Source organism: Niastella populi (genome assembly GCF_002078015.1).
GTDB lineage: Bacteria > Bacteroidota > Bacteroidia > Chitinophagales > Chitinophagaceae > Niastella > Niastella populi.
On sequence record NZ_LWBP01000204.1, the window covers coordinates 1 to 84054 of the forward strand.

The following is an 84054-nucleotide window of genomic DNA, read 5'->3' on the forward strand; positions in this document are numbered from 1 at the left end:
GAATTATTGTTAAAAAGACTGTTCTATTTAATTATTATAATTCTTGCTTTACAAGTGGTTAAGGCGGTTTTTAATAAATTGAGTTTATCTTATTCGTATTTTTTTGAATTATGCCTTTCTGCCTTACAGTTTCTGACATTGCTGGGTTTTTTGTTTATACCATCTTTTAAGGCATTATTAAAGAGATTTACGCAGGTTAAAAGAACATGGTTGATTGCATGGATTCTTTTTATAGGGTATGTGGTACTGGCGGAAGGGCTATGTACTTATTGGTTATATTATCCGGCACAAATGCCCGTTTTTTTAAATGATACTTATACATATTTTTACAGAACGTATCTGCAAAACAATATTCAATTCGACGATGTCGCGTCTGAATATAATGCCAGCTTGTTTTATACATTGAAACCAAATGTGTCCTGTGATTTTTCCAATCCTGAATTTAATACCCGTATTCAGGCGAACAATGCTGGCTTACGAGATGATGATATGTCGTTACACGGTCCTTCGGTCATATGTATTGGCGATTCTTTTACTTTTGGGTGGGGAGTAGAACAGGAGAATGCCTTTCCTCAATTGCTTGAAAAATTTAGCGGTAAAAAAGTATTGAATGCGGGCATCCCCTCGTATGGAACGCCCAGGGAGATCATCAGTTTGAGGCATTTTGACCGTAGCAATTTAACCCATCTGATAATTCAATACTGCTCTAATGATGAAACCGAAAATAATTCATATGTTCAGAATAATTTTGTGTTAAACATCTCCGGTAGGCAAGAGTATGAAGACGTTGTCAGAGCGCATAAAATTAACCGGCAATATTTCCCGGCGAAAAATTTCACTTTTTTAAGCCTGATATTTTTCAAAAAGGTTTTAAATAAAGCACATCATTTTTTTCCTGTAGATGAACAAGTGGATAAAATAGATATTACGTCTGCAAAACAGTTTTTGAATATTATTGCAAAAGCGCCGGTTGATTTCTCAAAAACAAAAGTCGTAGTGTTTCAACTGGATAGCCGGAACAGTATCAATTCAAATTTCGCGCGCATTGTTGATTCACTTATTTATACGCCCTATTATCAATCGGTATTCAACAATAACTTAAAGGTGATTGATTTTGCCGGGAGGTTTACTAAAAACGATTACTTTATTTTAGATACTCACCATATCAATGCCAGGGGACACAAAAAAGTTGCCGAAATAATTGCAAACGAATTACGCAATTTTTAAGACAGGCTTTTTAGAGAGGCAATTCGATGGATATACTTGCCCACTATGTCAAACTCAAGATTTACGGTACTTTGAGGTTCCACCTGTTTAATATTCGTATGTTCGAAGGTATACGGTATGATAGCTACCGAAAACTCATTTTGCGTAACGTTGAAAATAGTGAGGCTGATGCCGTTCAAACTGATTGAGCCTTTCTCGATCACCAATGCGCCAAATTGTTCGGGAAACCGGAACCGGAACTCCCAGCTGCCTTCCAGCCCTTTTTTATCAACGCAAATGGCCGTGGTGTCAACATGCCCCTGAACAATGTGCCCGTCGAGCCGGCCGTTCATAAGCATACAGCGTTCAATATTGACCAGGTCGCCGGTTTTCCAATGGTCGAGATCGCTTTTTTGCAAAGTTTCGGCAATGGCGGTAACCCGGTGGCGGTTGTCCTGAACCTCTTCAACGGTTAAACAAACGCCATTATGGGAAACGCTTTGGTCAACCTTAAATTGCCGGGAAAGGGAGGAGGCTATCCAGTAAGTTTTATTTGTGCCGGCCGTAATAACCTGTTCTATAGTTCCGATGGTTTCAATAATTCCTGTAAACATGGGACAAAAATCGGAATTTTGGAGGTATTTTGAATTTTTTAGGAAATTAGGCTATATTTGCAGCCCTAAAACGCCTTAAAGGAGGTATATAATTATGCTGATTATCGATTCAAAAGATTGCGAAAATATCGACAAGGCCCTCAAAAAGTACAAAAAGAAATTTGAGAAAGCTAAGATATTGGTGCAGTTAAGAGAGCGTCAATCTTACACCAAGCCGTCGGTAAAACGTCGCAACGAGGTGTTGAAAGCTGTTTACAAGCAGAAGGTTGCCAGCGGTCAGATTGAAGGATAAACAATAATATCATTCAAGCTAACATATTTACGGCCACTCTAAAGGTGGCCTTTTTGGTTTATGTTAGCTCAGCCTCAAAATTATATCTCTCCCGCCAGCCATTTCTGATGGCCGTTTTTATACCTTCGGCCTTATTACCCTCTTAGAATTCATGCATACTGCGGGTATATGGGAATAATTTCCGTGCTCCTTATGTATATTTGAGCCAGATGACAATTTTAGGAATTTCAGCATTTTATCACGATTCGGCGGCTGCAATCATCCAGGATGGAACAGTTCTGGCAGCAGCTCAGGAAGAGCGATTCACCCGTAAGAAGCACGATGCGGCCTTTCCAATAAATGCTATTAAATATTGTTTACTGTATGCCGGCCGGTCGCTGAATGAAGTGGATGCCGTGGTTTTTTATGAAAAACCATTTTTAAAATTCGAGCGGTTGCTGGAAACCTATTACTCGAACGCTCCCAGAGGGTTACGCTCTTTTCTTACATCCATGCCGGTTTGGATCAAGGAAAAAATGTTTCTGAAGAAAATAATTCGTGATCAGCTAAGCGATATTGATAAGAAAGCTGGCCGGAAGGTCAAATTATTGTTTCCGGAGCATCATCTTTCTCATGCTGCCAGCGCTTTCTATGTGTCACCTTTTGAAAAAGCGGCTATTGTAACCATCGATGGAGTGGGGGAGTGGGCTACCACTTCAATTTGTGTTGGAGAAGGAAATAAAATAACCGTGTTAAAGGAATTGAATTTCCCTCATTCGTTAGGCCTTTTATATTCTGCTTTTACTTACTTCTGCGGGTTCAGGGTTAATTCAGGTGAGTATAAGTTAATGGGGCTTGCCCCTTATGGCAATCCTCATTCGGAACAGGTGAGCAATTATATAAAGCTCATCAAAGAGCATTTGGTTGAGTTGAAGGAAGATGGGTCTATACACCTTGATCAGCGTTATTTTAATTATGCCACCGGGTTACGAATGGTGCATGATCAACAATGGGAAAAGCTGTTTGGTTTTCCAAAGCGAACGCCCGAATCATTTCCTGAACAACAATATTGCGACCTGGCGCTGGCTATTCAGCAGGTAACGGAAGAAATAGTTATAAAGCTGGCTACCGAAGCCAAACGTATTACGGGCGCCGATTACCTTTGTATGGCAGGCGGAGTGGCGTTAAACTGTGTGGCAAACGGAAAATTAGATAATACCGGAATTTTTAAACAAATTTTCGTTCAGCCTGCAGCAGGCGATGCTGGCGGTGCATTAGGTGCTGCCTGTGCCGGATACTATATTTATTTTGATGGTGAAAGAAAGATGTCGCCTGCCAAAATGGATGGCATGGAGGGCGCATTATTGGGACCGGCATATACTGATACAGATATTGCCATTATCATCAGAAAATACAAAGCAGCCTTCGAGTATTTCCATAATGAAGATGAATTGTTGAACCGCGTGGCGTTGTTGGTTGCAGAAGGTCATGTGGTAGGCTGGCACCAGGGCCGAATGGAGTTTGGCCCCAGGGCATTGGGCGCCAGAAGTATAATTGCCGATGCCCGTAACCCCTACATGCAAAAGAAATTGAACGAGAAAATTAAACTTCGGGAAGGCTTTCGACCGTTTGCCCCGGTGGTACTTGCTGAAGATGTGGCGGATTATTTTACCTATGATGGTACTTCGCCCTATATGGCATTGGTTAAGAAGGTGAAACCTGAATTGCAGATCTCTTTACCGGCAGATTTTGAAAAAAAAGACCTTTTGGGTAAGCTGTATTTTCAAAGAAGCAGTATACCGGCGGTTACACATATTGACTATACTGCGCGGATACAAACGTTGCACCGTGAAACAAATACAAGGTTTTGGAAATTATTAAAGACATTTAAAGATAAAACCGGTTGTGCTGTAATGATAAACACCAGTTTTAATGTAAGGGGCGAACCTATTGTAAATACACCGGAAGAAGCGTATAATTGTTTCATGCGTACAGATATGGATTTTCTGGTGGCAGGAAATTACCTGTTCGATAAAAAAGAGCAGCCGGTTATGCCAAAGGATAACTGGCAACTGGCGGGTGGACTTGATTAATAAATTGTTTATAAAGCGGGTTAACGTATGGATTTTTTGCGCGATCTGTGGCTTTATTTAAAAGAGCGAAAAAAATGGTGGCTTGCTCCACTGATAATTATTTTTATATTGATAGGGGTGCTATTGATACTGGGAGGCACCTCCCTGGCTCCGTTTATTTATACCCTATTTTAATTATATGGAAAGAAGTAAGGTGCTGGAAACTATGCTGGCATTTGTGATAATGCTGGGTATAATTTACTGGTATACTAAAAATCCCTGGTTATTATTGGCCGCCCTAGTATTAGCAATGGCAGGGCTATTGTTTAAGTCGCTTGCAGAAAAGATCGCACTGCTATGGTTAAAACTCAGCCATGCTATTGGATCAGTAATTAATAATGTGATTTTGACCGTTGTATTTATATTTATTTTGATTCCGCTGTCTTTTCTATCGAAAGCTTTTAAGAAAAGAACAAACACCAGGGGAGGCAGTTATTTTAATACCAGGAACACTACCTACACGAAAAAGGATCTTGAAAATATCTGGTAAAAAATCACGGTTACGGTCATGGTGGTGAAATAATGCTGACGGTAACTTCACTGATGATACATTTCCAATAACGATTTCAGTTATTTATTATGAGGTTTTAAGTAAATTTAAGGGTCATCTCCATTATATGAGCCGGTCGAATCAATCAGTTGCGGGTTTTTTAAGTTATCTCCAATTCGAAAAGAGATATTCCAGCCATACCATTACGGCGTATGAGGAAGATCTGCAACAGTTTTTCACCTACCTGCAGAAGCAATTCGATATGCAGGAACCGGCCTTAAAAGAAATAGGTTCCTCCTTTGTGCGCAGTTGGCTGGCCTCGCTAAAGGAAGCAAAGAACAGCGCCAAAACCATCAACCGGAAAATATCTTCTTTAAAATCTTTCTTTAAATATCATTTGCGAACAGGCGAATTGGAGCAATCGCCGATGACCACCATCGTATCGCCTAAAATCCCCAAACGGCTGCCGGTTTATGTTGAGCAAAAGGATACAGATACCTTATTTCAACATGTGGAATTCCCCGATACGTGGAGCGGCAGAACCGACCGGTTGATACTGGCCATATTTTATAATACCGGCATGCGGCGGAGCGAACTGGTTAACCTGAAAGAAAGCCAGGTGAATGCGGCGGCTAATACCATAAAGGTCCTGGGTAAAGGGAATAAGGAACGGGTGATTCCTGTAAGCCCTGTGTTGATCACTGAGATCAACGAATACATAAGGTTGAAACAAGCCATCGAGGCGGCCGACCGGGTGTATTTACTGGTAAATGAAAAGGGCAAACAGGTTCATGTTCAATATGTGTACACGGCAGTTAAATCATATTTAAGCCTGGTTACAACGGTTGATAAAAAAAGCCCCCACATACTACGGCATACCTTTGCCACCCATTTAACCAATAATGGCGCCGACCTCATTGCGGTTAAGGAGTTGCTGGGTCATTCGAGCCTGGCAGCCACGCAGATATACACTCATAACTCTATTGAGAAGCTAAAAGATGTTTATAAGAAAGCGCATCCCAAGGCGTAACAGCAATCATTCGCCAGAATGATCAATGTCAACATAGGCTTCCTGCCTTAGCGGTAAGTTTACATTACAGGACGTTATTATTACAGCGCATCATGGTGCATGCATTAGTATCGTTTAAACGAAAATTGAGTACGCGTACAATATACCTGCCTGAATAAGCGATTGATAGAAGGAGCAGGTTGCTGCTTACAGGGCGATGGCTGACTGCCAGCCTTTGTTCTTTGTTTATTTAAAAAGTGAGAGTGTTACAGGGGAAAGATGGATTCGGCATAAGCGAATTGTTGTTTGGTTTATGCTAAAGAAGTGCTAATTGTTCGGTAATAGTTTATTTGTACTAAACCTCAATTTCTTTACTGTTGATTCTACAATTTAATTTGGAAAAGAATTCTTGTTGTATTATCTTCATAGAGCTTAAATGATGTGCTTATGTAATAGACGAATCTCCTTCAAATGAGCCACCACATTGAATTCTCTCACTCCTGACATTGGTGGTAAAAAACAAGATCTTTCATTTATTGTTAAATATTGTTTCACTGTTAAAATGCGATTGTTATGAACGTAAACATTCAGTCTGTGCGGTTTACTGCTGATTCAAAACTGATCGAATATGTTAATCGTAAACTTCAAAAAATTAATACTTTTCACGACCGCATTATCAAGGTAGACGTATACCTGAAGTTGGATAATGTCGTACACACGATAAAGGATAAAGTCGCAGAAATCAGGGTCCAGGTCCCACGTCATCAATTCTTTGTGAAATGTAGTTCAAAATCGTTCGAAGAGTCATTTGACAATGCTTTGGATTCGCTGGTGAACCAGGTGAAAAGAAAAAAGGAAAAACAAGCTGCCTGAATTTTGAGTTAACTTCTTTCCAGATAATTCATTCACTTTTATAAAACCTCCCCTCGGGGAGGTTTTTTTTTGCCCTGAGTGCTCGAATAAGCTTTATTGTAATTAGCTTTGCGGCCCCTTGTGGAAGGTTGGTTGGGAAAGATTTTGCAAATCGTTGAAAACAAGCAAAAAAAATACTGATCAAAATTTTAGAATTACACAAATTCATTTACCTTTGCCTTCCTCAAAAAATAGCAGGGTGCGAAAATGAGGTGAAAAAAGTTCTTTACAGGCCTGAGTTTCAGTTATTTTGAAGGTTTATTTTGGCAATAAAAAATGATTATTGAATACTGGTTACAGTGAGTTAATATTGCACAAAAATTGGGGTTTGTAAGAGTGTTGGGCGGTAAAAGAGAATTTTAAGTTTTTTGATAGACAAGTTGAAAAAAAAGCCACTTTAGCTCAGCTGGTAGAGCATCCCGAAGTAACCGGGAAGGCCGATGAGTTGATGCGACAAGGTTGTAAGTTTTTTGATAGATGTGCTTTTAAACAAGCCACTTTAGCTCAGCTGGTAGAGCAACTGATTTGTAATCAGTAGGTCGTTGGTTCGATTCCGACAAGTGGCTCTGCATTTCACGTTGCGTGTTTGCTTTTACTTTTTGTTTTATAACACGGGCAGGTTCCAGAGCGGCCAAATGGGGCGGACTGTAAATCCGCTGTCTTTCGACTTCAGAGGTTCGAATCCTCTCCTGCCCACTTCGCCCGCCGATTCGCCAGTTGGCGGAAAAGGCGGGCACATTCGTGTTAAGTTCTTTTATTTAAAAGTATGCGGAAGTAGCTCAGTTGGTAGAGCGACAGCCTTCCAAGCTGTAGGTCGCGGGTTCGAACCTCGTCTTCCGCTCGAATGGGTTTTGAGTTTTTTTATGCCTCACAACTCTATCAGCCGTTGTAGCTCAGTGGTAGAGCACTTCCTTGGTAGGGAAGAGGTCGTGAGTTCGATTCTCACTAACGGCTCATAAGTTATTTGAGCAGGGTTGCTAAAAGTTATTTGAAGATTTGAAGGGTGTTGAGACCCTAAATCGTAAAAGTTTATATCGGCTACAGACCGGATGGTTTACCGGAAAGAGAAAATGCCTGGTATAGATACTAAAGATGAAGTGTGCGACGCAACGGAAGCTTCATAGGCTATCTGGTGCCGGATACATAAATCCTTTCTTCCTGCAAGGGAAAAAAGGACGAGTTTTGTAATTATTTAATAAAACCACAACTAAAAACAGATAACGATGTCAAAAGAGACTTTCAAGAGGGATAAACCTCACGTTAACGTTGGTACCATCGGTCACATTGACCACGGTAAAACTACTTTAACTGCCGCTATCACCACCATTTTGTCTAAATCTGGTCTGGCGCAGGCAAAAAAATATGACGAGATCGATGCAGCTCCTGAGGAAAAAGAGCGTGGTATCACTATCAACACCGCGCACGTTGAGTATCAAACTGCAAATCGTCACTATGCACACGTGGATTGCCCCGGTCACGCTGACTATGTGAAGAACATGATCACCGGTGCTGCCCAGATGGATGGTGCTATTCTGGTTGTGGCTGCTACAGATGGTCCTATGCCCCAAACAAAAGAACACATCCTGCTTGCTCGTCAGGTAGGCGTTCCCCGTATGGTGGTATTTATGAATAAAGTTGACCTGGTTGATGACCCGGAGTTACTTGAGCTGGTTGAAATGGAAATCCGCGAGCTGTTAAGCTTCTACGGTTTCGACGGCGACAACACTCCTATCATCAAGGGTTCTGCAACCGGCGCTTTGGCTGGTGAAGAAAAATGGGTTAAAGCTGTTGAAGAGCTGATGGCAGCTGTTGATACTTACATTCCTCTGCCTCCTCGTCCGGTTGACCAACCGTTCCTGATGTCTGTTGAAGACGTATTCTCTATCACTGGTCGTGGTACTGTTGCTACTGGTCGTATAGAAAGAGGCCGTATCAAAGTTGGTGAAGGTGTAGAGATCGTAGGTCTGGTTGAAAAACCAATCGTTTCTACTGTAACAGGTGTGGAAATGTTCCGCAAACTGTTAGACGAAGGTGAAGCTGGTGATAACGCAGGTCTGCTGTTACGTGGTATCGATAAAAAAGATATCCGTCGCGGTATGGTAATCGTAAAACCAGGTTCTATCACTCCTCACACTGAGTTCAAAGGTGAAGTTTACGTACTGAGCAAAGAAGAAGGTGGACGTCACACGCCATTCTTTAACAAATATCGTCCTCAGTTCTACTTCCGTACTACTGACGTTACCGGTGAAGTAGAATTACCAGCTGGTACTGAGATGGTAATGCCTGGTGATAACACCAACCTGCACGTTAAGCTGATTCAGCCTATTGCGATGGAAAAAGGTCTGAAATTCGCCATCCGTGAAGGTGGCCGTACAGTAGGTGCTGGTCAGGTAACTGAAATCCTGAAATAACATTCCGGCTTTACTTAACAGTGGAGAACTAGGAGTTTTATTCTTAGTATATTTGCAAAGTACTTGAGCTTTTACCGTTCAGGTACTTTGTTTTCTAATAAAAGATCTTTTACGCCGAACGCATATGTTTAATGCGTTACGTGTTGATCATTAAGTGTTTGGCGTACTTACGGGCATAGTTCAACGGTAGAATAGAGGTCTCCAAAACCTTCGATCTGGGTTCGAATCCTAGTGCCCGTGCTACACTAATGTGCTAATTAGCCAATGGGGTGGAATTTTGAATTTGTGTTTAAAATTGTATTCCCATTTGCTAATTTTCATATTTGCTAATCTTCTGAACATGAATAAGATATCAACATACCTGAAGGAATCTTACCGGGAGCTGATTGAAAAGGTGACCTGGCCTACATGGTTGCAGTTGCAGCAATCTACGGTGATAGTGCTGGTAGCTACCTTGTTGGTCACCGGGGTGGTATGGGTTATGGACCTGGTTGCCCAACAAGCCCTTAAATTTATATATTCACTTATTTGATAATGGAACAAGCTACTCAACAACAAGAAACTAAATGGTATGTGCTGCGGGTGGTGAGCGGCAAAGAGCGCAAGGTAAAAGAATACCTTGACAAGGAGATATCCCGTGGTGGCTGGGGCGAAGTGGTTAAGCAAGTGTTTCTGCCTGTGGAAAAGGTTTATAAAGTGCAGAATGGTAAAAAGGTGATGCGTGAAAGGAACTATTACCCGGGCTATGTAATGATTGAAGTGCTGGAGAATAAGTTGTCTGACGATTTACGTGAAGCTATTAAAAATACAACCAATGTGATCCATTTCCTGGGTAAGGAAAATCCTATTGCGCTTAGGAAAGCCGAAGTAAATAAAATGCTCGGTAAAATGGATGAAATGGCCGAAACCGGTGGTGTAAGCATGAGTGAGCCATTTATTGTTGGGGAAACCATCAAGATCATCGAAGGACCGTTTAACGACTTCAATGGTATTATTGAGGAAGTGAACGACGAGAAGAAGAAGTTGAAAGTTACGGTGAAGATCTTCGGCCGTTCTACGCCGGTAGAATTGAACTACATGCAGGTTGAAAAGTTAGCGTAATTAACAATTCGCCTTAAAATACTAATAGGACATCTGCTTTCGGGCAGATGTTTTTTTTTGAGTAAATCGATAAAAAAACCTTTCCGCATCGGGAAAGGTTAATTTTTTTTGATGTAGCAAAACACGGGGAGTTGCTTACACATTCTCTTCATCATCGTCATCTTCGTCAGTGTCGTCTTCTTCAACAGTTTCCTCGATGGCGTTATCATCATCGTCAGAATCGGTATCAACATCTTCATCATCTCCATCAACATCTTCAACGGCATCTGTATCATCAGTGTCATCCATATCGATATCAGTATCCACATCTACATCTGTATCGGTTTCAGCCTCGGTAGCATCAACATCCTCATCAAATACAGGAGGAATAACTATTGGTTCTTTTTCCTGTATTGGTTCTGGCTTAGATACGGCTCTTTTTTTAGAAGGCGATTTTTTCGCTGCTTTCTTCGCTGCTTTTTTTACCGGTGCTTTAGTTGCAACTTTTTTAGCGGCTTTCTTGGCGGCTTTTTTTGCTGCTTTTTTGGGAGCGGCTTTCTTAGCAGCTTTCTTAACGGCTTTTTTTGCTCCTTTTTTGGCGGCTTTTTTTGCTCCTTTCTTGGGAGCTGCTTTCTTGGGAGCGGCTTTCTTGGCAGCTTTTTTAGCGGCTTTCTTTGCGGCTTTTTTCACGGCCTTTTTGGCCACTTTTTTGGCCGGTGATTTTTTCTTCGCTGCTTTCTTAGGAGCTGCTTTTTTAGCTGCTTTTTTCTTTGCTTTGGCCATAGTGTTGATGTGTTTTTTGTTGTTGGTTAATTTCTATAAGAAGAAGCGTTGTTATAATTAAACGCAAAAGCTACGTATAAATATTCAAAAAATAAAAAACTACGTGCATTTTGCTAACAGTAGTTCTGCTTTCTAATGCCTGATCCTGTTATAATTGGCTATACTGCTTGCAAAATTCCGGCCATCATTGATGGGTTTTTATGAGGTATTCATGCCCTTTATCCATACGCGCCTGTTAATTCGGTTGGATTATTGCACCGCTGGCTGTATCCCTTATCAGGTAAGCGTTTCAGCCAATGGCCACATCTCGCCTGGTGTGCTGCAGGTGGTTGAAATGCCCGGTTGTGATCATAGGAAATCTTAGATCGTCACATGGCAAACTTAGTACATCGATTGCATAATTGTCGAATGCAAAACCATAAAGCGCTTAACCGGCATGTGTTCATTTGCGACCGCTTGAAAATGCAACTTATTTGATTACAAAAGAGGGTGGTGATGGTGCAGATGAATGCATGTAAGTGATGTTTGTATGTAAGCAATCAGATAGATGATTAGGTGTGCCAAGGAATAGGAATATGGTTTCAAGGCTACAATTAGCATGCAGGAGGGTAGGGCTTACACCCGGTAGGTGCGGGGCTGGTAATGGAATGCAAGCAACGAACCTGAGCTCCTGAATTGCCATATAAACCGGCACAGGTGTTTACCACCAGCAAGCCAACAGAGGAGCAAGGGCTATTATTGGCCGGGTGCATTGGTGACGCTTTAAATTCCTGAACGGCTACCAGGTAACCTGATGCGGGAGCCGTATCTGGCGTAAATTGCAGCCGTTTTCCACCTTTTGAAGAAGTATTGTTTTTTTCAAAACTTTCGTTACCTTTGCGACCCCAAAAGAAAGTTCTTTTTAGTTCCCCTAAAACAAGGGATCAGAGGAATTTGGGAGATCAAGTAGTTCCGGTGAAACGGAGCGAACCATCGTTTGAACCAATAAATCAGTAAATCATGGCAAAAGAAATTACCGGCTTCGTAAAGCTACAGGTAAAAGGCGGCCAGGCTAATCCGGCTCCTCCTGTAGGTCCTGCACTGGGTTCCAAGGGTATCAATATCATGGAATTCTGCAAACAATTCAACGCCCGCACGCAGGATAAAATGGGCAAAGTACTTCCTGTATTAATCACCGTTTATTCCGACAAATCGTTCGAGTTTGTAATTAAAACTCCTCCTGCAGCCGTTCAGTTGCTGGAAGCTGCTAAACTGCAAAGCGGTTCTAAAGAACCTAACCGTAATAAGGTTGGTAAAGTGAACTGGACACAGGTAGAGGCAATTGCGAAAGACAAAATGCCCGACCTGAATTGTTTCACCCTGGAAAGTGCTATGCGCATGGTGGCTGGTACAGCCCGCAGCATGGGTCTTACCGTTGATGGTAATGCTCCCTGGGAAAATTAATTGTTCACTTCCCGGGTAGCCGGGATTCTTAAAACTGAATGACAATGGGAAGAATTCCTAAAAAAAGAAAAGCAGTTGACGCTAAAGTCGATAAAAATAAAGTGTACTCACTGAAAGAGGCTTCCTCTATCGTGAAAACCGTTAATACAACAAAGTTTGACGCATCTGTAGACATTCACATCCGCCTGGGTGTTGACCCGAAGAAAGCCGACCAGGCTATTCGTGGTACTGTTACCCTGCCACATGGTACCGGTAAAACCAAAAAAGTACTGGTATTATGTACCCCCGATAAAGAAGCTGATGCAAAATCAGCCGGCGCCGATTTTGTTGGCCTGGATGAGTTTGTTCAAAAAATTGAAGGTGGCTGGACAGACGTAGACGTTATCATCGCTACGCCTTCAGTGATGCCTAAAATTGGTAAACTGGGTAAGATCTTAGGTCCCCGTAACCTGATGCCCAATCCAAAAACAGGTACTGTTACCAATGATGTGGCTGCTGCCGTAAATGAGGTGAAAGGTGGTAAGATCGCTTTCAAGGTTGATAAAGCTGGTATCGTTCACGCTTCTATCGGCCGCGTAAGCTTCAGCCCTGAGAAGATAGCCGAGAACAGTCACGAGCTGATCAACGCCATCGTAAAGGCAAAGCCTTCTTCTGCAAAAGGCACTTACCTGAAAAGCGTGTTCATGGCAAGTTCTATGAGCCCTGCTATTGCAGTTGACACAAAATCTTTAATGAACTAAACTTTAATAACGCGACGAAGTAATTCTGCCCAAAGCGGAATAACGAGCGAAACCAACAAAATTTTAGCGTTATGACAAAACAGGAAAAAAACGACGTAATTGAAGTATTGAAGGAGAAATTTTCTCAATACAACAATTTCTATGTTACAAATACAGAATCATTATCTGTTGAGCAGGTAGGCAACCTGCGCCGGGTATGTTTCAATAAGAAAGTTGAAATGAAAGTTGCCAAAAATACCCTGATCCGCAAGGCGCTCGAAGCACTTGATGAGAAAAGGTATGCAGGCATGTTCGATTCACTGCATGGTGTTACAGCCTTGATGTTCAGCGAGAACCCCAAGGAACCAGCGCTGATCATCAGCGACTTCCGTAAGGCTGGTAAAAAAGATGCTACCAAACCCGAGCTGAAAGCCGCCTTCATCGATGGCGATGTTTTTATGGGCGACAACCAATTGCAGACACTGACCACCCTGAAAAGCAAAAACGACCTTATCGGGGAGATCATTGGCTTGCTTCAGTCACCTGCCAAGAATGTTATCAGCGGCCTGAACGCCGGCAACAAACTAGCTGGTTTGATCAAAGCGCTCGAAGATCGCGCTCAGTAATTTTGATTTTATGATTTAGCGGTGCCAGGATCTGCATCCTGTATCGTTGAATTGAAAGATCTCAAAATAACAACCCTTGCCTGAGGGTTAAATACAATCAAAATTTTTTTAAACATCCGCCGGAGCACAGGCAATGAAGGCGGGAAAAATTTACAACAATGGCAGATTTAAAAGCATTCGCAGAGCAGTTAGTAAGCCTGACTGTTAAAGAAGTTAACGAGTTAGCTAAAATCCTGAAAGAAGAGTATGGCATTGAGCCTGCAGCTGCTGCTGTAGCTGTAGCTGCTGGTCCTGCTGGTCCTGCTGCTGCTGCTGAAGAAAAAACTGCGTTCGACGTTATCCTGAAAAATGGTGGCGCTAACAAACTGAACGTTGTTAAAGTAGTTAAAGAATTAACTGGTCTTGGTCTGAAAGAAGCTAAAGACTTAGTTGATGGCGCTCCAAAACCAGTTAAAGAAGGTATCAGCAAAGCTGATGCTGACGCTCTGGTTGCCAAGCTGAAAGAAGCTGGTGCCGAAGTGGAAGTTAAGTAATTGAACTTTCAATCAAGCTATAATTGCCCCGGTGTAAACACCGGGGTTTTTTTATATATGGGCGAAATCCAGTTTTGTAAGTTTTATTTTCATAGTTTAGTAGTCTCCTTTATATAACATATAATCAAATATGAAAAGGGTCTCCCTCAAAGATATTGCCCGCATTGCCGGTGTTTCGCCCTCAACTGTATCGTTTGTATTGAATGGCAAGGCAAAACAAATGCGAATTAGTGAAGCGCTTGCCAGTAAGATCATGGAAGTGGCCAAAAAAGAAGGATACCACCCTAATCCTGTTGCGGTAAGTCTGCGAACCGGTAAATCACAAATACTCGGCCTGATCGTTGAAACTATTTCAGGTAACTTTTTTGCCTCTCTTTCACGCATCATTGAAGACGAAGCTGCCCGCTTTGGCTATAAAGTCGTTTATACAAGCACTGAAAATAATCGCCAGAAGGGTAAGGAACTGATTGGGATGCTTTCCCAACGTCAGGTTGATGGCTATATAATAACGCCTACACCGGGCATGGAGCAGGACATCAAAGAGCTGATTGCAGATAATAAACCGGTGGTCCTTATGGATAGTTATTTCCCGGGAATCGATGTGCCGCATGTGCTGGTGAATAATTACGAAGGCGTACTGAAGGGCATGGCCCATCTGATAGAAAAAGGGTACCGGCGTGTAGGATTTGTGACCGTTGATCTGAACCTTGTTCAGATGGAAGAACGTTTAAAAGCTTTTCAGGACAGTATGCATAAAGCGGGGTTACCTACCGATGATCTTGTGCTTAGTATAAAATATGAAGAAGATAAGGAACAGGGCATTCACCAGGTTACTTCATTTATTCAGAATACACCTGACCTGGAGGCTGTTTTCTTTGCCACAAACTACCTGGGTTTGCTGGGTTTGGAAAGTATTCACAGGCTTGGCCTGAAGTTGCCAGATGATTTAGCCATGATCGTGTTCGATGATCATGATGTTTTCCGCCTATACCCCCCTGGTATTACCTGTATTCGGCAGCCGGCCGAAGAGATTGCAAAAACAGCCTTGGAATTGCTGATGGAACAATTGGGCAAAGGGAATAATGGAGGGGAAAGTAAGATTGAAATTTCGCCTGGTTTAGTTGTAAGAGGAACGACCGAGTATGGTCAGAAAGTAAATAAATAGAACTTCAAAAATAAACGGTGGCAAATAAATGGCTGCAAAATTTTGCGTTCTCCTGATGCCATAACCGAACACTATCTTCAATAATACTCACGCCTGTAACTGTATAACCAGTTAGGTTAGCCATAACTGGTTTACATAAAACAATGCAAACCTCTCTGCATAGCCTGCGGTTTTATGCGCGTAAAAAATAACTGTTATTTCATGATAAATATTTTGCAAAAACGTTTTAGAATCGCTAATTTTAATTTGTAAAAAACGATTTCCTCAAAACATTGCCATATGCATATTGCTAATTCTTTTTGCAGTTGTAAACAGGCGTATTGCCATTCTTGTTTCAGGCCTGGATAATAGTAAAGGAGTGAGTTCGTCCCATGAAAAATAACAGGTGCCTTACATGATCGAAGGAGTTTGACCAGATTTTTTTGTTAAGGTAGCCATCCACTTAAAACCCCACTTAACCCTTGGTATGATAAGCCGGAGTTGACAATCAAACTCCCGCAATTGTGTGCCATTTCAAAATGGCAAGCATAGTATATGCCTGGAAAACATTTAAAAAACCTACTCGAATTTTAGGAATGTAATTGTCTGTGATTCGGGTATACTTTTGCTCTTGTTGCTATAACGATATAGTATTTATTAACAAACCAAAACTTGCGTATGAAAAAGCAGTTTTATTTCGTCGGACGGCTATGTCTGCTAAGTTTACTCGCACTTTTTATTTCTGGTTTAGCATTTTCACAGGACCGTACAATCAGCGGTAAGGTAACCGATTCAAAAGATGGTGCGCCATTGCCAGGAGTTTCGGTTCTAATTAAAGGTCAAACAAAAGGGGCAAGCACCGACATGGATGGCAATTTCACTATAAGTGTTACACCCGGTACAACACTTATTTTCACACACACAGGTTATGAAAGCCACCAGGTAACAGTTGGGCAGGAAGAAACGCTGAATGTTCAATTGGAATTAAGCAAAGGCTCTATGAGCGAGGTGGTGGTTATCGGTTATGGAACTGTAAAGAAGAGAGACCTCACCGGATCGGTAGGTTCGGTAAAAGCTTCCCAGTTGCAGGAGCGGCCTGCAGCCTCAGTGAACGAAGCATTATCTGGTCGTATAGCGGGGGTGCAGGTTACAACCAACTCTGGCCGTCCGGGTGGACAAACCCGTATCCGTGTTCGTGGTTTTAGTTCAATCAACTCATCGAACAATCCTTTGTATGTGGTAGACGGGGTGTATATACCTATCGGCAACCAAACGCTTAACAGTAATTCTATCGACTATATCAACCCGAATGATATCGCATCTGTAGAAGTACTGAAAGACGCATCTGGTACCGCCATTTATGGAGCCCGGGGTGCTAATGGCGTAGTGCTTATTACTACCAAACGCGGTACAAATGGCCCGGCAAAGGTTACCTATGATGGAAACTTCAGTGTACCTACACTTGGTCCCAAAAGAGTGCACATGCTGAATGCGCAGCAATATCTTGACCTCGAAGAGCTGGCATACGATAATATTAAAGTGTATGACCCTGCAGGCTGGGCTGCCGGAAACTATTCATCGGTAGTAGATCCCCGCGTAAAACGTCAAAGTTTACCTAACCTGTTCGATGCTAATGGTAAGCCCTTTTACAATACCGACTGGCTGAAAGAGTCGTTGCAACATAAACTGTCGCAAAATCATCAGTTGGGAGTAACCGGTGGAAGTAATGGTAATTTATATGGGTTGTTCCTCGGCTATCGCGATGATAATGGCTTATTGCTTAATTCTTATCTTAAACGTTACTCGGCACGTTTCGTGCTCGATCTGAAACCGAAAGAATGGCTGCGGATCGGCGGTAGCGTAAGCTATAATAACCAGGAAGAAAATCTGGTTGATCAGGGTACGGGTGGTTTGAACTCTGTGCGTATGATCACAGAAGCATTCCCTTTTATGCCTGTTAAGTTTGCTGATGGTTCCTGGGGCGACAACTTTCTTTATCCCGGCGCAGAAGGTGGTTCCAACCCGGTGCATATTATGACCGATAGAAAGTATCTGGTGAACGTTCAGAATATGCTTGGTCATTCGTACGTAAACATCCTGCTTGGTAAGGGGTTTGATATTAAAAGCCAGGTAGGTGTGAGTATCGTACAAAGGCAGGAAAACCAGTTCAGCAGCCGCACACTGCACAACATTTCGATGGATCAAAACGGTACTGCTAGTATTTTCGATAATAGGGAAATTTACTGGTCATCAGAAACCTTCCTGAATTATACCAAAGACATTAATGAAGATCATACCGTAACCGGCTTGGTGGGTCTTTCATGGCAGGGAACGAATTACGCGTCAGTAAATGCCAGCGCCCAGAATTTTTCAACCGACTTCTTTCAATATTATAACCTTGGCCAGGGAAGCGTGCAGAACGCATCCAGTTCAAGCAAAAGCAATTTCGCTTTCAATTCTTACTTTGGCCGCGTAAATTACGGATACCAGCAAAAGTACCTGGTTACTTTCACTGGTCGTATTGATGGAAGCTCAAAATTCGGCGACAACCATAAATTTGCTTTTTTCCCTTCAGCTGCAGTTGCATGGAATGCATCCAATGAGGAATTTCTTAAAAGCAGCAGCGTGGTATCACATCTTAAATTGCGCGTTAGCCATGGTTTAACGGGTAATTCTGAGATCGCTCCTTATTCTTCAGATCCTTTACTGGGTTCTTACACTGCCATCTTTAACAACGCCAGATTTTCAGGTGTTGGATCCAGCAGGTTGGGCAATCCTGATCTGAAATGGGAAAAAACAGCTCAAACAGATGCCGGTCTTGAATTGGGCCTGTTGGAAAACAGGATCAGTTTTGAAGCCGATTATTATTATCGTAAAACTACCGACATGCTGCTGGAAACGCCGTTGCCAAGATCAACCGGCTATCCTTCCATTACCAAGAATGTCGGCAGCATGGAGAACAAAGGAATTGAGCTTACACTACATACTGTAAATATTAAAACCCAGGACTTTTCATGGAGCACCACCTTTAATATCTCCCTGAACAGAAATAAAGTGCTTGCTCTGGCAACACCCGCGCCGATTTTTTCGGGTAATCCGAACTTTTTGTCAAATACAGGGATCATAAAGGTTGGTGAACCTGTTGGTTCGTTCTGGGGCCTGGTACGGCTGGGCGTTTGGACCGATGCCGAAAGGGCAGAGGCGGCAAAGTACACCAGCTATCGCGGTGGAAAGCCCATTCTTCCGGGCGACCTGAAATACCTTGATGTAAATGGTGATTATGCTATCAATGATCTTGACAGGGTGATTATCGGTAATGGTAATCCTGATGGCTGGGGTTCATTCAACAATAGTTTCAAATATAAGAACTTCGACCTGCTTATTGAGATCGGTTATATGTATGGAAACGATGTGTTGAATCAAACAAAACACTCAGGTGAAGACAGAACAGGTATTGCCAACAGCTTCAGTTCAGTGCTCGATTATTACCAACCGGGTAAGAATAACGACAATACCATGATCGCCACCATCCGCGATACCAGAGCTGGTTATGTAACCAATGTGGACACCCGCTGGGTAGAAGATGGTTCCTTCATTCGCGGTAAGAATTTATTATTGGGCTATAATGTGCCTGCCAGCATGTTGAATACGTTAAGGTTAAGCCGTTTGCGCGTAACCGCTTCCGTTCAGAACTTCTTCCTCAGAACCAAGTTCTCGGGTAACGATCCGGAAGTAACAACTTACAGCAACGCATTTGCACAGGGACAAACTTTTTTTGATTATCCCAAGCCTACTACGTACATGCTGGGAATAAGTGTTGGATTATAAAAAGTAATAAAAACAAGCTTATTATGAAAATTCGTAAAATCAACCCGATATATATACTGCTGTTAGGAGCCCTGGCATTAACAACTACCGGTTGTAAAAAATGGTTGCAGGATGAAGATAAAGATCCATCGAACCTGTCTCCCGACATTTATTATACATTACCCGGTCACGCCGATGCAGCCATAGCCGCCGCATACGACAGAACCCGTTTCATTGGCAATGGCGCAGGCATATTCGCCAATAATTTCTCCATGCTTGAAATGCCCACTGGTACGGCTAAAACCGAAACAGGGCAAAATACCGATCTGAACAACCTGCTTGGGCTTAGTTATAACGGCGACAACGTATTTGTGCTTAACTGGTGGACCGGCCTGTACAGTGTTATTGCCCAAACCAACCTGGTGCTGGATAAAGTGCCTGGGATAAAAATGGATGAAACAAAAAAGAAACAGGTATTGGGGGAAGCCCAGTTTTTAAGGGCATGGTCATATTTTTACCTCGTTCGGTTATTTGGTGATGTGCCGTTGCATACTACTTCAATTCTAACTTCGCTCGATCCCAAAGTATATTCCGGCCGCACCTCTAAGGATTCGATCTACACACAGATTATAACCGACCTGAAAGCGGCAGAAGCTTCGGGTTTGAGCTGGACCGATGCCGGCGGGCGCGCTTCGCTGGGCGCTGTAAAATCGTTACTCGCTGAAGTTTATTTAACCATGGCGGGTAGCCCTATGAACAAGGCTGATCATTATCAAATGGCGGCTGATAAGGCGAACGAAGTGATCACCAGTGGCAAATTCAGCCTGTTTGACACCTACAACCAGCTGCACAACGAATCGTTGGAAAACCAGCGGGAGCATATTTTTCAGATCCAATACCTGGGCGGCGTGGCCAACAATGGCAACCAGGCTATTCTGTTACCTAATTTCAAGGATGTTTCAGCATATGGTACCGAAATCGGGTCAACAACGCCCACGGTGCAGTTTTATAATTCATTTGAACCTGGTGATAAAAGAACTGTTGACCGGGAGGGATTCTTTTATACAAGTTACTACTCCGGAGGTAACGGTGCTTTGAAGTCCTTGGGAGCGCCTTACATTTTTAAGCATTTTGATAGTGTCGCTCACGGCACGTCGGGTAAAGCGGGTACCGCAACCAGCGGTTTGAACTGGATGAACATCCGGTATGCACAGGTGCTTTTAACCTTTGCGGAAGCTCAGAACGAGGTGAGCAGTGGTCCTACCCAGGCAGCACTCGATGCATTAAAAGCGATTCGCGACCGGGCTGGATTGACCACCGGTACGCTCGGCAGCTATAACCAGGCATCTTTTAAAGAAGCCGTATGGCGTGAACGCTGGCATGAGCTGTGTTATGAAGGTGTAACCTGGTTCGATATGGTGCGGCTGGAAAAAGCCTATAACCCGCTAACCAACAATTTTGACGAGTTTGAAGGATATAAACTGACCGAAAGCGGGGCTACACTGACCAAAAAACATCTGCTGTTCCCGCTGCCTACATTGGAAATGCAAAACAATCCGAACCTGAGACCTCAAAATCCCGATTACCCGGGGTTATAGTGAATAAATAAGTATGCATTTTAAGCCGCAAAGTAACCATCCTTTGCGGCTTTGTTTTTATCTTTGGGGCATACCATTTTAACTTATCCTGTCACTTACCGCTGCCAGCCTCAAATTTTCCGGTCTGATTTTTGGCCCTGAATTTCTTGTTTTTTTAAGTATAATCCTTACCTTTGCCCTCCATTTTTCACAAAAGCTAATTAGCAGAGGTACGTTGCTACAAGGCCAAATTAACATAACTGCCTCTTTTTTAATTCTTTGGGAATTTAACCTTTACAGTTCAACATGAACCAAAAGGCTTGAAATTCTCAAGGAAAATTTTTTTTGTCTATAGATGTTTTGTCGTACGAATAATTAAAAAAACCGGTTTTAAGCAATATGTCTTCAACAAAACTGTCAACCAGGGTAAACTTCGGTAAAATCAAAAATCTTGCTGAAGCACCTGACTTACTAGAGGTACAAATTCAATCGTTCAAAGAATTTTTCCAATTAGAAACCACACCCGACAAGCGTAACATTGAAGGGTTGTTCAAGGTGTTCAAGGAAAACTTCCCCATTACCGATACACGAAACATATTCGTGCTGGAGTTTTTGGACTATTTCATTGACCCGCCCCGGTACACCATTGAAGAGTGTATGGAGCGCGGTTTAACATATGCCGTTCCCCTTAAAGCGAAACTCAGGTTGAGCTGTAATGACGAAGAGCACGTTGACTTCCAGACAATCGTTCAGGACGTGTTTCTGGGGAACATCCCTTACATGACCCCCCGCGGTACCTTCGTGATCAACGGAGCCGAGCGTGTGGTGGTTTCACAGCTGCACCGTTCACCTGGTGTATTCTTCGGTCAGTCAATTCACCCCAACGGTACCAAGATCTATTCTGCCCGCGTAATACCTTTCAAAGGTGCGTGGATGGAGTTCGCTACCGATATCAACAACGTAATGTACGCGTACATCGACCGTAAGAAGAAATTCCCGGTTACCACGCTGTTGCGTTCTATCGGTTATGAAACCGATAAAGACATCCTGGAACTGTTCGGCATGGCCGATGAAGTGAAAGGCGATAAAAAATCACTGCAGAAATATCTTGGCAAACGCCTCGCTGCCCGCGTTTTGAGAACATGGGTAGAAGACTTCGTAGATGAGGATACCGGTGAAGTAGTATCTATCGAAAGAAACGAGGTAGTGCTCGAGCGCGATACCGTGCTTGATGAAGAAGCAGTGGATATGATCGCCGACATGGATGTGAAGAGCGTATTCGTGCAGAAAGAAGATGTAGGCGGCGACTATGCCATCATTTACAATACCCTCAATAAAGATACTTCGAACAGCGAGCTGGAAGCAGTTCAGCACATCTACCGCCAGTTGCGCGGAGCCGATGCGCCGGATGATGAAACAGCCCGCGGTATCATTGATAAATTGTTCTTCAGCGACAAGCGTTACGATCTGGGCGAAGTAGGTCGCTACAAGATCAACCGCAAGCTGATGCTGAATCAGCCGCTGGATCAAAAAACATTGACCAAGGAAGATATTATCGAGATCATCAAGTACCTGGTTCGACTGACCAATGGTAAAGCTGAGATCGACGATATCGATCACCTGAGCAACCGTCGTGTGCGTACCGTGGGTGAGCAGTTATATGCTCAGTTCGGTGTTGGTTTGGCCCGTATGGCCCGTACCATCCGCGAGAGAATGAACGTACGCGATAATGAGGTGTTCACACCGGTTGACCTGATCAACGCCAGAACGTTATCATCAGTGATCAACTCGTTCTTCGGTACCTCTCAGTTATCACAGTTCCTCGATCAGACCAACCCGCTGAGTGAGATCACGCACAAACGTCGTATCTCCGCACTCGGACCCGGAGGTTTGAGCCGTGAAAGAGCCGGATTCGAGGTTCGTGACGTACACTACAGCCACTACGGCCGCCTGTGTACCATTGAAACGCCTGAAGGTCCGAACATTGGTTTGATCTCAACCCTGTGCGTACACGCCAAGATCAACGAAATGGGCTTTATTGAAACGCCTTATCATAAAGTTGACAACGGAAAGGTTGACCTGAAAAAGCTCACCTTCCTGAGTGCAGAAGAAGAAGATAACGCGAAGATCGCCCAGGCAAGTTCGCCGCTCGATGAAAAAGGCCACTTCGTGGAAGAGAAGATCACTTCACGCCAAACCGGCGACTTCCCGATCCTCGATCAGAACGAAGTGGAGTTCATGGACGTAGCGCCGAACCAGATCGTGGGATTGAGCGCTTCACTGATTCCGTTCCTGGAGCATGATGATGCCAACCGTGCGCTGATGGGATCGAACATGCAACGTCAGGCTGTACCGCTGATCCGCCCTGAAAACCCGATCGTGGGTACAGGCCTGGAAGGAAAAGCTGCCCGCGACGCCCGTGTACAGATCCTGTCTGAAGGCGAAGGTGTGGTAGAGTACGTAGATGGTAGTGAAATTCACGTTCGCTACGACCGTACCGAAGCTGACCGTCTGGTGAGCTTTGAAGATGACCTGAAAGTTTACAGACTTACCAAATTCATAAAAACAAACCAGGAAACCTGTATCAACCACAAACCTGCTGTTAGAAAAGGTCAGCGTTTGAAAAAAGGCGACTTCCTTACTGAAGGGTATGCGGTACAGGGTGGTGAACTGGCGCTGGGCCGTAACCTGAAAGTGGCGTTCATGCCATGGAAAGGGTACAACTTCGAGGATGCCATCGTAATCAGCGAAAGAGTAGCCAAAGAAGACCTGTTCACTTCTATTCACATTTCTGAATATGAACTGGAAGTACGCGATACCAAACTGGGTGAAGAAGAGCTGACACCAGATATTCCAAACGTATCGGAAGAAGCTACAAAAGACCTGGATGAAAACGGTATCATCCGTTTGGGGGCCGCCATTAAAGAAGGTGATATCCTTATCGGTAAGATCACGCCAAAAGGCGAAAGCGATCCTACACCGGAAGAAAAACTGTTACGCGCCATTTTCGGTGATAAAGCCGGTGATGCCAAAGATGCTTCTTTGAAAGCGCCAAACGGGGTAGAAGGGGTAGTGATCGGTAAAAAGCTGTTCCAACGCGCGAAAAAAGACAAGAACGCGAAGATCCGTGAGAAAGCTGCATTGGAAAAGCTGGAAAAAGTGCACGAGAAGAACACCGAAGACCTGAAAGAAGAATTGTTGAACAAACTGCAAACGCTGTTGAAAGACAAAGCTTCTGCCGGAGTTAACAACAACTTCGGTGAAGTGCAGATCGGTAAAGGCGCCAAGTTCAATCCGAAGAACCTCGGTTCTATCGATTACCAGAACGTTAATCCGCTGGGTTGGACAGGTGATGCTTCTATCGATGATGCCATCAATACCTTGTTGCACAACTACAACATCAAGTATAACGAAGAACTGGGTAGATATAAGAGAGAGAAGTTCAACATTTCGATCGGGGATGAATTACCTGCCGGTGTGTTGAAACTAGCCAAAGTATACCTGGCTGTTAAGCGTAAGCTGAAAGTGGGTGATAAAATGGCCGGCCGCCACGGTAATAAAGGTATCGTTGCCAAGATCGTGCGTGCTGAAGACATGCCGTTCCTGGAAGACGGAACTCCGGTTGATATCGTACTGAACCCGCTTGGGGTACCTTCCCGTATGAACCTGGGCCAGATCTACGAAACTGTATTAGGCTGGGCCGGTTTGAAAATGGGTGTGAAGTTCGCTACGCCGATCTTCGACGGAGCTACCACCGATGAAATTGCCAAACACATCAATGATGCAGGCTTACCAAGCTTTGGTCATACGCACCTGTATGACGGTGAAACCGGTGATCGTTTCCACCAGAAAGCTACCGTGGGTGTGATCTACATGATCAAACTGCACCACATGGTTGACGATAAGATGCACGCCCGTAGCATTGGACCCTACAGTCTTATTACACAGCAGCCGCTGGGTGGTAAAGCACAGTTCGGTGGTCAGCGTTTCGGTGAAATGGAGGTGTGGGCACTGGAAGCTTATGGTGCTTCGAACATCCTGCAGGAATTGCTTACAATTAAATCGGATGATATTATCGGCCGTGCAAAAACCTACGAGGCTATTGTTAAAGGTGATAATATTCCAAGAGCAGGTATTCCTGAGTCGTTCAACGTATTGGTGCATGAATTAAGAGGTTTGGGCCTGGATCTGAAGTTTGAATAGTTGATAAGCGAACCGAACGTTGAAGAGTGCGACGCAACGGATGATGAAAAGGGTTACTGTCGCCGGTAACAAAGAATTAAAAACTACTAGAAACAAGAAATACGAAATATGGCTATTAAAAAAGATAATCGTCCCAGAGCCACATTTTCTAAGATCACGATCGGGCTGGCTTCACCTGACTCCATTTTGGAACGCAGCTACGGTGAGGTATTGAAACCTGAAACCATTAACTACCGTACATACAAACCGGAGCGTGATGGTTTATTCTGCGAACGTATTTTCGGACCGGTAAAAGATTATGAGTGCGCCTGCGGTAAGTACAAACGTATCCGTTATAAAGGGATCGTGTGCGACCGTTGCGGGGTTGAAGTAACTGAAAAGAAAGTACGTCGTGAGCGTATGGGCCACATTAAACTGGTGGTTCCTGTTGTACACATCTGGTATTTCAAAAGTTTACCCAATAAAATCGGTTACCTGCTTGGCGTTAGCTCCAAAAAACTGGAGAGCATCGTTTACTACGAGCGTTTCGTGGTAATTCAGGCCGGTATCAGAGAAGATCGCGGATTGAAATCAGGCGATCTGTTAACTGAAGAGGAATATCTGGAAATACTGGAGAACCTTCCTAAGGAGAACCAGTACCTGCCAGATGACGATCCGCAGAAATTCATTGCGAAGATGGGTGCTGAAGCAGTACACGATCTGTTGCAAAGAATTGAACTCGACAGCTTATCATTCGACCTGCGTAATGCCGCCGCTACCGAAACTTCACAGCAACGTAAAGCCGATGCCTTGAAGCGGTTGAGCGTGGTAGAAGCGTTCCGCGAGGCCAATAGCCGCATCACCAACCGCCCCGAGTGGATGGTAATGCAATATATTCCGGTTATTCCGCCCGAACTGCGTCCGTTGGTTCCCCTGGATGGCGGCCGTTTTGCGTCGTCTGACCTGAACGACCTGTATCGCCGGGTGATCATCCGTAATAACCGTTTGAAAAGATTGTTAGAGATCAAAGCCCCTGAGGTGATCTTACGTAACGAAAAACGTATGCTTCAGGAAGCGGTTGACTCTCTGTTCGATAACTCGCGTAAATCAAACGCGGTAAAAGCCGAAGGCGGCCGTGCATTGAAATCACTTTCTGATGTACTGAAAGGTAAACAGGGCCGTTTCCGTCAGAACCTGTTAGGTAAACGTGTCGACTACTCTGGTCGTTCCGTTATTGTGGTTGGTCCTGAACTGAAACTGCACGAATGCGGTTTGCCTAAAGATATGGCGGCTGAATTATTCAAACCGTTCATCATTCGCAAACTGATCGAAAGAGGTATTGTAAAAACTGTAAAATCGGCTCGTAAGCTGGTTGACAGAAAAGAAGCGGTGGTTTGGGATATCCTCGAAAATATCCTGAAAGGGCACCCGGTAATGTTAAACCGCGCCCCTACACTCCACCGTTTGTCAATCCAGGCCTTCCAGCCAAAACTGATAGAAGGTAAAGCCATCCAGTTGCACCCGCTGGTGTGTTCGGCGTTCAACGCCGACTTTGATGGTGACCAGATGGCGGTTCACGTTCCTTTAAGTAACGCGGCCGTTCTGGAAGCCCAACTGCTGATGCTTTCTTCACATAACATTTTGAACCCGCAGAATGGTGCGCCAATGACCCTGCCTTCACAGGACATGGTACTTGGTCTGTATTATATCACCAAGGGTAAAAAATCAACTGAAACAGAAAAGATCCGTGGTGAAGGAAAAGCTTTCTACAGTACCGAAGAGGTTATCATTGCTTACAATGAGAACCGGGTTGACCTGCACGCTCACATCAAAGTGAAAGTGGATGTTCGTAACAATGACGGCGCTATCGTTAAAAAGCTTACCGAAACAACCGTTGGCCGCGTAATCTTCAACGAATTTGTTCCCAAGGAAGTTGGTTACATCAACGCCCTGTTAACAAAGAAGAGCCTTCGTGAGATCATTGGTGACATCATTACTATCACCAACGTACCAAAAACAGCCAAGTTCCTCGATGACATCAAACAGCTTGGTTTCCGTACGGCCTTCAGAGGTGGTCTGTCGTTTAGCATCAATGACCTGATCATCCCGTCTATCAAAGGCGATGTGCTCGAGCAGGCAAAAGGTGAAGTAGACGAGGTATGGGATAACTATAACATGGGTCTTATCACCAACAACGAGCGGTACAACCAGATCGTTGACATCTGGTCAAGGGTAGATACCCGTATTACCGAAACGTTGATCCGTGAGCTGAGCAGCGATAAACAGGGCTTCAACTCTGTATACATGATGCTTGACTCGGGTGCCCGTGGTTCCAAACAGCAGATCAAACAGCTGTGCGGTATCAGAGGTCTGATGGCGAAACCAAGAAAATCAGGTTCAACCGGAAGTGAGATCATCGAAAACCCGATCCTCTCTAACTTTAAAGGTGGACTGAACGTATTGGATTACTTCATCTCTACGCACGGTGCCCGTAAAGGTTTGGCCGATACCGCCCTTAAAACAGCGGATGCCGGTTACCTCACCCGTCGTTTGGTTGACGTAGCACAGGACGTTGTAATTACAGAAGAAGATTGCGGTACGCTGCGTGGAATTGCTACCAGCGCACTGAAAGATAATGAAGAGATAGTAGAGCCGCTGTACGATCGTATCATTGGCCGTACTTCACTTCATAACGTATACAACCCGCAAAACGATGAACTGATCGTTGAAGCCGGAAAAGAGATCAACGAAGAGATCGGCAAACAAATTGAAGAAGCCGGTATTGAAACCGTTGAGATCCGTTCGGTACTTACCTGCGAAAGCAAACGCGGTGTGTGCGTAAAATGTTACGGTAAGAACCTGGCCACAGGTAACAGGGCACAGAAAGGTGATGCGGTAGGTATCATCGCTGCCCAGTCGATCGGTGAGCCTGGTACACAGCTTACCCTGCGTACCTTCCACGTGGGTGGTGTTGCCGGATCTGCATCCGTTGAATCTTCACTCACAGCCAAATTTGATGGTACCATCCAGTTCGACGGTTTGCGTACCGTAGGTTCGGTTAACAACGAAGGTGATCCAATTCAGGTGGTTATCGGCCGTACCGGTGAGATCCGGAACGTTGACCTGAAGAACGATCGTTTATTGAATGTGGTGAACGTGCCTTACGGTTCAACCCTGTTCGTAAAAGACGGTCAAACCGTGAAGAAAGGCGATACCCTTTGTACATGGGATCCGTTCAACAACGTAATCGTGGCCGAGATCGTTGGTCAGGTGAAATTTGAGAACGTTATTGAAGGTATTACCTATCGTGAAGAGGCCGACGAACAAACAGGTCACCGCGAGAAAGTGGTAATTGAAACAAAAGATAAAACCAAGATACCTACCCTGATCGTAGAGGGTAAGGACGTAAAACAATACAACCTGCCTGTAGGCTCACACATTGTGGTTGATGAATCAGAAGATGTGAAAGCCGGTCAGGTGTTGGTGAAAATACCTCGTACGCTGCGGATGCAACGCGATATCACCGGGGGTCTGCCTCGTGTAACCGAGTTGTTTGAAGCACGTAACCCGGGTAACCCCGCTATCGTATGCGAAATCGACGGTGTGGTTGCTTTTGGCGCCATCAAACGTGGTAACCGCGAAATCGTGGTTGAAGCGAAAGACGGTGTTATCAAAAAATACCTGGTGCCGCTGACCCGCCAGATCCTGGTGCAGGATGGTGACTTTATCAAAGCCGGTGCATCGCTGTCTGACGGACAGGTTTCACCTGGCGATATCCTGTCAATTAAAGGTCCGTTCGCCGTACAGGAGTACGTAGTGAATGAAATTCAGGAGGTGTATCGTTTACAAGGTGTGAAGATCAATGATAAACACATTGAGGTGATCGTACGCCAGATGATGAAAAAGGTTGAGATCGTTGATCCGGGTGATACCCGCTTCCTCGAGGAAGACCTGGTTGACCGCTTTGATTTTAACGAAGAGAATGACTGGATCTTTGATAAGAAAGTTATTTCTGAACCTGGTGAAAGCGCCCGCCTGAAAGCCGGCCAGATCGTTAGCCTGCGTGAAATTCGCGAAGAAAACTCCCTGCTGCGTCGTACCGACAAAAAGCTGGTTGAATACCGCGATGCCAACCCGGCTACATCGCACCCCGTGCTGCTGGGTATTACCAAGGCCTCACTGGGTACTCAAAGCTGGATCTCAGCTGCATCGTTCCAGGAAACAACGAAAGTACTGTCTTCGGCTGCCATCCAGGGTAAGACCGATGATATGCTGGGCTTGAAAGAGAATGTGATCACAGGTCACCCGATACCGGCAGGTACTGGTTTGCGTGACTTTGAGAACATGATCGTTGGTAGCAAGGAAGAATATGAATTGCTGCAAACAACCCGCGAAGCGATGAGCTTTGACGATGAAGAGTAATACAACTGATCATTCGTTGAAATGAAATATAAAGTAGGAAGTGAATAGCTTCCTACTTTTTTTATAAGGTATACTTAATGTTAAAAGTTTTAACAATTTTCTTTTAGACTAGTATTCTATCTTGCAAAAAAGGCGTTCATGAAAAATATTTCTACTATATTATCAATTCTTGCTCTTGTTCTCATAGGTGTTCTTTTTTATTTACATTTTGCAAAAGGCGAAAAACCGAATAAGGTATCGGTAAGTACGGATAAAAATGCCTCCAGTAATTTTTCGATAGCTTATTTCGATATCGATTCCCTGCAGGAACATTATGAGTATTTCAAGGATGTATCGGGTGATATTAAAAAGAAAGAGAACGCCATGAACGCCGAGCTGAACGACCTTACCAACAAGGCACAGCGCACCATTCGCAAATGGCAGGAGAAAGGCAATAACATTACACAGGCCGAAGGTGAACAGGCGCAACGTGAAGTAGGGTTGCTGCAACAGCAATACCAGCAACGCAAAGGCGAACTGGAGCAGGAAATGCAGAAGCTTCAGGTTGACCGCATGACCGAGCTGCGCAAACAGGTAGAAGAATTTTTGAAAGAGTACAACAAGTCAAAGAAGTTCTCTTATATACTTTCATACGAGCCCGGCTTTATCATTTACTATAAAGACTCGGCGTATAACATCACCGGTGATCTTATCAATGGGTTGAACTCGCAGTATAAAGGAAAGAAGAAGTAAGCATTGGTTGAAAACTTAACAGATTGAGAGGGGAATACCCGGTTTGCTCAATACAACGCCAAAAGTTGAATGTGGTATACGTTCTGCTTTTGGCGTTTTGCATTCCGGCTTCAACTCTTTCCGCATTTCGCCCGCATGCTGCTAACATTCTTTTGCACAAACATCGTGTAACTGTCGCCTGATCAGGCGAATATTCGTAAAGATTGTGGAAATCTGGTATAACCGTGATTCGGGTTAGTTTCCTTATCTTGGGAAGGTTAAAACCTGATTTTCTTACCATTATAAAACCAATATGGCAGAACACGCTTCGTCATTTAAACCATCTCTTAGTTTGGTGGATGCTACCATGGTGGTAGCCGGTTCAATGATCGGTTCGGGTATATTTATCGTTACTTCCGATATTACCCGCAACGTGGGAAGTGCCGGCTGGATCATAGCCGTTTGGCTGATCACCGGTTTCATGACCATCACCGCTGCCGTTAGTTATGGCGAGCTGAGCGGTATGTATCCCAAAGCGGGGGGACAATATGTTTATTTAAAAGAAGCATTTAACCCGTTAGCGGGTTTCCTGTATGGGTGGAGCTTTTTTTCGGTGATACAAACAGCTACCATCGCTGCCGTTGCAGTTGCCTTTAGCCGCTATACCGCTTACCTCGTTCCGTGGTTTAGCGAAAGCCATAAGTTATGGGGAATAGAAAAAGGACTGAATGCCCAGGGCGTTATGGAATATTCCTTCTCCATCAGTGCCGCCCAGGTGCTGGCCATCGCTCTCATCATGTTTCTTACCTACACCAACACAAAAGGGATCAAAGGCGGCAAGATCATTCAAACCTCTTTCACTACCGTAAAGCTGTTGTCATTATTCGGTCTTATCATATTGGGATTCCTTTTCGTACAGCATAGCTTCTGGGGCGAAAACTGGCAAACAGGAATGAACGCCACGCACCTGCAACAGGATGCGAGCGGCAACTTCCTGAAGGACGGGGAATGGCTTTCTATTGGCGGTACCGCGTTGATTGGCGCCATTGCCGCCGCAATGGTTGGTTCTATCTTCAGCAGCGACAGCTGGAACAACGTAACTTTTATTGCCGGTGAAATAAAGAATCCTAAAAGGAATATCGGGTTGAGCCTGTTTCTGGGTACCCTCATCGTTACAGTTATTTATGTAGCCGCCAACCTGATGTACCTGAATGTGCTGCCCCTGAGCCAGATCGCTTATCCCGAAGGGGACAGGGTGGCAGTGGCTGCAGCGAACTCGATATTTGGAAATATAGGCGCTTATATCATTGCCGTAATGATCATGGTGAGCACTTTTGGTTGTAACAACGGTCTTATTCTGGCCGGCGCCCGTGTTTATTATACCATGGCCAAGGATGGATTGTTCTTTAAGCGTACAGCGATATTGAACAAAAATGCCGTTCCGGAATTTGCCCTCTGGATTCAGGCCGGCATGGCCAGTGTGTTATGTTTAAGCGGCAGCTATGGCGATCTGCTGGATATGATCTCCTTTGTGGCGGTGCTGTTCTATGCGCTGACAATTATCGGCATTTTCATTTTACGCAAAAAGCGTCCGGATGCAGATCGGCCTTACAAAGCCTTTGGTTACCCCGTGCTGCCCATTATTTATATTATTCTGGCCTTAACATTCAGCATTTTCCTTATCAAAATGAAACCCCAGTATGCAGGAATTGGGCTGGGAATTGTTTTGGCAGGTGTTCCTTTATATTATCTTGCAGTGCGAATAAAGAAAAACGTATAGATTATAAGCTGGTGTGCCGCGGTTTGTTTGCAATGTGCCGGTATTCCGGACTTAGTGAGGCAGGCTGTGGCACGCTTTTATAGCAACAAATAAAGTATGAGTAAGATAGATTTTGACAAACTGTTTACCGGATTTTCGAATATTAAAGCTGGTGTTATAGGCGATGTGATGCTGGATATTTACTGGTGGGGACATGTAGAAAGAATTTCGCCGGAAGCGCCGGTACCTGTTGTGGCGCTGGATAAAAAAGAGCATCGTATTGGCGGCGCCGGCAATGTGGCGCTTAACCTGGCGGCCCTTGGCGCCCATACATCCATACTTTCAGTTATGGGGAACGATGAAAACGGCAGTGCGTTAATAGAACTGTTCAACGAACACCACATCAATACCGCATACGTATCGCAGCAGCCTTCGCGTATCACTACGGCCAAAACCCGCATCATCAGCCGAAATCAGCAAATGATGCGGCTCGATGCAGAGATCACCAAAGACCTGAGCACAGATGACGAGAACGCCCTGATTGAAAAAGTGCGTCAGTACATCATCAGCGAGCGGCCGCAGGTGATCATATTCGAGGATTATAACAAAGGCGTGCTAACAGAGCGCGTGATCAGGGAAGTGACAACCCTTTGTAAACAACATGACGTTATCACTACCGTTGATCCCAAACGAAAAAATTTCTTCTCATACGAAGGCGTAGATATCTTTAAACCTAATTTAAAGGAAGTGAAGGACGGGTTGAACCTGCTGATAGATGAGGTTAACCTTACCACTTTGAACGATATTCACCGGCAGTTGCAAAAGAAACTGAGCCACTCCATCTCCTTCATTACGCTCAGCGAAAAAGGCGTGTTTTACCAGGAGAACAGTACCTCGAAGATCATTCCTTCGCATTTGAGAAATATTGCAGATGTATCAGGCGCCGGCGACACGGTAATTGCCGTAGCCTCCCTGATTTATGCTGCTACCAAACGCATTGATCTTATGGCCGAAGTAGCCAACATTGCCGGGGGGCTGGTTTGTGAGGAAGTAGGTACGGCGGCGGTGAATAAGGAAAGATTACTGCATGAGTGCAAGGAACTTCTTTCATAGGTAAACAGCGGCGCCCCAGGCCGCGGTACTGCGTGCAGAACCACAAACTATAACAACAAACCATAAACGGTATCCATGCTTACGCCATCCGTTCAATCATACATTGAGCAAATATTGAACGATACAGGCACATTTACAGCTATTGGCGGTGGATCGATCAATTATACCTATAGAATAAAGACCAGTAAGCACAGCTTTTTTTGCAAGATCAACAGCCTCGCCGATTTCCCCGGCATGTTCGATGCCGAGCAGCACGGACTGGCTTTGCTGGCTCAGCAACAGATAATTCGCGTTCCCCGAATAGTTGCCAATGAACAAAAAAACGGTAACCAGATACTTATACTGGAATGGATTGAACAGGGGGTAAAGAGCGATACCTTCTGGGAAACCTTCGGCCGGCAACTGGCAGCCCTGCATCATGTACAGCACGAGGGGTGCGGGTTGGCTTCCGACAATTATATGGGCGCTTTGCCCCAGCATAATACACCCACCGGTAGCTGGACTGAATTCTTTATACAACAGCGATTACAGCCCCAGTTAAAACTGGCCCTCAGCCATCAACTGCTTGAACCGGCACATGCCGCTCAGTTCGAGAAATTATATCAACAGTTAAGTGTTATATTTCCTGCAGAGCCGCCTGTATTATTGCACGGCGACCTGTGGAGCGGCAATTTCCTTTGCGATGAAAGAGGAAAGCCCGTGCTGATCGACCCGGCCGTATACTACGGGCATAGAAGTATGGATATGGCCATGACCACCTTATTTGGCGGTTTTGACGCCAGCTTTTATGAAAGTTATAATTATCATTTCCCATTGCCGGCGAACTACAGGCAGCAATGGGAGGTGTGCAACTTATACCCTTTGCTCATACATTTGAATTTGTTTGGCAAAAGCTATCTGGCCGATATTTTGAATACAATCCGACAGTATTGATTTACGTTATAAAAGTCATTAGTCAGTTGGCGATTGGCAGCAGGCAAAGGGAATTCGCGATTTAATGGAGAAGGTTGATTGCCGAAATATTTGCAAAAAAGCAAAATGCCAATTGAATAAAGCGCAAAATTGTAAGTATTATGTAATAAGTTGCATGTAACAGATAATAAGCGCATGACGGGTAATGGCAGCTATTGCATAAATTTGTACAATGAAATGCAGCAGAATGACTTATGACGCCGTCTTAAACAAAGTGATAACCTCTTAACAAATTGAATGCTGGCTGTTACTATACTGGGAAATAACTCTGCTTTGCCGGCCTATGACCGGCATCCTACGTCGCAGGTTGTGACGCTGGACGATAATTTATTCCTGGTTGATTGTGGTGAAGGCACGCAGCAGCAGCTGGCTAAATTCCGCATTCGCTGGTCACGCATTAATTACATCTTCATATCACACCTGCACGGCGATCATTATTTTGGGTTACCGGGCCTTTTGCACAGCATGGGTTTGCTGCATCGTGAGCATGACCTGCATTTGTTTGCCCCGGCTCCCCTGCAAAAAATTCTCGACCTTCAACTGGAAGCGGCTTCCAACATGTTGCCGTATCCACTGCATTTTTATCCGCTCGAAAAAGAAGGGGTGATTGTACAAAATGAGAAGTTCAGGGTTACCTGTTTCCCTACCAAACACCGTATTCCCTGCTGGGGTTTCCGGTTCGACCAGGTGCGCGCGCCGCGCCGGGTTAATCCTGAAAAAGCCATTGAACATGGCATACCCGCTGCATTTTACGACCGGTTGAAATGGGGCGACGATTATATGAATAAAGCAGGGGAACTAATAAAGAATGAATGGGTAACCAACCCGGGGGTAAAACCTTTGTCATACGCTTATTGCGCCGATACCATTTACGATGAAGAGTTGATTGACAAAGTGCGCGGCGTTGACCTTTTATACCATGAAACCACGTATTTAAAGGACCTCGATACAAGAGCTGCGCTTCGTTTTCACTCAACAACCACACAGGCCGCCGGCATTGCCAAAAATGCCGGGGTTGGCCGTTTGCTGATCGGGCATTTCAGTTCGAAGTACGACAAGCTGGATGTTTTCGAGCAGGAAGCCTGCGAGGTATTCCCCGATACGAGCCTGGCGCTGGAAGGCGTTTCGTTTAGAGCCATTCAAAAGAAATAGCGAATATCGAATTTCAAATGTTCAATGTTGAAGTAAAAGAAAATGTCGAATGCGATACTTCGACATTCGACATTCAATATTTAGTATTCAATATTTTCTATTTCCCTTTAAGGAACCCCTGTACCTGCCGATACAATCCTTCGCTCAACGGAACCATTGGCAGCCTGAGGTTGTTCTGAAGCAGTTCCAGTTCGGTCATAAAGGCTTTTACACCGGCTGGATTGTTCTCGGCAAACATCAGGTCGTATGCTTCTATCAACACATCGTTCAATGATTTGGCAGCTTTGAAGTCACCTTTCAAACACTGGCGCACCATATGGGTGAATTGTTGCGGAAAGGCATTGGCGGCAACACTGATAACACCATCCATACCGCAGGCGATCTGGGGCAGCACAAGGGCGTCGTCGCCGCTAACTACGAGGAAGTTCTCGGGACGGTCGCGCAGGATCTGCATACACTGGGCCATATCGCCACTGGCTTCTTTAATACCACCGATGTTTGCTACTTCATTGGCCAGGCGCAGGGTAGTGGCAGCGGTCATATTGCGACCGGTACGGCCCGGTACATTATATAATAAAATAGGTTTGGGCGAAGCCGCAGCCAGCGCCTTGTAATGCTGGAAAATGCCTTCCTGGGAAGGTTTGTTGTAATACGGGCTGGCGCTCAGCACTGCGGTTGCTTTATCTAAAGGAAAAGTTTCCAGCTCTTTTATTAATTCAGCAGTATCGTTACCACCAATACCAACTACAATGGGAACCCGGCCATTCACTTTTTCATAAGTGAAGCGAACGATGGCGATCTTTTCTTCTTTACTAAGTGTTGGAGTTTCGCCGGTTGTACCAAGGGTTACTACGTATTCAGTACCGCCATTGATTACGAAATCGATGATTTTACTTAACGCGTCAAGATCAACTTCTCCATTTGATTTGAAAGGGGTTACCAGCGCCACGCCGGTGCCATATAATGATTGACGAAGAGACATGATAATTCAGATTGAAAATTGCAGATTTTAGATTTAAGGAGTCCCGCTTTAAGGGAAACCTGTTAACGTTTGGAATTGCTGAGTAGAGATAAGGATGAACAAGTGAGTGAAACCGGTCATTCGCGCGGGCAACGATGCTGAGCAGAGTTACTGCAACTCATAATAAAGAATTACTGCCTTAATTATAATTCCGATCAGCAGGTGCCGGTTATCAGGCGAGCCACCCGGGGCTGCTAAGCTGGCAATTCATCCCAGAAGCCCATCTTGTTAAACTTATCGATTCGCTTTCGAACACGTTCTTCAGGATCCATCTGTTTCAGCTCGTTGATGGTGCTAATGAGGTAAGGCTTTAACAAGCCTGCGGCTTCATCATAATCCCAGTGTGCGCCGCCAACGGGCTCTGGAATGATACCATCAATTAATCCAAATTCATACATATAATCGGCAGTGAGTTTTAACTGTTCGGCTGCTTTTTCTTTCTGATCCCAGCTACGCCACAGAATTGAGCTGCAGCTTTCGGGCGAAATAACTGTATACCAGGTATTTTCCAGCATATATACTTTATCGCCAACGCCAATACCCATAGCACCGCCCGATGCACCTTCGCCAATGATCACACAAATTACCGGCACCTTCAACCGCATCATTTCATAAATATTACGGGCAATGGCTTCGCCCTGGCCTCTTTCCTCGGCTTCAAGACCGGGGTAGGCGCCGGGCGTATCGATGAGCGTAATGATCGGTTTGTCGAACTTCTCAGCCAGTTTCATCAGCCGCAGGGCCTTGCGGTACCCTTCGGGATTAGCCATACCAAAATTACGCAACTGGCGTGCCTTGGTATTGATACCTTTTTGCTGACCGATTATCATTACTGTCTGGCCATCGAGGTTGGCGAAACCGCCTACCATGGCCTTATCATCTTTTACATTGCGGTCTCCGAACAGCTCAACAAAATCGGTTGAGAGTTTGGAGATATATTTCATCGTATAAGGACGGTCGGGGTGACGGCTCAACTGCACTTTTTGCCAGGGCGTAAGGTTTTGCGTAATGGCCTTACGGGTCTCCAGCACACGCTCTTCCAGTTTCTTAATAGGGTCAGTCAGATCAAGTTTACTCTTTTCGGCCTTTTGCTTCAAGCCTTCTATATCATCAAAAAGGTCTTTGATCGGTTTTTCAAAATCCAGGAACTGACGGTTTTTATCTTGCGGCATAGGCAGTGATAATAAGCTGTAAAATTAAGGGATGAAGGATTTTTTATGAAAGTTTTCTATAAACCCCCGGTTACACCTGTAAACCTGCAAAATCAGGGATCTGGCAGATTTTGGCACTAAATGGGCCGTTTATACAGAACTCATTGTAACTGAGCAGGTATTAACGAAATCCCCCGGGCATTTATGATACGCTTTCCTGATTTAAAGGCTGCAAATGTAGTGTGAAAACGGGAGAATACTCCCCTGCCCCTCCCGGTGGGGGAGAAATAGTTGGCAGGTACGCAAAGCACCAGCCTTAAGAATGGTGACCCTGTCAAATTTTCAACTGCGCCAGCTGCGGTTGCTGAACTTCTTACATAAAAAATGACAAATTTTTAGCCGGTATATGTCCTTGGCCAAATGGCATATAACTTGAAAAAGGTTATAGAAATAATTGTATTACCATTTTATGCTTTTGTTTAGTAAATCATTCAAAAACATAATATCATGGCAAACAATACCGAGTTGATCCTGCTGCATACCTGCGTGGCAGCAAAACCGCCGCCCATCGGCCCGGAATTCATTTTCTCCTGTACTGACAACTTATTGCGTAAAACTTATAATGTATAATAGTTATGAGATCTACTTTAAGCAATTGGTACCATCAGTTTTGGCTGCCGGTTAAATTCTATACAACTTATTTGATCCGCTGCATCCGGAACGATGACCAGGACAATAACCCGTTTATTATTTTTTAGCCACTGTACTATAATCTCAATTCTTATTAATATTCTAACATATTACCATTAAAAAAAGAGGAGGATCTATGGCAAACATTCTTAAAAAAGACAATAGTCGCCAACCAGCCAACTTTGGAAGTGTGGTAGATCAGATCTTTCAGAATAATTTATCCCGCTTTTTCGATGATGCTTTCTGGGGCTTCAATGGCGATGTAAATCGCATTACAAAAGTACCTGTTAACCTGCGGGAAACTGATAGTACTTATGAAATGGAACTGGTGGCGCCAGGTTTACGTAAAGAAGATTTTCAATTAAACGTTTCGGGCGACATGTTGACCGTTTCGTTTGAAGAAAAAAATGAAACAAAAGATTCAACTATGCAGGAAGGCTATATAAGGCAGGAATACCGCATGCGTTCGTTCAGCCGCAGCTTTCAACTGAACGAAGCGATAGATACGAATAACATTTCTGCACATTACGAGAATGGCATCCTGCATGTGACGTTACCCAAAAATGAAAAAGTAAAACAAACGTCAAAGACAATACCAATTGCGTAATTGTTTTTGGAACATTAATAAAAGCTTCCCACGCCGGGGAGCTTTTTTTATGAATAAGTGTGCTACAAAATACGCTACTTTCTAACAACAAGGGGTTAATTTCTGAATGCCCCGTCTTTTCGTGTCTTAGTATATTTGTCCCCGGTATGATTACCGTCCGAAGACTTCCCCTCTCACTCTTCTGTTAGATTTTTTTCTTTTTCACTTAAAACTTTATTGTATGAAGAAAATTCAATTTTCTCTGATCGTCGCATGCCTGTGCGTAACCATGGCTCCGCTCGAAAGCGGGGCGCAAACCAACATTGCGCCAAACGCGGTTGCCACCACTTCATACGTATCGCCCTGGGAAACCATTGCCGCGCTGAACGACGGGTTTACCCCGGCCGGTTCGAATGACAAATCGAACGGCGCCTACGGCAACTGGAACAATCCCAATTCATTGCAATGGGTGCAGTACGACTGGTCGCAAACGTATGCGGTGACATCCATTCAGGTGTACTGGTTCAACGACGGGGGAGGGGTGTTAACACCAACCACGGCCTATGCAGAATACTGGAACGGATCGGCATGGGTGCACATCGGCAACGTTCCGCTGGTAACCAATGCGTTCAATACGCTTGCGGTAAATAATATTAACATGAGCCGCTTACGGGTAACAATGCTGAACACCGCCCAAAGCACCGGTATGCTCGAATGGCGGGTGTTGGGCACCGTTGTTGGGGGCGGTGGAGGGGGTGGAAACGGTTCCCCCTATACCTGGCCGGCGTATTCACCAAACATCAGTTATAATTTCAGAACAGAATTTCCCAGCTTACCTGCACCAACAAACGTTTTGAACGATTGTCCGCAGGTGGCAGGCACCCAGTCGTCGAACTGGTGGTGTTTCCGTTGGGGCCCAAACAAAAATTCGCTGGTGACCACCAATGCCATCACGCCGTTGCTGGCAAGGTTGAACGCTGATTTTGCATATTTCCGCGATCAAATGGGCTGGCCGCCCGATCTGCGGGCAAAGAACGGTTACCGCAGCTCGGTTTATTTATATGGTTCGGGCCTGTGCACCGACAATGCACCTAATACCGCGTTGGGCGGCTGGCAAAGCGCCATCAATTATAATGGAAGAAGCTGGCCTATGATCCTGGCTTCCTATTACCCGGTATATAGTTTCGACCCGGCCTGCACTTTTAGCGACCGCGAGTTTCAAAAGGGCGCTATGACGCATGAGGGCATCCATGCATTGCTGGCCGACCTGCCCGGTGTTAAACAATCGGCCTGGTTCCATGAAGGCGGTAATGTATGGTTACAGCAAACCGCCGATGCGCGAAGAAGTAACAACTTCAGCTCAATGGGCGATTTGAACGGCACCGATTTCATTGCGCCCTTTATGCCCATCGAGTGTTACAGCGGCTGGTTGCAGGATGGCAGCTTTGGCGGCCCATCGGCAGAAGGCGTGAATATGTTCAATGGCAATCAGCAGATCTGTACCTGGCGCACCTATTTAGGCGGGCATCAGTACAGCAGTTCGTTCCCTACCTTCCTCGGTAATACATTGGGCGATGGCGCCGTGCCCTGGATCTGGCGTTATTCACCCACCCGCGTACTGGAAGGTATTGCCAGTGGTTTAGGTGCTGCCCAAACCCGTCGGTTAATTACAGAATACAGGGCCAAACAGGCGCTGGTTGATTTTGGCCCCTGGAAGAATGCGGTGCTGGCATTACTGAATGCACACTTCGGACAATCTATTGGCGCCGAATGGCAGCCGTCATGGATGAACCCGCCCGTATGGACGGCTACCCCTTATGTAAAAACAACCAATAATGGCGGACTGCTTACGCCCGATCCCATTACCTTACCCGGATGGTCAGGTGCCAACCAGATACCGCTTACTATAAGCGGCAATACCGTTACGGTTAATTTTGAACCCATTGGAGCAAACATGACCTGTCAACTTGTGTACCGTACAACAACCGGAGTGCCTGTGTACAGTACGCCTGTAAGCAGCGGCGCCTGTACATTGAACCTTACCTCGCCACCGGCCAATAATGTTGTTATAGCGGTTATCACCAATACCGATTATATCTATAACGGCGAGGCTACCCGCAAGGCGCATTACGATTACCGGCTACGGTTGGTGACCGGTGTTACCGGCACAGCGAGTGTGAATACCCGCTGGTATCAATCGGCCACGCTGTCATCGGCCCGCACTGAAACAACGGCGCCGGAAGCAACAGTTGGCATCGACTGGTCGAAGTATTGTGCGCATGATGTACCCGCAACCCGCATCACCGGAAACAGCAGCCTGGTAAAGATGCAGGTATATCCCAACCCCGCGCGGCTGAACACCCGCGTAACGCTCCATTTCCTGAACGAGGCCGATGAAAAAACAACCATCTCTGTATTTAATTTACAGGGCGCCAAAGTAATGGAAGCAACCACCACGGGTATGCGGTATGTAATAGAACCAAAATTCCTTACCGCAGGAACTTATCTTATAAAAATTAAGAATACGAAAACCGATCAATCGCAGCAGTTGATTGTGCAATAGGAACCTGTGAAGAGTATATGGCGGGTGTTGAATAGAGTTTCTATTCTTCACCCGCTTTATATTTTATTCTTATACTTTGCCTTGTTGTGTTTTAAGCCCTGCTTTTTTTGTCTTGTGTTTTGCATTCGTTTTGCCATTGTCAATTGCTTATTGTTCTCCCCATGGCACATCCTTTGCGGCAATAATAATGCGCTTCATGTTCTAAATGCCACTACAGTAAAATTATTTGAAGGCCCGGTAGCAGTTGGGGAATCCAAATTCTCCACATACACCATCGTTTTTTTACCGGGTATTTAATTACTCAATAATATTTTTATGGAAGAAAGGACCTACGCGCTCATCACTGGCGGTACGAAAGGTATTGGCTATGAGCTGGCAAAAGTTTTTGCTTATCACGGGCATCACCTCATTCTGGTAGCCAGGGATGAAAACAAACTTCAACAAACAGCCCGCGAGTTACAGGCGTTGGGCGTTGATGTGATCACCATATCGAAAGACCTGTTCCTGAAGGAAAGCCCGTTTGAACTGTTCGATGAAATAAAGCAACGCGGGCTCACTGTTGACATTCTTGTGAATGATGCCGGACAAGGGCAATACGGCGAATTTGCAGAAACCGATATTTACCGGGAGCTCGACATTATTCAACTGAATATTTCTTCACTGGTTGTTCTTACCAAATTGTTCCTGCAGGAAATGTTGCAACGGGGTACCGGAAGAATTCTCAATCTGTCTTCCATTGCCAGTAAGGCGCCCGGTCCATGGCAATCGGTTTATCATGGAACCAAGGCTTTTGTACAATCCTTTACAGAAGCGGTTCGCAACGAGGTAAAGGATACCGGTGTAACGCTTACCGCGTTGCTGCCCGGTGCAACCGATACCGAATTCTTTAAAACCGCCGAAATGGAAGCGTCTAAGATCGTTCAGGAAGGCAAGCTCGATGATCCCGTTAAGGTGGCGAAAGACGGGTATGAAGCGCTTATGCGTGGCGACGATATGGTTATTTCGGGCTTTAAGAATAAAGTGAATGTTGCCATGAGTAATATGATGCCCGATAGTGCGGCCGCTGACAACATGAATAAAAAACAGGCACCGGCAAATGAAAAGAGATAAAATATAAACCATCCATAGTAACAGCATCGGATAGTAAGTATTATCCTGCGAAAAAAAATAAAATAAAACAAATGAAAGCAGCAGTGATTCACGCTCCGGGTAAGGTTACCTGCGACAATGTAGACGATCCCGGTATACAAGACGACCGCGATGTTATTCTTAAAGTAACGGCAACCGCTATTTGCGGGTCTGACCTGCATATTTATTCAGGCGGGGTTCCGCAACCACGGCCCATGGTGCTGGGGCATGAGTTTATGGGCATAGTTGAAGAGACGGGTAAAGCCATTACCAATTTAAAAAAAGGCGACCGGGTGGTGGTGCCGTTCCCCATAGCCTGCGGCCATTGTTTCTTTTGCGATCATGGCTACCCAAGTAATTGCGAGCACAGTAACCCCAGGTATGGCCCCGAAGGCGGCATCTTCGAAGAAAAAGGCGGCGCCCTGTTCGGTTATACCGATCTGTATGGCGGGTACGATGGCGGTCAGGCGCAATACGTGCGTGTGCCCTATGCTGATTTTGGTCCGCGCCTGGTGCCTGATAATTTAACCGATGAGCAGGTGTTGTTTCTCACCGATATTTTTCCCACCGGCTATTCGGGTGTTGACTGGGGTGAAGTTAAAGGGGGTGAAACGGTTGCCATTTTCGGTTCAGGCCCCGTAGGCATTATGGCTGCCAAAGCAGCGTGGCTGCGTGGAGCAGCGCGGGTGCTCATTGTCGATACCATACAATACCGGCTCGATATGGCAAAAAAAGCCGCCAATGCGGAAACTATTCTTTGGGAAGAAGATGGTAAAAATGCCATCGAAGCCATAAGGGCGGCTACGAAAGGCCGGGGTGCCGACGTATGTATTGAAGCGGTAGGTTTTGAACCTGACCGGACTTTTCTCGACCGGGCGAAAGCGGTGATCAATCTTGAAAAAGGCTCGCCAAAAGTACTGGAAGCGTGTATGAGCGCCGTCAGGCGAAATGGCATCGTACCGGTATTGGGCGTTTACCCGGTAACGTACGATAACTTCCCGGTTGGCCAGTTCTTCGATAAAGGGCTGACGCTGCGGGGCGGTCAGGCGCCGGCTCACCGGCATATTGACACACTGTTGCAGTATGTTAGAGAAGGGAAAGTCATATTAGATGATATCATAACGCATCGCCTGCCACTTACAAAGGTTGCAGACGGCTATTCCATGTTCAAAAAGAAAGAAGACAATTGCGTAAAAGTTGTTCTGGATCCATGGGCAGCGTAAAAGATGGCTGACCTTATACAGGTATATGTTACTGGCATGTGATTTTCAATAATGTTAAAAAACACCTTGATCAATAAATATACCTCATTAGGTGCGTTACTGCAGGAAAACGGACAATGCTCCTTTACTGTATGGGCGCCCTTGTGCAATTCAGTAAACCTGGTTGTACAGGCATCGCCTGAAGTTACATGGCCTATGGAAAATGATGGGCAGGGCTATTGGTGTGTAAATGTAGACCGTGTAACTCCAGGGATGCAATATTTATATCAAATAGATGGCAAATTGCTGCGGCCCGACCCGGCATCGCGCTGGCAACCCGGCGGCGTGCATGGGCCTTCCGCGGTGGTACATACCGCTTTTGCCTGGACCGATGATCAATGGCATGGCATCGAGCCTGCCGAAATGATCATTTATGAATTACACACCGGTACTTTTACCAACTCCGGCAATTTTCAGGGAATTATTTCAACACTGGATTATTTGCAATCGCTTGGCGTTACCTCCATCGAGATCATGCCCATAGCTCAGTTTCCGGGGCATCACAACTGGGGATATGATGGCGTTTACCCGTTTGCCGTACACAAAGACTATGGCACGCGCGACGATCTGAAGCAACTCGTAAATGCAGCGCACGAACGCGGCATAGCCGTCGTACTGGATGTAGTATATAACCACCTCGGCCCTGAAGGCAATTACCTCGCCGACTACGGTCCTTACTTTACCGAAAAATATAAAGCGTCCTGGAGCAACTCCATCAATTTCGACGGTGCCTGGTGCGACGGGGTTCGCAATTATTTTATACAGAATGCATTGATGTGGCTCGATGAATTTCATATAGACGCATTGCGGCTCGATGCGGTGCATGCTATTTACGACAATAGCGCCGTGCATATCATGGAAGAGCTTACCGAACAGGTACGGCAACTGGAGCAGCGTACCCAACGCCGGAAAGTGTTGATCGCAGAATTCGATCTCAATAATCCCCGGTACATAACGCCGGTTGAAAAAGGCGGCTATGGTATGGATGCCCAGTGGGTCGATGAATTTCATCATGCCTTACATGCTGTAATCACCGGAGAAAGAGAAGGGTACTATGAAGATTTCGGTAGCCTCGAAATGCTGGCCGGCTCGTTACAGCATTCCTATGTATATACCGGGCAGTATTCAGTTCATCGCAAACGCTATTTTGGAACGGTACCTAAACATACATCGTACAACCAATGTATTGTTTTTGTGCAGAACCACGATCAGGTGGGTAACCGGTTCATGGGCGACCGGCTTGCTACCATGTTATCGCCCGAAGCATTGAAGCTTGCAGCGGCCACCTTGCTGCTATCACCGCATATTCCATTATTGTTCATGGGCGAGGAATATGGTGAAAAGAACCCCTTCATGTACTTTACCAGTCATTCGGATGAATGTTTGATAGAACAGTTGTGCGAAGGGCGCAGAAGAGAATTTGCGCATTTTAACTGGCAGGGCGAAGTGCCCAATCCGCAGTCGGAAGAAGTATTCAATAATTCAAAACTGAGTTGGAACGCTACTGAAGTGGCCGGGTTATTCAACTTCCATCAACACCTGATCGCATTTAGAAAAAGCCGGCCGGCCATGCAAAATTTTCAGCGGTACAGCGCAGTGCGGAATATCCGTATCAAAAACGATGTATTGCATTTTGAACGGCATGGCAATAAAGATATGCTTATCGTTTACCTGAATTTTAGTAAGGAAGCCCAAAGTATCGTCAATGAGAACCGCTTTCCCTGCAATGTAGTGATCGATTCTTCGGGGGCGGAATGGGAAGGCCCCGGTAATTTGTCGACGGCAACGGTTCAACCCGGAGAGCCATTCCTGTTGAATCCCTTGTCGGCAACTGTTTTTGAAATCGTAAACCGATCAGACGAATAAGCAAACTTATGAAAGTCCCTATATCAACATACCGTTTACAATTAAATGCCTCCTTCACCTTTAAACACGTAGCAGAACTTATTTCATACCTGCACGAATTAGGCATTACCACCATATACGCCAGTCCGTTTTTTACAGCCGCTGCAGGCAGTACGCATGGTTACGATGTTTGTGACCCGCATGCACTCAATAAAGAAATTGGCACGCCGGAACAATTACTGCACATCACGGCTGTATTGCGAAGGAATAATATGACCTGGCTGCAGGACATAGTGCCCAATCATATGGTTTTTTCAATGGCCAATGAACGCCTGGCCGATGTGCTGGAGCGCGGCGCTTACTCTGAATATTTTAACTGGTTCGATATCGACTGGATGCATCCCGATCCCGAACTGCATGGCCGCCTCATGGTGCCGGTGTTGGGAAAACCTTTGGCCGATTGTTTGCAGCAACAGGAATTACGCCTGGATTTTGATTGCAGGGGGTTTGAGATAAAATACAAGCAGCAGGCTTTTCCGCTTTCTATCGGTGCCTATGAAGTTCTTTTAAGCGGGCTACCCAATGATCCTGCGTTTACACCGGTAACTGAAATGATAATGCAATTGTATTCGGCCGCAACCTGCGACAAGTCGCTGGCCAGCTGGAATGAAAACAAACAACATGTATTGCAGGCATCGGAGAAGGAGGCGGCAGCTATAAAACTGTTGCTATTACAGGTAAATGCCAACGGGCAGTTGCTGCAAAAAATATTACAAAAGCAGTATTACCGGTTAAGCTGGTGGCAGGAAACCAATCAAAAGATAAATTATCGCCGGTTCTTTGCCGTGAATGAACTTATCGCCATCAACATGGAAGATGAGGATGTGTTCAACGAGTATCATTCCCTGTTGTTTGATCTGTATAAAGATAATGTGATCCATGGATTACGGCTCGATCATATCGATGGATTGCACGATCCCGTTGAATATATACACAGTTTACGCGAGTTGTTTGGTGACGAGTGTTATTTGATTGTAGAAAAAATACTGGAAGAGGGAGAATCATTGCCTGCAGCCTGGCCATTGCAGGGGACAACCGGTTATGAATTCGGTGCCCAGGTGAACTGGTTACTGACGAACCCGGCCGGGGCAAAGAAAATGGTGCATTATTACCGGTCGCTTTTTCCTGATTTGCCCGGGTATAAGGAAATCATTTTTGAAAAGAAACAGTCGTTCCTTGAAAAATATATGGGTGGCGAATGGGATAACCTGGTACGCAACCTGTATGAGCTGCAATTGGCGCCTGCCGGCATCGACCGTAAAACAATTAAACAGGCCCTGGGCTTATTTATGTGCTGTATGCCTGTGTATCGTTTATATCCCCACGGGGGACCGCTTGAAGCGGATGAGCAGCAGATAATAAAAGAAACGGTAGAAGACGCCTTGCGCAGGGCTCCGCATTTGAAGGAGCCATTAGCCTGTCTTTTATCGATATGGGATATTGATGCAACTGATGTTACCATCAACAGTCACCGCCTTTGCTTTCAAAAAAGGTTGATGCAGTTTACCGGTCCGCTTACCGCTAAAGGTGTTGAGGACACTACTTTTTACGTATACAATGCCCTGTTATCGCATAATGAGGTGGGTGATACACCCGATCTTGATCAATATTCCGTTGATCATTTTCACCGATGGATATTGCAAAGGCAGCAAACGCACCCGTATTCGTTGAACACAACTTCCACACACGATTCAAAACGCGGAGAAGACGGGCGCATCAGGCTCAATGCACTTACCTGTCTGGTGACTGAATGGGAGCACCAGGTAGCCGCGTGGCGACAGAAGAACAATAAATGCAAAACGGCATGGAACGGCGCTCAGGCACCCATGTTACAGGATGAATACTTTATTTACCAATCGCTGGTATCAGGGTTCCCGGAAAATGGCGAAGTAACGGATGAATATATAACCCGGCTGAAAGATTATTTCATCAAATCGGTTCGGGAGGCCAAAATATACACCAACTGGCAGGACCCTGATAGTGCCTACGAAGAAGCAGGTTGCCGGTTTATAGAACAGTTGCTTTCACCACAGCATGATTTTTTACAAAGCTTTCTGCCGTTTTTCAATTCGGTTCTTTCTTATGCACATGTATTTTCACTTACACAGGCGCTTATAAAATTTACGGCGCCGGGTGTACCCGATACGTACCAGGGTTGTGAATGGTGGAATACCAGTTATGTTGACCCCGACAATCGCCGGCCCGTTGATCATGCGTTAGGCCATACATTTGTGCAGGAAATAAAAGCATTGGAAGCAAAAGGGAGTCTGGCGGTGCTCGATCATCTCAAAAACAACCGCACCATGGGCGCTGAAAAATTCTTTGTTACCTGGAAGGCATTGCAATGCCGGAGAAAATACGCCCCGGTATTCCTGCTGGGAACTTACATTCCGTTATATGCTTCTGTCGATTGCGGCATTATTGCCTATGCACGCCAATATGAGAACCAATGGGTGCTGGTGGTGGCGCCGGTTTCAGAGATTGCGTTTGCTGGTAGCAAAAGTGACCAATTGACAAAAGTATCTTTACCTTTACCTGACAAGGCGCCGGTAAAGTGGGACCACCTGTTTACCGGTGAAGCCATTTCTGTTGAAAGTAATGGTTCTTCTCTTGCTCTTCATTCGATCATCAAATCATTTCCGGTGGCACTGTTGACCGGAGAAACCAAAATAGCCAACCTATGACCTCTGAGAAAACTGCAATATCAGGCCTTGCTTCCGGAGTGATCTCAGGTATATATCCCGGTAAAGCATTTCCGTTAGGGGCAAAATATGATGGGAACGGAGTGAATTTTTCCATTTACAGCGAGCATGCTGAAGAAGTTGAACTGTGTTTGTTCGAGAGCCTCGATAGCCAGACGGAATACCTTAAAATAAAAATGAAAGAAAGGGAGCATCATGTATGGCATGTTTATGTAGCCGATCTCAAACCTGGTCAATTGTACGGTTACCGGGTGAATGGCCCTTACGACCCGCCAAACGGACAACGGTTCAATCCCAATAAATTATTGTTCGATCCGTATGCCAAAGCTATTTCGGGAACCATCGACTGGCACGACAGTGTATTTGGTTACCGCATCGGCGATGCTGCTGAAGACCTGAGCTATAACAGTATCGACAGCGCGCCCTTTCTGCCGCGGTCAGTGGTGATCGATCCGCAGTTCGATTGGGAAGATGTGCCAAAGCCAAATATTCCTTACGATCAGTCGGTGATCTATGAATTACATGTAAAAGAGTTCACAAAATTGAACCCCGATGTTCCGGAAGAATTGCGCGGCACCTATGCCGGACTGGCCCATCCGGCGGTGATCGATTATCTGAAACAGTTAGGTATTACGGCGATAGAAATTATGCCGGTGCATCATTTTGTGGCCGACCGCCACCTGGTTGATGCCGGACTTACCAATTTCTGGGGTTACAATACCATCGGCTTTTTTGCACCGGATGTCAGGTATTCAAGCAGCGGCGTAAAGGGAGAACAGGTAAATGAATTCAGGAACATGGTAAAAGAAATGCACAAAGCGGGCATTGAAGTGATACTGGATGTTGTATATAACCATACGGCCGAAGGCAATCATATGGGGCCAACGGTATCGTTCAAGGGAATTGATAACGAAGCCTATTACCGGCTTACGGAAAACAGGCGGTATTATATGGATTATACGGGTACCGGTAACACGCTGAATGCTAATTTACCCGGTGTGTTGCGATTGATCATGGACAGCCTGCGTTACTGGGCCATCGACATGCAGGTGGATGGCTTCCGGTTCGACCTGGCGGCTACACTGGCGCGGGAGTTACACGATGTGAACCGGTTGAGCGCTTTCTTCGACATCATTTACCAGGACCCTGTGATCTCACAGGTAAAACTGATTGCCGAACCCTGGGATATAGGCGAGGGTGGTTACCAGGTAGGAAAATTTCCACCGGGCTGGGCCGAATGGAATGGAAAGTACCGCGACTGTATGCGCGACTACTGGCGCGGCGCCGATAGCGGACTGGTTGAGTTTGCCGAACGGTTTACCGGCAGCGCCGACCTGTATAAGAACGACTACCGCTTTCCAACGGCAAGTATCAATTTTATTACTGCGCATGATGGATTTACGTTACATGACCTGGTATCGTATAACGATAAACACAACGAGGCCAATAAAGAAGATAACAGGGATGGCGATAATCATAACAGATCGTGGAACTGCGGTGCGGAAGGACCTACGGATGATAAAGGCATCAATGAATTGCGCGCCCGGCAGAAAAGGAACTTACTTACCACGTTGATGTTGTCGCAAGGCGTGCCCATGTTATTGTCGGGCGACGAAATAGGCCGAACAAAACATGGAAACAATAATACCTATTGCCAGGATAACGAGATCTCATGGATCGACTGGCAAAATGGCGATACGGGAATGTTGCAGTTTACGCGGGAGTTGATACACTGGCGCCGTAATCATCCGGTGTTTTGCCGCCGCCGCTGGTTCAGGGGGCATTTGATAAAAGAGATCAACCTCAAAGACATCGAGTGGTTTTTACCCGGCGGAAATGAAATAAAAGATGAAGCCTATAAATCGGATATTGCCAGGGCGCTGGGCATTTATTTAAATGGCGCCGATCTCGACATGACCAGCGCCAAAGGCGAAAAGATCAAGGACGATAACTTTTATGTCATTTTTAACGGCACGTCAGAAACCATTCAGTACAAATTGCCATCGGCGAAATTTGGCGATTCCTGGATAGAAGTGATCAATACTACCAGGAACGTGATAACCCCCGATGGCCCAAGATACGGACCTGGCGATTTCATTACTGCAGACGCCCGCTCTATTGTATTGTTACATAACCCGGTAAATAATGAATAAGGTTGGCATGGATTTTTGATTTTATGTAAAAAGAAGCTACATGCCTGACCCTATTATTCAAACTATTGGTAAACTACTTATTGAACGGCAACAATCCGTTGCAGTAGCGGAGAGCGTAACATCCGGAAATATTCAACTGGAATTATCAACGGCAACAGATGCCTCAAAATTTTTTCAGGGTGGCATAACCGCTTATAACCTTGGCCAGAAAAGCCGTCACCTGCATGTTGATCCCATCAATGCCATTGCCTGTAACTGTGTGGCGGAACAGGTTGCGCATGAAATGGCTTTGGGCGTTTGCCGTTTATTTATCAGCGACTGGGGCCTTTCCATTACCGGCTATTCTTCTAAAGTGCCTGAATCGAACTACGAGTTGTTTGCTTATTATACTATTGCATACGCGGGGAAAATAATGCAGTCGGGTAAAATGGAACCGCCCGATGGAAAGTCCGCCGAAATTCAATCTTTTTATACAAGGGAGTTATTGAAGGAGTTCGAGACCGTGCTGAAGCACTACTGACCCATTAATTCATTATGCCGTGTAATTACACGGCATAATGTTTTTCAATTTCTTTTCCCACCTTTTTTGTCAATCCCTCGGGCCGGACTTCATTCACCGCCCATTCGGTGTTATTGTACGATACGTAACCAAAAGAGGTGTCGTTCAAAACAACGTGGAATGATGCCGGTATTCCCTCGTCGTTGAGTTTATCCGATGGGTTCACCCAGCCTTTGTAGGTTGTTCCATCCAACTCGAAAGAGATGTCGAATATTTTTTCCTCTGATGCCATGTTGTTGGTTTTAGGGTATCAATAAAAAATTGGTACCAACGTTTCTAAACAAATGGTAGTGAACAGGCAATAAGCAATAGGCAACGGGCTGGAAAACAATCCCAATTGCCCATTGCCTATTGATTATTGGCAAAGCTCTATTGTAGAAGATATTCCACTTCTGCCTCCTTGCTTTACTGCCACCTAAGCCGGTACTTTCCGTTCCGGCTCGCGGTCCCAGAAGCGGTGCTTCGACACGGCTGCTATGAATTGCTTCGACAGCGCTGCCATGTCATTATGTATGATGAGGCCTTCGTCCACAGCTTTATTATCTGTAGTTGGTTCCGTTGGCACCCTCCGGGCAAAATATGTTTGTTGTAAAACAGTTGCTGCATCACTATCGGCGGCAATGGTTTTACAATGTTTAAATGCTTCATTTAAGAAATGTATAGCCTGTGGGTCTTTGGCCAGTGAACCTATGCTGTTGGCGCCGCCTGGCACATATACCGCATCATAAAATACCGAAGCGGCGGTAAGTAAACTTTTATTTACCGGTATAATGGTATTGTTCTGGCCCGTGATTGTTCCCAGCCGCGGACCAATCAGTTCTACCACGGCACCCTGGTCGAGCAGCATATCCTGCATGGTTACAACCGAATCGTCGTTTACTCCTTCATCGACCAGGAAGGCGATCTTCCGGGTTTTGATAGAATCTTTCACCGTATTGGCCATGCTGAGTGCAGCCGATTTGTCAACTGAACTTTTTACATCAGTCAATGGTTCAAAATCTTCGCTGTTGCCATCGGCGGGTACGCTTTTGTTGATGGGTCTTTCCGGTTCGGGTACGTTCAGGCCCAGATTGCGCGCCACGCGATTGGCGAGCCCCATATCAACCAACGACAAAATGCCCAGCATGCGTTCGCGAACTTCCTTGATCTCCACTTTACCCAGCTCAAATGAAAAAGCATCTACCATATGATCTTTTTCGGGATCAGATTGAGAGTTATAAAACAATTTGGCCTGGCTGAAATGATCGCGGAAGCTTTTGCTTCTTGCTCTTACCTTGCTGGCGTCTATTCGTTCGGCATAGGCAGTAAATCCGCCCTGCAGTTTACCCGCCTGGAAGGGGCAGCCGCTGCCAATGGAATTGGGATGGTAACTTGTTTTCCCTACATTTATCTGCTGCCGCATATACCCGTCGCGCTGGTTGTTGTGTATGGGTACAATGGGTCGGTTGATAGGTATTTCATGAAAGTTAGGTCCGCCAAGGCGAATCAGTTGGGTATCGGTATAGGAGAATAAACGTCCCTGCAACAATGGGTCATTGGTAAAATCGATGCCGGGTACAACATTGCCAATATGAAAAGCCACCTGTTCTGTTTCTGCAAAGAAATTATCCGGGTTACGGTTCAGCGTGAGTTTGCCAATGCGTTTTACCGGCACCAGTTCTTCGGGAATGATCTTGGTAGGATCGAGTAGATCGAACTCGAATTTGTGTTCATCTTTTTCGGGCACTACCTGTATACCCAGTTCCCATTCGGGATAGGCGCCGCTTTCAATGGCTTCCCACAGGTCGCGGCGATGAAAATCAGGGTCTTTACCTGAAATATTCTGCGCTTCATCCCATGCTACGGAGTGAACGCCCAGCAAAGGTTTCCAGTGAAATTTTACAAAATGGGCGATGCCGGCATCGTTCACGAGGCGGAAAGTGTGTACGCCAAAACCTTCCATCATACGATAGCTGCGCGGTATGGCGCGGTCGCTCATCAGCCACATGATCATATGGGTGCTTTCGGGCATCAGTGAAATAAAATCCCAGAACGTATCATGCGCCGATGCTGCCTGCGGCATTTCATGATGCGGTTCCGGTTTTACGGCGTGTATGAGGTCGGGGAACTTTATGGCGTCCTGTATAAAAAAAACCGGCATGTTATTGCCTACCAGGTCGAAATTGCCTTCCTCGGTATAGAACTTCACCGCGAAACCGCGTACATCGCGGGCGAGGTCGGTTGAACCGCGGGAACCGGCCACTGTTGAAAAACGAACGAATACGGGTGTTGCAACGGAAGTGTCGGTCAGGAACCTAGCTTTGGTGAGGCCCGCCTGTGATTCATATAATTTAAAGAAACCATGTGCGGCTGATCCTCTTGCATGAACGATGCGTTCGGGTATGCGCTCATGATCGAAATGCGTCATTTTCTCCCGGAAAATAAAATCTTCCATCAGTGTGCTGCCGCGTTCGCCGGCTTTCAATGAATTCTGATCGTCATTGATCTTTACACCCTGGTTGGTGGTCATTAACTGAGCATCGGATCTTTCTTTGTCAGGATTGAGGTCGGCATCTTTTTTTGTTTCGGCCGACTCTGCCGCAGGTTTGTTCTTTTTTACTGGCATAACTGTTTTATTTGGTTTTTACTTCGGCCGCCTAAGCTTTAGCGCAGCCGGGATGTTACCATCACAAACTATTATGCCAGCAAAAAAATACCCGTGCATGATTATTGCACGGGCATAAAAAAGGTAGAGGCAGGCCTACGTTCGTTTCATCAGCGTAATGGTGTTTATTGGCGGTTGATACGTGAATGGTGAACCGGCAGTCGTAAAATGAAAACCTGCCTGTTGAGTGCAGGCAGGCTTCCCTTAATTGTATTCCATTGGCAAATCAGCACATCAGCTAATTATTTAAACCCGTATCCGTTCGTGACCACAGTCGATTTGGTGATCGATTCCGTTGGTATGGGGAATAAATAACGGGGCGGAACACCCGCGGTATAATACGCATCGGGGTATCCTTTAAAAATATTGCTTGTATACTGCGGTTCATTGGCTACAATATTGCTGCCCCAGGGTGTTACTTTATATCCGTTCGCTTTCAGTGCCAGGCCTTCTGCACTTGTTGAATCAATGAATTTGAACAATCCCTGTATCGCAAGATTGCGGTTGCCCGATGAAGCGGTGAACTGGCTCCAGGCATCGGAGTTGCCCCGCCAGCCTGGGAAGCGCACGGGATATGTAGCATCGGTTTCCGCTACGGTGTTTTGGGTGGTGAGCATTTTCGTCATACCCAGTGAAGCTACGTTCACGCTCTTTGTATAAATATAACCGGGTATTTCATTGCCATTGGCGAATACATGATAATTCTTGTTCTTCAGGTCGTTCACCATTGCTATTTGTGCATCCCTTAATTCCTTTATTTTTTGAGGCAGTTTGCCATTCCTGATCAGGTCTTCACGGCGATACCCTTCACCGGCAAATTCGAGCTTGCGTTCCTGTAAGATGGCCTCTTTCAACGCATCGCCCGACAGGCCGCCGATATAAGCGGTTACCTTGCCGGCCTGGTCGGCACTGGCAAAAGCGCGTGCCCTAACTTTCGTCAACTCGGTTTTGGCTGCACCCTCATCGCCCAGTTCGGCATAGGCTTCCGATAACAACAGAATAACATCGGCCATCCGCATCATCGTCCAGTTAACACCGGCCTGGCGCTGGCTTAATGTATACGGGTTAGGCATGCGGCTTTCGTCCCATTTGTTATTGGCCAAACCGCCTTTATCGCGTGAGCCGGGTGTAAAGTCGATCAGGACCTCAGAGCAGGTGCCTGAGTTGGCGGTAACGGCTACGGTTACGTCGCGACGCAGGTCTTTGGGATCGTAATCGCCATAGTAAAATGAGGGATGCATGCGGCTTTGACCATATGCTTTATTAGGGTATGAGTTGGCGCTGCCTCCGTTCGAAGGGCGGCCGAATGCATAGGGCCGCTCGCTGAACTGGGCCTGCGTTTCTCCTATTTCAAACAACGACTCGGGGCTAACCACCAGGTTCATGTTGTATTGAAAATTCATCTGGAACGGGTTATTGTAACCGGCGCCGCGGGAATCGGTAGTGATCAGGTATGCACTGGCGGCATTATCCATGGCAGCTTTCAGGTACGTTTTAGCCAGTTCATAATACTTTTTATAATCGGTACGGCGAACGTATTTTGCTTCCCATTTTTCTGAACCCAGTTGGGTAAAGGTAACGGGACTATAATCAAAATTAGTGCGGCGTAAACCATAACCGCCTGCATACATGGCCATTTTACCGGCAAGGCCATACGCAAATGTTTGGGAGAACCTTTCTGCATTGATGCCGCTCTCCCCCAGTTTATACATCAGCGGCGCCACTTTTGCCAGGCTGGCCAGTTCGCCGTCATAGATGAGATCGCGTGAAACAAGCTGCGCGGTATCGGTTTGTTTGGTTGAGGTAATTACCTGTTGGGTATAAGGAACATCGCCAAAATAGCGAATGAGGTTATGGTAAACAAATGCACGGAAAACGGCGGCTTCGCCATACATCTGTGTCCAGTCGTTGGGTTTATTCTGCGCCACAGCCGCTTTGTATTCTTCTTTTTTGGCAATGGCTTCCAGGATCATATTGGCGCGGTTGGCAATTTTATACATATTGCCCCACATGTTCAATGAGCTGGCATAATCGAGCGCGATCTCTGAAGCGTATAAGCCTTCCGGTATGTGCCGCAACTGCGCATCGTATGCTTCGGGGTGTGTTTCGGCATCGGAGCCTACGGCATCGATATCGTAGAACATACCGCCGTTGCTGGTGCGCCACAGATCGTAACAGCCTACCAGTGCGCCAAATGCTTCGCCGGTTGATGAAAAAACGAACTCAGTATCTACAGCCGAACGTGATTCGGCGGTAAGAAAACTTTTTTTGCAGGCAATGATCCCTGTCAACAACAAGCCACTTACTATTAATATTATCCTTTTCATATGAAGTCGTTTCGGTGGTTTTTAAAATTCAATATTTACGCCGGCAGTGAATGAACGGGCACGCGGGTAAGAACCCCAGTCGAGCCCAAGCGTTGGATACGCCGCATTACCCTGCGATGTATTCGTGTTCACCTCAGGGTCGAGACCGGGGTAGCTGGTTAACGTCAATGCGTTGTAAATAGCGCCGTAAATGCGAATGCGTGAAAGTTTTATTTTACTGATGAGGCTGGCTGGCAATGTATAACCAATGGTAACTGTATTCAAACGCAGGAAAGAGCCATCCTGAATACCGAGTGATGAAACCACCGGGTTTTCCTGGAAGGGCAGGAAGGTAGTGGCGTTTGCGTTCAGCGCCTTCAATGCAGCCGGGTCGGTAACCCGTACCAGTTGCCCGTTCTGGATGTCGTAGAGTTTATATGAGGTTGACAAATAGTTCAACCGGTTCCTGTACAAACCATCTTCTTTGCTGCCGGTAAAGGCTGCCAGGTAGTTGGCGTTATAGATCTGGTTGCCGTAGCTCCAGTTCCAGTTAAGTGCGAGGTCGAAATTTTTATAAGAAGCGTTGACATTGAAGCCGCCGGTATGTTTAGGCGTCATATCGCCGATAGTGGTAACGTCTTTTTCATTAACTATGCCATCGCCGGTAAGGTCTTTGAATTTAACCACCCCGGGGTGCGCAACCTGTCCGCCGGGTTTGTTGGTGGTAGTGCCAAATACGGTACCGACAATACCGGCGCCGATATCTGGATTGTCGGCGCTTTTGTTCAACGTGTATACGCCATTGGCATAAGTGAAATCATCGGTCGTATACCAGCCGTCGTACACATAACCGCGTACCTGCCCAACGGGGCTTCCAACCTTTAAGATATAATCACCGGTGTTGGGTTGTGTAACGGTTGAACCCCATTGCGATTTATATAAACCGGTAACGCCGGGCGCCAGTTGTTCAATCTTACTCCTGTTGAAGTTGATATTCATGCTGGCCGATAGTTTGAAGTCTTTGGCGTTAACGATGTCGCCGCCCAGAGATAATTCAATACCGCGGTTGCTGATGCTGCCCACATTCTCGATGCCGGTACCAAAACCCGAAATGGGATTTAAGGTAGAAAGCAGCAGTACATCTTTGGTAGTGTTTTTATAAAGGTCGATGGTACCGTAAATGCGGTTCTGGAAAATTCCGAAATCGATCCCGAGGTTACGGGTGGTTGCGGTTTCCCAAACAAGGTTGGGATTGGCAAGGTTGCCCGATGTGGTATAACCGATCTGGCGGATCTCGTTTATACTCCATTGCGTAAGCCCGGTAGATGACCATTGCTGCCGCCATTCGTTGGGACTGATGCCGTCATTACCTACCGTACCAAATGAAGCGCGCAGTTTTAAGTTATTCAGCCAGGTAATGTCTTTCATGAATTCTTCATCCGATGTACGCCAGGCGAATGCGGCGGCGGGGAAATAAGCCCATTGTTTGGTTGGCGCAAAACGCGAAGAACCATCGGCGCGCATGGTGAAGGTAAACAGGTATTTATCGAGCAGCGTATAGTTGGCGCGACCGAAATACGAGTTGTATTTATTGGGGAACGAAACGCTGGAGCTGATACCGAAGTTGACGATGGAACCGGTCATTGGCAGATAGCGGTCTATCATGGCGAAAGCCTGGTCGGCGTCAAAACCCGCCGGGTATTTGTTGCCCGTCATGGTGGTTGCTTCGTTGTGGTTGTTCATTACTTCCTGTCCAACAACTACATTCAGGCTATGCGCTTCACCCAGTCCGGTTACGTTGTACGTCAATGTATTCACCCAGCGATAGCCCCAGCCTTCAGAACTTGAAATGGAAGCGTTGCCGCCAAAGGTTTTATTGCCATCGGCATCGAGGTAGTTATTGTAAACGGCGCCCGACCATGTTTTGCCCCGGTTGAAGAACCGGTTGTAACCGAACTCGCTTCTGGCCGTAAGCCCTTTTATGATGGTCCATGAAAGAGCGGCATTGGCGCGCAACGATCTTTCCTTCGACAGCGGCAGGTAATCTTTCATGAGCTCAACCGGGTTGTACTGGTCCTGCAACAGCCTGTCGTACAAACCGATCTGTGTATTCTTTCTATCGTCGAGCTCGCCCAGCACATCACTGGTGGCAATGGGCCTGAACTGGTAGGAGGAAGAAAGTATAGACCCCTTGCCATTCGTGGTGCCTTCATTGCCCATCTTCTGAATATCTGCATAGCGGCCATCGAACGAGAAGGTAAGGTTGCGGGCAATTTTCTGATCTATCTTGAACAGGGCATTGGCGCGTTTGAACCAGCTGTTGATCTTCATGCCCTCATTATCGAGGTAGCTCAGGGTGAGCATGTACCTGGTTTTGTCGTTGCCGTTGCTGATGCTCAGGTTATGGTTATGGGAGAAAGAGTTGGAGTACGCTTCTTTTGAATAGTTGGTAGCGCCTACATTTTTATAATGGTCTATGCCTTCGGTATTGTTGTATTGGGCCGCGAAACTGCCAATACCCCAGAGGCGTTCCCAGGCAGATGCGTAGGCATTGCTGATGCTTTTGGCATAGGCCCAGTTGTAGGCGATATAATCATAGGCTCCCATGGTTTCCAGATATTTGGTGGCCTTGTTGTATTGCAGATAGTTATCGTAGCTGATGGTGAATTTGCCGTTTTTGCCGCTTTTTGTCGTAACGATCACAACGCCATTTGCGCCGCGGGCGCCATAAATGGCGGCGGAAGAGGCATCTTTCAACACGTCGATGCTTTCGATCTGCGAGGCGGGAATGTCGTTGATGTTCGAAACGGGAAATCCGTCAACGATGTACAGCGGTTCGTTGCTGTTGGAGATGGAACTGCCGCCGCGAACGCGCACCGACATCGCCGCATCGGGGCGTCCATCCTGGGCGGTAACGCTTACGCCGGGAATTTTGCCCTGCAGGGCCTGGGCCGCATTGGCCACCGGAACTGCCGCCAGTTGTTTACCCGAAACGGAACCTACCGAGCCGGTAAGGTCTTTCCGTTTTACGGTTCCGTAACCGATAACCACCACTTCGTTCAAATTGGTAGTGGATGCTTTCAGAATAATGTCGATGTTGGTTTGCCCGTCGATCAGCGCCACTTCCCGGGTTTGCATGGTGCTATGGGTAATGACGAGGCTGGTTACGGTTTGCGGTAAAGTAATTTGGAAGGCGCCTTCGGTGTTGGTGGTGGTGCCCAACTGGGTGCCTTTGCCGGTGACGGTAGCCCCGGGAACCTGTTCGCCTTTGTCGTCTTTGACCGTACCGGTAATCGTTTTGGTTTGTGCCGTAGCTACAGCAGCGCTACAGATCAGGAATAAAAGAACATAAATCGCTCTCATAAGCAAGCTGTGTTTTAAACATGAGGAATAATAAGCCGGGGATTTGGTTGGGAGGGTGTTCCCCGAAAGGTGAAAGCATGAGGCGTGGAAAAGACACTACTTGTAAGAAGAGTATTCTTTCATACGGCTTTAGCAATTACCTGTTCAAAGCTATTTTATCATGACGGGGAAGGGGTTCACTTATTGACCGAATAGGTTCAATTATTGGTAATGGAGGTATAATGCTGTCATTGAGACAGTTGTAGCCGCTTGTATAGGTTGGAATGTTGACGGGTTGGCGGGGGAAAAGTTTTTCAGTTGTGCGTTATTCAGTTGGTAAGTTGGGAGGTTTAAACAAAAACAGGGCCCCTGATAGTTTGTGGCGTACCATTAGCAACTATAAGTGGGTACCGCTACAAACTATAAAATCACGAGGTGGCTGCCTTTTTCTACCTGAATAAAGAATGTAGCTGCGCAATCGCTTTCTTCATATTGATCCCTTTCCCGAGCACCGGTTTAAAAATATCGCCCTGTTCCCTGATGCGGGCAACGGCATTGTGAATAGTATGGTCTTTCATCTTCAGTCCTTTTTTTACTTCGTCCCAGTGCAAAGGCATCGATACCGTAGCTCCGGGTTTGGGCCGTAAAGAATAAGCGGCGGCCAGCGTGGCCTGCGGGCGGTTCTGCAGAAAGTCGATATAGATTTTCCCTTTCCGGTCGGCAGTGGCGCGTTCAATACTGGTGAAACCCGGAATTTGTTCATGAACAATTGTTGCGATCAGCCGGCCAAATTCGCGGGAAGCCTCATACAAATATTTTGCGCCCAGCGGAATGTAAATATGTATGCCGGTTGAGCCTGATGTTTTGCAATAGGAGGGAATACCGGCGCTTTCCAGCACCTCATGCGTTACCTGTGCGGTTTTAATTACCTGCTCAAATGAATTCGTATCGGGGTCAAGATCGATGGCGCACCAGTCGGGGGTATCGGGTTTTTGTACGCGGCTGCTCCAGGGATTCATTTCAATGCAACCCAGCGATGCCATATACAGCACATCGGCTTCCCGGGTTGGTACCAGGAAACTTTTGTTAACTCCTTCGCTTGTGTAGGGAAAGGTATCGATCCATTCCGGTATTTTGCCCATAACATTTTTCTGGTAAAAACTTTCGCCTTCGATGCCATTCGGGTACCGGTTCAGCGATTGCGGCCTGTCTTTGAGGTACGGCAATATCACCGGCGCCACCTGGTAGTAATAGTTCAGCATATCCCGTTTGGTGATCTTTTCTTTGGGCCAGTATATTTTGTTGAGGTTGCTGAATTTCAGGGTATGCCCGTTGATCAACCGTTCCTGTTGCTTCTCGCCCGGGTTCAGCAGCGTTTTGCGTTCGCCCGGTTGGCGGCGGGTGATTATTTTTTCTTTATGCAGAACAGATTCTTTTACAACTTTCGCGGTAGGTTTTGCTTTGTCTGCTTTCACATCTTTTGCTTTTTTATCAACCCGCATGCCTTCGAACGAGGGGTGGCGCATAACGCCGTCGCTGGTGATCTCGGCAAACGATACCTCGCATACCAGTTCGGGTTTTAACCAGGTGGCAACCGCTTTCGGCGGATTGGGCCTGAACCGCGACGGTTTATTGTAATCAGGTTCCACATCGAACGGGCAGTTCTTTTGCACCAGCTTTTTAAACTGCTGCATCATGTCGCGTTGCACTTTATCGGTAAAACCGGTGCCTATCTTTCCCGTATAATGCAATTCTCCGTTTTCGTATACACCTACCAGCAGGGAACTGAATAGTTTTCCCGAGCCTTCATTAAGCGTGAAACCGCCAATGACCACTTCCTGCCGTTTGGCGATCTTTATTTTCAACCATTCTTTCGTGCGAACGCCCGGCGTATACAGGCTATCGGCTTTTTTGGCAATAATGCCTTCTAGGTTCATTTGTTTTGCCACTTCGTAAAACGACGTGCCGGGGGCGTTGAAAGACTGGCTAAGCTGAATGCTTTCATTTTGAGGAAGTATTTCTTTCAGCAACTCCCTGCGTTGCTGCAGGGGCACATTGTATAACTGGCGGCCATCGTACCACAACAGATCGAATACGTAATACAAAAGTTCACCGTCGGCCTCGCTGCGCCAGTTCTGCAGATCGCCAAAGCTCGATACGCCCTCTTTATTGGAAATAATTATTTCGCCATCGAGCACAGCGTGCATACCCAGTTGTTGCAGCGTAGCGGTTATGGGGTAGAATTTTTCGTTGAAAGATTTATTGTTACGCGAAATAAGCGACACCTTGTTTTTGTTACAGATGGCTATAGCGCGGTACCCATCCCATTTAACTTCAAAAAGCCAGTTTGCGGCATCAAACGGTTTGTCAACCAGGGTGGCCAGCATGGGCGGAACCGTCAGCGGCAATTTGGCCGGTTCGCCTGCTTTTTTTCTACTTACGGCACGACCGGCAGTTTTCCGTTTTCGGGCCGCCGAAGCAGCGCTCTTTTTTCTATTGGAAATGGTGGCCATACATCAAACGCTAAATTTTTATGCCATGCCGGGCATAGTTTTTTAGCGCCTATTCCTATGCCATCCACCGTGGTAGCACATATGGATTATTACCCTGATTCGGCCACCCTGCGGATCACTTTCACCTCGGGTAAAAAATATGATTACCTGCAGGTTCCGGCGAAGATCTATGAGGCCATGAGAAAGGCTGCTTCCAAAGGTTCTTACCTGAACAGGTTCATAAAAGGACATTTTCCATTTAAAGAGGTGACTAAAGGCTAGTGTGAAGAGGCCAGTGGCGAGTAGGAAGAAAAACAAAGGACCTTACCTGGTTTTTCTCCTCAATGAACTTTTGAAAGATATTTCCTGATGAGGTCTTCATCGTATTCCGTTTTATGGTTCACAGGCTGCAGTGTCCTGCATTGAAAAGAGATAACACAGAAAACGCCGTATTTCTACGGCGTTATTTATTCAGTAAAACCTTTATTTCCGCTCAGTATATACACATGCTGCCAGTAATGGCACGGTGACCCACAAAATGTAATACCATTTGGGATCGGCTACCATACCTTTTTCCAGTGCAATGGCGCTGATCAGTACCAGCATTACGGCAAAAGACATACCTGCAGAAACATGTTCCTGTTTCCGGTACATGGCTTAATTTTTACAGGTGAACTATTATGGCTTCAACAGATAGCTAGTGGCGAGTGGGCGGATATCCCCATTTCTGCTGGCCACTAGCAGCTATATTAAAGTCTTTAAAATTGGAGAAGTAATACAGGCACGGACAAAATGGTACAAATTCGGGGAATGACCAGGTTACATCATTGCTTATGTCAAGTATGAGGTACCTGACGAAGCGCGTGATATAATTATGTATTGTTGAACCTGTCATGTAACCAATTTACAAAAATAACGCTGTTGGCGGAAGTGTGATTGTTTAATACTTCGTTAAAACTCCTTATCACTTTTTTAATCTGTACCGCACATATATTGAATTAAATTTGAGACAATTGAACAAGTCATTATGGAATTAGTAGTTGCATTGCTCACGCTTATTTTACTGGAAGTAGTACTGGGAATTGATAATATCATCTTTATTTCTATAGTTACGGCAAGGCTGCCGGTTCAACAGCAAAAGAAAGGCAGAAGGCTGGGATTGATACTGGCCATGGTAATGCGCTTATTATTATTGGCCGCCATTAGCTGGGTACTGAAGCTGCAAGGCGATCTTTTCAGGATATTTAATAATGGCATTTCAACAAAAGACCTCATTCTCATTGCCGGCGGATTGTTCCTGTTATATAAAAGCGCCTCCGAGATCTATCATAAAATGGAAGGTGAAACGGGTGATAAGTCGAAAGAAATAAAAGTGACAAGCTTTAGCAGCGCCATTGGCCAGATACTGGTGCTCGACCTGGTGTTTTCGGTGGATAGCATAATTACCGCCATTGGTATGGTTGATGAACCCTGGGTAATGTATGTGGCGGTGATCGTGAGCGTGGGCATTATGTTGTTTGCTGCAGAACCGGTCAGCAAATTCGTCAATAATCATCCGGCCTTTAAAATGCTTGCATTGAGCTTTTTGTTACTTATCGGGTTTTCGTTGATCGGTGAAGGCCTTGGTTTGCATATACCAAAAGGATATATTTATTTCTCGATGGCCTTTGCATTGCTGGTCGATATTTTCCAGATGAGAATGAACAGGCAGAAGAAAACCGAAAAAGTGGAAACACGCGAGCACTACTTTCCCGGTGAGGCTGAAAAAGTGAAGGGGGTGTTTAATAATGAATAGGCTTAAATCTAAAAAGTTTCGTTAATGAATTAAACCCTTACACGCTTTTTAATGACGGCATATTAGGTTAAATTTGCCGCGTGAGATACTTCTATATATTATCTATATTATTACTTCAATTTGCCGGGGGCTTTGCTGCGGATGCAAAAGCGCCAATGCCGGTTAAGGAAGTGTTTCACAATAAAACTGCCAGTCTTTCTTCTAATGATCTTTTGTCCCATCAGGCAGCAAAGGTGGTACGGTCAATACAATTCAGCTGTATTGCTTTTAACGCGCATCACCGCGATATCGAAGGGCTTGTTGCTTCGGGATGTATGAGCAATTATATCGCCGGTGACCTGCGCAAGCGCAATAATGTTTTTCCTGTTGCATATTTCACTCCGCTTAGGCGATTGCTTTTATTTCCCAAACACTATTTCTGGTAATACCTGTTCAATTTACTGAACGGAAATTGTTTAATGACCATACAGGTCATTAACGTAATGGTATTATTTAAACTCTATCAATATGTCAGATATAGTAATAGCGCTATTACTTTTAGGTGCCTATAGCAATCGTTATTTTTATACTCAATACTGCCATACTGTGCTGCAGGCAAATGATAATTTGTTCATTGTGGGCGATCCGATAAAAATAAAAGAAATGCTTTTATAATATTGATTTAGGTTGTTTGTCGTAGTGTTTTATAATTCGGTGGGTCCGCTTCATTAGGGCTCACCTTTTACTTTTATGAATGGGCAAATAGTTGCAAATTTGATACATAATTGTTTTCCATGCAGGCAAAGGAGATCTTAAAGGCACATATTGCGAAAACCGCAACGCTTACAGCTGACGAATTTGAATATTTCTTTTCCTGTTTTAAACTGCAGTCATACAAAAAAGGCCAGGCCGTTATTTCTGAAGGCGACCGGGTACAGCATGAATACTTTGTGCTGGATGGCATACTCAAAACGTTTTATATAAATGATGATATGAAAATGTTCATCCTGCAGTTTGCCATGCCTACCTGGTGGGCTTCCGATTACAATGCATTGTACACTGGCAGTAAGGCCACCGTAAGTGTGGATTGCATTACGAAAGCCGAAGTGCTTTGCCTGGCAGGTGCCGACCGCGAAAAGTTGTGCAGCGAGATCCACCAGGTAGAACATTTTTTTCGCTGGCGCACCAACCGAGGGTATGTGGCCGCACATAAGCGGTTGTTGTCGCTGATGAACAGCGACGCCAAACACCGGTACGAGGAACTGATGGCGCAATACCCTGAATTATTCAGCCAGGTGCCCAAACACCTGATAGCAGCCTACCTCGGCGTAAGCCGGGAAACCCTGAGCCGGTTGTATAACCCGTAAAATGTGATGTACATCACGCAATCGTCCGGTGGTTTCAGTTCATCTTTGTATTGTCAATAAAACATACACAAAATGTTATGTGGTATAAAACAAAAGTAACTGACATGCTGGGTATCGATTACCCGATCCTACAGGGGCCTTTCGGCGGCGGTCTTTCTTCGGTAGAGTTGGTGGCAACCGTTTCAAATGCGGGTGGACTGGGTGGTTATGGCGCTTATACTTTAAGTCCGCAGGAGATGGTTGACTTAAATACAAAGATCAAAAACGCCACCGGTAAACCGTATAATCTCAACCTGTGGGTATCTGATCATGATACCCATAATGGAACAGTGACCGATGATCAGTATGAGCAGGCGGCAAAATTGTTCAAACCATACTTTGACGAAGCCGGTATTCCCCTGCCCGGTAAACCGGCGCCCTTTCAATCGCGGTTCGGGAACCAGTTGCAGGTGATCTTTGATATAAAGCCCAAAGTATTCAGCTTTATGTTTGGGGTTTTACCGGCAGATGTACTGGAAAGGCTTCACCGGCAGGGTATCAAAACGGTTGGGGCGGCCACTACACTCGATGAAGCGATCGCACTCGAAAATACCGGTGTTGACCTGATCATTGCCTCTGGGTTTGAAGCAGGCGGTCACCGGCCTTCGTTCCTGTCGCCGGCCGAACAATCGCTTACCGGCACCTTTGTGTTGCTGCAATTGATAAAAGAAAAGGTAAAAACACCGGTTATTGCTGCGGGTGGTATTGCCAATGGCCGGGGCATTGCCGGGGCGTTAACCCTGGGGGCGGATGCAGTGCAGGTAGGTACCGCCTTTCTCGCCACCGATGAATCGGGTGCATTGCCCGAACACAAACAGATGTTATTCTCCGGGGCCGCAAAATATACTTCACTAACGCGCGCCTATACCGGCAGGCTGGGCCGCGGTATCACCAGCAGGTTGATGAAAGAATTGATTGAAAAAGAAAAACAATTCCTGCCATTCCCTTTGCAAACCACCTTTATGTCATCACTGCGAAAAGCAGCCATAGCGCAGGAGAAGTGGGATCTGATCCTTTTCTGGGGCGGACAAATATCACCCCTGCTTAAACATAAAAAAGCAGCGACGCTGATGCAGTCGCTGATAGAAGAAACAACGGCTATAATGAAATAAGCAGGTCACGGTTTCCCTGCCGGGCAGGTGAACCGTGACACATCTTTTTTAGAGAGCTCCTACATCTATGATCGCTTTGGCAAACGCTTCCGGCGCTTCCTGAGGCAGGTTGTGGCCAATACCGCCGGTGAGCAACCGGTGTTCGTATTTACTGGTGAATTTTGATGCATAGTTTTTAGGATCGGGGTGGGGTGCGCCATTGGCATCGCCTTCCATGGTGATAGTGGGAACTGAAATGTTGGGCAACGTCGCCAGATTCTTCTCTAATACATCATACTTTGCTTCCCCTTTTTCCATACCGAGCCTCCAGCGATAGTTGTGGATCACAATAGCAACATGATCGGGATTGTCGAGGGCTGCTGCACTACGGTTAAACGCAGCATCGTCGAATTTCCATTTTGGCGATGCGAGCTGCCAGATGAGTTTTGAAAAATCGTGTGTGTATTTGGTATAGCCCGCTTTACCCCGTTCGGTAGCAAAATAGAACTGGTACCACCATTGCAATTCGGCTGAAGGCGGTAAAGGATTCTTGCCTGCCACTTGATTGCCGATCAGGTAACCGCTCACCGAAACCAGGGCTTTCACTCTTTCGGGCCAAAGGGCCGCCATAATATCTGCGGTGCGTGCGCCCCAGTCGAACCCCGCGACTGTTGCTTTATCAATTTTCAGTGCATCCATCAGGGCGATCATATCAGCGGCAAGGGCAGAAGGTTGTCCATTCCGTGGGGTATTGTTCGATAAAAAACGCGTAGAACCATAACCGCGGAGGTAGGGAACAATTACGCGGTAACCTTTGGCGATAAGGATGGGCGTTACATCAATGAAGCTGTAAATATCGTAGGGCCAGCCATGAAGCAGGATCACTACCGGTCCGTTTGCCGGGCCTTCTTCGGCATAACCAATGTTCAATACGCCGGCGTTTATTTGTTTAATGGCGAATGACCGCTGAGATCTTTGATCATTCCCGGCAGGTGCCTGTGCAAAGGATACATTTCCTGCGAACATGCTGCTTACAACCAGGGCCGTAATAATATTGTTGTTCATTCTCATAGTTTATTTTTTGCTGTTGAGAATGTGAAGGTATTACGACGCGAAGGTGGGGTAAAGCATTTAGGCGCTACCTGGGCAAGGTTGAGGGTGAAATGGGCAATGGGCGGGGTGAAGGTAGTTATTGAGACAAAAAAATGATTGCTGTTATAAGGCCGTTCTTTTTATTAATGATTATAGCTTTGCCCGCGCTCCCGCCAAATAAAAATGTACACCGAAAATAATTATTAAAAGTAGAAAATTTGACCTGGTATCCGGTTTTAATGCATTGCATTTTATTAAGTTGATCCTGTTAAGCTATGAACCATCAATTTCCCGTTGTACCTTTATACGCCAATCCCATCTTTCACCCTAATTTAAGCATATGACCCACCAGGAAATTCTTCGCAAAGTAGAATGGAAAGACCTCAGGAGCTTAAGCGTTAAAGAAATGCTTATCGAGAACAACCTCACCATTCCATGGTTTGTGATCTCGCTTACACTTGCTTATTTTGGATATTATATTTTTGCCCTTCCGTTCTCCGCTTTTTTCTTTTTGACCGGTCTCAGGCAGGTGCATAACGGTTTTCACAATTCGCTGGGTACAAATAAATTCCTGACCTGGCTTTCGTTGTACACCAACAGCGTATTGATGATGGTTGCTATTCATGCTGTGAAGTTCAATCATATCAGGCATCATAAATATTGCCTGTCTGAGGAGGATTATGAAGGAAAATCAGCAGGTATGAGCTGGTACGGCGCCATCTTGTACGGACCAGTGCACATGTTCCTTATTCATAAAGTAACCCTTCAATTGGGAAATAAGAATTATAAAAAGAACGTGATCATCGAGCTTGTTTCCATCGCCCTGTTTGCCGCCATCGTTTTTTATTTCAATGTTCATTTTCTGATCTATCATATAATCGTTATGATCATCGGTGAGTTCATGATGGCGTTTTTTGCGGTTTGGACGGTTCACCACGATACACATGAAAGCCCTGAGTTTGCCAGAACCCAACGTTCCGGATGGAAGAATAAGATCACTTTCAGTATGTTCTACCACCTGGAGCATCATTTGTTCCCGGCCGTGCCCACTATTAAACTGCCAGAGCTGGCAAAACGCATCGATGAAGTGATTCCGGAGATAGAGAAGAAGAGTACATTCTGAAATATTAAAGTTTATAATTGTTGTGTAATTATGCCATAGCGCCATCAGAAGCCTTACCAGCCGTCAAAATGAAAGTTGGTGAAATGGTTTTTTTGCTAAATTGTCGCCATGAACGACATGATAATGGGAGTGGTTGACCGTGCGGTACAGGATGCAATGGAGATGCGGCAAAAAGGGATGCCGCAAAACAAAATACTTGCCGGTCTGGTAGCAGCTGCTGAAAATTTAGCAGGAGGGGGCGCCGTTTCCTCCATCCTGCTGCTCGATAAGGACGGGTTACTCCGCAATGGCGCTTCTCCGCAATTACCTCACGATTACCTCAATGCAATAGACGGATTGAAACCGCACCCAAGCGTGGGCACCTGTGCCGCCGCCGCGGCAACGGGGAGTATGGTGGTTACGTTAGATTTTATGGCAGATGATAAATGGGCCGAATTGCGCCATCTTCCTACCGCGCTGGGTTTTACCGGCGCCTGGAGTATGCCTATAAAAGATGCTGAAGGAAAAGTGCTGGGCACCTTTGGTACCTACTTCAGAACAAAGCGCGAGCCTTCGCCTGCCGAAATAACGGCTATAAAGCTGCTGGCAGAAACGGCTGCAAGGATTGTGTGCCGAGGTTACTGACATATGGTGCTTGCCGCGTTCCATTTTATTTTGCCGGCGGATAACACTTCATTATTGTCGCTATTGGCGTCGATCTTCTTTACCAGCTCCTTGTTTTTAAGCCCCCATGCATTCAACTGCGCCAGAAGAGGAACTATGCTTTCTCCCAGCGGCGTCAGCGAATACTCCACACATAAAGGAAAACCCTGATGGATCTTTTTTGAAACAACCCCATAAGTTACCAGTTCACTCAACTGCATATCGATAACGCGGGCGCTGGTAGTAGTGATCTCGCGGTGCAGTTCGCTGGGCCGTTTGGCGCCGCGGCTGATGGCATCGATGATACAGGGTTTCCATTTGGCCCCAAATACCTTCATGGCCACTATGATGCCGCAATCCAGGTCTTCTTTTATTTTTCTTTCATACATAATGGTAAAAATAACTTTTTCCCCGGGGTTTTTGTTTGCAGCCGATACCGAAAAATTATTCGGTACCTGAAAATCAATTCGGTTATTTTATAGCTGCCGCCCACGTCCGAATTTGCAGGCAATTATTCACCATTTCAAGATGTCAATAATGTCTGAGTCATTGCAAACAGGCGGTCAACAGCCCGGGGTTAAAATCATTCCCTGGTACCGGCTTATCAGTATTCGTCAATTCCTTTTCTGGATCTTCATTTTTGCCATCACCCATTATTTTATGCGTGGGGCCGATCACTTCCTTACAATGACAAAAGAAGCGCTGGGCAAGTATTTCACCCTGCGCTGGGTGCTGATCGCTCATATTACCGCAGGCGGCGGGGCGCTTATTCTCGGCCCTTTACAATTCTGGAACCGGTTCAGGATCCGATTTACAAAACTGCACCGGTGGATAGGCGTTGGCTATTTACTGGCCATCCTGGTTAGCTCGGTGTGCGCTGTTATCCTGAGTTATACTACCGCTTATGCTGTTAACTGGGCATATGCATTCTCCCTGCAGGTATGGGTAAGTGTGTGGATCATTTCTACCGTCATTGCATATTGGGCGGCGCTGAAAAAGAAATTTGTGCTGCACCAGGAATGGATGACGCGTAGTTATATTGTTTCGGTGGCGTTCATAGTATCAGGTCTGACCTTAAAGTATCTCCTGTGGATCGGTTTTGGAACGTTTGAGGCGATTTCACCTTCGCTTTTCTGGATGGGCTGGTCGGTGCCGCTTTTTGTGTACCAGGTAGTACTGGGCATGAAAGCAAAGAAATGAGAAACGGTTATCCATTGCCATCGATCACACATAGTGAATGAGAAGTTCATCAAAAGCCGGTTAAAGGAATGGCGGTTAATTGTGAAAGAACGTACAGGGTATAGCTTAAATCTGTAATGTATAACCAGATCTGATTTAACCGGTGTTGTGTAAACGAATTTATCCATTCCCGTTTTTTGTTAACAATTTGTCATGAAGGTGTTCTTTTAATTAATTTGGGCGTGCTAACTATTCTGGAAACACCAAAAACATGCCCTCATGAAGACGAACACGCTTCGTAAGCAGCTATTGCTATGCTGCTACTTTTTCTTTTTTCTCTTTTCAACAACTTTTAATGCAACGGCACAGGCGCCACGGTTTAAGGTGATCGCCTTTTACAATGGCAATTTTGATCAGGCGCATATCAGTTTTGTAAAAGAGGCTAACCAATGGTTCCCGGCGCTCGCTGCCCAGTACGGTTTTTCGTATGAAGCCACCAACAACTGGAACAACCTGAATGCGAACTTCCTGTCGAATTACCAGGTAGTGCTTTTCCTCGACGATGCGCCAACCGGCGCTGCCCAGCGGGCCGCTTTTCAACAGTATATCGAGAATGGCGGCGCCTGGATGGGTTTCCACGTTTGCGCATTCACAACAAATGCCGGCGGCTGGAACTGGTATCATAACACCTTCCTTGGCTCAGGAAATTTCAGGACCAACACCTGGGAACCAACCACAGCAACTTTACGTTGTGAAGACCGTACCCATCCCAGCACATTGCGTTTGCCGGCGACATTTACGTCGGCTGTAAGCGAATGGTATGGCTGGAATAACGACCTGCGCATCAACAGCAACATCAGGATCCTTTGCTCTGTTGATCCCGTGAGCTTTCCATTGGGAACAGATCCCAACCAAAGCTGGTACAGCGGGTATTATCCCATTGTATGGACGAACAGAAATTACAAAATGTTATATGCCAACTTCGGGCATAACGACATGAACTATTCAACCAACCCGCCAACGGCGAAGTCAGCGACCTTCGGCAGTGAAATTCAAAACCGGTTTATAATCGACGGCCTGCTCTGGCTGGGTGGCGCAGGCACCGGTCCGGCTCCCGCTATTCCAATTCCCGGCACGGTACAGGCTGAACAATTTACAACCATGAGCGGAATTCAAACGCAGGCTACAACAGATGCCGGCGGTGGACTGAATGTTGGCTATATGGATGCCGGCGACTGGCTCGATTACAAATTGAATGTGCAAACCGCCGGAACTTATAATATCCGGTACCGGGTAGCAAGCCTGAACGGTGGTGGAAGCGTTCAGTTGAAAAAGGATACGGCCGTGCTGGCCACAACTGCGGTGCCTGCAACCGGCGGCTGGCAAACCTGGGTAACGGTCAATGCTACCGCTGATCTCGCTGCCGGTGAACAAACATTGCGTTTGCATGTACCGGTGGGCGGTTATAATGTGAACTGGATCGGATTTGGTCTGGCAAATAATCCGGCGCCTATTGGCCAGGTTATTACATTGAAAGGGAACAACGGGTATTTTGTAAGCAGCGAGAACGGAACCCAGGCAATGACCTGTACAAGACCTGTTGCACAGGGATGGGAACAGTTTACCGTTGCTGACGCCGGTAACGGAAAAGTAGCGCTGCGCAGCATGGATCAATATGTTTCATCTGAGAATGGAACGGAGGCCATCACCTGTAACCGCGCTTCGATACAGGGTTGGGAAGTGTTCGACTGGATCGTAAATTCCGATGGTACCATTTCACTGCGTGGCAATAATGGTTATTATGTCAGCTCTGAAAATGGCGAAGAGGCAATGACATGCAACCGCCCCACTATTGGCGGATGGGAGAAGTTTAACTATACAACTGTTCCGCTGGGAACAAGAATGATAACGCAGCTATTACAAGCCGCTGCGCCGGCTGCCGAAGTAAAAGCACCGTACCCGAATCCATTTATAACGAACCTGTTCTATACATTACCGGAGAAATACACTTCACATACCGTGCAGGTGTATGATCTGTCGGGCCGTGTAATGCTGCAGGCTACAGTAAAAGGCCGTCAGGGCACTTATTCGCTCGACGGGAGCCAACTGCCAAAAGGGTTGTATATCCTCGATGTTTCGAGCGGCGATTATCATCAACGCGTAAAAGTGCAAAAATTGAAATAACGGTTTGGGAATAGCTGCAACTTATGGGGCCGGCCGGCATATTGGGCCGGCCTATTTTTTAGTTTAGTTCTTCGGTTGAACGTCTGCGATAAAATATAAATCGGGATTGGTATTTTAATTAGGGCATGATGTAAGCGTAACTTTTTACCCGTGTCGGTTTTGTACAATTTTAGGAGTGGGGCCGGCAATAGCTTTGATTAAAATTTAAAACAATGACCAACACAACAACACAAAACAGGCAAATCCTCGTAATAGGTTCTAACGGTAAAACCGGCCGCCGGGTTTTACAAAGATTAAATGATCGCGGTGTTCCTGCTACAGGCGCTACCTTTTCCGGTAATCCAAAATTCGACTGGAATGATGCAGCTACCTGGGACAATGTACTGAATGATATTACAGCTGTTTACATCTCGTATTACCCCGACCTTGCCATTCCCGGTGCGGTGAAGTCCATTGAACTGTTTACCAAACTGGCTGTAAAGAAAAGCGTGCAAAAACTGGTATTGTTATCGGGCAGGGGAGAGGAGGAAGCGCAGCAGTGTGAAAAGGTGGTGATGGGTGCTGGTGTTGACTTTACGATTGTACAGGCCAGCTGGTTTTGCCAGAATTTCAGTGAAGGTAATTTTTTGGAACCGATCCTGGCGGGACATGTGGCTTTGCCTGCGGGTAATATAGGTGAGCCGTTTGTTGATGCAGATGATATTGCCGACGTGGCGGTGGCCGCATTAACGGAAGAAGGGCATAGTAATAAGTTGTATGAAGTTACAGGGCCGCGTTTGTTGACCTTCAAAGATGCTATTGCTGAAATTGCCAAAGCTACAGGCCGTACGATAAATTATGAACAGGTGTCCATTGAAGAATATGCCGCTGTGCTGGCTGACTATGGATTGCCAAAGGAAGTTATCTGGCTGGTTACCTATCTTTTTACAGAAGTACTCGATGGCCGCAATCAATTCGTTGCCGATGGTGTAGAGCAGGCGCTGGGCAGAAAGGCAACCGATTTCAGCGACTACGTAAAGAAAGCCGCGGCAACAGGCGTATGGGGGTAATGAGGGCTGTGGAAGGGATGACTATGAAAAGAAAAACCCCGCTATACAGCGGGGCTTCTAAATTACTTTTACGGCTTTACCCTTAACGGTTTTTAAGAGGAATAGGATCAAGGACGGTTTCGTTCAAGGGGTTTAGCGTGAAAGTTGGTTGGACTTTTTCTTCATAGGTTTAGGATTTGCGGATTCAACATAGGATTTTCATTTTTCAACGGATGATGGATCGGTTTTTTCGGATAATCAGGACTTTAAAACGGACTAATTAGGACACGGATGCTCATATGAAAATTTATGCTATTTGATTTTGCCTCTCGTTCAGTGTTTTTTGCTTAAACGATAATACAAATATAAATAATCATTACCATGTTTGAAACGAATATGGGTAGAAAGTACATTTATATTTATTCACACTTTTTTGTTGAAAGCCACGCCAGGCAACATTGATGTCAAATTGAAATTACTTTACCGTTTGTTCGTCAATGATATGTGGTATTTACGATCCTCGAAAAATGTTCGGTCACGCTATTGACAATTGTGCCAATATCAGCATCATAAAAACCTGCGCTGTTCAGGCATCCGCATTCTACTATGTAATAGTCATTGCCGGTTTCGCAAATATCCATTACAAATACATCATGGGGTGTATATTCAAGACATCGTTGTTCCGCAAACAATATCACATCTGCCGGACAGCCCCTTTCCTTTTTAAGTTTAAAGTCTTCCCGGTATTTGGAGGCAGCCACCACCTGTTTGTTCACTATCCAAAGCCGCCATTCATACCGCAATTGATAAGGTTCAGAGACTACTATTTTACTTTCTAACGACAGGCTTGTATTATCGAACATTTTAAGCCGCTCGTACCAGGTCTTTATTTCGCCAAACCTCTTTACTTCTCCCGAAAAGGATTTACTGTCATCATCGGGGCGAATAAAAAGCAGTTTGTCCAATTCATAGGAAGATGACATCAACGCATTAAAAGAGATTACCTGCGCACCATGGTTGAGCATACAACTTCCCCACCTGCTTAGGTAATTCTCTATTGAAAATGACTGGTGATCGAAGAAGAAGCCTTTGTTGATACTATTATCCCTGTATACTAATTGCCCCATAGTAGTAGAACCGTAAAATATGCTTTGTTTGCTTTTGTCAAAGTCAGGGAGCTGATCGCTAAAAGGAATGATGTCAATTTCTATATAGGATACGCCGATGCATTTACAACCCTGTTTCAGGGTCTGTAAGTCATCGGTATTGGTCAGGTTGCGTTGAATGACCCATTGTATGTTATCGTATGCTGTCGTTTTCATTTTATCACTGCTATGGTTTCCACATGCTGATTGCTTTGTTTTGATAAATTTCCCGGCGTATACAACCTATAAGTGCAGGAAATATTACCGCGTTACGGCGCCGTGATCCGTTTTCTTGTAACACTATGAATATCAAAATCGGGATGATGCCAGAATTTTTCCAGCCCCAGATGATGATAAGTTTCAAGCTCATCGGAATAAAGCGGGTATAAACCGGCGATGTTGATCTTATAGTCAAGGCCGATATCGATATTCAGATAATCTTCTTTTTTTAAGATGGCGGGAGCGAAAACAAAAAAAGCATCCATTTCGCTTTCCTCACTTATTTGGCCAAATTCTATCGCCTGCCCATAGCTGAAATCGAATTCACCGCGAAGATTGTTGGCCAGGTAACCCATAGCGGCCGGCCAGTCGGGAGAAGATGATTCAACGGTAATGCATAGTTCGGGTCGGCCGAATTTCCAGTTTGGATGTTTTACCAGCGAAAGCCCATATGTTATGCCTGTAATATAACCGGCTTCCGGAATGTCTTTATATACAATGATGCTAACGCCCGGCACGACTTCAATTAAACTTTCTTCCTTAAAGAATAATGGTTCGGTTTGAAAGATGGCATCGAGATGGTGCAGGTATTTTTCAACGGGTGTAGATGCAGATGCGGCCATGTATTAATAGTTGATGAACGGTTTAATCGGGTTTGGTTGATACAAAAATAACTTCTATTTCCCTGCCGGTGTATGATGTGAGTTTCATTTCCACTTCTTCTACGATCTTCCTGGCTTTTTCAAACCTGATCTCGCGATTAAAGATCATTTGTATGCCTCTTTCTACCTTCACATAAGAGAACGCATCTTTTCCAACCTGGTACCAGGTACGTTCGCTTTTAGCGGTTTTTGTCCAGGGTATTGAATCGGGTGTCATCAGGGGATCAAAATCCTCCGGTTTTATTTCCAGATCAGCAGGCGTGATAAGAAATTCAAAGTCCTTCCCGGTCATATGCGTTGAATACATTGAATTTGCCTTGAATGAATAATATCCGAAATTAAAACAATTCTGCGTAAGCCGGATAGAATGAAAAAAGGACCATCATTGCTGATGATCCTGTGTGACCGACGCCGTGGCGTATTAATTGGGAACCGGTATAATGAAACGGGTTTGTAATGAAGCCCCGGATATTTGATGCTCACTGCTTAAGAACAACCAGCGGTTTTCCTTTTTCAACAATATAGGTGGCAAGCTCTGCCGCGTTTGTTTTGCCGACGTTTTTTGCGGAATGCACTTTTCCTGCGGGAATAAACAATACATCACCAGCCTTAAGCGTAACCGGTACTTTACCTTCCACTTCATATACAAATGTTCCTTCCAGCACATAGATGAGCTCTTCACCCGGGTGGGAATGGTTGGGCGCCAGTACGCCCGGTGGTATATCAACCCGAACCTGGATCACCTCGCGGCCCGCAGCGCTGAGATCGTATCGTTGCAGATCGGTGCGTTTGATGCCCGGCGCCTGCGCCATGGCAGAATCGACAATAATGAATGTGACCAGGCTACAAACCATCATGGCGCTTATTAAGTAGTTTATTATCTTGTTCATGTAGGTAAAGTTATCGTTGTTGAGGAGCGGTTTCCAAGGAAGGAATGGCGGATTGGGCAAACCGGGTTTTGAAATGGGCATATTGCGCCGTGAAAACTGCCAGCCGCCATGCCCCGATAATATTGGTTTCACAGGTACCCGCTGCAGCAGGACGGTTGCAAGCATAACACAATATAAATTTGAAAGGCGTTCCGGCCGGGCCGCCCCTGTTTATTCATTATTGCCTCCAAATCGTCTAGCTGTATGAAAATGAAAAATGTTTTATTCGCGGTTTCTTTCGTACTGTTCCTGCCTGCAGTTTCGTTACGAGCACAAATTGGAAAACGTTTTCCTTCAGAACGAAAACTGGTGAAAGATCCTGTTACCGGTGTAATGCTTACCTTTTTAACAAGCACACCCGCCGGGGATTCAAAAATTTATCAAACACACAATCAATGGACATCTGACGGCCAGTGGCTTATATTTCGCAGTGGCCGGATAAAGGGTGAAGCACTGGCGGTGAATGAAAGAACGGGCGGGCAGGTGCAGGTTACCCAGGGCGGATATACAGGTATGTTATGTGTGGCCAGAAGGTCGATGAAACTATACTACATGCGCAATGCCGATACCTCCAGGCGCAGGGGCGCACTGCAGGTGGTGGAGACCGATCTCGAAAAAGTACTGGCCGACAGCAAGGCAGGCAAAATGCGGGCCGTATCCGTTTATCAGCGCGTATGCGGCACCATTCCCGACTCATTAAATGGAGGCGGCGATATGGCGCTCGATGCCGAAGAAAAATATGTGTACTTCCGCGTTAGCCGTGCAGAAGCGCAAAAACACCTTACGCCCGGTATGAAGATAGAAAGCAATTTCGGTCCGCGTAATATGGGCGCCGGCCCTGCCGGCCTGGCGGGCATGGACCTTTCAACCGGGGAAATAAAATACATTACTTCAGTTCCGTTTCAGATAGGGCATATTCAAACCAATCCCTGGGTGCCGGGAGAAATTGTTTTCTGCTGGGAAACCGGCGGCAAATCGCCGCAGCGTACCTGGACGGTGATGGCTGACGGTACAGGTTTACGTCCTTTGTATCCCGAATCGGAATATGAGTGGGTAACGCATGAAGCGGTTATAACCAAAGATGAGGTAGCGATGGCCATTATGGGCCATCGTAAAATTGCCGCCTCAGGTAAACGCGATACAGCAGGTACGCATTGGAGTGGCATGAATCCGGGACAGGAAGCTGCCTGGGGACCATCGGGCACCCGCGAAAAACCAACGGGGCTGGCCATTGTGAATTTAAGAACGAGAGAAATGGTAATTGCTGCGCAAACTAAAAGCGGCAGCGGGTTATGGCATGTACATGGTTCCGATGATGGCCGTTGGGCAGTGGGCGACGATTTTTCGCGCAGCATCTATTTAATCGACCGGCATACCGGTGAAATGATCCTGCTGTCCACGGGTCATAAAGCAACCGCAGCCGATCATCCGCATCCAACGATGAGCCCCGACGGCACCAGGATAGAAATACAATCGGCCATGTTATCGGCAGATAACAGATCGATGAACATTTGTATTATTCCGGTGCCGGAGTTATGGTTGAAACGGAAGTATGATTGATGGTTCGTTACTGACCCGATCCCGAATTATACGTACCTTCCACAGGTATTAAAGCGCGGTACCGGTCCATGACCACATATGATCATATTTTAAAAAATGCCAACAGGCACATTACGCTTTCCGGCGATGAGATCGATTATTTCACTTCACTGCTGATGTATAAAGAAGTGTCGAAAAAGTCGATGTTACTGGTAGAAGGGCAAACATGCAACCAGTTGAGTTTTGTGCAATCCGGCGCGCTGCGATCATATTGCCTCGATAAAGAAGGGAAAGAATCAACCATTATGTTTGCCGTAGCCGGATGGTGGCAAAAACAGATCGCTTCCTGCCTTGGCATTACACTGGAGTTTTTAAGCACCATCAGGAAAAAAAATAGCGGCAGAAGAATTTCTTAATGTACATTAATTGTGGTTTTCGGGTTTCTGTTTTGTTTTGTAAAAAACAACTACACATGTTAATCTTGATTGCAGGCCCGTATAGAAGCGGCACCAATGACGATCCGCAACTGGTGAAACAAAAATCTCGAAAAGCTTGAGTCGGTGGCGTTGCCCTTGTTCCGCAAGGGGCACATTCCGTTTATAGGGGAGTGGATAGCGTTGCCGCTTATTCACCTGGCAGCTCGCAAAAACCAGGCGACAAAGCGTGGGAGGAGATCCAGTATCCCGTGGCGCACCGGATGTTGGAAAAATGCGATGCGGTATTGAGGTTGGAGGGTGCATCAAAATGGGCGGATGAGGATGTGAGAAAGCGGATTGAAGGTGTATTACAGGTTGGAAGATGTGCCGGATGAGGGTTAATTGGCGGTGAAATGCTTTTTCCAGTTTTTTTTCAAAAAACGCGAAAAAGTTTTTGATGGAATACGAAAACTCCTATCTTTGCCATCCCAAAAACGACACACCCACAGCGGAAAACGTTCAGGGATAAGAATCGGAAGGTCAGTGACTTAGAAAGAAATAAAACGGTTCAAAAAGTTCTTACAAAAGTAATTTCAACATAACTTTGCAACTCGAAAGAGAAGCAATGGATCGGTAGTTCAGTTGGTTAGAATGCCGCCCTGTCACGGCGGAGGTCGCGGGTTCGAGTCCCGTCCGGTCCGCTGAAAGTAAGCACATAAAGCCCTCTAAATCAGAGGGCTTTGTTATTTTAGTTCATTTTGCGGGTCCGCATTTCTTCACGGTCTATATTATTCGCTTTTATTAATTCCCATTCGATCAATTCTTTGTATTCTATCAACAATAGTGGAATATCATTAACCCAGGGTGCATAACAGGAGGCATAAATCAAGGAATTTTTTGGTATCCAGTAAAAGTTAATATTTTGATTTTAAGAGAGTTTGGTAAAGTTTATGCTGCCATTAATTGGTAAATGCCTGCTTGGTAGTGAAGTTAAAGGAGGCATAATATGGAACCTAAACTCATTGTCCATTTTATTGGAAAAAAATCGCGCCTTACCCATCACCAATTACTTCCTATTTACCTGCGCGTTACTATTGATGGAAAACGTTTTGAAGTAGCCACACATCAGCATACAGAGCCCAACAACTGGTCACCTTCAGCCGGCAAGGTGATTGGCGCATCAGACAATGCAATACGGATTAATATGGAGCTCGATGAAATCCGAAAGAAAGTTTATGATTATAAAGTGCGAATTCAAAAAGAAGGTCGCGAATTTAGCGTACGAACGCTTAGAGAAAAATGGTTCGGCCAGGATCGTGACACTCGTACGTTATTGGAGGTGGTTAGACTAAGCCTACTTGACCTTGAGAAGCAAGTGGGAAAAGGAATATATAAAAAGTCTACTCTGACTAAGTTCAGGACGATGGAAAAGCACTTGGTCAATTTTTTGGAATGGCGTGATTTAGGTAGTGATATCTTCTTAAAAGATCTGCGTTTGCCTTTTGCAGCCCACTTTGTTTATTATTTACAAGGTGAATTGGGCATGACTATAAACTCATCCGGCAAAATGATAAAAAACCTTAAAAAGATTATTCGGGATTGTGTAGACAAGGAATGGCTCGATATTGATCCCTTTTATCGCTACAAAGTGAAGCACATCGATCCCAAGGTCCCTCACCTTACTTCTGAAGAACTTTATCGGCTGGAAGTTAAAGAAATAACTATCTCTCGGCTAGCGACCGTACGAGATATTTTTGTATTCAGTTGTTATACGGGATTTGCCTATATCGATGTAATAAACCTAACGTTGAATGATCTTAAAATCGGTATTGACGGAAAGCAATGGCTGATAAAGAACAGGCAAAAAACTGGCATATCTGAAAGAGTTCCTCTATTGCCGCCGGCCTCAGCAATTATTGAAAAGTACAAGACATATTGCTTGCGTTCACCTGATAAAAAGTTACTTCCGGTTCCCTCAAATCAAAAAGTAAATGCCTATTTAAAAGAACTGGGAGATCTTTGTGAAATATCCAAAAAGATGACGTTTCATATCGCCAGGCATACTTTTGCTACAACTGTCACATTAGAAAAAGGTGTTCCTATAGATTCTGTTAGTAAAATGCTTGGGCACAGAAGTATTAAAACTACCCAGATTTATGCTCAGATAACAGATAGAAAAATAAGTGACGATATGAAAAGGTTGTTTGAAATGTAATTGAACAACAGAAGAACAGTTGCATTAGTCGCTAATATCTCTAGCTCGAATATAGGATCTAATGGCTTTACGCTATTTTCGATGTAATGATTACAAGTATTAAAAAAAGATACGCAAATATAGACCGTTGTCGTCTAAATTAAATAATGCGAAGAAGCAGTGACATCACGTTGTATCGGATTAGATATTAAATATTTAAGTACCTCTCGAATGAAGTCTATCCGGTTTAAAGAAGTGCGGGGACTTTTATTAATGTAAATGGTTTACCAATTCAGTAATTGGGGAGCTAGTTGAAGATTTTCTATCCTTTTTAGAATTAGTACCTATATAATTCGAACTTAACCTAACCGTGTACCGGAATTACTTTACTTTTCCGTTTGAAGTGGACTTCTTGGTATAACTGGTCTCAACTTAATGAAGAGTTCAGCTAATCACGAAAAGAAAAGGAAGTTAATGAAGACGAGCTCAATGCATTGAACCTTCTTCAGCAAAAAGCAAAAATCGGGTATAAAGATGTCAATGGCCTTATTAGACGCAGATTATATGAGCAAAACCCCGTTACAGTATCTATCATAATTGGTACCACTGCCATAATAGATAATGATATTAAACATCAGCTGAAAGACACTCTTGTAGTATATAACATAAAATATATCAAAGTAAATTTAACCCGAGTAAGCGATATAATTCAGGCTATACATGAAAACGAAAATGCCGATATACTTGAAATTTCCAGGGGCGATGGAGAAAATATACCGATATTTGATAATTCGGAACTATTCCAACAAGTCCTTAATCTCAAGCCCGTGTTTGTAACTGCAATAGGTCACGCCGTAGATGAACCACTCCTTCAAAAGCTCGCAGACAAACACACTTTCATTACACCTGTATTGCCATTGCAATATCGCTGTTCTTTTAACTAAGTAACATTAAAAAGAAACAGCCATTATCTCGTCAGATTGAAATCAATTGAATTGTTGCCGAAATTCCAGTGGGATTGGTTCGTTTTGTTTTTAAACAATTTACTAAAGGACTGAGGATATTCAAATCCTAACTCGTATGCTATTTCACTAACAGTTTTATCTGTTGAACTAAGTATTTGCTTGGCCTTTTCTATTATTTTGTATTGAATATATTGCTGCGTACTTTGACCGGTAAGGCTTCTCAGCATATCACTAATAATTTGCCGACATGTTCAATTGATTGGAAAAGTACTGTACTGAAGGAATTCCTTTTATAGCAATATTTTCGCCTTCTAAATACTCGTCGAGCAATTATTCGAACCTGTCCAAAAGTTCACTGTTAACCGCCTTGGCATCCAGTCCAAACCCTTGTATCATAACAGTGGCTAAACACTCTTCTCTACATGTTGCACGCCTATTTCCAAATCTGCACGCCTATTTCCAAATTTGCACGTCTATTAAAATTAATGTTCCCGTAACATCAATTCAATACATTTGGTGCCTCGTATTAAAAAAACATATCCATTGCATTTAGTAACTGCATGGAAAAACCGCAAAATCCCGCAGCCATGCATATGTGACTTAAAACAAAAATAAGATGCTTTTGGATTTGCTAATTTCGATAATGTTTTAGAAATACTGTTAACCAATAAAACTGTCCTTATTAATGAAAGTAATTTGCCTGGTAGCCGGGATATTATTATCCTGTTCATTATACTCACAAGATAGCCCGTCTTTATATAATGAAGTAGTTGATTTCCCCGATAAATTATTCGGGGTTATTGAGAAGCGTACCAACGATTATCGGGTAAAACTGGTCAATCAAACCGACAGGTATCTACTGAAGCTGGCCCGGCGGGAAAAGCAATTACAGAGGAGGCTTTGGAAAAAAGACAGTACGACCGCGAAGCAATTGTTTGGCAATCCCGATTCTACTTACCAAAAATTACAGCAGCAACTTATAAGCGGCACTCCATCAACCTTCCGCGACCTCGCCTATAACAGCCACCTCGACTCGATGCAAACGGCCCTTCGTTTTATCGGTCAACAGGGAGCTGCACTGCCAAACAAAACCGCAGCCATACAGTCGTCGCTGAATAGCTATACGCAGTTACAACAAACCCTCAATGGAACGGAAGCCATTCAAAAACAACTGCAGCAGCGGCAACAATACCTGCAGCAACAGTTACAATCGATTGGGCTGGTAAAAGAATTAGCCGCTTTTAAAAAGGATGTTTACTATTATAAGCAGCAGCTAAATACCTATAAGGAGGCCTTTAATGACCCGCAAAAACTGGAGCAGGTATTGATGCAAACGGTGAAACTTTATAAAAGACCATCTAGGCAATACCCGCAGTGTGGTGACGGAGGAAACCCAAAACGATTGTTACATTGCCTTAAGCTTTGATGGTTCTACCAGTGATATTCAGCAACAGAACAGCCAATGGGAAAAAGCAGATGGCACACTAATCAATGTTACGGCCGTTCGCAATCGCTGGCCCTCTTCGTTCCGTAACAAGTATGGCGGAACGCCATCGGATAAAAATGGTGAATACGGGGTAGTGGTCAAGAAAAGCACCGGCTTCGCCGGGCCTGGCAAGCTGCTGAAAGTAATGGCCGGTGATTTTATTCACACCTCGGTTGATTATTATTACGAAGCAGTAAACGCCAACAATTTGCATGCAGATGGAATAGGCACGATGGTCACTTCTCTCTTAGGCGCTTTATCGGGAAGTCCGGCAGCTGGGATCTATCATGGACAAGGAGCGGATGTAACTGGTTTCCTGGGAAATAGTCAGGATGTGATCGGCTTTTTCGCCCCGCAAAAACCAAGCAATGGCACCGGTGAAAAGCCAAAGGCGTATCTGAACATCTTATTGTTCGATGACCAGTTCACGCTCGATAAGAACAACAGTCTTAGCATACCCGTAACTGCTACTGCGGGTGACCGGGGTACGATCGACAAACGCTTCAGCAATGGGGTGGCGATTCCAAAAAGTGGGTACGTTTATGTATATTGCAGCAATGAGAGCGACGACGATGTGTATTTCGATGATCTCACATTATCGCACGAACATGGACCGCTGCTGGAAGAGACGCATTATTATCCGTTTGGCTTAACGATGGCCGGAATCAGTTCGAAGGCATTGGGAAGCGTGGATAATAAAAATAAATACAATGGCAAGGAAAAGCAGGACAAGGAATTCGGTGATGCCAGTGGGTTGGAGTGGTATGATTTTGGCGCCCGGATGTACGATGCGCAGCTAGGGCGCTGGCATGCGCTGGATCCGATGGCGGATGACATGCGCAGATTCAGTCCTTATAATTATGTATTTAATAATCCGATCCGATTGACAGATCCGGATGGCATGACGCCAGCCTGGATACCTGATGCAAACGGGAACCTGATCGCTGAACAGGGCGATAATGCGCAAACATTGGCTAAGTTCCTGTCAATAGATGAAGCAGCGGCGGCTAAATTAATAAGTGATCAGAATTTATTAAGAGAGGAGAATGTGGTGGGTATCGAGACCGACCCGATCGATGCGACAAAATCTATTAAGACGGAACCGGGTGATGTGACAGCAGGACAAAAATTGAATCTGGATAATGTGTATACAGAATCTATTAAAAGGTCCACAAGCCAGCTCACTACAGATGCATTTTTAAGATTCCAGGGAAGTCTTGCTCAGGGACCCCAGAAAGCTCCGGAAGATGATTATAATTGTTGGGGATCGGCCATTGCAGGTACCGAGGGCAGAAAAATACAAAATGGAGTAGGCATATCACCCGGTTCATTTTTTGACGCCATTTTAAAAACATCTTATAAGCCTGAAAATGCCGCGGATGCAAAATTTGGTCAAACAGTTATTAGA

The 84054-nt window shown here is 45.5% G+C and carries 67 protein-coding genes and 6 tRNA genes; 56 read left to right on the forward strand and 17 right to left on the reverse strand.

Going from position 1 to position 84054, the window contains the following annotated elements; translation table 11 throughout:
• A partial coding sequence (locus tag A4R26_RS35140; RefSeq protein ID WP_207625808.1) for an SGNH/GDSL hydrolase family protein occupies nt 1-1227 on the forward strand: 1227 nt, incomplete at its 5' end.
• On the opposite strand, the gene A4R26_RS24160 is transcribed toward A4R26_RS35140, so the two are convergent.
• Nucleotides 1224-1820 (reverse strand): riboflavin synthase, encoded by a 597-nt coding sequence (locus A4R26_RS24160; RefSeq protein ID WP_081169110.1) that lies wholly within the window; start codon nt 1818-1820, stop codon nt 1224-1226. The genes A4R26_RS35140 and A4R26_RS24160 overlap by 4 nt on opposite strands.
• 94 nt (nt 1821-1914) lie before the next feature.
• Here A4R26_RS24160 and rpsU point away from each other — a divergent pair, with 94 nt between their 5' ends.
• The 14 genes from rpsU to nusG all read left to right on the forward strand — a co-directional run bounded on the left by rpsU (nt 1915) and on the right by nusG (nt 10146).
• Nucleotides 1915-2112, forward strand: a complete 198-nt coding sequence (rpsU, locus tag A4R26_RS24165; protein WP_081169111.1) for a 30S ribosomal protein S21 — start codon at nt 1915-1917, stop codon at nt 2110-2112.
• 209 nt (nt 2113-2321) lie between these two features.
• A complete protein-coding gene (locus A4R26_RS24170; protein ID WP_081169112.1) occupies nt 2322-4184 on the forward strand; it encodes a carbamoyltransferase family protein in 1863 nt (620 codons plus the stop codon).
• A gap of 27 nt (nt 4185-4211) precedes the next feature.
• Nucleotides 4212-4358 carry a DUF5989 family protein gene (locus tag A4R26_RS36140; RefSeq protein ID WP_369332941.1) on the forward strand — a complete coding sequence of 49 codons (147 nt, stop codon included), beginning with the start codon at nt 4212-4214 and terminating at the stop codon, nt 4356-4358.
• A gap of 4 nt (nt 4359-4362) precedes the next feature.
• Complete coding sequence (locus tag A4R26_RS24175; RefSeq protein WP_081169113.1) at nt 4363-4713, forward strand: hypothetical protein; 351 nt, start codon at nt 4363-4365, stop codon at nt 4711-4713.
• Nucleotides 4714-4840: 127 nt separating this feature from the next.
• On the forward strand, nt 4841-5743 hold the full coding sequence (locus A4R26_RS24180; protein WP_081169114.1) for a phage lytic cycle repressor MrpR family protein: 903 nt from the start codon (nt 4841-4843) through the stop codon (nt 5741-5743).
• A gap of 552 nt (nt 5744-6295) precedes the next feature.
• Complete coding sequence (locus tag A4R26_RS24185; RefSeq protein ID WP_081169115.1) at nt 6296-6595, forward strand: HPF/RaiA family ribosome-associated protein; 300 nt, start codon at nt 6296-6298, stop codon at nt 6593-6595.
• A gap of 532 nt (nt 6596-7127) precedes the next feature.
• Nucleotides 7128-7200, forward strand: a tRNA-Thr gene (locus A4R26_RS24190).
• A gap of 47 nt (nt 7201-7247) precedes the next feature.
• Nucleotides 7248-7330, forward strand: a tRNA-Tyr gene (locus tag A4R26_RS24195).
• A 72-nt stretch (nt 7331-7402) separates the two neighbouring features.
• A tRNA-Gly gene (locus tag A4R26_RS24200) sits at nt 7403-7475 on the forward strand.
• A gap of 41 nt (nt 7476-7516) precedes the next feature.
• A tRNA-Thr gene (locus A4R26_RS24205) sits at nt 7517-7588 on the forward strand.
• Nucleotides 7589-7857: 269 nt separating this feature from the next.
• On the forward strand, nt 7858-9045 hold the full coding sequence (tuf, locus tag A4R26_RS24210; RefSeq protein ID WP_081169116.1) for an elongation factor Tu: 1188 nt from the start codon (nt 7858-7860) through the stop codon (nt 9043-9045).
• Between the two features lie 169 nt (nt 9046-9214).
• Nucleotides 9215-9285, forward strand: a tRNA-Trp gene (locus tag A4R26_RS24215).
• 100 nt (nt 9286-9385) lie between these two features.
• A complete protein-coding gene (secE, locus tag A4R26_RS24220; protein WP_081169117.1) occupies nt 9386-9577 on the forward strand; it encodes a preprotein translocase subunit SecE in 192 nt (63 codons plus the stop codon).
• 2 nt (nt 9578-9579) lie between these two features.
• A complete protein-coding gene (gene nusG / locus A4R26_RS24225; RefSeq protein WP_081169118.1) occupies nt 9580-10146 on the forward strand; it encodes a transcription termination/antitermination protein NusG in 567 nt (188 codons plus the stop codon).
• A gap of 135 nt (nt 10147-10281) precedes the next feature.
• Here nusG and A4R26_RS35145 read toward each other — a convergent pair whose 3' ends face one another.
• Nucleotides 10282-10908 (reverse strand): hypothetical protein, encoded by a 627-nt coding sequence (locus A4R26_RS35145; RefSeq protein ID WP_081169119.1) that lies wholly within the window; start codon nt 10906-10908, stop codon nt 10282-10284.
• A gap of 999 nt (nt 10909-11907) precedes the next feature.
• Here A4R26_RS35145 and rplK point away from each other — a divergent pair.
• The 14 genes from rplK to A4R26_RS24300 all read left to right on the forward strand — a co-directional run bounded on the left by rplK (nt 11908) and on the right by A4R26_RS24300 (nt 35068).
• The gene (rplK, locus tag A4R26_RS24235) at nt 11908-12351 is read left to right on the forward strand and encodes a 50S ribosomal protein L11 (protein WP_081169120.1); all 444 of its coding nucleotides are present in this window, start codon (nt 11908-11910) and stop codon (nt 12349-12351) included.
• A gap of 44 nt (nt 12352-12395) precedes the next feature.
• On the forward strand, nt 12396-13091 hold the full coding sequence (rplA, locus tag A4R26_RS24240; protein WP_081169121.1) for a 50S ribosomal protein L1: 696 nt from the start codon (nt 12396-12398) through the stop codon (nt 13089-13091).
• A 71-nt stretch (nt 13092-13162) separates the two neighbouring features.
• The gene (gene rplJ, locus A4R26_RS24245) at nt 13163-13696 is read left to right on the forward strand and encodes a 50S ribosomal protein L10 (protein ID WP_081169122.1); all 534 of its coding nucleotides are present in this window, start codon (nt 13163-13165) and stop codon (nt 13694-13696) included.
• 158 nt (nt 13697-13854) lie between these two features.
• Nucleotides 13855-14229, forward strand: a complete 375-nt coding sequence (gene rplL, locus A4R26_RS24250) for a 50S ribosomal protein L7/L12 (RefSeq protein ID WP_014221087.1) — start codon at nt 13855-13857, stop codon at nt 14227-14229.
• 130 nt (nt 14230-14359) lie between these two features.
• Nucleotides 14360-15394: a LacI family DNA-binding transcriptional regulator gene (locus tag A4R26_RS24255; protein ID WP_081169123.1), complete on the forward strand. Its 1035-nt coding sequence runs from the start codon at nt 14360-14362 to the stop codon at nt 15392-15394.
• Nucleotides 15395-16051: 657 nt separating this feature from the next.
• A complete protein-coding gene (locus A4R26_RS24260) occupies nt 16052-19201 on the forward strand; it encodes a SusC/RagA family TonB-linked outer membrane protein (protein WP_081169124.1) in 3150 nt (1049 codons plus the stop codon).
• A gap of 23 nt (nt 19202-19224) precedes the next feature.
• A complete protein-coding gene (locus A4R26_RS24265; RefSeq protein WP_081169125.1) occupies nt 19225-20778 on the forward strand; it encodes a RagB/SusD family nutrient uptake outer membrane protein in 1554 nt (517 codons plus the stop codon).
• 378 nt (nt 20779-21156) lie between these two features.
• A complete protein-coding gene (rpoB, locus tag A4R26_RS24270) occupies nt 21157-24960 on the forward strand; it encodes a DNA-directed RNA polymerase subunit beta (RefSeq protein ID WP_081169126.1) in 3804 nt (1267 codons plus the stop codon).
• A 108-nt stretch (nt 24961-25068) separates the two neighbouring features.
• Nucleotides 25069-29361, forward strand: coding sequence for a DNA-directed RNA polymerase subunit beta' (rpoC, locus tag A4R26_RS24275; protein WP_081169127.1), 4293 nt, complete (start codon nt 25069-25071; stop codon nt 29359-29361).
• Between the two features lie 138 nt (nt 29362-29499).
• The gene (locus tag A4R26_RS24280) at nt 29500-30093 is read left to right on the forward strand and encodes an OmpH/Skp family outer membrane protein (RefSeq protein ID WP_081169128.1); all 594 of its coding nucleotides are present in this window, start codon (nt 29500-29502) and stop codon (nt 30091-30093) included.
• 292 nt (nt 30094-30385) lie between these two features.
• Nucleotides 30386-31852: an APC family permease gene (locus A4R26_RS24285; protein ID WP_081169129.1), complete on the forward strand. Its 1467-nt coding sequence runs from the start codon at nt 30386-30388 to the stop codon at nt 31850-31852.
• Between the two features lie 96 nt (nt 31853-31948).
• Nucleotides 31949-32944 carry a bifunctional heptose 7-phosphate kinase/heptose 1-phosphate adenyltransferase gene (locus A4R26_RS24290; RefSeq protein ID WP_081169130.1) on the forward strand — a complete coding sequence of 332 codons (996 nt, stop codon included), beginning with the start codon at nt 31949-31951 and terminating at the stop codon, nt 32942-32944.
• A gap of 75 nt (nt 32945-33019) precedes the next feature.
• On the forward strand, nt 33020-33877 hold the full coding sequence (locus tag A4R26_RS24295) for a fructosamine kinase family protein (protein WP_081169131.1): 858 nt from the start codon (nt 33020-33022) through the stop codon (nt 33875-33877).
• A 276-nt stretch (nt 33878-34153) separates the two neighbouring features.
• Nucleotides 34154-35068: a ribonuclease Z gene (locus A4R26_RS24300; protein WP_081169132.1), complete on the forward strand. Its 915-nt coding sequence runs from the start codon at nt 34154-34156 to the stop codon at nt 35066-35068.
• A gap of 97 nt (nt 35069-35165) precedes the next feature.
• Here the strand turns inward: A4R26_RS24300 and dapA are convergent, their stop codons facing one another.
• The gene (gene dapA, locus A4R26_RS24305; RefSeq protein ID WP_081169133.1) at nt 35166-36050 is read right to left on the reverse strand and encodes a 4-hydroxy-tetrahydrodipicolinate synthase; all 885 of its coding nucleotides are present in this window, start codon (nt 36048-36050) and stop codon (nt 35166-35168) included.
• 233 nt (nt 36051-36283) lie between these two features.
• Nucleotides 36284-37261: an acetyl-CoA carboxylase carboxyltransferase subunit alpha gene (locus A4R26_RS24310; RefSeq protein WP_081169134.1), complete on the reverse strand. Its 978-nt coding sequence runs from the start codon at nt 37259-37261 to the stop codon at nt 36284-36286.
• Nucleotides 37262-37747: 486 nt separating this feature from the next.
• On the opposite strand from A4R26_RS24310, the gene A4R26_RS35910 reads away from it, so the two are divergent.
• From A4R26_RS35910 to A4R26_RS24350, 9 genes are all read left to right on the forward strand, one after another.
• Complete coding sequence (locus A4R26_RS35910; RefSeq protein ID WP_278248446.1) at nt 37748-37870, forward strand: hypothetical protein; 123 nt, start codon at nt 37748-37750, stop codon at nt 37868-37870.
• Nucleotides 37871-38066: 196 nt separating this feature from the next.
• Complete coding sequence (locus tag A4R26_RS24315; RefSeq protein WP_081169135.1) at nt 38067-38537, forward strand: Hsp20/alpha crystallin family protein; 471 nt, start codon at nt 38067-38069, stop codon at nt 38535-38537.
• A gap of 220 nt (nt 38538-38757) precedes the next feature.
• Nucleotides 38758-41079, forward strand: coding sequence for a T9SS type A sorting domain-containing protein (locus A4R26_RS24320; RefSeq protein ID WP_081169136.1), 2322 nt, complete (start codon nt 38758-38760; stop codon nt 41077-41079).
• A gap of 315 nt (nt 41080-41394) precedes the next feature.
• On the forward strand, nt 41395-42189 hold the full coding sequence (locus A4R26_RS24325) for an SDR family NAD(P)-dependent oxidoreductase (RefSeq protein WP_081169137.1): 795 nt from the start codon (nt 41395-41397) through the stop codon (nt 42187-42189).
• Between the two features lie 71 nt (nt 42190-42260).
• Nucleotides 42261-43430, forward strand: coding sequence for a zinc-dependent alcohol dehydrogenase (locus A4R26_RS24330; protein WP_081169138.1), 1170 nt, complete (start codon nt 42261-42263; stop codon nt 43428-43430).
• A gap of 51 nt (nt 43431-43481) precedes the next feature.
• On the forward strand, nt 43482-45335 hold the full coding sequence (gene treZ / locus A4R26_RS24335) for a malto-oligosyltrehalose trehalohydrolase (protein ID WP_081169139.1): 1854 nt from the start codon (nt 43482-43484) through the stop codon (nt 45333-45335).
• Nucleotides 45336-45343: 8 nt separating this feature from the next.
• The gene (gene treY, locus A4R26_RS24340; RefSeq protein WP_081169140.1) at nt 45344-48058 is read left to right on the forward strand and encodes a malto-oligosyltrehalose synthase; all 2715 of its coding nucleotides are present in this window, start codon (nt 45344-45346) and stop codon (nt 48056-48058) included.
• Nucleotides 48055-50229 carry a glycogen debranching protein GlgX gene (gene glgX, locus A4R26_RS24345; protein ID WP_081169141.1) on the forward strand — a complete coding sequence of 725 codons (2175 nt, stop codon included), beginning with the start codon at nt 48055-48057 and terminating at the stop codon, nt 50227-50229. The genes treY and glgX overlap by 4 nt, the downstream gene beginning before the upstream one ends.
• Nucleotides 50230-50269: 40 nt before the next feature.
• A complete protein-coding gene (locus A4R26_RS24350; protein ID WP_081169142.1) occupies nt 50270-50749 on the forward strand; it encodes a CinA family protein in 480 nt (159 codons plus the stop codon).
• A 25-nt stretch (nt 50750-50774) separates the two neighbouring features.
• Here A4R26_RS24350 and A4R26_RS24355 read toward each other — a convergent pair whose 3' ends face one another.
• From A4R26_RS24355 to ligD, 5 genes are all read right to left on the reverse strand, one after another.
• The gene (locus tag A4R26_RS24355; protein WP_081169143.1) at nt 50775-51020 is read right to left on the reverse strand and encodes a hypothetical protein; all 246 of its coding nucleotides are present in this window, start codon (nt 51018-51020) and stop codon (nt 50775-50777) included.
• A gap of 183 nt (nt 51021-51203) precedes the next feature.
• Nucleotides 51204-53393: a catalase gene (locus tag A4R26_RS24360; protein WP_081169144.1), complete on the reverse strand. Its 2190-nt coding sequence runs from the start codon at nt 53391-53393 to the stop codon at nt 51204-51206.
• A 281-nt stretch (nt 53394-53674) separates the two neighbouring features.
• Entirely contained in the window at nt 53675-55759 is a 2085-nt protein-coding gene (locus A4R26_RS24365) for a RagB/SusD family nutrient uptake outer membrane protein (RefSeq protein ID WP_081169145.1), read from the reverse strand.
• Nucleotides 55760-55780: 21 nt separating this feature from the next.
• A complete protein-coding gene (locus A4R26_RS24370; protein WP_081169146.1) occupies nt 55781-59101 on the reverse strand; it encodes a SusC/RagA family TonB-linked outer membrane protein in 3321 nt (1106 codons plus the stop codon).
• Between the two features lie 428 nt (nt 59102-59529).
• Complete coding sequence (ligD, locus tag A4R26_RS24375) at nt 59530-61593, reverse strand: DNA ligase D (RefSeq protein ID WP_081169147.1); 2064 nt, start codon at nt 61591-61593, stop codon at nt 59530-59532.
• Nucleotides 61594-61650: 57 nt separating this feature from the next.
• Here ligD and A4R26_RS24380 point away from each other — a divergent pair, with 57 nt between their 5' ends.
• Nucleotides 61651-61854 (forward strand): KTSC domain-containing protein, encoded by a 204-nt coding sequence (locus tag A4R26_RS24380; protein WP_081169148.1) that lies wholly within the window; start codon nt 61651-61653, stop codon nt 61852-61854.
• Nucleotides 61855-62055: 201 nt separating this feature from the next.
• Here A4R26_RS24380 and A4R26_RS35150 read toward each other — a convergent pair whose 3' ends face one another.
• Nucleotides 62056-62226, reverse strand: coding sequence for a hypothetical protein (locus tag A4R26_RS35150; RefSeq protein ID WP_165760399.1), 171 nt, complete (start codon nt 62224-62226; stop codon nt 62056-62058).
• A 373-nt stretch (nt 62227-62599) separates the two neighbouring features.
• Between A4R26_RS35150 and A4R26_RS24385 the strand changes: the two genes are divergently transcribed.
• From A4R26_RS24385 to A4R26_RS24400, 5 genes are all read left to right on the forward strand, one after another.
• Nucleotides 62600-63367 carry a TerC family protein gene (locus A4R26_RS24385; RefSeq protein WP_081169149.1) on the forward strand — a complete coding sequence of 256 codons (768 nt, stop codon included), beginning with the start codon at nt 62600-62602 and terminating at the stop codon, nt 63365-63367.
• 80 nt (nt 63368-63447) lie between these two features.
• Nucleotides 63448-63792, forward strand: a complete 345-nt coding sequence (locus A4R26_RS24390; protein WP_133054764.1) for a hypothetical protein — start codon at nt 63448-63450, stop codon at nt 63790-63792.
• An 82-nt stretch (nt 63793-63874) separates the two neighbouring features.
• Complete coding sequence (locus tag A4R26_RS35155) at nt 63875-64021, forward strand: hypothetical protein (RefSeq protein ID WP_165760400.1); 147 nt, start codon at nt 63875-63877, stop codon at nt 64019-64021.
• 119 nt (nt 64022-64140) lie between these two features.
• Entirely contained in the window at nt 64141-64713 is a 573-nt protein-coding gene (locus A4R26_RS24395; protein ID WP_081169151.1) for a Crp/Fnr family transcriptional regulator, read from the forward strand.
• A gap of 77 nt (nt 64714-64790) precedes the next feature.
• Nucleotides 64791-65864, forward strand: a complete 1074-nt coding sequence (locus A4R26_RS24400) for an NAD(P)H-dependent flavin oxidoreductase (RefSeq protein WP_081169152.1) — start codon at nt 64791-64793, stop codon at nt 65862-65864.
• Between the two features lie 48 nt (nt 65865-65912).
• Here the strand turns inward: A4R26_RS24400 and A4R26_RS24405 are convergent, their stop codons facing one another.
• Nucleotides 65913-66908, reverse strand: a complete 996-nt coding sequence (locus tag A4R26_RS24405; protein ID WP_242675005.1) for an alpha/beta fold hydrolase — start codon at nt 66906-66908, stop codon at nt 65913-65915.
• A gap of 367 nt (nt 66909-67275) precedes the next feature.
• Here A4R26_RS24405 and A4R26_RS24410 point away from each other — a divergent pair, with 367 nt between their 5' ends.
• Nucleotides 67276-68058, forward strand: coding sequence for a fatty acid desaturase family protein (locus tag A4R26_RS24410; RefSeq protein ID WP_081169154.1), 783 nt, complete (start codon nt 67276-67278; stop codon nt 68056-68058).
• Nucleotides 68059-68166: 108 nt separating this feature from the next.
• Nucleotides 68167-68682, forward strand: a complete 516-nt coding sequence (locus tag A4R26_RS24415) for a GAF domain-containing protein (RefSeq protein ID WP_081169155.1) — start codon at nt 68167-68169, stop codon at nt 68680-68682.
• Here the strand turns inward: A4R26_RS24415 and A4R26_RS24420 are convergent.
• Complete coding sequence (locus A4R26_RS24420) at nt 68676-69089, reverse strand: winged helix-turn-helix transcriptional regulator (protein WP_081169156.1); 414 nt, start codon at nt 69087-69089, stop codon at nt 68676-68678. The two genes, A4R26_RS24415 and A4R26_RS24420, sit on opposite strands and share 7 nt — an antisense overlap.
• Before the next feature lie 148 nt (nt 69090-69237).
• Here A4R26_RS24420 and A4R26_RS24425 point away from each other — a divergent pair, with 148 nt between their 5' ends.
• The 3 genes from A4R26_RS24425 (at nt 69238) to A4R26_RS24435 (ending at nt 73112) form a co-directional block, all read left to right on the forward strand.
• On the forward strand, nt 69238-69900 hold the full coding sequence (locus A4R26_RS24425) for a DUF2306 domain-containing protein (RefSeq protein ID WP_081169157.1): 663 nt from the start codon (nt 69238-69240) through the stop codon (nt 69898-69900).
• Between the two features lie 258 nt (nt 69901-70158).
• A complete protein-coding gene (locus A4R26_RS24430; RefSeq protein WP_081169158.1) occupies nt 70159-72063 on the forward strand; it encodes a carbohydrate-binding protein in 1905 nt (634 codons plus the stop codon).
• A gap of 212 nt (nt 72064-72275) precedes the next feature.
• A complete protein-coding gene (locus A4R26_RS24435; RefSeq protein ID WP_081169159.1) occupies nt 72276-73112 on the forward strand; it encodes a Rossmann-fold NAD(P)-binding domain-containing protein in 837 nt (278 codons plus the stop codon).
• 473 nt (nt 73113-73585) lie between these two features.
• Here the strand turns inward: A4R26_RS24435 and A4R26_RS24440 are convergent, their stop codons facing one another.
• The 4 genes from A4R26_RS24440 to A4R26_RS24455 all read right to left on the reverse strand — a co-directional run bounded on the left by A4R26_RS24440 (nt 73586) and on the right by A4R26_RS24455 (nt 76172).
• The gene (locus A4R26_RS24440) at nt 73586-74413 is read right to left on the reverse strand and encodes an ATP-grasp domain-containing protein (RefSeq protein WP_081169160.1); all 828 of its coding nucleotides are present in this window, start codon (nt 74411-74413) and stop codon (nt 73586-73588) included.
• Between the two features lie 92 nt (nt 74414-74505).
• Nucleotides 74506-75078 carry a suppressor of fused domain protein gene (locus A4R26_RS24445; protein WP_081169161.1) on the reverse strand — a complete coding sequence of 191 codons (573 nt, stop codon included), beginning with the start codon at nt 75076-75078 and terminating at the stop codon, nt 74506-74508.
• A 22-nt stretch (nt 75079-75100) separates the two neighbouring features.
• On the reverse strand, nt 75101-75409 hold the full coding sequence (locus tag A4R26_RS24450) for a hypothetical protein (protein WP_081169162.1): 309 nt from the start codon (nt 75407-75409) through the stop codon (nt 75101-75103).
• Nucleotides 75410-75596: 187 nt separating this feature from the next.
• Complete coding sequence (locus A4R26_RS24455; protein WP_242675006.1) at nt 75597-76172, reverse strand: cupin domain-containing protein; 576 nt, start codon at nt 76170-76172, stop codon at nt 75597-75599.
• A 78-nt stretch (nt 76173-76250) separates the two neighbouring features.
• Here A4R26_RS24455 and A4R26_RS24460 point away from each other — a divergent pair, with 78 nt between their 5' ends.
• The 5 genes from A4R26_RS24460 to A4R26_RS24485 all read left to right on the forward strand — a co-directional run bounded on the left by A4R26_RS24460 (nt 76251) and on the right by A4R26_RS24485 (nt 81139).
• Nucleotides 76251-77606, forward strand: coding sequence for a TolB-like translocation protein (locus A4R26_RS24460; RefSeq protein WP_081169163.1), 1356 nt, complete (start codon nt 76251-76253; stop codon nt 77604-77606).
• Nucleotides 77607-77674: 68 nt separating this feature from the next.
• Nucleotides 77675-78001: a cyclic nucleotide-binding domain-containing protein gene (locus A4R26_RS24465; protein WP_081169164.1), complete on the forward strand. Its 327-nt coding sequence runs from the start codon at nt 77675-77677 to the stop codon at nt 77999-78001.
• A 627-nt stretch (nt 78002-78628) separates the two neighbouring features.
• Nucleotides 78629-78702 (forward strand) — tRNA-Asp (locus tag A4R26_RS24475).
• A 305-nt stretch (nt 78703-79007) separates the two neighbouring features.
• Entirely contained in the window at nt 79008-80216 is a 1209-nt protein-coding gene (locus tag A4R26_RS24480) for a site-specific integrase (RefSeq protein WP_081169165.1), read from the forward strand.
• Between the two features lie 473 nt (nt 80217-80689).
• Nucleotides 80690-81139 (forward strand): hypothetical protein, encoded by a 450-nt coding sequence (locus A4R26_RS24485; RefSeq protein WP_081169166.1) that lies wholly within the window; start codon nt 80690-80692, stop codon nt 81137-81139.
• A gap of 23 nt (nt 81140-81162) precedes the next feature.
• Here A4R26_RS24485 and A4R26_RS35710 read toward each other — a convergent pair whose 3' ends face one another.
• Entirely contained in the window at nt 81163-81387 is a 225-nt protein-coding gene (locus A4R26_RS35710) for a helix-turn-helix domain-containing protein (RefSeq protein ID WP_242675007.1), read from the reverse strand.
• 458 nt (nt 81388-81845) lie between these two features.
• Here A4R26_RS35710 and A4R26_RS24495 point away from each other — a divergent pair, with 458 nt between their 5' ends.
• Both A4R26_RS24495 and A4R26_RS24500 read left to right on the forward strand, forming a co-directional pair.
• A complete protein-coding gene (locus A4R26_RS24495) occupies nt 81846-82586 on the forward strand; it encodes a hypothetical protein (protein WP_081169167.1) in 741 nt (246 codons plus the stop codon).
• The coding region (locus tag A4R26_RS24500; protein ID WP_207625810.1) for an RHS repeat-associated core domain-containing protein at nt 82537-84054 on the forward strand (1518 nt) is incomplete at its 3' end. The genes A4R26_RS24495 and A4R26_RS24500, both read left to right, overlap by 50 nt.

What these genes read in the sequence shown, in the direction of transcription:
- A4R26_RS24160 (WP_081169110.1), bottom strand. Translation starts at nt 1,820, where the DNA reads ATGTTTACAGGAATTATTGAAACCATCGGAACTATAGAACAGGTTATT.
- rpsU (WP_081169111.1), top strand. Translation starts at nt 1,915, where the DNA reads ATGCTGATTATCGATTCAAAAGATTGCGAAAATATCGACAAGGCCCTC.
- A4R26_RS24170 (WP_081169112.1), top strand. Translation starts at nt 2,322, where the DNA reads ATGACAATTTTAGGAATTTCAGCATTTTATCACGATTCGGCGGCTGCA.
- A4R26_RS36140 (WP_369332941.1), top strand. Translation starts at nt 4,212, where the DNA reads ATGGATTTTTTGCGCGATCTGTGGCTTTATTTAAAAGAGCGAAAAAAA.
- A4R26_RS24175 (WP_081169113.1), top strand. Translation starts at nt 4,363, where the DNA reads ATGGAAAGAAGTAAGGTGCTGGAAACTATGCTGGCATTTGTGATAATG.
- A4R26_RS24180 (WP_081169114.1), top strand. Translation starts at nt 4,841, where the DNA reads ATGAGCCGGTCGAATCAATCAGTTGCGGGTTTTTTAAGTTATCTCCAA.
- A4R26_RS24185 (WP_081169115.1), top strand. Translation starts at nt 6,296, where the DNA reads ATGAACGTAAACATTCAGTCTGTGCGGTTTACTGCTGATTCAAAACTG.
- tuf (WP_081169116.1), top strand. Translation starts at nt 7,858, where the DNA reads ATGTCAAAAGAGACTTTCAAGAGGGATAAACCTCACGTTAACGTTGGT.
- secE (WP_081169117.1), top strand. Translation starts at nt 9,386, where the DNA reads ATGAATAAGATATCAACATACCTGAAGGAATCTTACCGGGAGCTGATT.
- nusG (WP_081169118.1), top strand. Translation starts at nt 9,580, where the DNA reads ATGGAACAAGCTACTCAACAACAAGAAACTAAATGGTATGTGCTGCGG.
- A4R26_RS35145 (WP_081169119.1), bottom strand. Translation starts at nt 10,908, where the DNA reads ATGGCCAAAGCAAAGAAAAAAGCAGCTAAAAAAGCAGCTCCTAAGAAA.
- rplK (WP_081169120.1), top strand. Translation starts at nt 11,908, where the DNA reads ATGGCAAAAGAAATTACCGGCTTCGTAAAGCTACAGGTAAAAGGCGGC.
- rplA (WP_081169121.1), top strand. Translation starts at nt 12,396, where the DNA reads ATGGGAAGAATTCCTAAAAAAAGAAAAGCAGTTGACGCTAAAGTCGAT.
- rplJ (WP_081169122.1), top strand. Translation starts at nt 13,163, where the DNA reads ATGACAAAACAGGAAAAAAACGACGTAATTGAAGTATTGAAGGAGAAA.
- rplL (WP_014221087.1), top strand. Translation starts at nt 13,855, where the DNA reads ATGGCAGATTTAAAAGCATTCGCAGAGCAGTTAGTAAGCCTGACTGTT.
- A4R26_RS24255 (WP_081169123.1), top strand. Translation starts at nt 14,360, where the DNA reads ATGAAAAGGGTCTCCCTCAAAGATATTGCCCGCATTGCCGGTGTTTCG.
- A4R26_RS24260 (WP_081169124.1), top strand. Translation starts at nt 16,052, where the DNA reads ATGAAAAAGCAGTTTTATTTCGTCGGACGGCTATGTCTGCTAAGTTTA.
- A4R26_RS24265 (WP_081169125.1), top strand. Translation starts at nt 19,225, where the DNA reads ATGAAAATTCGTAAAATCAACCCGATATATATACTGCTGTTAGGAGCC.
- rpoB (WP_081169126.1), top strand. Translation starts at nt 21,157, where the DNA reads ATGTCTTCAACAAAACTGTCAACCAGGGTAAACTTCGGTAAAATCAAA.
- rpoC (WP_081169127.1), top strand. Translation starts at nt 25,069, where the DNA reads ATGGCTATTAAAAAAGATAATCGTCCCAGAGCCACATTTTCTAAGATC.
- A4R26_RS24280 (WP_081169128.1), top strand. Translation starts at nt 29,500, where the DNA reads ATGAAAAATATTTCTACTATATTATCAATTCTTGCTCTTGTTCTCATA.
- A4R26_RS24285 (WP_081169129.1), top strand. Translation starts at nt 30,386, where the DNA reads ATGGCAGAACACGCTTCGTCATTTAAACCATCTCTTAGTTTGGTGGAT.
- A4R26_RS24290 (WP_081169130.1), top strand. Translation starts at nt 31,949, where the DNA reads ATGAGTAAGATAGATTTTGACAAACTGTTTACCGGATTTTCGAATATT.
- A4R26_RS24295 (WP_081169131.1), top strand. Translation starts at nt 33,020, where the DNA reads ATGCTTACGCCATCCGTTCAATCATACATTGAGCAAATATTGAACGAT.
- A4R26_RS24300 (WP_081169132.1), top strand. Translation starts at nt 34,154, where the DNA reads ATGCTGGCTGTTACTATACTGGGAAATAACTCTGCTTTGCCGGCCTAT.
- dapA (WP_081169133.1), bottom strand. Translation starts at nt 36,050, where the DNA reads ATGTCTCTTCGTCAATCATTATATGGCACCGGCGTGGCGCTGGTAACC.
- A4R26_RS24310 (WP_081169134.1), bottom strand. Translation starts at nt 37,261, where the DNA reads ATGCCGCAAGATAAAAACCGTCAGTTCCTGGATTTTGAAAAACCGATC.
- A4R26_RS35910 (WP_278248446.1), top strand. Translation starts at nt 37,748, where the DNA reads ATGGCAAACAATACCGAGTTGATCCTGCTGCATACCTGCGTGGCAGCA.
- A4R26_RS24315 (WP_081169135.1), top strand. Translation starts at nt 38,067, where the DNA reads ATGGCAAACATTCTTAAAAAAGACAATAGTCGCCAACCAGCCAACTTT.
- A4R26_RS24320 (WP_081169136.1), top strand. Translation starts at nt 38,758, where the DNA reads ATGAAGAAAATTCAATTTTCTCTGATCGTCGCATGCCTGTGCGTAACC.
- A4R26_RS24325 (WP_081169137.1), top strand. Translation starts at nt 41,395, where the DNA reads ATGGAAGAAAGGACCTACGCGCTCATCACTGGCGGTACGAAAGGTATT.
- A4R26_RS24330 (WP_081169138.1), top strand. Translation starts at nt 42,261, where the DNA reads ATGAAAGCAGCAGTGATTCACGCTCCGGGTAAGGTTACCTGCGACAAT.
- treZ (WP_081169139.1), top strand. Translation starts at nt 43,482, where the DNA reads ATGTTAAAAAACACCTTGATCAATAAATATACCTCATTAGGTGCGTTA.
- treY (WP_081169140.1), top strand. Translation starts at nt 45,344, where the DNA reads ATGAAAGTCCCTATATCAACATACCGTTTACAATTAAATGCCTCCTTC.
- glgX (WP_081169141.1), top strand. Translation starts at nt 48,055, where the DNA reads ATGACCTCTGAGAAAACTGCAATATCAGGCCTTGCTTCCGGAGTGATC.
- A4R26_RS24350 (WP_081169142.1), top strand. Translation starts at nt 50,270, where the DNA reads ATGCCTGACCCTATTATTCAAACTATTGGTAAACTACTTATTGAACGG.
- A4R26_RS24355 (WP_081169143.1), bottom strand. Translation starts at nt 51,020, where the DNA reads ATGGCATCAGAGGAAAAAATATTCGACATCTCTTTCGAGTTGGATGGA.
- A4R26_RS24360 (WP_081169144.1), bottom strand. Translation starts at nt 53,393, where the DNA reads ATGCCAGTAAAAAAGAACAAACCTGCGGCAGAGTCGGCCGAAACAAAA.
- A4R26_RS24365 (WP_081169145.1), bottom strand. Translation starts at nt 55,759, where the DNA reads ATGAAAAGGATAATATTAATAGTAAGTGGCTTGTTGTTGACAGGGATC.
- A4R26_RS24370 (WP_081169146.1), bottom strand. Translation starts at nt 59,101, where the DNA reads ATGAGAGCGATTTATGTTCTTTTATTCCTGATCTGTAGCGCTGCTGTA.
- ligD (WP_081169147.1), bottom strand. Translation starts at nt 61,593, where the DNA reads ATGGCCACCATTTCCAATAGAAAAAAGAGCGCTGCTTCGGCGGCCCGA.
- A4R26_RS24380 (WP_081169148.1), top strand. Translation starts at nt 61,651, where the DNA reads ATGCCATCCACCGTGGTAGCACATATGGATTATTACCCTGATTCGGCC.
- A4R26_RS35150 (WP_165760399.1), bottom strand. Translation starts at nt 62,226, where the DNA reads ATGTACCGGAAACAGGAACATGTTTCTGCAGGTATGTCTTTTGCCGTA.
- A4R26_RS24385 (WP_081169149.1), top strand. Translation starts at nt 62,600, where the DNA reads ATGGAATTAGTAGTTGCATTGCTCACGCTTATTTTACTGGAAGTAGTA.
- A4R26_RS35155 (WP_165760400.1), top strand. Translation starts at nt 63,875, where the DNA reads ATGTCAGATATAGTAATAGCGCTATTACTTTTAGGTGCCTATAGCAAT.
- A4R26_RS24395 (WP_081169151.1), top strand. Translation starts at nt 64,141, where the DNA reads ATGCAGGCAAAGGAGATCTTAAAGGCACATATTGCGAAAACCGCAACG.
- A4R26_RS24400 (WP_081169152.1), top strand. Translation starts at nt 64,791, where the DNA reads ATGTGGTATAAAACAAAAGTAACTGACATGCTGGGTATCGATTACCCG.
- A4R26_RS24405 (WP_242675005.1), bottom strand. Translation starts at nt 66,908, where the DNA reads ATGAACAACAATATTATTACGGCCCTGGTTGTAAGCAGCATGTTCGCA.
- A4R26_RS24410 (WP_081169154.1), top strand. Translation starts at nt 67,276, where the DNA reads ATGACCCACCAGGAAATTCTTCGCAAAGTAGAATGGAAAGACCTCAGG.
- A4R26_RS24415 (WP_081169155.1), top strand. Translation starts at nt 68,167, where the DNA reads ATGAACGACATGATAATGGGAGTGGTTGACCGTGCGGTACAGGATGCA.
- A4R26_RS24420 (WP_081169156.1), bottom strand. Translation starts at nt 69,089, where the DNA reads ATGTATGAAAGAAAAATAAAAGAAGACCTGGATTGCGGCATCATAGTG.
- A4R26_RS24425 (WP_081169157.1), top strand. Translation starts at nt 69,238, where the DNA reads ATGTCTGAGTCATTGCAAACAGGCGGTCAACAGCCCGGGGTTAAAATC.
- A4R26_RS24430 (WP_081169158.1), top strand. Translation starts at nt 70,159, where the DNA reads ATGAAGACGAACACGCTTCGTAAGCAGCTATTGCTATGCTGCTACTTT.
- A4R26_RS24435 (WP_081169159.1), top strand. Translation starts at nt 72,276, where the DNA reads ATGACCAACACAACAACACAAAACAGGCAAATCCTCGTAATAGGTTCT.
- A4R26_RS24440 (WP_081169160.1), bottom strand. Translation starts at nt 74,413, where the DNA reads ATGAAAACGACAGCATACGATAACATACAATGGGTCATTCAACGCAAC.
- A4R26_RS24445 (WP_081169161.1), bottom strand. Translation starts at nt 75,078, where the DNA reads ATGGCCGCATCTGCATCTACACCCGTTGAAAAATACCTGCACCATCTC.
- A4R26_RS24450 (WP_081169162.1), bottom strand. Translation starts at nt 75,409, where the DNA reads ATGACCGGGAAGGACTTTGAATTTCTTATCACGCCTGCTGATCTGGAA.
- A4R26_RS24455 (WP_242675006.1), bottom strand. Translation starts at nt 76,172, where the DNA reads ATGCTTGCAACCGTCCTGCTGCAGCGGGTACCTGTGAAACCAATATTA.
- A4R26_RS24460 (WP_081169163.1), top strand. Translation starts at nt 76,251, where the DNA reads ATGAAAATGAAAAATGTTTTATTCGCGGTTTCTTTCGTACTGTTCCTG.
- A4R26_RS24465 (WP_081169164.1), top strand. Translation starts at nt 77,675, where the DNA reads ATGACCACATATGATCATATTTTAAAAAATGCCAACAGGCACATTACG.
- A4R26_RS24480 (WP_081169165.1), top strand. Translation starts at nt 79,008, where the DNA reads ATGGAACCTAAACTCATTGTCCATTTTATTGGAAAAAAATCGCGCCTT.
- A4R26_RS35710 (WP_242675007.1), bottom strand. Translation starts at nt 81,387, where the DNA reads ATGCTGAGAAGCCTTACCGGTCAAAGTACGCAGCAATATATTCAATAC.
- A4R26_RS24495 (WP_081169167.1), top strand. Translation starts at nt 81,846, where the DNA reads ATGAAAGTAATTTGCCTGGTAGCCGGGATATTATTATCCTGTTCATTA.